The organism is Ureibacillus yapensis, assembly GCF_003515775.1.
GTDB classification, from domain to species: Bacteria; Bacillota; Bacilli; order Bacillales_A; family Planococcaceae; genus Ureibacillus; species Ureibacillus yapensis.
Genome location: NZ_QWEI01000010.1, coordinates 1 through 115,343 on the forward strand (window position 1 = coordinate 1; position 115,343 = coordinate 115,343).

Here is a 115,343-nt window from a genome sequence, read left to right on the forward strand (position 1 = left end):
TGTGAATTATACAACAACGAAATGCTCTTGCTGCAGCGAAGACATTTCCGGCATTAAAAATGTTGCCGCATCTTGGGGCGACCGAATCGTAAAACGTGAATCTACTTGCTTTTGCGACAGTCTCCTGCCTAATTCGATTGCTGCCAGAAGCTGAACCGCTTTTGCTTCGCCGATTCCTTTAATTGACACAATTTCTTCAATGGTTGCATGTTTCAGTTCATGAAGTTTTTCAAAATAATTTAAAACTCGATTGGCTAAAGTCAAGACAGATTCCTGCTTTGTACCTGTCCGTAGTAGAATCGCTATTAATTCTTGATTGGATAAACTTTGTGCTCCTTGCCGCATCAGCCTTTCCCTTGGCCGATCTTCTACATGGACATCGCGTATCTTAAGCTCTGCAAACGGGGCAATCGTCATTCATATTTCACTTCCTATATTTTTATGATATTTAATGCAATCAGTTTCTCAAATAAGGTGGATATCGGCAATCCCACAACATTGTTATAGTCACCCTCAATACGGTCTACCAACAGTGCGCCATCCGTTTGAATGCCATACCCTCCTGCTTTATCAAAAGGGTCGCCTGTTTCAATATAGGCTTCCATCAATGCTTGTGATAACTTTTTAAAATAGACTTTCGTTTCTTGGACAAAAGTTTCTTCCTGTCCATTCGGTTGAATAATGGCTACCGCTGTCATCACTTGATGATATCCATCTGATAATTTTGTTAAATGGGAAAATGCCTGTTCTTCATTTTTCGGTTTATGCAGCAATTCTCCTTTAAAAACCACAATCGTATCCGCGCCAATAATTGTTTTTCCCTTTTCTTTTTTGGCAACAGCGCGCGCCTTCAATAATGCAACGTCCCGCACGTAGCCTTCCATGCTTTCGGCTTGTACAGCTGTTTCTTCGACATCACTTGTTACCACTTCAAAGGGAACACCAAGTTTTGAAAATAGTTCCTTTCGTCTTGGCGATGCGGAAGCCAAGACCAGTTTGTGTTCAGTAAGTAAATTCATATCCATTCCTCCTACCTTTATGATAGCCGAGGAATGGCATTTTGAAAAACAATTTCCGGTTTTTTTAAAATTGAATTTCGTCCACTTTTTCTCGTTAAAATTCAATTTTCATGCATTCATTTTTGCCAAAATAATGGGCGATCAGCTGCACTCTGGCAATGCTTAAATCCCGTGAAAAGCTTGCAATGGCTGAAGTGACGGACTGCCAATCTTGTGGAAAGTTTTCCGGAACATTGCCATCCTGAAAATAAAATTTTGATGGATCATTGCTTTCTAAAATCGAAGGAATGCCCTTTTGGACTTCTTTTGAACAGGCGGCAGCCGAAAATGTGAACGACTTTGCAAAAGAAGTTGGATTACTCGATAAGATCAACTCTTCCCGAATTGGCGAAACTGCGGACCAAACATAGAAATTTCCATTAACTTCTATTATGGCGCTTGTATTTAATGAAGGATATTCAGAAATAAAATCCGTTGCAGATTCATAACTTGTAAAGACACCATATTGATTTGCGAAAAACCCGACGGAAGATGCATCGTCAATGGCCCCTTCAGATGATTGTACTGGAATCATTTCTTGTTCCGGTGTTGAATTTGCTTGTTGTGTATCCGTGGCTGGATTCATGGAACTAAGCAAAAGCACAAAAAATAGAACTCCTGCAAGCCCAGCTACCGAACCAATTACGGCTGCATTGATCAGTTCGCGCCTTCCTATGACGTTTGGAAATTTCATACGTATCACCTCACAGCTACCGTAACAAATATAGAATAAAAAAAAGCGAGGTTGCTGTCGCCTCACTTAAAAAATTTTTCGCAAAAATATCGTTCAAACGATACTTTTCCACATTATTTGTTTGAATTAATTACAATAACCCACAATCTTCCTTAAAATTTTTTAATTGTCCCCTTAATTCGGTCAATAAATATAAAGAACCCGTAACAAATATTTTCCCATTAAATGTCGATGCTTGTCGGAAAAAGGCTTGATTGTCTGACAAAATCGCTTTTATTGATGCAGACGATAAGCACATCATCTCGGATGCCGGCATTGCTCTGTCATTCGAAAAGTCGATAAAATAAAATTCATCGCTTACCGTTTCCAAGATTCCCAAGACTGTTTTTACATCTTTATCTGCCAACATGCCGACAACAAATCGAATCGGTTCATTGGGAAATTGCTGTTGAATGGTTTGGATTAGCATTTCCGCGCTCTGGGGATTATGCGCCCCATCAAAATAGACATTAGGCAATACTTGTTCAAACCGTCCTGGCAATTTTGCTTTTTTGACTGCCTCACGAATTTTTTCAATATCTGCAGCAATAGTTAAAAAATCGGCTAATTCAAAAAATGCGGTAATCGCCAACGCCATATTATCCCCTTGATGTTTCCCCGGCAATCCCCCTTGCAACCGTTGAATGGAGAGCCCTCTTTCATCGTTTGTATAAATTTTGTCTTCTTCAATAAAATCAAAATGGTCGCCAAGAGCGATAAGGGGTGACTCTTTCTCAAAAGCCTCTTGTTCGATGACATGAACAGATTGTTGGGGCAGCCTTCCAATCACCACCGGCTTTTGCTGTTTTATAATTCCCGCCTTATGTGAAGCAATGCTTTCAATGGTGGACCCGAGGAATTTTGTATGTTCCAAAGCGATGCTCGTTATGATTGAAACAATTGGATCCACGACATTGGTGCTATCTTCCCGTCCACCCATTCCTGCTTCTATTAACACCACATCCAAGTTGTTCTGTGCAAAATAAAGGAAGGCGGCACAAGTTAACAATTCAAAATCGGTTAACTTTCCGCTTAGTCCCGCGCGACTCATGATAGCAAAAATATAATCTAATTCCTTCTCAGAAATCGGTTTTCCGTCGATTTGAATCTGATCATGCACATCGACAATGCAAGGAGACATAAATTTCCCTACTGTCAATCCATGGGCAATTGCCAGCTGTTCCAAAAAAGCAATGGTTGACCCTTTTCCGTTGGTGCCTGCTACATGGACAACATTCAATTCTTTTTCGGGATGCTCTAGCATCTCCAAGGCTTGAACCATGGATTCAAGGCCAAGTTGGATCGACTGCTCACTTTCAATATTCCACTTTTTCTTATATTCATCTAATTTCGGTATTCTCATCTTACCTCTTCTCTCATCTTGAAATTAAAAATTTTCTCGCCTCTGCAATAAAATATAAAGAACCCGTAATCACCAGCAATTCGTCCGGTTGGATAATATCGATTTCCTTCTGAAGCATTCGCTGCCAGTTTTCATCATGACGGACATTCTCATGCTTGGATTGCAACGCCAAAACTTCCGCTTTCGCTGCGCGCGGCAAATTGATTTGGGTAAAGCCCATTGAACTCGCCACCTCATCCATCATCCCTATGCTAATTTCATGATCTTTATCCTGCAGGGCAGCATAGATAAACTTATAATGTTTGTTTGGATAAACATTTTTTAAAGTATCGATCAATGCTTTGGTCCCCTCTGAATTATGGGCGCCATCCAATATGATTTTATAATCTAATTGCTCAAATCGCCCCGCCCACATTGCTCTGCCTAATGCCTCGCGGATTGTCGCCGCATCGATATCGGGATCAAATAATAAACTAGCTGTAATCGCAAGCGCTGCATTGTCAATTTGATGGGCACCTTGCATGGCTAACGGGATTTTATCTATCTCGTGATTTCCTAAGAAATAATCAAAGACTTGCGGAAACCCGCTCCTTGTATTTTCAATCATGATTTCCTTGCCTAGGAAATAGCTTTCCGAGCAGGACTCACTCGCTTTTTGCTTTATAACATTTACCGCTTCCTGCTGTTTTACGCCCACAACAACCGGTTTGTGCTTTTTAATAATTCCTGCTTTTTCAAAGGCAATTTTCTCGATTGTATCGCCCAATATTTCAGTATGCTCCAAGGAGATGGTTGTAATCACTGACACTTCCGGAACGATGACATTTGTTGAATCAATGCGGCCGCCAATCCCCGTTTCCATCAATGCAAGATCGACCCCTTGTTTGGCAAAATAAAGACAAGCAATCACCGTCATGATTTCAAAAAAGCTTGGATATTGTCCATTTAGCTTCGTTTTAATCGCCTCATTAACCTTGTTTGCACAAATCAAGAAGTCTTCATCCGATATTTGTTCATGATTGATGGTAATTCGTTCGTTCACCCGCTCCAAATGTGGAGAAATAAAAGCCCCGACACGATATCCTTGTTCCATCAAAATCGCCCTTGTTGCATTCAGTGTGGACCCCTTGCCATTGGAACCGGCAAAATGAATAAATTTAACTTGCCGTTCCGGATTGTCCAACTCATCTAAAATTGCACGAACCGCTTCCAGCGGCTCTCCCTTATATGTACTTGCCCTTAAACCGAAGATAAAATCGGTGCATTCTTCCATTGTTTTGAACATGCATTTCTCCTGACTTTCTCTATATGTTGTTTTATTTCTGCACTATTAGGAAAAGGCGTCCCAGGAAACTGGGACACCTCCATCATATTATAGATTTTTAAGTTCTGCTAAACGTTTTTCAACCGCTTCATATTTTTCTTGATAATCCGCAAGTTTTTCGCGTTCTTTTGCAACAAGTGCTTCCGGTGCTTTTGATACGAATTTTTCGTTTGAAAGCTTTCCGTTCACTAATTTCACTTCTTTTGCCCATTTTTCAAGCTCTTTTTCCAGACGGGCAATTTCTTCTTCCAGATTAATCAATCCTGCAAGCGGCAAGTAAATTTCCGCACCCGAAACTACTGCAGTCATTGATTGAGCCGGCGCTTCCATGGACACGCCGATTGTCAGCTCTTCCGGATTACAGAATTTCTCGATATAGCCTTTGTTGATTTCAAGGATTTTCGCTGTTGCTTCATCACTCGCAGAAATGGTTAAAGGCACTTTTTTGCTCATTGGCGTATTTACTTCGGCACGGATATTGCGTACGGAACGAATAATCTCAGTAAGAAGCTTCATGCTTTCTGCATCTTGCGCAAAGTTAAATTCTTCTTTCACTGTTGGCCAAGCCGCCACTGTAATAGAGTCTCCTTCGTGTGGAAGATGCTGCCAAATTTCTTCCGTGATAAATGGCATCATTGGGTGAAGCAGACGCATTGTATTGTCCAGCACATACGCAAGCACCGAGCGAGTTGTTTTCTTGGCAGCCTCATCTTCTCCGTATAGCGGCAATTTCGCCATCTCAATATACCAAGAACAGAAGTCGTCCCAAATGAAGTTGTAAAGCTCACGGCCAACTTCACCAAACTCATATTTGTCGGATAATGTTGTCACGCGTTCAATCGTTTCATTCAGACGAGTTAAAATCCATTTATCGGCAACGTTTAAATTGCCCGCTAAATCGATTTGATCATAAGTCATGCCTTCCATATTCATAAGTGCAAATCGGGAGGCATTCCAGATTTTATTGGCAAAGTTCCAAACGGATTCCACTTTCTCGGTTGTATAGCGCAAATCTTGGCCAGGCGATGAACCCGTTGCCAGGAAGTAGCGAAGCGAATCTGCGCCATATTGGTCGATTACATCCATCGGGTCCACTCCATTGCCGAGGGATTTACTCATCTTGCGTCCTTCCCCATCACGTACAAGGCCGTGAATCAGGACATCCTTGAATGGACGTTCACCAGTGAATTCTTTCCCTTGGAAGATCATGCGGCTTACCCAGAAGAAGATAATGTCGTAACCTGTTACCAACGTATTTGTTGGATAGTAGCGCTTGAACTCTTCGTTTTCCGTGTCAGGCCAACCCATAGTTGAAAATGGCCATAATGCCGAAGAGAACCAAGTGTCCAATACATCTTCGTCTTGCGTCCAGTTTTCAGCGTCGGCAGGTGCATCTTTCCCTACATAGATCTCACCGGTTTCGTTATGGTACCAAGCCGGAATTTGGTGGCCCCACCATAATTGGCGGGAAATACACCAATCGTGAATATTTTCCATCCAGCGATTATACGTATTTTCAAAACGGTTTGGTACAAAGTTCACTTTTTCGGCCTCGGATTTTTGCATTTCCAATGCCTGCTCAGCCAGTGGTCCCATTTTAACGAACCATTGTGCCGAAAGATACGGTTCCACGACAGCGCCTGAACGTTCCGAGTGTCCTACTTGGTGTGTATGAGGCTCAATTTCCACCAGCACGCCTGCTTCTTGTAAATCCGCAACAATTTGTTTACGGCATTCAAAGCGGTCCATTCCGGCATATTTGCCTGCCAGGTCATTCATCGTCCCGTCTTCGTTCATCACGAGAATACGTTCAAGATTATGGCGGTTTCCTACCTCAAAGTCATTTGGGTCGTGGGCAGGCGTCATTTTTACCACCCCTGTTCCAAATTCCATGTCAACGTAAGTATCGCCAACAATCGGAATTTCGCGGCCAACAATCGGAAGGATCACCGTTTTGCCGATTAAATGCTTATAGCGTTCATCTTCCGGGTGAACAGCCACACCAGAGTCTCCCAGCATTGTTTCAGGACGTGTTGTTGCCACACGTAGTTTACCCGAGCCATCTGCCAATGGATATTCCATATGGTAGAAAGCGCCCTCTACTTCTTTATGGATAACTTCGATGTCCGATAAAGCAGTTTTTGCTGCAGGGTCCCAGTTAATAATACGTTCACCACGGTAGATTAACCCTTTTTCATATAACTTGACGAATACTTCTTTTACCGCATCGGATAAGCCTTTATCCAGCGTAAAACGTTCCCGTGTATAATCCAGCGCCAACCCAAGTTTTGCCCATTGCTCACGAATGTGCCCAGCGTATTCTTCTTTCCATTCCCACGTTTTTTCGAGGAATTTTTCACGTCCTAGATCATAGCGTGAAACTCCTTCTTCACGAAGTTTTGCTTCTACTTTTGCTTGGGTTGCAATTCCCGCATGGTCCATTCCCGGCAGCCATAGAGCATCGTATCCCTGCATGCGTTTCATGCGGATCAGAATATCTTGCAGTGTTGTGTCCCATGCATGCCCTAAATGCAGTTTACCTGTCACGTTTGGAGGGGGAATTACGATGGAATATGGTTGTTTCCCACTTTCAGGTTGTGCTTCGAAAAATTTGCCTTGCAGCCACCATTCATAGCGTCCCGCTTCAATGCCTTGCGGGTCGTATTTGGTTGGCATGGATGAATTTTGTTGTTCTGTCATATTGACTCCTCCTTTTAAGATAGCGCAATCAAAGGTCACCTAAATTAGTTCAATAAAAAAACTCCTCCATCCCGGTAAAAGGACGAAGGAGTTTTGACTATTAATTTCGCGGTGCCACCTTTAATTCCGAGATTGTTTACTAGTATAGCAGCAACAAGTTCTCGGCTCTCAATTCTGTAACGGGGTTTACCCGGCATTTTGCTACTGTGAGTTCACAAAAGCTGCTCAAAGGCTACTTTCAAATAGTGACATGCGGAAACTTTTCAGCTGCTGTTTCCTCTCTGGGGCAAGTCAGGTTATTTTACTCTTCCTTCTCATCGCATCATTCATTATTTACTTGTATTCCGCAATAATCCCTCGTAATACTTAAGCAGATTATAAATGAAGTATAACTGTTCATACAATATAATATACCATCAACAGTTTTCAAGTGACAACTTATTTTGATGAAAGGAAGTTAAATCTTGAAAAAAAAGCAATAATCGCCCGTTATCCGCGATACGCTCTACCTGGAATGTTGAACAACGTATAAGACTCCGTTAATTCACTATAAAAATCATCCGTATCCGTTGGCAAAAATTGAATTTTCGACTGAAGAATTTTCTCTTTTGTTTCTTCCTCAGTCTCGGACTCCGTTTCTTCATTCGAAATGGGCTCGGTATTTTCTGCAACAGCCTCATTACTTACCGTAAATTGCGATGCCATTCTTATACTGGTACTATCGTAAACTTGTTCCTCCTGTTGTTCTTCAAGAGGATAAGTTTCTGACGACGGTTGTCCTTTGGCTATCTTGGAATCGTCCGCTGGTTCTTCTTTCTGCACTTCCAGGATTTCTTGAGATTCTTCCTGTTCTGCATCCGCTTGCTCTAAATAAGTGCTATCTTCTGTCTGCGTATTTTCACTTACTTGTTCAATTTCTTCAATTGTTTGTGCGACTTCCGTAGCGGGCGGTTCTTGCAGACGATATTCGGGTACTTCGGGAATTCTGTGCGATTCTTCTTCGTTTACTGATGCCGCCTGCAAATCCGGCTCCGGTTCAGTTAGTGGAGACGATTCCGATATTTCTTCTGCTTGTTCCTCTAATTCAACAGCGGCTTTTACAGGTTCCGGGATTTCCGGTGCCGCCACTTTTAACTCAGGTTCATCGGCAGCAGGTGCTTGCGGTTGCAGCAACGTGAACGTTTCAGGCAGCTCTGGTTTAACTGGCAATGGAGGCTCTGTGAATCCAGCTGGTGCTTGTTGATATTGGAATAATGCACCTTCCACCGTTTCGTCAAATTGACAGCCTACTTCCCATTTAAATGTACAATTCGATCCATCATATACAAAAAAGGAAAGATCATCAATGCTGACTTGCGGCTGGCATTCATAGGCAACTTTTTCACGCGGCAAGTCAACCTCCAAAGGCAATGCATATTCAAAATATCCATTATTCCCGTCAAATTCAAGCTCTTCAATAAACGTTCCGTCACTGTACTCCGGCAATTCATATGGATTAAAGCGTGCAACTGCGGCAATATGATAAATCCCGACTAACCGAACAGAATCTTCCGTTTCAATCTGCTGCCAAATGGGTTTAATATCAACGGAGACCACTTCTTCAACTGTACCTAACTGTTCTGGAAAAACGAATTGCGTCATCATTTCCCAATTAATTTTTTGCATATGGCAATCCCTCCCGTAACTACATTATGCTGAAAGATTGCAAGTATGCTTAGCATCCAGTAAATGTTTTTCGCACCAAAAGCCCGCGGGAACTACACAGACGAGAAAGCGCAATTGAGCAGATAAAAAAAGCGCCTTTTCCAATAAAGGAAAAAGGCACTTGAAGTCGGTTGATTATCTTGCTAGTTTAGCAAAAACTTTATGGAATGCTCCAACGGTTTTTTCAATATGCTCTTCCGTGTGAGCCGTCGAAATAAATAATCCTTCAAATTGTGAAGGCGGTAAATAAACCCCTTCTTCAGCCATTAACTTAAAGTACTCGGCAAATAACTCCAAATCCGAAGTTTTTGCAGACGCAAAGTCCACCACTTCCTCATTTGTCAGGAAAAGACCAATCATCGAGCCAGCGCGGTTAATTGTATGGGGAATAATATATTTTGTTGCGGCTTCACGGATTCCGGCTTCCAGCTTGTCCCCAAGCTTTTTGAAATACTCGTAGGATTCTGGAGTCAGGCGGGATAAAGTCTCAATCCCAGCCGTCATAGCCAGCGGGTTCCCTGACAAAGTACCTGCTTGATAAACAGGCCCAGCAGGAGCAATGTGTTCCATGATCTCACGTTTGCCTGCAAACGCTCCAACAGGGAGGCCCCCACCCACCACTTTTCCTAAACAAGTTAAATCCGGGTTAATGCCAAAATAGCCTTGCGCACAATGGTAATCCACACGGAAACCAGTCATTACTTCATCAAAGATTAAAAGTGCACCATGATCTTCCGTCACTTTGCGCAACCCTTCCAAGAAGCCTGGTTTTGGAGGCACAACCCCCATGTTGCCGGCAACAGGTTCAACAATTACTGCCGCAATTTGTTTACCAAACTTTTCAAATACAGTTTGAACGGCTTCCAAGTCATTATAAGCAGCAGTTAGTGTATTTTTGGCAATATCAGCCGGTACGCCTGGGCTGTCCGGCAAACCAAGTGTAGCAACACCGGAACCAGCTTTGATTAACAAAGAATCCCCATGGCCATGGTAAGAGCCTTCAAATTTTAATATTATATCTCTTCCAGTGTAGCCGCGCGCGAGACGCAAAGCGGCCATTGTCGCTTCCGTTCCGGATGACACGAAACGAACCAGTTCTACTGAAGGCACGCGATCAATAATGATTTGCGCCAATTTATTTTCCAATAGGGTCGGTGCACCAAATGAAGCACCTTTAGCAACTTGTTCCTGAATCGCTTTTACGACTTCCGGATGAGAATGGCCCAAAATGAGCGGTCCCCAGCTTAATACATAGTCAATATATTCATTTCCATCGATATCTTTAATGATGGCGCCTTCACCGGATTCCATAAAAATAGGATCGGTATTAACCGATTTAAATGCACGAACCGGACTATTTACGCCTCCTGGCATTAAATTAACTGCTTCTTTAAATGCTTGAATCGATTTTTCATAAGTCATGTTTTATTTCTCCTCCAACCAACGAGCCACGTCTTTTGCATGATAAGTCAGAATCATATCCGCGCCTGCACGTTTCATCCCCAACAATGTTTCCATAACTACGGGTTTTTCTTCAATCCAGCCATTTTGGGCAGCTGCTTTAACCATGGCATACTCGCCTGATACATTGTACGCAACAATTGGCAACGTGTAGTTGTTGCGGATATCCCGAATAATATCCAAATAGGATAGAGCAGGTTTGATGATTAAAAAGTCTGCTCCTTCTTCAATATCCGACTCTGCTTCACGGAATGCTTCCAATCGGTTTGCCGGGTCCATTTGATAAGTTTTGCGGTCTCCAAACTGCGGTGCGCCATCTGCAGCCTCACGGAATGGCCCGTAATAGCTCGATGCATATTTCACGGCATAAGACATGATTGGAATTTCTTCAAAGCCTGCTTCATCCAAAGCTGCACGAATCGCGGCAACAAAACCATCCATCATATTTGATGGTGCAATAATATCAGCTCCAGCTTGCGCCTGGGAAACAGCCGTGCGGGCCAAAACATCCAACGAAGGGTCGTTTAAGATTTTTTCGCCTTCCACCACGCCGCAATGGCCATGATCAGTGAATTCACATAGACAAGTATCGGCAATGACCATTAATTCGGGATGACGTTCCTTAATTTGTCGAGTTGCTTTTTGAACAATTCCATGGTCATGGAAAGCCCCTGTACCAACTGCATCTTTTTCTGCGGGCAAGCCAAAAATAATGATTGCCGGAATACCAAGATCCACTACTTCGTCCACTTCAGCATTTAGCATATCCAGCGAAAATTGAAAAACACCTGGCATCGAACTGACCGGATTTTTAATATTTTCGCCTTCCATCACAAAGATTGGATAAATTAAGTCTTCTTTGTGCAAGTAAGTTTCCTTTACCATTGAGCGCATTGCTTTGGATGAACGAAGACGGCGGTGTCTTCTGAAATTAAGTTCTGTCATGATTATTTTCCTCTCTTAACCTTATTTCTTCTATTACCGCCAACATCGTGTAGCGACTCGGCTGATAAGTAACAGAAGCTCCATAATGCTCCAATTTAGCTGTCGTGATATGGCCAATGCTTGCAAACTGTGGTTTTTGCCATCCAACAACCGGAGCAATATTTTCTGCAAACATTTCTACTGCGGAGGGACTTGCAAATATGATAATCGGTCGTTCTTTAACCTTTATCAACTCAGTGAGCGGTTCAATGTTGGATGGTTTTGTATAAGTGTCATATACAGTCCATTCCGCCACTCGAAAAGGCAAACCTTTTTTTATTGTATCCTTCGCTTTGCCGCCTCTTAAAAACAAGCATTCAGGCGAGTTGTCGGCTACTTTCGGAAACTCTTTGACAAATACATCCGCACTAAAAATAGATGGCACAAAGCTAACATGAAAGCCATTGTTTTCAAGTAGTTTTGCCGTTTTCGAACCCACTGCGGCAATTTTGCCGATAAATCGAGCAGGATTTACTCGATGGCGTTTTATTTTTTCAAAGAATGCTTCTACTGCATTTTGGCTGGTAAAAATGAGCCAGTCAAATGCAAATGCTTGTTTCAGCTTCTCGAAATCATGCTCTTCAATGATTTCTCTGGTTTCAATAAGCGGGAGAAAGAAAGCTTCTCCCCCTAATTGTTCGATTCTGGAAAGAACAGCCGATGTCTTGGAAGACCCTGTGACAACCACTGTTTTTCCCTCGAGCGGTTTAGGCATCCAACTCAGCCTTTACTTTTTGAATAAGGTCATAAGCTCCTTGTTCCGTTAACTTTTTGGCTATTTCTTTCCCTAGTTCTTCCGCATTTGTACCTTGTAAAGTCTCTTTAAAAATCACGGATGCATCCGGAGCTGCTACTAAGCCAGTCATCGTAATCATTTCTCCATCAGTTGTTGCATACCCTGCGATCGGTACCTGGCAGCCGCCATCCATCGCAGCAAGAAAAGCGCGTTCAGCATGTGCTTCTTGCCATGTAATGGTATCCGTTAATTTTGCCAATTCATCCAAGAGTTCTTGATCATCGGCACGACATTCTATCCCTAATGTTCCCTGTGCTACGGCAGGCAAACAAATATCTGTATCCAAATATTCCGTCACCACTTCATCGTTCCAACCAAGACGTTTAAGTCCGGCAGCTGCCAAAATAATGGCATCGAAGTCTTCATTTTGCAATTTTGCCAGGCGTGTATCTACATTTCCGCGAATCCATTTAATCTCAAGGTCCGGTCTTGCTTGCAAAAGCTGCGCACTGCGACGCAATGAACTTGTTCCGACGATGGCCCCTTTCGGCAAGTCGGCAAATTTTACATGATTATTTGAAATAAACACATCCCTTGCATCTTCACGCGGAGGAATGCAGCCAATCACCAATCCTTCCGGCAAAACAGCAGGCATGTCCTTCATGGAGTGTACGGCAAAATCGATTTCTTTATCATAAAGAGCTTGTTCAATTTCTTTTACAAATAAGCCTTTTCCCCCGACTTTTGATAATTGGACATCAAGGATACGGTCACCTTTTGTCACGATTTCCTTAACTTCAAACTCAAAAGTCGCCCCCGCATTTTTAAGTTCGTTGATGAACCAGTTTGTTTGAGTTAAAGCCAACTTACTCTTTCTTGAACCAACAATAATTTTTCTCATGATGAGCCTACCTTTCTGTTAATACCATATATGGAAGTTTGATAATTTACTTCCCAGGAAGAAATTTATGACAACAAGCAAAAATATATAAATTTGTGCCCATGCAAAATTCAAGCCTGTCAATTTCCCGGTATGGTGAAGCACCAAGATTAATAAATAAAGGACTGTAATAACAAATGAGCCGACAATTTTTACATCCAGAATCGATAATCCTTCTAGTTTTAAGAAAGCCCATTCAAGCCCTAAAAGCAAACTTATGAATATTAGGGGAACCCCGATTAAAATGGAATAGAACATCCACCTGCTTGTTTGGTGCAAATCAGGCAATCTGGACCAAAGCTTTGTGTATTTTTTCTTTTTTAACAAGTTATATAAAATTAAGTATAATACCGAAAAAACAAAGGCTAATGAAAATGCTGCATATGATAAAATTGCAAATGATATATGAATAAACAACATTTCAGATTCCAGTGATTTTATTAATGGGTTTTCTACTTGCTCCGGTGCGAACAAATGAATGGTTATAAAGATGAATCCCAAAACATTGATAAAAAAAACTGGCAAATCTACTTTGGCTATGCAATGCAGGAAAATCGACAAGGTGACGAGCAACCATGCATAGAAATAGATTCCCTCGGTTAAAGACAAGATTGGAAATCTCTTTATTTCAAACATATAAAGCAGCAAGAAAACGGTTTGCAAGACCCAAACGATTGAAATAAGCCAAAATCCAATTCGCCGCACTTTCACACGTTTATAGAAAAAATCGATGAAATAGAAAACGATCCCGGTTGCATATAGAACAACCATGAGTTCGTAAAGCCTCGACATCGCTAATTGTGTCATTTCGCTACCCTTCTTCATTTTTAACATCTTTGCCTGGAGCTAATGCTTGTCTGCAAAAATAAGCGTTCCCGTATCTTTAAGTTTATCATAAAGATACGAAAACGCCTCGTTTTCAACACCGCTATTCTGCATCGACTCTAATCGTTGTTACAAATTCATGTCAATGGAAAGAAAACTTTTTAATAGGATAGTTTCCCATCTAAAACAGCTTGGTTTTGCAGACTTTTCTTAAAGTCCAATTCTTTTTGTTGTTGCGTGTTTACTTCTTCCATGACTTCATCTTCAATGCCAAAAATTTGTTGGAACAATTGAAGCTGCTGATTTGCTTTTGGAGAGTTTGCCAATTCCTTTGCTTGCAAAATAGGTTCTTTTAATAATTGATTAATAATGGATTTCGTATGTTTATTTAAAATTTTGCGTTCACGCTCAGTTAAATCCGGCATTTTATTTTCAATGCTTGCCATTGTTTCCTGCTGAATGCGATTCGCTTTTTTACGCAATGCTGAAATTACGGGAACTACCCCAAGAGTGGCAAACCAATCTTTAAATTGGATGACTTCTTGACCAATCATATTCGTAATTTCTCTTGCTGCCTGCTCGCGTTCTGCCAAATTGGCTTCAACAATTCCCTGCAAATCATCAATGTCATATAGGAAAACATTCGACAAATCACCAATGCGCGGATCCAAATCGCGCGGTACGGCAATATCAACCATAAACAAAGGTTTCCCTTTACGCAGACGTTCCACAAATTGCATTAATTCGAAATCAATCACATATTCCGATGAGCCGGTAGAACTGATCAAAATATCGGCTTCCAATAATACACATTGTAATTCTTGCATTGATTTAGCATCCCCGTTAAACTTCGAGGCAAGCTTTTCCGCCTTTTCAAAAGTACGGTTCACAACAGTTATATCGCCGACACCGCTGCCATAAAGGTTTTGGATGGCGAGCTCACCCATTTTGCCCGCACCCAGGATGGCAACATGTTTGTTCTTTAACGAGCCGAAGATCTTTTTGGCAAGTTCAACCGCTGCATAAGAAACCGAGACTGCATTTTCATTAATCGTTGTTTCGTTATGTGCTCGTTTCGCAAAAGTGACGGCCTGTTTAAATAGCTGATTGTAGATTGTACCCGTTGTACCAACTTCTTGCGCTTCCAAGAAGCTTTTTTTCACTTGTCCAAGAATTTGAGTTTCACCAAGCACCATTGAATCGATTCCTGTAGTGACACGGAAAAGATGGTGTAGCGAATCGTCATCTTCACGGATATAAAGATGCGCATCAAATTGTTCGACAGGAATATCAAACCATTTAGCCAAAAATTGCTTTATATAATAACGACCCGTATGCAATTGATCTACAACTGCATATATTTCAGTTCGATTACAAGTAGAAACAATAACGTCCTCTAATATGCTCTTTTCTTTTTTCAGTGCCGCCATCGCCTTCGGAAGTTCACTTTCAATAAACGACAACTTCTCCCGGATTTCGACCGGCGCAGTTTTATAATTCAAGCCTACTACCAGTGTATGCATGAACTTTACACCTCACAGATCTATTTCATAGATTCTATTCTAACATAAAGAGAGCGTTATCCACAGATTTATTGTGAACATGCTATGAAATTTATGCCCCTTTTATTAAATTAGAATTATTATAATTAAGTGTAACAAAAATTACATTGGGTTTCAATGGATACAATTTACTTTCCATCAATAATGTCGAAACAATGTATTTACATATAGTTGGATTCTGGATTCGGCAACAAACCATTAAAAAAGTGCAACATTCCAGGAATATTGACTAATCACCGATCGCCATGCTCTTAATATTTTATTAAAATGCTAGCAAATATTGTCGCTAGCATTTACTGCTTACTCCATTTTAAAGTTTTTCGTACCCAGTATATTTCCGTCCTCATCATATGCAATAAATTCAACTTCTTTGTAGAGATAAAAATTTTGGAATCGGTCAATATTATGTACTGCTCTAAAGACATTTTGCCCTCGATATACTAAATCAAAATGATATTCTCCCTCTTTAGAGTTGAAGCGCACACGAACTTTTTCCACTTTCCCGCAATCTAAAATGGCTGTCATGATGACATTTGAGCGGCTAATCTCAACATTGGCATCCGTATAAATTGAATCTCCTGCCAAACAGCTATTGTCTGGAACAACGGTTTGACAAAGGATTGCATCGATAATCGCTTGATAAGCGCCATGCATTTTTTCAATTTCGCTAATGTGGTAGAATTGGCCGCCAGTCTTATCAGCCAATTCTTTCAAAACAGTCAAATCCGTATTTTTTTGTTCGCCCACTGCCACTGCATATATTTTAACCTTTCCGCTCGCCCTTTGAATTACTTGATCGATTTGTTTATTCGTTGTCTTTCCGTCAGATACTAAAATAATTGATTTTGAAGTTGAATCACTAGCAATAAAGTGATCTAGCGCCAGATTTAAACCCTTCGCGATATTTGTCCCGCCTTTAATGTTATTGGCGTCAAACAAATTCGTTTTAGCTAGGACTTCTTCTGTAGTTCCTTCTGCCTCAAGGTAGGCATTTGAATTAAAGCGAACCGCAATATTATGCACTGCATCAAGCTGATGAATCAATTGTTTGGTTTTAAGTGACGCATAGTTATTGGGATCATTTTTCTTCATAGATCCTGACTGATCAACTACATATGCCACTTCAATATCCCGGGTGCATTTATTCTCACTAAATTTAGGATTTACAAAAATCGTTTCCGTTATTTCTTTTCCAAATAATTCACCGAAAATTGCCGTGTACCTTGGATCCAGGGATGAAGGGGAAAGGTTTACTGTAACATCGGATTTTCCTTCGATCACACTGTCTGTATAAAGAACTGCAGCCCCTGCATGACCGGTGCCTTTAGTATAATTTGCAGTATTGGTAGTAAACGGTACATCGCGGCTTATTCCATTATAGGTAATGTTCACGGTACCTTTATAATCCGTAATGACTCTTCCGCCAGGTGCTACCAATGAAACAATAATTTTCGTGTATTTTTCCATGCCATTAGGTTGAGCAGCTATCTTTTCATTTGCTTTTAATGTATCCACGAACGTATTGGAACTATTAAGTTTCGCAACTTCTTTGCTATAATTTTTAGCCAAAAATTCCTTTTCGGCACCGCTTAAACTGTCATAAATGGCTTTGATTGCCTTTACACTATCATAGTGAACCATAGACAGTTGATTTTGATTGTTAGGGATAAAACCAATCAAATAATAAAAAGCTGCCGAAAGAGAAGAAGAATTGAAACTGTATTTCAAATAAACATAATCCGTCAATTCTGGTGGCAGGTAATTATAGTTGGGTTGTCCATTTACGTTTGAATATTCCATAACAGTTGTATTTTCAAATGAAGTTTCAATTGCAGTTTCATTTAGAAAAGAATCTTTCGTTGGAAACTCTATTTCAGCACCAATATAATTACGTAGCTGCTTATACATAATTTGTTCAAATAGCCAATTGGAGATTTTTTGATTAGCCACTGTTAAATTAGCAAATTCATAACTTACTGCATTATCCTCAACTTTAGTAGACGTTGGGGTTGGATTTACTAAATAGGCACTGAACGTTTTGTTCCAGGCACTTAAATCTGTAAGCCGAATCGTACCTTGATCAAGCAGTGGCAGCGGCGACATTTTTACTCCTTGATTATCAGGGTTTTCTATCCATTCTTGTTGATCGGGATCATAAACTTCATAAGAAATTTGCAATTCCGGCTTGGCCACATAATGCAGGCCTACTTCTATATTTTTATATTTATAACTTGAGAACTTTGGATCTGTATTATTAATCAACTCGAATTTTATCGTATCGTTGCGCGATTCTACAAGACTCGGCGCCGTTACATAAACACTAAGCTCGCCGCCATCCGTTTCAACGATATCGGAATAAGAACTCTTTTTGGTTGCCGAGAATTTTGCGCCCAGTTGAGATGTCACCTTAAATTGAAGGGAGGTATCTTGTTCAATTTCCCTTCCGTAGCTATCCTTTAGCTCAATCGTAATCAATGATGAATCTTTTCCATTTGCAATTAACTCTTCAGTGGAAACTGATATGTTTTGCACTTCATTCTTTACATTCGGGTAATTTGATGAATCGTTTTTATTGCTGCCGGAAGGTGCTTTTAATTGGACAGTTGCTCCCCGAGATAAAAAGTCTATCGGCAGTGTTATTTTACTATTATCTTTTCCCGTTGCAGTACTAGTTAGCCCCTCAAAATTCAAATAACCTTTTTTGGCAATTCGATACAAGAAAACCGCCAAGTCTCCTCTTGTAATATTTTTTCGGGGGGTAAAATCGTTGTATGTTTTTTTGCCGGTAGTACCTTTCGTAATTTCTTTCATATACAGATATTGAATGGCTTGAGCCTCAGATAAATCCATTCCGTTCAAGGAAGCATAAATACGGGCAAAGAGTCCCCGGGCGACATTCGCATTGCGTTTCGCTCTCATACTGTCACCGTACAAAGGAATATTCAAGCCACTGTAATAATCATAAATCCGATCACTCGTGAAACTGTGCGAGTAATTTTTATCCAACTTGGCAATCATTTTCATTAATTGCAGTTCCGTAACAGGAGCGGAGGGTTGAAACTTTCCCTTGTAGGGATGCATCAAATCATTATCTATTGCCCATTTAATCGCTCCGTATTTGGGATTGCTTTGTTTGACGTCTGTAATGGTTGCCGCTTTTGCATTGATCGAACTGATAGGCGCAATTGTCACAAATATGCACATTAAAATAACAGCTATTTTTTTTACAATGTTCATTTTTTAGATTCCTCTATTCAAAAAAGAGTATGTCATCACGATAGTTTTGTTTTAAATCATTTTCCAGGTACTCCAAGAAGCGCACCAATATTGCGGAAGCTTGTGAGCGACTTAGATGCGCTTTAGGATTAAACTTGCCCGCTGCATCACCGGTCATTAATCCCAATTCACCTGCAACATAGATTGCATCCCTTGCATAGTCGGAAATTTTTGCGTCATCTTTATAGCGTGTTTTATAACCAGGGTCTGGCGCTTTATTTTCAAGTCCCAGTGCACGTATTAGTATCGTTGCCGCTTGTTCTCTTGTTAAAGAACCTTGGGGATTGAAGGTTTTAGGAGCTGTCCCGTTTATAACTCCTTTTTCAACAGCAGAAACCAAATAGTTGTAATCTTTCGCTGTCCTCTTTACATCTTTAAAAATACTGGTAGTGGATTTCTTTTTAGTATCTTCCAGAACTCGCAAGTCGACCGCTTTACCTAGGGCGACTGCGAAATCATAACGTCTCATTGGTGTATTAGGTGAGAAAAAGTTGGATGGATCATCCAGTATCCCAAGGGAATATAATTTTTCAATTTCATCTTTTGCCCAATGTGCAGATAAGTCTCTGAATTTCGGAACAATTAAGCGTTCAACTCTTGGCATATATTCGCTTTTTAAATCAATGGAACCTGACTTGGATGGCAAATCATATGTATATTCCGAAATTGCATTGGCAGTGCTTATAACGGCATAACCCCCATCGAAGCTGCCTAATGAAGCTGCATTTTCTTCATAATTCAGAGTACGGGATTTTGTAGCGGAGGCTCTATTTTTAACAGTTCCAATAGTACCGTTTGGGTAAATGTACTCATATTCGGATATTCTAGTTTCCGTACCTCCCCAGAAGTTTTGGTAACCCACATTCCTGCTGTCAATATTCACAACAATCGTTTGACTAGGTTGTGTTTTTGTGGCAGTTGTCGTAAAAGTTTTTCTGGACAAAGCATTACCGGAGAAATAATCGGAAGCTGGGCGCTTATCCGTAACATTTCCCTTTGAAAGTTGATAATCCGATAAGGTATATGTAACCCCACCCATCACTATTTTCTCACTATATTTTGTGACTTCCCCATTTGCGGTACTTTGGCCTATTCCATCATAATTCGTCACTTCGGAAACATAAGTAAAACTTCGAGTCAATTTTTCATTGCTCGGACCAATTAATGTCAGCTTGATTGTTTCAGTCAACTTCCCTTTGCTCTCTTTTTCTTCAACCTTTACATTTTTGCTTGTGCCTGTAAAAATAATGGGTCTGCCTGTTATAAAGACAACCTCTTCATATGTATATTCATTTTTAATTCCGCCGTTCACATCAACAATTTCTGCTTTAACATTGTAAGGAATGAGTACCAAAATAAATAGTACGGCGAAGTACATTAAAAACACTTTTATCCCTGATCGTAGATTTGTCATCCTTTAACCCCTCTCTTTTACAAAACTAGAGATGGTATGTGGAACTCTCCACATACCTGTGTACTCTAGTTTACTACTAAAACATCGATATCAAAGTTATCATCTGTATACAATACAACTCGATCTGAAGCTTTTAATTCATCCGGTTCTATTACCTTACCGTCTTTTATAATCAGCGCCTGGCTCATATCGGCATCCTTTACGAATCCGGAATCCAGCCAAGAACCATTTACCCATTGACTTACATTATTCACAGTGATTCTTCCATTTTTCAGATTGACTTGTTGAATGTTGCCCGTCAAAACCAATGACACTATCACTTCGGTAGGCTGGAGTATATGAGCTGCTTGAATATGGCCATCTTTCACATAAAAATACCCATAATAAGTCTCATAGAAAATCAAGTCCATATCCGGGATGATTTTGAATGTCCCCGGATTATAATTTATTTCTGCATTTGTATTATTACTAATGGAAAAAATCTTACTAGGTTGAGCTTTCCAATAATTATTATCTTGTTTCACCAAACGATCCAGTGTTACTCGATAATCATCAACTCTAGAGATTCTGCCAAAATACAAATCATGGGTAGAAAAATTAGGTGAATTAAGCGAATCGTTTGTAATATTAATAACATGTGCAAAGTTGTCCCTTGTTGCTCCGTCCGTAACTACATAGGCAGTTCCATATGCAGTCAGGGTTGAAGGTTCCACCAAGCGTCCATTGCGAACCAAGATTGTCCCTTCATGGAAATATAAACGTCCTGCTCTTTTCAAGTTTATGAATTCGTAGGTGGTATTTACTGCCGTCATAGGTTCGTAATAAGTTCTTTCATTGTTGTCGAGAACGATGATTTTTTGTATGACTTCATTGCTGAATTCTTTTTTAGTAACAAAATATACTTCGCTATTTTTATAATCTCTTAATTTGTTTCGAGTGATCTTTTCATTTCCGACATAAATTGGTGTAGTGTTTTTGAAGGAATAAGTAGATAGTTTTGTATTATTTCTTGCTCCAAAAAGCCAGTTTTGAAAAACCTGGGCATTTTTAACTGTTAACTTATTTGAAGAAGTATTAACAGCTTGAAGTGCACCCTTATATAAATTGGCAATCTCGATTCCCGTTGAAATAATCTCGACTTCCGAAATAGTATCTGTATTGGCAGCAGAAAACTTGATTTTAACTCGGTCACCCTCATACAAATAACTTAAATCAGCCGATGAAGAGCCTTTAAAAAAATCCGTATTTCGGTTGATATAATATGTATTCTCTTTACTCCCATCAATTTTTACAGTAATGAAAAGCCCATTGGGGTCAATTTTTGTTACAACACCTGTACGTTGTTTGCTGTTTTGAACTATAGCTCCTTGTTTAACGTTGGAAAGGCCTTTTAGTTTTTTTACCTTCCGCAAATTGACAGTGGCTTCAACTTCCATTCCTTTTTTAAAACCTTCCATTGTAGTAGGAGTATTATTTATATAAAGTGCTGTATTGTTGTCGATATTGAGTGTTGTAGTTTTCCCCGAACTATTTTTGAGTGTAATCTTGCTAAGTTTTTTTTCGACACTGCCGTCTTTAAGTTGAATCTCATTATAAGTAACACTTACAAATGTCCCTTTAAATGTTGATGCTGCATCAACGCTTCTGGCTGGTATAATGATTGAAACCAAAAGTACAAATCCAAGAAGCATGTATGTGAGTTTCCCCACTATTTTCGCCTACCTTCGTTTTATTTTTATTTTGCCATGCTCACACATTCGACAGTGCTGCACTTCCTAAAGGTTATATCGGATATATTTCTCTTAAATAAAGGTTTAAATAGGAATTTCATACTAAAATACAAAAAAAGATGGTTTACTAAAATCGAACTAGTCTCGATTTTAATAAACCATCAATTTAATCTTTCTATGTAGAAATCAATCACATACGTTTTTCAATTTCTTCCCACGCTGTATCAAAGCCCAAACCTGTTTCCGATGAGAATACAACTAATGGATCTTGTTTATCCATTTCCAACGTTTCTCTTACAATTTTCTTATGCTTATCCCATTTTCCTTTTGGAATTTTATCGGCCTTCGTTGCAATGACGACGGCTGGAATATTGTAATATTTGAGAAAATCGTACATCATTACATCATCGTTTGTAGGAGGATGTCGCAGATCGACGATTAATATAACAGCACGCAATTCTTTACGCGCTGTTATATATCGTTCAATCATTTTGCCCCATGCTTCTCGGTCTGTTTTTGAAACTTTTGCATAGCCATATCCAGGCACGTCCACAAAAAACAATTCTTCTTCAATTTTATAGAAGTTCAGTGTTTGGGTTTTCCCCGGCTTTGAAGAAATGCGGGCCATGGCTTTTCTGCCAATCATTTTATTGATAAAAGATGATTTACCCACATTCGATCGGCCAGCCAATGCAAATTCGGGAAGTCCATCTTCAGGATATTGTTCGGGTTTAACCGCACTGATGACCATCTCTACATTATGGACTTTCATTATTTAAAACCTCCAACAAGCGCTATGTTCAGCACTTCTTCTGCTGATGATACCGGCTTGAACGTAAGCTGTTTGCGTATGCTCTCCGGAATATCATCAATATCTTTTTCATTATCCTTAGGAATAATGATTGTTGTTAATCCTGCACGGTGGGCGCCCAAGGATTTTTCTTTTAGGCCTCCAATCGGAAGCACGCGACCGCGCAAAGTAATTTCACCGGTCATCCCAATTTCACGTTTAATCGGTTTATTGGAAATCGCCGATACCAATGCAGTGGCCATCGTAATCCCTGCTGAAGGACCATCTTTTGGCACAGCACCCTCAGGGACATGAATATGAATGTCCTTGTGATCGAAATAGTCTGCATCCAGCTGGAGCTTTTCGGATAAAGAGCGAACATACGAAAGTGCTGTTTGAGCAGACTCTTTCATGACGTCTCCAAGTTTACCCGTTAAAATCAACCGCCCTTTCCCAGCAGTTAAGGATACTTCGATTTGAAGCGTATCTCCTCCAACTGTTGTATAGGCTAAGCCCGTTGAAACGCCAACTTGGTTTTCTGTTTCTGCTTGCCCGTAATGATAGCGATGTTTCCCAAGCATTTCTACCAACACTTTTGAACTCACCGTTACCCGTTTTTTCTCGCCTGACACAATCATTTTCGCCGCTTTACGGCAAATGGCAGCGATTTGTCTTTGAAGATTACGCACACCTGCTTCACGAGTATAATAACGGATTAAATCGATGATTGCCTCGTCTTTAATGACGAGCTGTGTTTTTTTCAAGCCATTATCATTAATTTGCCTTGGAATTAAATGATTTTTCGTAATTAAGGTTTTTTCAATTTCCGTATAGCCGGCAATAGAAATGACTTCCATACGGTCAAGCAACGGTCCAGGAATGGTACTTAAATCATTCGCTGTTGCGATGAACATAACCTGTGACAAATCATACGGTTCTTCAATGTAATGATCGCTGAATGTACTATTTTGTTCAGGGTCCAGAACCTCAAGCATGGCTGCTGAAGGATCACCCCGGAAATCGTTCGACATTTTATCAATTTCATCAAGCAAAAAGACTGGATTTATGGAACCTGCCTTCTTCATCCCTTGAATAATTCGTCCCGGCATGGCGCCTACGTAGGTTCTGCGATGACCGCGAATTTCGGATTCATCACGGACTCCTCCCAGTGAAGCACGCACAAAATTACGGTTTAAGCTTTCAGCGACCGACCGTGCCAAAGACGTTTTCCCTACTCCCGGAGGTCCTACCAAGCAGAGAATTGGTCCTCGCACCGAGTTCATCAATTGGCGTACGGATAAATACTCCAGGATTCGTTCCTTCACTTTTTCCAAACCATCATGATCCCGATTCAGGATTTCCTCAGCACGATTGATATCAAGACGGTCTTCCGTACTTTCTTTCCATGGAATTGTTACTAGCCATTCAATATAGGTACGTATTACTCCACTTTCAGCGCTGGCTGCAGGCAATTTTTCATAGCGGTCCAATTCCTTTAATGCCACTTTTTGTGTGGATTCCGGCATACCGGCACTTTCGACTCGTTTACGCAACTCTGCTACTTCGCCTGTTTTGCCTTCCCGGTCGCCAAGCTCCGATTGGATTGCTTTCATCTGCTCACGCAAATAATACTCTTTTTGCGTACGCTCCATTGCTTGCTTGACTTTTGAATTGATTTTCTTTTCAAGATTCAGAACTTCTTGCTCATCATGCAAACGAATGATTAAGTGGTCAAGACGTTTTTTTACATTGAATATACTTAACACTTCTTGTTTTTCCGCAATTTTAAATGGTAAATGAGATGCAACAATATCGGCCAGTCGCCCAGGCTCATCGATATCCAAAATCGAATCGATTGTTTCAGTCGTAATTTTATTGGACGATTTGGCATATTTTTCAAAGTAATTGACCAACGTACGCATTAATGCCTCTATTTCGGCATCTTTTTCATCTTCATCTTCTTGAATTTCCAGGTCTACTGCTGTAAAATCCTTTTGTTCCTGGAAGTTTGACATTGTTGCCCGGCTGATTCCTTCCACCAAAATACGCAGTGTACCGTTTGGAAGTTTCAGCATTTGCTTCACATTGACCAATGTACCAATTGAATATAGTTCATCTTCTTCCGGTTGTTCCACCCGCAGATCTTTTTGTGTTGCCAAAAAAATCTTGTTATCATTTAACATCGCATGCTCCAAAGCTGCTACAGAACGAGCTCTACCAACATCAATATGTAACACCATTGAAGGGTAAACCAATAAACCTCGTAGTGGTAATAGTGGAATATTTTCGATTGTTTTACTCATGCGGGTATTCACCTCCATCCACATTTTCCGTTACAACCCGCTTGTATAGTATGCCTTAAAAACACAACATTTCACTTGCATAATTCCTAGCAATATTTACTATTCTTATTTCAACTTATTTTTTCATTTTATCCTATATACCACATATTATGTAGAATAATGCTCAAACTCGCTTCTATGTATAAATCTTATCTTATTTTTTGGAACAAAGAGCTGACTTTCGCCTTGCACAATGCAAGTTCAAAGCCAGCTCTTCATTCTTTAACTTTAACTACTTAGGCAGAAGTTTTCTTATCATTTTTTAATTCAGTGCCATCCTCAAGAATCAACTTCGGCGTTTTTTTGTCTGTAATTGTTTCTTTCGTGATTACGCACTTTACGATGTCTTCTCGAGAAGGAAGTTCAAACATCATTTCCAACATCGTCGACTCGATAATCGAACGCAATCCACGTGCACCCGTTTTGCGTTCGATTGCTTCTTCGGCAATCGCTTTTAGCGCTTCTTCTTCAAATTCCAACTCAACTTTATCCAGTTCAAACATTTTTTGATATTGCTTGACCAGAGCATTTTTAGGTTCTGTTAAAATTTGAACAAGTGCATTTTCATCCAATTGTTCCAAAGATGCCAAAACTGGTAAACGTCCAATAAATTCAGGAATTAAACCAAATTTCAACAAATCTTCCGGAATGAGTTGTGAAAGCAGTGATGCACTGTCTTCTTCCACTTTCCTTGGATCTGAACCAAATCCAATTACCTTGCGTCCTTGGCGGCGTTTAATAATTTGCTCAATGCCATCAAAAGCTCCGCCTACGATAAACAGGATATTTGTTGTATCGATTTGCAGGAACTCTTGGTGTGGATGTTTTCTTCCACCTTGAGGAGGTACACTTGCAACAGTACCTTCCAGAATTTTAAGCAGCGCCTGTTGTACACCTTCACCTGATACATCACGTGTAATGGAAGGATTTTCAGACTTGCGAGCTACTTTGTCGATTTCATCTATATAAATAATTCCTTTTTCTGCACGTTCAATATCATAATCAGCTGCTTGTATTAATTTGAGCAGGATATTCTCAACATCCTCGCCAACATAACCCGCTTCTGTCAGGGAAGTTGCATCTGCAATAGCAAATGGCACATTTAAAATGCGCGCTAAAGTTTGAGCAAGGAGTGTTTTCCCACTACCAGTTGGTCCAATTAATACAATATTGGATTTTGATAATTCAACATCATCAATTTTACTGTTGGAATTTATGCGTTTATAGTGATTATACACAGCAACAGCTAGGGCTTTTTTGGCGCGCTCTTGTCCGATTACATATTCATCTAAAATCGATAGTATTTCTTTAGGTTTCGGAATTTCCTGGAAATCGATTTCCTCTTCTACCCCAAGTTCTTCTACAACGATTTCGGAACATAGTTCGATACATTCGTCACAAATGTAAACGCCAGGCCCGGCTACTAGTTTTCGTACTTGTTCCTGTGGCTTCCCACAGAATGAGCACTTTAAATTGCCTTTTTCATCATTAAATTTGAACAATTTGCTTCACCCCTATTCAAGCAACAATCTTACAAGATTCTGTCAATATTATCAAATAAGTTGTTTTGCATCCTCTTATAAGTAGATTTATTATAAGCAGTTTTTGTTTATGTATTATTCAGTATGTCAGATTGGAGCTATAAACTCCACTCCAAGGTTTCATCCAAGCAGTAAAATTTATTCATTGGCCTTTTTGAGTTGTAAAACAAGGTACGGTTATAATTCGCCGTACCTTGTAAGCATTTAATATTAAGCTAATATTTCAATTTGCTAGTCATTGCATTGTACCAAAAAATTGGATATTATTCAGTAATTTTAGCGTTTTCCACCAAGAATTCAACCGTTTTTTGAGTACGGATGTCGTTTTCAAGGATTTCTTTCGTTCCGCCTAAAGCTGTTAAGATTTGATCAGTCGTCATACCGAATTGAGCAGACATTTTTTCCAATTCAGCATTTACATCTTCTTCAGTTACCTCGATGTTTTCAGCTTTTGCGATTGCTTCCAATACCAAAGAAACAAGTACGCGTTTTTCAGCTTCAGGACGCATTTGCTCATGTAAAGCATTCTCGTCTTGACCTGAGAACTGATAGTAAAGGTCTAAATTCATGCCTTGCATTTGCAGGCGTTGGCCAAATTCTTCGATCATGCGGTGAATTTCGTTGTGAGTCATGCTTTCAGGAATCTCAACTTCTGCATTTTCAGCAGCTTTTTCTACTAATTCATCACGCAGCGCGCTTTCAGCATCAGCTTTCTTTTGCTCAGCAGCTTGTTCTTTAAGTTTGGCACGCAATGCGTCCAAAGATTCAACTTCAGGATCGATTTCTTTTGCAAACTCGTCATTTAATTCTGGAAGTACTTTTGTTTTAACTTCTTTTACCGTTACTTTGAATGTTGCTTCTTTACCAGCTAATTCTTCAGCATGGTACTCTTCCGGGAATGTCACTGCTACATCTTTTGATTCTCCGGCTTTCAAGCCAACCAATTGTTCTTCAAATCCTGGAATGAATGAGCCAGAACCGATTTCCAATGGATAGTCTTCACCTTTTCCGCCTTCAAATGCTTCTTCGCCCAAGAAACCTTCAAAGTCGATTACAGCAGTGTCGCCTTCAACGATTGCTTCATCTTCTTTAAGTTCCAATTCCGCTTTACGAGCCAATTGCTCTTCAATTTGCGCTTCCACTTCTTCATCCGTTACTTCAGCAGATGCTTTCGTTACTTCAAGACCTTTGTATTCACCAAGTTTTGGTTCTGGTTTTACTGTAACTTTTGCAGTGAAAGTAAAACCTTGCCCTTTAGCGAAGTTTTCAGTTCCATCGATTTCCGGATAATCTACTGGTGTAATGCCAGTTTCATCGATTGCATTTGAGTATGCATCCGGCACCAAAATTTCCAATGCATCTTGGTATAACGCTTCTACACCAAAACGTTTTTCGAACATTGGACGCGGCATTTTCCCTTTACGGAAACCTGGTACGTTAATTTGTTTTACGACTTTGGCAAATGCTTTATCCAAAGCTTTATTAACTTCTTCAGCCGGCACTTCAATTGTTAATGTACCGATATTTCCTTCTTGTTTTTCCCATTTTGCTGACATATATAATACCTCCAAAATTAAATTACAATTGTTAGACAACCATTCGTTTATACGATTTTGACAACCATTTTAGTATAACATAGTTGCTGTTAGTTTCAACTTTTTTCATACTTATTGCAGTTCTGCTAACTTTTCAAGCTTCTGCAAAAACTCAACCAGTTCAACATCCATTTCCTGTACTCCGCCAAACATCGTTCTCACCAAATCTATATAACCTTGGGCCACATCATCCGTGTCATAATCCAGCCATTCTAAAGGATAGGTGACGATTGCATGCTTCGAAAGCAAGTATTCTACCATTTCCAGCGTGGACGGCTCTTTTTCCAGCTTTTCCATCATCATTTTGGATAACGCCAAGAACTGCGGCAATTTTGTCGGCAATTCCAGTGTTGCTGGATTTACTTCCTTTTCTAAATTGAACTTAGAAATTTTGATCGAAATGTTTACTTGCTGTTCGACAAGCAACACGAGAACAATACTTTTTATAAAGGGATGTGTGTCTTCAGTTTCGATAATTGCCTTTAAATGGTTGACGATTGAGCGTATATTTCTTGTCGTCAGTCCATGAATCAAGTTTAGCTGTTTGCTGGTTGGAAAAGAAAGAAACTTTTCAAGCTGAAATATTTCTTGATCGATTTCACTTGCCCCGGATACAAAGTCTTCTTGCCGAATCGCGTGATGGGCAATATTGGCATTCAGTTCCTTTAATCGTTCAAATTTATCAACTTGTTCCGGTGGAATCGCCCCCTCTTCCAGCAAAGAAGAAATAATTTGTTCCACCTGTTTGTTTTGCTTAAGCTGCATCAGGATGGTTAGATACAATTCCATTACTTCCAGATAAAGAACCGGACCAATACTTAATAATTGCTCACAAACTTCTTTAGCTTTTTCGAATGATTTTGCTTCATATAATGAATAAGCATAGACGCTAAGGACCGCCTCGTCCCCTTCTGTATATTTCAACGCTTCTTCAAAGAGTTTATTTGCAGAATCATATTGATAATTTTCGACATATTTATGCGCATCGGATATTAATTTTTCAACTGTACCAGGAAATATGACGACATTCTCGAATGTTGTATATTTTTTTTGCTTTTTCTTCAAATCGTCTCACTCCCTGATCTCCACTAGGAAAATTACCAATCATCCAGGTTATTTTACCATTTAATAATCCGTGCGAACAATATAAAACATGCCGATCAACAAAACACGATCATTTCAAGTGATACAAGTATTCACTGTTTGGTTTCATTTTAATCCAATCCACTCAAGCACATTCTTTTTGAATAATATTTTTCAACTTGTCTACTCTAGGTTTGAAGGAACATTTGAAAAGGAGTGACAAGGATGGGAATTATGAGCAGAAACCCCAAGGAAGAACCGCTGCATTATGGAGAAATTTTTGCGATGTGGTCCAACATTTTAACTAATAACGGGATGATTGCCATGTATCAAACATTATACAATCATACTGGCGACCGCGATTTGGCAAAGTTGGTGGAGGAAGCCATTTCCGAAATGGAAGAAGAAAATAAACAGTTGAAAGAAATCCTGAAAGTGAATGGGGTTGGGCTGCCTCCCGCACCACCGGAACGCCCAAATGCAAGACTCGAAGACATACCGGTAGGGGCGAGATATAACGACCCTGAAATCAGCGCCATTCTTTCAGGAAACGCAGCTGCCGGATTGGTTTCCTGCAGCACAACGATGGGTATGTGCACACGAGAAGACATCGCCTTTATGTATGGCCAGTTTCATATGGCGAAAGCTCAACTGGGAGCAAAATTGTTGCGTTTAAACAAAAGCAAGGGTTGGTTGGTTCCCCCGCCGCTTCATGTTGCTCCGCAGAATGAAAGATCATGATAATTCCAAACAAGCAGTTGCCCGGCATTTATTGGGGCAACTGCTTGTTTTTTTAAGCGCAATGCCATCTCATACTTCAAGGGGCCAATAACATTCTCTAAACTGAAGCATATATTACAACATGCTCATCTACACGCAAAGGAGTGCCTAAGATGGATTCTCCGGAAATCAATGATAGCAACCCAAAAGTTTTTCTTAACCGACACATAGAAAACTTGGCAAATCAAGACTCGTATTTTTCTTCAGATAAGGAAGAAAAGATTGGTGAACAATTAAAAGAATTATTAGATAAGCAGCTTCGCATTGAACATTCACTTATCAAATTTCATCAAGTAATCACTCATCTTATGCTCAATTCAAAATCCGCCACCAACATCTTAAGCGGCCACCTAAAAATGCTCCAGCATGCCATTAATAGGGAGAGCAATGCTTCTGCGCATAATGGAGAGCTAATAAAAAAGCTTAGAAATACTTCACATTCAAATACCTTGAAAGCAGTTTACGTGAGCGGCCAGCCAATTGCTGTTTGTTCGTTGCTGGATTTAGATGAACATAGAAGATCCGCAACTTTTCTTACTCCCAAAAACAACATGGTCGTAATCGATTTAGCCCAAATTAATGGAGTTGAATTCGAGCAATAAATAAAAACCTGTACATCTTTTAAGGCAAAGGCGTACAGGTTGAATTTATAAATAAAGATAAATCGTCAAATACATGAAAAAGCTTCCGGCTAGAACGAAAAGATGCCATATTGCATGATTGTAAGGGATTTTTTTATTTTTATAAAAAATGGTGCCAATTGTATAACTCAATCCCCCTGCCATAAGGAGAAGAAAACCATTTATCGAAATGTGATTGAGAAGCGGTTCATAAAATACAATTGCAAGCCATCCCATTCCTATATAAACGAAAAGAGACAAACGCTTAAAACGGTGAACAAAATACATTTTGAAAAGTATTCCCATGAGCGCAAGCCCCCACTCAATGCTGAATAGTATCCAGCCAACCTTCCCTCCGATTGCAATAAGTGCAACAGGTGTGTATGTCCCTGCTATTAAAAGAAAAATGGAACAATGATCAAGCTTTTTCAATAAAGTTTTATGCTTTGGCCATGAATGATATAACGTAGATGCAAAATATAAACAAAACATGGAAATGCCAAAGATGATGTAGCTCATGAGTTCGATTGTAGAATTTGATGCTTGGGCTTTATGCACAAGGAGCAACGTAGCGGGGATTGCCGACAATGCACCTATTCCATGAGTCGTTGCGTTCCAGAATTCCTCTTTCTTGCTATAACCGCTCTCAGCTATAATAACTTGCGTCATTTTCTTCACCTCTTGCTTAACATTGTCCTACGATAGTAACTTATTTAAAAGAATCAGATGTAATCAATTTAAAATGATAGTTGTCACATATTGACAGGCAAAAAACCCGATTAGAAAATATATCCAATAAAAACAATGCATAAAATGCTCATTTAGGCGTTTTTATTCAATAAAAATGTCAATCAAGTAGACGGAGTATAAAAAGTAATTTACAGTTATTTAAAATAAAAAACCGAATACGGACACATTCTATATGTCCAATATCCGGTATTTGTAAACTTTAAACTTTATTTCTTAAAGATTAGTAGAGAGATCTCCAACTTTTTCTCTTTTCTTTTGTTCAATCAATTTCTTCTCTTTATTCACATCCGCTCGAAGCAATAAAGCGATTAACAGAGAAATTGCAATTAAACCAGTAAAGAGATAGAAAACAGGAATATAAGATCCAAATGAATTTTTAACCGTACTTACAATAATTGGTCCAAAGATACCGCCTAAAGACCATGTTGTCAATAAATAGCCGTGGATTACTCCAAGCTGTTTTGTACCAAACATATCACTTGCATAAGCTGGCAAGTTGGAGAATCCTCCACCGTAGCAGCTTACTACCAAGAAGATCAATATTTGGAAAAGCAATACATTCGTTGTAAACGGCAACACTGCAAACGTGATTACTTGAATCGTGAAGAAGATAACGAAAATATTTGGTCGACCAATATAGTCTGAAATTGCCGCCCAAATCAAACGTCCTCCACCATTGAATAATCCCATGATACCTACCATAGCTGCTGCGCCTGCTACCGATAATCCAACAATTTCCTGAGCCATCGGCGAAGCAACGGAAATCATCATGATTCCTGCAGTAACATTGACTAAATGCATTGCCCAAAGCATCCAGAATCTTCTTGTTTTTACGGCTTCTTTTGCCGTCATCTGAGCTAAATCCAATTTGATTTTCTTCTCACCAGATTGAGCTGCCTTTTTCATTCCTTCAGGCATATATCCTTTTTCCGGCGGTGCGATATAAGAAGCTCCCAAGAGCATTAAAACGAAATAGCTTGCCCCCAAAATATAGTATGTAGTTGAAATGCCTACACTTTGCATTAAGTTTGCCGCTACTGGTGCTGTAAGTAATGCACCGGATCCGAACCCTAATACCGCCATTCCCGTTGCCAAGCCGCGGCGATCAGGGAACCATTTCACCAAAGTTGAAACGGGCGCAATATAGCCAATCCCCATTCCCAATCCACTTAATAGTCCGTAAGTTAACCAGTATAGAATGACAGAGTCCATTGCTATGGCTACGCCGGCACCAGCTTGTCCTGCACCAAATAATACAGCTGCAACCATTGCCGATTTTCTTGGTCCCATTTTTTCTACTAAACTACCAAATAATGCAGCTGCAAAACCAGCTAGCCCCATCATAATTGTAAACGCTACAGTAACATTTGTTTCAGTCCAACCCATTTCCGATACGATCGGAATCTTGTAAACACTATAAGCATAAGCTCCACCAATTGATAGATGGATTGCTATGGCAGAAAGAGCAATTAACCATCGATTTTTCTTCATAATTCTCTTTTAGCCCCTTTCTTTGTAAATGTGAAAAAGCTGTGAACAACTTCTTTATACCAAGATAACATCAACAAAATATGAAATGCAATAGTTTTTACAAAAAAATTATTTGAGCAAAAGAGATTATTCCTGCAATAAGCAGAAAAAAATAATCTAAACGATATATATCCTTCATCATGAAACGTAAAAACAACTTTTCTAATATAACTAAAAAACAGAATAGTTTTCACTGTTGTAAAACAGTAAACATTTCGAATAAAACCTTTTCGCTCCTCATTAAAACTTGTAACGAGTTTTAGAAAAAAAGGAATTTAAATAGAATTTAAGAACAATATAACAGCTAAAAAGTTATATCATTTTATTCATTTCGGTTATTGTCCGGTAATTTCCAGGGAAAACAAAAATTTCCCATAGTCTATACCATAATACACATTAAATATATTAAGAAAACGAAATATTTATTTTGCCGAGTGTTCAATTTCTTTTATTCATTAATCTACAAAAATATTAATTAGTATATTTTTTTATCAATAATGTGAAAAACACCTTTCGAAATAGATCGAAAGATGTTTTTCACATTTATCTAACAATCAAAACATCGTAAGGAGAATATCTGACAATGCGCTCAGCAACTGAACCGATTACCATTTTTTCAAGTTTGTTGAGACCTGTTGCACCGCAAATTATTAAGTCAACATTCGTTAACCCAGTCAATACTTGTTTTGGAGAACCTTCTTCGATCATCGTTTCAATGGTTGGTACTCCTTCAGCCTGCAATCTACTTTTTAATTCATAAATTTTTTCTTCGCTTTGTTGTTTTAATTTTTCCGCATACTTTAAGTCGTACGCTGCAACCGAACCAAATGACTTTGTATCCACTACATTCACCAACAATAATGTTGCCTTGTTAGTGAGCGCAACATTTTTCGCTCGTTCCAAAGCTTTTAAAGACTGATCTGAAAAATCAACTGCCACTGCAATTCTTCTATAGTTATTTATCATTTCATCAACCCCCTGTTTTCATTAGCTTAATAATAACAAAGCTATGTGTTGTAAATAAACTAAATAATTAAAAATTAGTCGATTAATAGGAAAATATTGCTTTTCATCTACGCAGGAGCGAAGGTTTTATGCTGTTTTATTCTCTTAGCCGATCACTTCAATGGTTTGTTCCTGAGAGTCAAATGTAATTGTTCTACCAAGCGGCAATGACATGGTTGGCAAACAATGGCCACAAGCAATATCCATCAAAATTGGTTTATTCAATGGCACCAATATTTCTTCAAAGATGGTCTGCAGGCGTAAACTATGTTCCGGGTGTTGAGGATTTTGCGGACCGCAATTCGTCCAGGCACCCAATAAAATACCTTCCGCCTCATCCAATTTACCTGATAACTTTAACTGAGTCAGCATACGGTCGATGCTTCTTTCATACTCATCAACTTCTTCCAGAAAAAGAATTTTGCCCTTCACGTCAATTTCATAGGGCGTACCCAACGATGCAGCAACCAACGTTAAATTCCCGCCTACAAGCTGGCCTGTTGCCTCTCCTGAAATAAGCGTTTTCATTTCTTGAGTTGGAGGATTGGCTAAATAATAATTTTCGGCTTCCGTTTCCATGATTGTTTCCATAAATGAAGACAATGTATATTCATCCATTTCGGACTTGATCAGTTCTGTTGAAGGCATAGGGGTATGATATGTCACCAGCTCGCATAATTGATTGATGGCAATATGCAAAGCTGTGATATCACTATAGCCAGCAAATACTTTAGGATTTTGTGAGATTGCTTCAAAATCAAGCATTGGCAAAATCCTTGTAGCTCCATAGCCCCCACGAATACAAAAAATCCCGTTAATTCGCGGATTTTTGAACATACCATTTACATCGTTTGCCCTTACTGCATCACTGCCTGATAGATAGCCATGCCTTTTAAAACAAGAATCCCCCACTATTACCTTAAATCCCATTTTTTCAACAGCTTCAACAGCCTTAGTCAAAGCCTCCGGAGGTGTTGCACCCGAAGCCCCGATCAGCCCGATTGTATCTCCAGGTTTTAATGATTTAGGAATTTTCAATTTGCTCCACTCCTATATTAAACGTTAATAGAACATTATTATTTAAAGAAAATATCTATTCAACTCATCCAGCTCTACTTGCTCAAGAGACAATTCGGATATTTTCATTTATTTCACTCGTTTTCTCTTCCCCTAACCAATCGCGGCAAAACTAAAAGAAGGCAATCGACTTTTAGAATCATTCTTTCGAAAATTTACCAATTGTTCTTTACTGAACCGAATAGCCTGCAGCACATTAAGCAATAATAGGAGTGGTGATTTTTCGCCTACTAACATCGATGGGGAGGAATTTGGATGAATACTATTCGCGAAGGTTTAATTCCTACTGTACTGGGTTCGGCTGTAACCGCTGCGGGATATGCGTTAAAACAAAGAAGTTCTAACCAAATGCTGGCCAATACCATTGTGGGATTCGGACTGGCACATATCGTATTAGGTGCAATCGACCTGGTAGAACATCGTCGTTAGTAAAAAGTAGAGCATTCGTGCTCTACTTTTTTTATTCCTTTACTTGAAAATAAAATACAGACTTGCGAATAGACATTTTCTACCAATAATTTTTAAGCAATTCTTCATTGGTGAAGGTCATCAAGCAATTGGTATAACGGTGATGAGTATGTGGGATACAATCGTTGATATTTTAGGCATAATCATAGGTACGGCAGCTTTTATTACGGTCATATATTTTGCCATTTTTATGATCGTACAGATTGTTTCGGGAATCCGTTATTTCTTTAAATGGCGTAAGATGTCTCCGGCTGAGCGGGCTTATGAAAAAAGAAACAGAAAAAGAAAGTACAGCTCAAGCTCCGGAGATGGATGGTGGAGTTTTGACAGCGGCGGCAGTGCTGACGGCGGTGGCGGCGATTGTGGCGGTGGCAGCGGTGGCGATTAAATTTCAATCCGCTGATAAAAAAATAACACGTTGACTTTCTATATCATGGGAAGTCAACGTGTTTTTTCTTAATAAAATCATAATCGACTCGCCCTTATGAGAATTTCACCCTGCAATAAAATAGAATAAAACTAGCATTTAGAAGAGAGGATGTAATTATGAGACATAGAAGAATCGGTTATTGTGCTCCTGGCTACCGATATTGCGGTCCCGGATGTTCTGGTCCGGGCTCACCTACTAATCAAGTAGACGCTTGCTGTAAAGCGCATGATGAATGCTATTTCTATAATAAAGATAAAAGTTACCGAAGATATTGCGACAACCTCTTTTACCAATGTCTCGCTCCTTATACTAATCATCCTAATAAAATTGGGAGAGATGCACGATTATTCACACGTATAATTCAGCTGAAAAACTACTTAATAGGCTGATATTTTAAAAAATGAAAGCTGCTTGTGCCTAGATGCAAAATTTACTTTTTCAAACTGTGACCAATTCGTAATCTGATTAGTTATTATTCACTGAAAAATCGTCCTCATTTTTCAATGGACGATTTTTTATTATGCCTCTTTGCAAACTACCAATCATAATGAAAGACCAATGTTTTATAAAAAGTTTAACCTTATCAATTTTTCAAACCTAACAGTAAAACGCGATTATTTTTGCCATACTACTTTATACCCCGCAATTACTTGCTTGTAGATTTCAAAATACACTTAATATTACTACTATTCCAATTGTGATGGTCTCCGTCTTGTTTTGTTGTTATAATGCAGAGAATTGTTAACCAAAGGAGTCAGTCAACTATGAGTACACTTTCATCTAAAGAATTACTGTTTATCATTTTTATGTTGTTTTCTATGTTCTTCGGAGCCGGAAACCTTATTTTCCCTGCCTTTCTGGGCAATGCTGCCGGAACGGAAATGTGGATTCCACTTGGCGGATTTATTATAACAGCGGTAGGGCTTCCCATCCTGGGCGTAATCGCGGTAGGAAAAGCAGGAAGTTTAAATACTTTGTCTACACGTGTGCACCCATTATTTGCTTTGATTTTCCCTTTGCTTATTTATTTATCCATCGGACCGGGATTAGCCATTCCACGAGCTGCTACAGTTGCTTATGAAATGAGCGCCGCCCCTTTTCTTTCAGGCTACTTATCTAACCATGCTATGACGCTTTTCGTCTATACATTCCTTTTCTTCGCCATCGTCCTTTGGTTAAGTCTTTCTCCGTCCAAACTTGTGGATCGTTTCGGAAAATTATTAACACCGACCCTATTGATATTAATAGCAATTATTTTTATCAAGGCTATTTTAACTCCAGCGGGTACATACTCATCCCCAACGGAAACTTATGCAACCAGCTCCTTCTTTAAAGGTTTTTTGGACGGTTATTTAACGATGGACGCTTTGGCGGCGCTTGTATATGGCATTGTCGTCGTGAATACCATTCGGGCAAAAGGAATACAGGATAATGCTTCCCTTTCAAGATATATGCTGGTTGCCGGCATTGGAGCCGGCATTTTACTGGCACTAATCTACAGTATTTTGGCTTATTTGGGTGCATCGGTTTCTTCCATTCATCAATTGGACAATGGTGCAGAAGTGCTGACGCTGGTGATGAACGAATTGTTTGGACAAGCGGGCATCGTGCTGTTGGGTGCATTGTTCACCGTTGCCTGTTTATGCGTTTCCATCAGTTTAATCATTTCATGCGGTGAATATTTCTCCAGACTAATGCCATTTTTATCCTATAAGGTTTGGGCTGCCATCGTGGCGGTTATTAGCTTCACGATTGCCAACCTCGGTTTAAATCAGATTTTAGCCATTTCAGTTCCAATACTAGGCGCCATTTATCCAATGGCAATCGTCTTGATTTTGCTGGGATTATTCAATCGTTTTGCAAACCATTCCATTTATTTTTACGGCATATTATTTACAGCTGTTTTCAGTATTATTGATGCAATTAACACTGCTTTGCTGAACGGGGCTATATCAAATGAATTAACCGTGATTCCACTCTACGCGCAAGGTGTCGGCTGGGTTGTCCCCGCTGTGATTGGAATTATTGTTGGCGCCATTGTTGGAAAGTTTCGGCCAACAGTTTCTGTAGAATAAAGCAATATTCAAACAGCGGGGCTTCCCTGCTGTTTTTTTATGTTGGCAAATCTCTAATATTTTCGCTGATTGGAATGGTTTGATTACCTATTCCTTTCTTAGCTGGGAACATAAGCTATAAATGGTGATTTTATAAATATTTACAAGTGGAGGTTCCTTATATGTATTTTTCCAATCAGCCCCGCCAAGTCCAGTTTCCATTTGATTATACGGCACATCGCCCGCTTCCAAAGCCTGTTGGATATCCCGATTATTTGGAATTTGCAGTTAATCCGCCTGTGTTTCCACCAGTCAATCCGGACATGCTGCACCAATCAGCGAATGACTCAAACCAATTAATGAAAGATGCCAGCATTCTTCTTGATCAATTATCAACATCCAAAAGTTTCGGCAGGCAATTAATGGACCATGCCCAACGTTCTGAAAACGCGCAGGTTTCCCGTTTGATAAAATCCCTCGGTCTAACCTCAGAGATAAAAGTGTCTTATAACCCTGATAACATTCGAATACAGCTACGGTCAAAAGGTGCAGAAATGGTAATTTCCTTGAGATGGCGTTAAGGTTGATGTTAATGTGCTCATCTTTTTCCCTAAACTCCTTGATGATTAGTCACCTGACTAATCATCAAGGAGTTATCTTACATGAATTAAAGCCGTAAGAAGTTGTAGAGGAAACTCTAATAGAATGCCTGCCTTTATAGAAATTTGAATTAATTGGTAAATTTATTCTTGACCACACCACCCATTAAGAATAAAGTAATGGTTAGTAAGTACTATAACGGCGAAATTTCTTAAATTTGTGGAGGGTAATTATGTCAATTGGAAAGAAAATATTAATTGGTTTTATGACGATACTATTAATTATGATTGTTTCAATGGGGGTTGTTCTCGCAGAGTTAAAGAAGACAAACAAGCAAGTCGAACAGGCATTGGAAGAACAAGTGAAGCAAGTGATGTTGGCAGATGATATTAAATTCAGCATTGCCATGCAAGGCATTTCTTTACGGGAACTGGTTGTGATCGGCAAACCGGAAGTTCAAGAAAATCTTCAAACGTATCACGATCTTTTATCTACTTACATAATGGAATTAAATAAAACAGCACCTACGGGAGAATTAAAAGAATACAACGATGCGATTAACTCCCACTTTGAACAATTCAATCAAGGTTTAGAGGAAATGGAAAAGCTGTATCAAGCTGGCAACTTGGAAAAAGCAAACGAAGTGATTATGTCTGACATCGTCACCGCCAATAAAGGGATATTGGAAAATGCAGAAAAAGTTAAAATGGTTCAGACCAGCAAACTTGATAAATTAACCGAAGAAGCAAAAAAAACTGCTGCGATGGCTACCAGTATCACAATGGCTGCAATTCTCATCGGTATTTTGGTTGGAATTCTGGTTTGGGTTTTTGTCCGCCGTTCCATTACAAAACCGCTGGCTACACTGGTCGATGCCGTTCAGACGATTGCCGAGGGTGATTTAACAAAAGAAAACCTTCTTTATCAAGGAAAAGATGAAATTGGCCAGCTTGCAATCGCCTTCAATAAAATGAAAGCTAATTTACAATTCATCGTTCAAAGAATTCAGACAAACACAGAACATTTAACAAATGCAGCCGAGGAGCTAACAGCAAGCACGGAAGAAACAACAGCAACAACAGAGGACATCGCAGGTCGTATTACGCAGACATCGAAGCTCGCTCAAAGTTCCGCAATTTCTTCTTCGGAGAGTTCTCAGGCTATGGATGAAACGGCAGCGGGAATCCAAAAAATCGCTGAATCTGCCCAAGTCCTGAATCATCAAGCAATAGATGCATCGGAAACTGCAATCTCCGGCAGCAAAACTGTTGAGCATGCCCAACAGCAAATGGATACCATCAAAGAATCAACCAGTTTCGTCAATGAATTAATTGAAAAGTTGAGCAAACAATCTGATGAAATAGGAAACATTACAAAAGTGATTACAGACATTACCGAGCAAACTAACTTGTTGGCCCTGAATGCGGCAATTGAAGCGGCTAGAGCCGGTGAGCATGGAAAAGGCTTTGCGGTTGTGGCAGATGAAGTCAGAAAACTTGCAGAAGAATCCAAACATTCGGCTTCCAAGATTGTAGAGCTGGTTGAAGCAATCAAGGAAGATACAAATAATGTACAAAAAGCAGCCAACAATTCCCTGCTTTCCGTTGAAGAAGGGGTTCAAATTATTGCTGAATCCGGCGAAGCATTCCAATCAATACAACAAGCCATCTACACAATTAATGACCAAATCAGCGAAATCTCGGCAGCTTCCCAGCAAATCTCCGCAAGCGCAGAAGAAGTGGCAGCATCCGTTGGGGAGATTTCCAATAACGCCGCCAACTCCGCGCAACATACCGAAACCATTGCTGCATCCGTAGAAGAGCAAGTTGCAACCATGGCTGCCGTGAATGAAGTAGCCGTAGATTTGGCCACTAAATCAGTTGATTTAAAAGAGCTGATCAAGCATTTCAAGCTATAGAAAAAATGAATAATAAAATTAAGACATTACATTTTTTACGTTCAAAAATGTAATGTCTTTTTATTGATGATTCAACTAGTGGCAATAAAATCGAGGTTATTCCGCTTCCCCTGCGACAGTAAATCGCTTATTCAAATGTTTGGCATTTTCGATTTCATCCACTAATGCAATCGCGTAATCAGCATAACTGATGTAACTTTCACCCTTTGAATTTACAAGAAGGTGATCCTCACCTTCTTGATAAGAGCCTGTTCTTTTTCCTTCCGCATCAAAAATGGCTGCTGGGCTAATAAATGTCCATGTTAAATCGGTTGTCTGAAGCAATTCTTCCAAGTTTCGCCCCTGTCCTTTGGCTGTTGGTTTGACGAAATCCGGAAACTCCGGTGTGTCAATTAAACGAACAGTTTTGTTTTCATCAACATATAGGCTACCGGCGCCCCCTACAACAATTAGCCGTGTTTTCGTTCCCTTAAGCGCTTTAATCAAAGTATGGCCGGCATCTACGTGTGCTTGTTCTTCTCCAAGCGGCGCACCAAAAGCATTTACAACTACATCAAATTGCAATAGATCTTCTGTTTTCAAATCAAAAACATTTTTTTCAATAATTGCTGTATTGTGATCCGTTAATTTTGATGCATCCCTTACAATCGCTGTTACATCATGTCCACGGCTAACAGCTTCTTTCAATACGAGGTTTCCTACTTTACCACTTGCTCCAATAATTCCAATTTTCATTTACATTGCCTCCGTCAGTTTAGATTTAATTGCTTCCTATTATTTTACGAACAGCAGGAACTACCTCTGTTGCCAATAGTTCAATATTTTTAACTACTTTCTCAAATGGCAATCCACCAATATCTACCTGTGCCAAAAAGCGTGTATGGCCGAACAACTCGTATTGACGATGAATTTTTTCAACAATCTGTTGGGGGCTTCCTACAAACAACGCTGTATTTGGAGCAGCCATCTGTTCAAACTCGCCTCTTGACATTCTTGTGCCGTATCCGCGCTGACGATTTACATAGTACCAGTAATTCGAATAATACGGGTAAAACTCATCCTTCGCTTGCTGTGTCGTTTCGGCGATATAAGTATGTCCTGTTACACCAACATTCAATGTGTCCGGCAAATGCCCAGCTTCTATGCCTGCTTGACGGTAAAGATCGACAAGCGGTTTGAAACGTTTGGGATCACCGCCCAAGATTGCCAAAGCCATTCCCACACCAAACTTTCCGGCACGTACGGCACTCTCAGGCGTTCCCCCAACCCCAATCCAAATCGGAAGACGCGGTTGTATAGGACGTGGTGAAATCTCGGCTTCATGTAAGGATGAACGGAATTTTCCCGACCAAGAGACCCGCTCATTTTCATTTAATTTCAAAAGTAATTCCATATGCTCGGTAAACAATTCATCGTAATCGTTTGTACTATACCCAAATAGAGGGAAAGATTCGATAAATGCCCCACGCCCCGCCAGAATTTCCGCACGCCCGTCCGAAAGCAAATCCAGTGTTGCAAAATCCTCAAATAACCGTACCGGGTCAAGTGTACTTAATACACTTGTGGTGCTTGTTAGCTTAATATGTTGCGTTTCCCTTGCAATCGCTGCCAACACAACCGCCGGAGAGGATACGGCATAATCTAGCCGATGATGCTCACCGACACCAAATACATCCAACCCCGCTTTGTCCGCAAGCTGAGCTGCCTTCATTATTTCATCCATTCTTTGTTTAGGACTAACCGTAAATCCTGTTAGTGGATCCGGTCCAAGATCCGCCAATGTATATATGCCGATTTCAAAGTGCCCCTTATTGTCCTGCTTCATCCTTTCCTCCTATCCGGAACAAACACAACGATTGTGTTCCTTCTAAATTAAAAATAACTTTCTGTTCCTCATTTTATTCAACAGCACTTTACTTACTTTATGTAACTAAGTTTATTTATGTAATTTCATTTTGTCAAGAAACTCTATTTACTTTTGAAACCTTTTTCATTTTTGTTATAATATACGTGGTCTTACCTGGTGGGAGACCACGGTAATAAATTGCGATTGAAACTCTCGCAAACATCCAACAACAATCGGAGGTCAAGAAAATGAAAGTAGCAGCAATCGTAGGAAGCATTCGTCAGGATTCATATAATTTGAAACTTGCAAAACATATTCAAGCGCGTTACGCGGATCAATTTGACGTTGAGATTTTGGATTTAACTCCCCTTCCAATGTACAACCAGGATATCGAATTAGATCCACCTCAAGAAGTTCTTGATTTCAAAGAGAAAGTAAAAGAAGCTGATGCAGTTCTGTGGGTAACACCTGAATACAACGCTTCCATTCCGGGAGTATTGGGGAATGCGATCGACTGGTTAAGCCGCGTGGATAAAGTGATGATTGGCAAGCCATCCATTATTATGGGCTCTTCAATGGGTAATTTAGGGTCAGTAAAAGCACAAATGCACTTACGCGATATTCTTTTTGCCAGCGGACTGAATTCTCCAGTGCTTCGTGGAAATGAAGTATATGTGGGGGCTGTACACCAAAAATTCGACGAAAACGGAAACTTGGTAGATGAAGCAACAATTGCATTCTTAGACGGCGTTATTGCGAACTTCCAGGATTGGATGAGACAATACGTATAAAACAACAAGTCCGTGTCCGAAAAGTTATGATAACTTCTTGGACAGGGACTTATTATTGTTTTAGCTTTAATTTTATTAATTAGTATAAAACCGTAATTTTGAACTAATCTTGAAAAATAGTTATAACGTACCATTATAAATAAATAGAAGTACAGCTCAATATAATGGCTATTCTTCCACATGTAACATAACACCGCTAACCATTCATCGCCTACATACTTGGCAAAGTGCTTTGAGGATTAAGTTATCGAAGTTATCTGCTCTTCGGAATCGGAAACGGTTGCTTCTGCCTTTTTTGATTTCCTATCAGTAAAGAAGATGGCTAACGCTGCAATAACGCCTGGCAAAGCAAATACCAAAAAATTAGTTTGTAAAGTTAGTGTTGAAGCTAGTAGATACCCTCCTAGCATAGGACCTACAATTCCCCCAATACGCCCAATTCCTAATGCCCAACCTAAACCCGTAGAACGCATAGAGACAGGATAGAATTGAGAAACATAAGAATTGGAAAGGTTTTGAGAACCTATTGTTGTTGCTCCAGCGATGGCCACCAATAAGTATAAAAGGAACATATTCGTCGCAAACCCCAAGCTCAATATTGTAATCGCTGCAACAATATAGAACATAATAAGCATTCTTTTAACTCCAAAGCGATCCGCTACCCACCCCATAAGAATGGCGCCGACTGTTGCTCCAACATTTAATGCGAGGAGAAAACTTAAACTCGATCCAAGTGGAAATCCTGCCTCATTCATTAATTTTGGCAACCAAGTGTTTAATCCATAAATCATAAGAAGTGACATGAAATAGGCTAACCAAAACATAACCGTTGAAAATGCCCTACGGTTAGAGAATAAAGATGTAACTGTCGAAGTAGACTTTTCAATCCCATTCAAAATGAATTGTTCATTTTCCGATGGTTTGTATAATGGATTTACTTTCACAAGCAATTCTTTCAGCTGTTTATAATCTTTTTTTACTAAATAAGTTCCCACCGAATCAGGCAGCGTACGTGCCAAAAGAGGGAGAAGTAATAAAGGTAAAGCTCCAAAGAAAAATACAGAATGCCATCCAAAATTCGGGATAATTACGATACTAAGAGTAGCAGCCAGAACTCCTCCTATTGAAAAACCAGCCATTATTGTAGCAATCATACGGCTGCGTGTTCTTTTAGAAGAAAAGTCACTGATCAGACCGATTACATTAGGCATAACTCCCCCTAATCCCAACCCCGTTATAAATCTACAAAGTCCAAATAGTTCAGGGCTTTTAGCAAGTGCAGCAAAACCAGCAAGGAGCATAAAGAGACTAAATATAAAAGTGCAAATCAATATGACTTTTTTTCTACCGATTCTATCTGCAATTGTTCCAAAAATTAGTGCTCCTAGCATCATTCCCATTAAAGCATAACTACCAATCATCCCTGTCTCAACTGGAGTTATACCCCATTCTTTCATGATGCTGGGCACAACAGCTCCATAAATCGTTAAATCATAACCATCAAAAACCATTATTAATGCGCCCCAAAAGAGCAGCATACCATGAAACTTATTGAACTTTGAGCTTTCAATGATTTCCCCAGCATTAGTTACCTGCATCTATGAACACCCCTTCAATTTTTATAAGCAATAGCGTTCATTACTATTAAAGTAATCTGTATTACTTCCTACTTTCAGTTATGAGGTAATTCGTTGTTGAATCATTTCATCATTGTCCTAGTTCTCTTAAGCATTCTCCTGTCTAAATTGTGGAGTATGCTGTGCCATAAGTTTGGTTTGCACGATAAATTAAAGCCTTCATAATAATTTCCGTTAACCCAAGGGAAACAATTACTGGCTTATTATAGAGCAGGTTATCTTTAAGTTTTTTAGGGTTGTGTAGTTTTTACATTCTTGCCGATTTTAGTAGAATTTTTAGTTGAAGTCCCAGACAGCAGCTCATTCTCGCAACTCAGTTCATAAGCCTTTGCGTTTCACCATAATTTGGCCAGCTCGTGTAAACCCAAAAATCTTATTGCATTTTGACCAAGTATTAACTTCGCATCCTCTTCTGATAGCGCTTCCAAATCATCTACTACTTTCCCAGAAGGCACTTCCCTTAGTAAAAATGGATAATCTGATCCTGCGATAATTTGTTTAGTACCGAATCTTTCAATCATATATTGAAGATTTACAGGGTCATAAACAAGCGAATCATAATATAGTTTCTTCGCATAATAACTTGGTGGTTTTTCCGTTTGTCTAATGTCCGGCCACACTTCCCAACCTTTATCCATTCTCGGCAGAAGATATGGTAAGGAACCGCCGCCGTGAGCAAAGCAAAGTTTAAGATTTGGAAGTTTATCCAGCATTCCGCTCATAATAATGCTTCCTGCTGCAAGTGCCGTCTCAGAAGGCATTCCAATCATATACATAAAGTTATGTCTAGGCATTCTTTCTCCGCCCAACGTTGCCCAGGGATGTACAAAAAGCGGCACATTCCATTTTTCCGCAGCTTCAAAAAATGGAAACAAAGAGCTGTCATCCAGATTAAGGCCATCGACATTTGAACCTATTTGAAGACCTTTTAATCCCAATTGATGAACCGCTCTATCCATTTCTTGAATAGCGATTTCTACACTTTGCAATGGAACTGTTCCCAAACCAATAAATCGATTTGGAAATTCCTGCACTACAGAAGCAATAAAATCATTTTGAACTTTTGCGAGTTCTAAACCAGCTTCAGGATTTGCCCAGTATGAAATTGTCACCGGGATAGGCGATAACACTTGAATATCAATTCCTTCTTTATCCATATCGGCAATTCGTTTCTCCGCATCCCACGCTTGATCGGTAATTTTTCGAAATGTCTTCCCTTTTACCATAATCTCGGCGCCGCAATCGCATGTTTTGATCATCGTCGGAAAACGCTCATCTCCATACTTTGCCGCCAAATCTGGAAAGTCTTCTGGTATAATATGCGTATGAAAATCAACGCGTAATTTTTTTTCTGACAACAAAAACATCTCCTTTCCCTTAAATACTTGCATACTCTGATTACCATTTTAAAATCAAGAGGCATTTACTCATCTTGTTGTATAGGTGAAATGAGATAGATAGAATTCTAAATCCATCTCATTTAATAGACTGTTTTTGGTGACTAAAATGAATTACAGGAATTTTGTTCCGTAAGCAAAGTAAGACTCCGGTGCTTTACTCCCCCACATATCAAGACCCAGTGGGCCAGCCTCAGGTCCCCACTCAATCGGTTTCCAATCCGGAGCAAAGATCAAGAATCCTCCCGTCCAGATTTCAACCCTATGTCCGGATGGTTCAAAGACATAAATAAATTGTGCACCGCTCGTTCCATGTTTTCCAGGACCCCATTCGATTTTAATATCATTTTCGGCCATTAAGTTAGCGGCTCTAATCAATTCATCCGGTGAATCTAAATAGTATGCCAAGTGATGGAATAGTGCGCCATTCTGATTCGAGTTACGCATCAAAGCAATTTCATGTGCAATATTCGTACGGCTCAGCCATGAACCCAAACGAACATTTTCATCATTTTGAATGTAATAGCGGTGGTGAACGCCTAACAAATTTGTCCACCATTGTTGCTCCTTCGCCACATCATTGACTAATATATTCACGTGATCAAAGCGTCGGGGAGATACTCCCTTACCTGTGTATTTACTAGGATGACTAGGAAGTTTTGAGGCTGTAGCAGGATCAGTGTTCACAAACAATTCCTTCTCCCAATATAATTCAATCGGTAATCCGGCAGGTGATCTAAATTGGAGTGTGTCACCTTGTCCTTTTTTAGTCCCGCCTTCAATCCATTTGAACTCCATGTTCATGTCCTTGAACTGTCTTTCAAAAGCTTTCAAGGATTCAGGTGAACTTACCCGCCAAGCAATCTGCTTAACACAAGAGACATCCGATTTATTAAGAACCAACGTATGGTGATCAAAATCTTGCCAAGCTCTTAAATAGACTTTGTCCCCCTCATTGGCTGATACATAAAGACCCATCACTTCTGTAAAAAACCACAATGATTTTTCTAAATTCGTCACTCCAATTTCTACGTGACCAAGATGGGCAACACTTGTCATTTGTTTTTCCAGTTTTTCTAAAAGTGATTGTTCATGATTAATCGTCTCTTTTGAAATACTCATCGTTACATATCCCCTATCTCCAATTTTATTTTTATGAAAAAATCAAATGCCTATTAGCAAGCTTCGTCGCAGTCAAAACATATACGATCCGCAGACGCTTTTATCAAATATATGCTGTTTAAAGTTAAATAATAAATTGCCATTCTCACCTAAAATAACTCCAAATAAAACTACTAAGCCCTATTGAAAATTGCTAATTCCCTCAACTCCACCAAGGTATTTTTCTTCCATACTCTCTACCGGACGACAGTTAAATTCCTGAATTCTTTTTTTCCTCTATAACAAGACCCCTTCATCGTTTTGATTTTTCAAACTTTTCTAAAAATTAAGATATCATCACATTATTTCATGTACAACATCATTGTTCTTCTATACGCAACAAAATAATAATTATTTTTTATTTTATAGAAATTTGACGATTATAAAGGAATTAGTAAGTTTCAGTACTTAATGTTCTTTGTTTAACTAGTTAACAACAAGCTGAAACTTGTTTATCCGTGAAGAATCTTATTACTATAAGTTTCATAAAGATAATTTTTAAGGAACTTCGGGGGGGAAACTCATTTGGAACTCTCACTTTGTTTACACAGGGAAAATAATTCGGTACGATCACAGTTCTCGAACCAAAGCAGTAAATCCATTCCAATAAAATCAGAGCATCCTACACCATGCTTTGCATGCAAGCTGAATTGTCGATTCCATTAGATTAAGAAGATAAAAAAGATGCTATTTGAGCCAAAAAAAGGTCAAATAGCATAACGTTTATCAATCTATTGAGTCTACAAACTTTTAAACGGATATCTTTCATCCCTTTTTCCCTCATCTCGATTCAGCGCAAAAAGTCTCGTTGAAATCTCCAGCCTTTTTAGAATTTATTCTCAATAAAAAAAGGAAGTCAACGAGTAATAACGTTGACTTCCTTTTTCTAAATTTCTATGACGTCCCAGGAGGGATTCGAACCCCCGACCTAGTTAAAATATATGTCGACAAACGTTATATTTAAATATAATTCAGTATTACAGTTCTCGAACTCTGACCGAGTTAGATATATTATATTATATTATATTATATTTCGTGCTTACTCAACAAGCTGAATATAATTAAATTCACTTAAACAGATCAATGCTACTTATATTTTATTCACTTAATCGTTGCGAGGGTAGTCATAATGTTATACAGTACGCGATTAACATTTACTTCAATTACTATGCTTTCTACTATTAGAAAAAACATAACCTACATTATATTCATACTGAATTTGAAGGTTTCAAAATATTATTTAGTTTTAATATTTTATTAATAGCTAGTACAAAGAAAAGAAGAACTCTACCCAAAAACAGGTGACTATAGCAACCATTAATTTGTTTTACGGTGATTTATTAATATATGTTCTATTCCTATTTCTTTAACAAGAACTAGTATATATATAATGAATTACTAAAATTTTATATAAGCCAGTTTAAAATAAGGTGAATTTTATTATAAGGTAAACTTTTTACTCTTATAACCTAACCAGTGCTTATTTTCTCCATCAAATCGATCCTTTAAATCTAATAGATCAACTCTAGGAGTATCAACTCCCACTACCGCTTCAAGATTATAAATAAAATTTCCTGCGGTTCCTCTCCTAACTACTATCCATAAAGTATTATTTTCTATGTCGTAATAACTATATTTTATACGAGCTGTTTCTCTTTCAACCTCTTCCCACTTCAAAGTGTCTGGAATTATTTTCTTTACTTCTGCAAAAAAGGTTCCAGTTTCAATCCAGTTATCTACTACTTCTTTTGAGCCTATTAGTTTTGGCTTGTAGTATTTACCATCTCGTAGTTTATAATAAAGATATGTTTTTTGCCCTGAAATTAATTCATTTTCAAATAAAGGACTTAAAACCCCATTAGGAAAGCATACTAGACTAAGTGAGTCTCTAAATTCATTCCTATCCAAACTAAAGGATTTATTATCATCATAGTAAATAGCTTTTAGAAAGTATGATAATACAGGTAATGAGCCGTTATTGTAAGTGTCGTATTCTGGCAAATTACTCTCAACCTCTAAACCATATTCCTCGTGTAAAATCCTTACATGCCTAAAACTTGTTTGGTTAGGCAAATACTGTAACCATTTTATATCTCCACTATTAGTTTTTGCATTTATTGTTTTTGCATCTATATTAATTATTGCATCCTTCGTTACTATTCCCATATCACCACTTACTGGTGATGGATATATATCAACAATTAAGTCATTTTCTATTAACTTCTTATATAGAAGGTGACGCATAATCCTTTCAAATGGTACTTTAAATTTATTATTATCCCACTTCCTATGTAATACTTCATAATTTTTAATTATGTATGCTTCAGAATCTTTTAAACTCTTCTCGAATTCCTCTGAAGAAAAAATCTCCCATAGAAAATTGAAATACTTTTTTTCTAAATTGAGCATTGCAATTTGTTCAGCGGTATATGTTTCCATTCTCTTTTGAATTGACACCTATTATATCCCCAATCAATAAAATTTATGGCATTTCTCACGTTAATAATATTATCAAAATATCATCAGTTAGTTATTTATTATTTAATACTGTTTGTAACCAGTTATTATCTATTGAATCATTATGAACTAATCTTAATTCTTTAAGCAGTAATACTATATCTAACCTTAATTGGGTAACCGTCTCCCTTTAAATTGGATATCGTATAATAAAGGTTAGGGTAAAGTAAAATGCCCCCTAAAATCAAATCCACCATCTTTTGATAGTCTTGTTTGAGTTATTGAATGCGTAACATCTTTTAACTGTTTAAAAAGTGCTACAGTAACTGCTTCAAATTCATAGGATTTTAATGAGATCAATTGTTCTAAGATTTTTTCATCCTCAGATCCTTTTACTGGCAACCCCTAACCCTTACTCCTTATATGACTCTCCTATACTCGTAGCTTATCTACTTTTCCAAGTTTATAACTCCTCCAGGCAAGAGGGGACATCTTATCTAACTGTTCTACCTGTTCAAATTTTTGACTTCTTGCTCTACTATGTAGCCTTGAAATATTTACTTCATCATTATCCAAGAATTGTAAGGTGGCATCTATAATTTTTTATAGGTAAACCAGTCTCTTTATCTACAAACCATGTAAGTTCTAACTTTTCAAAATACATAAGCCATTAAAACTTACTATACCTTTAGGTGGCTTAGAGAAATGAAGGATTGGGGGTAAAACACCATAGTTCCCCTCTAATACAGAATGATTTATAAGATCTAATATTTGATTCCTTCACAATCATAAAATTTCTTTACTTTATTATACTTTGCATCCCCCCAATAACGAAGAAAAGTCTATTATGTCATTCCAAGGATTTCCCCCTTAGGGAGATGTATTACTTTTACTAAAATTAGGTAGGCATACCCGTGAATCTATTAACAAATTTTAATGGTCGAATTCCTGACATGTTTCTCATTCCACGTTTTGTATATTAATTCACCTTAAAAATCATCCTCCTCCTTAGTTATAGCACCCTTATCAATCTTGTCCTATAGGATATAGTTTCCCCTCTTTTGAAACTTTCCTTTTGTTATTGTAATTAAGAATAAGCGTTTTTTAAGGTTACTTCTGCAAATAGTAAGTTATTTATTACCATTTTTACAACAATTTCATTAACAAACTTATAACAAGTGTACTTATACTCTAATGGTTGTACTTCTACCCAATCTAATAATAGTTGTGGTTCCACCCCATCACTTTCAAAAACTAAAATTCTTTCATCATAAGCTCTACTCCCAAGTTCAGGTAATGTTTCATTTGTGATAATGAAGTAGCTCGAGAATTCATTTATCTCTTGTTTATGCATGTCATTAAGAAAAGAATAGCTTAGACTAACTGAACATGAAGTACTTTCCTCATCAACATAATATCCTTCAGATATTTCCCATACTAAATGCCCAATAGCTAATTTGGCCAATACATTTAAAATTTGATTATGAAATTTACTTACTTGACCTGAACTTATACTATCTCTAATGTTATTTACTATATCAACATTTCTCTCGTTCTCTATCCTTGACATTATTTCTTCAGAAAAAGAGTATTCTGATCCATAGTGTTTTTGCTTTAATAATTGAACCAGAAGTGAAACTACTAATTCATCATTTGAATAAGAATTATTACATTTTATGCAGGCTGGTAACGTTGGAAGATTCTCTGGAAAAGGCTTATTCAGAAAAACCTTTGAAGGAACATGGTCCCTTGTTCCTGACTCTTCTCCGCAATATATACATTCTGTATAGGCGTTTTTAGAATATACAACTCTATTACGCAATCTATCGTCAGTCACCATTGCAATTATGTATTTTCATTTAATTCACCCTTATATGTTAGATCCAAATTCCACTTCGAATAAATCCAAGCATTTGTCTTGTAATAATTATTAAGTTTAATAATTATTTTTATATGACTTTAGTTCTTTTAAATATAAAAACATCCTCCTTTTTCCCTAAAATCAAGTATATCAAATGTTGCTCGTTTGACCAAATATTCCCCAGTTTTAATATCAGCTATATTCAGAAGGAAGATAACATCATGTTTTCCTTAGTACCAATTGACATTGGAAAATATACATTTTCAGAAACAATCAATCACGCAGTGAAGTAAATTATCGGAACCCTATACGTTGGAATATTAGAAGACTTTTTGAAGGAGACAAATTTATCTTTTTTACTAAAATCTCCACACATGTACTTTTTACCAGTGATTAAAACCTTATTATTAGGATGCCTGGACATGATTCGGAACTGGTAACGGAGTGTGAACATAACTGACGTACAAAATCGTTCTAATAAATATGCAAAAAACAATGCATACATAGGTTTTCAAAAATTAAATTACTTTTGAAATTAATACCAGAATGAGTTGGCCGAAAAACAAGAAGAAAGATTGATTTTTTCTAATGCCTTTCAACAATACACGTACTAGATTGGTGACAAGGCGGTTGAAATCCAAAAGCTATTCGCTGAAGATAGGAAGATAATTGAAGATAAGTGCTACGCCAACATGATGCATTTTAAGAAGCTGTATGTTGATGAAATACTGAAGCAATCTGAATATTTACGTGAACTAGGTAATATTGATTCACAACTTCAACAGGTTCTGATTAATGCTGGCCGTCAGAAGAATATTTATCCTACCTTAGAAATTAAATCCCCTTTTAATCCAACTTACAAAAATCAGTATAACGGTGTTTATCTTCAGCTTTCATTAGGTGAAATTAAACGACTTATAACCGGACAATATACAGAGGATGATGTGGACTATCTTAATAAATTTGCTAATAAAAAAGTTTTGTAAGTTGCATGTCTGAAATTTATTCTCCTTCCGTTATCAAGTGTAGAGAAGATTTTGATTCTCTATCTGGTAAGGGAAGGAGAATTTTTTTGTTTATTAAAAATAAAATAGGGAGGGATATTTATGCTACTCGATAATAGGACACTAACTAAAGTTAAAAGATTGTGTAAAAATAAATGTGCGAATTACATAGATGGTAATTGTCTTTTAACTGAGAGTGAATGTGACTACTTCACAAAATACGGTAACTGTATTTCTTGTGATTGGTTTGAAGAAGCTGTTCTACCTAACGATCCAGAACTTCAAACAGCTTATGAACATCTGCATGGAATCAGTTACAGGGAAAATGAAGATTGTTATGAAGTTCCTGTTACGCATTTCAGCTACAAACCTTGTAAACGCTGTGAAAAGCAATTTAAACCTACTTCAAGAGTAACCGGTATTGCAGTGCTTTTTGTAGAAAATCTAGAAAACAAACATACCGGAAGTCGAATATGAAACGTAAGTAATACAGTCTAAATAACAACAGTTTTAGTAGTTGTAAACCTTCTGTATCAAGGACTAGATAAACTAAGATTCATAAATTAATAGTTTTGCCTCGATATATCATTTTCTAATTAGAAAACTGTTGTTCAACTCGAAATGTCTGAAATGAATTATCTTATCGTTATTAATGAGAAAGGACTAATAAAAATGTTCCTTTCAGCTATTAAGAAAAACTAACAAAAAGGTGGAAACATAAAATGCTAAAAGAATTAGATTTACAACTTGATGAACACGAAAATTTATTACAACAAATCGCTTTTGATAGCGTTATTTGAATAACTGCTAGAGAAGTTCTTCGTCTACGTGATCTTAACCGTAACCATGTTTACGAATATTGCGACATTATAAAGTCAAAATATAACTCCGCATTAGAATTATTAAAATTACAATTTTGTATTGATGAAGATACTGAAGTTGCATTAATGTTATATATCACTGCGATTCTTCATGAGTTTCCGGCGGAAAGACATCAACCTGATGCACAGTTTTTCATAGAGTAATTGAGAAACTGCCTTTGGTAGTTTCTTTTTTACTTTTACTTGCATATTTTTATGAAACCAATTTATCATAAAGCCAGAGTTGAGGACAACGGCTTGGCGCAAAATGACTGCCTACATTTCTGAAAGTTAATAATCTGAGACATAGACAGTGATTTGCATCTTGTTTATTTTTACATGAATCCGTCATTTGAGGTATCCGTTTATGTATGACCTTGTTAAATGCGTTCTCTCGAACAATACACCTACTAATCTACTTCTGTCAGCACCATTCAGACACAATAGCAAACAAGGATACTATTTCTTGTGTCCTAGACTTAGTTATTGCATCGGCTAAGTCATAACCGGTCAAGTTTATTTTAACAACGTGTTACTAGGTTTCCACGTTGGATATACCTAAAAAAGGGTGCATTTAATAATGCCTTGCAAATCTCAATTTTTTTCGATAAAATTAAGGCAAGTTATAAGGTATATCGTATTGGGTTTATTTAGGTGAACTGTGGTTCGATTTACTAAATGTGGCTACCTATTCGCAGTAGGTAGCTTTTTTCTATTTACAATCTCTACATCAGTATTTAATGTCATGGCAAAGGTTTAATAATGTTATCGCAAACCTTTCAATTTCTTCCACGCCACAAGTAAAAAGAAGTTGTTTTTCACTGTCTCCTATTCCTAATAAAATAGAATCATCCTTTTGATCTGGTGTACTCTCTGAATTCAAATAAACTTCTTTACTTTCTGACAACTTCGTATAATGATGTTGTGCTTCAATAAACCAGCGCTTTCCATCAATTTCATAGAGTTTAAAACAATTTACCATTGAAAACACTCCTTGATTTCCTTACTTATAAATAATCTTTAAGCTTATCAGCAATATCCGTTAATTCGGTATGCAAATATTTTGTAGTTACAGACAAGTCATTATGTCCAAGTGCTTTCGACACTAACAATAAATCATTAGATTTTGTATACAAGTTTTTTGCAAAACCACGTCTTAGGGCATGAGGATTTATATTATTGATTCCATAGTTCAATGTATATTTTCTAAGCTGCTTTTGGATTGAATTGGACGTAATTGCGTTTGTTGTTGGTTTTCCTTTAACTGTGATAAACAAATTATCATTACTTTCTTTATATTCTTCTCGAATTAATCTATTTTGCTTTATTAAAACCTCTAGTAAATAAGTTGTTTGTTCATCTAACGGTAAAATTAAACCTTTATGATTTTTCATTACATCTCCATCAAGCTGTAGTTTTCGTCCAATTAAATCAACATGTTTTTCTCTCATACGTGCGATAGTCCCTATTCTTAACCCACAACGATACATCAAAAGGATTGCAGTAGCATTTCTTAAATCAATAAACTTTGTATAATCAAGAACAGATAAAAGAAAGTTCACATCTTCATCAGTTGCCCCTTCTTTAATTTCTGTATCTACTTTTATATTTACAGACCGCCAAAACTTATTTGCAAACCACCCATTATCAAAGCAACGTCCTAAAAAAGCTTTAAAACATTTTAAACGTGTTAATTTAGTAGTATTTTTAACGTTCATCTGTGCCAGCCAAGAATAAATAATATCACTGGTTATATCTATCAGATACTCAACTTTAGTATCCCTGATAAAATAATGAACAATTGTACTGTAATCATAAAGCGTTCTTTCACGACAACCACTAACTTCAAGCTGCTTCAGAATTACCCACAATGCTTGTTCAATTGTAATTTCATTACGCTTTTCTTGACGTTTTCTAACTTGAATTAACGGTTGTTCAATCTGTATATCAAATATTCCTTTCTTTTTAGTCAAAAGAAAAAGCACCTCCGTTTATAATTCGTTAGTACAGAAACTCGACTGACCGAGTACTGTAAAACTGAATCATAAGCGAAAGTGCTTATTTCTCTAAGTATAACGTTGTAAAAAATGACGTCCCAGGAGGGATTCGAACCCCCGACCGTACGCTTAGAAGGCGTATGCTCTATCCGGCTGAGCTACTGAGACATTTGATCTTAATGGCAACAACCATTAAAGACAATATTTATTCTATAGCTAAATTGATAAAATGTCAATACATTTTATGATTTTTTTTTTGAAAGTTGAGGATTATGATAGTTCGAATACATTTGTAAAGATTACTTCCTCGCGATCTGTAAACGCAGTGACTGTCCAAGTTTCGTCCTTCCACTCAGCAACTACATAACTTTTGTCTTTTATTCCGCGCGGCTTTAACAAGCTTCCGGGATTCACGAGCAAAATATCATCCACCAGTTCAACGCCCAGTAGATGGGAATGACCGAAACAGGCTATATTTGCACCCACTTCTTTTGAACGGTATAGCAAATTCATGATTGTCGACTTCACATTCAATAAATGACCATGCGCCACGAATCCTTTTACCCCATCCGTTTCAAATATCACTTCATCCGGAAAACGAGCGTCGGCATCGCAATTTCCGCGTACCTTTTTTACTCCCTCTAAATACGGATGATCAAACGGCAGTTCACTGTCCCCACAGTGGATGACTACATCTACATCAGTATGGGCATCACGGGCGCGATTAATGACTTCCGCATCCCCGTGTGTATCGCTCATGATTAATAATTTCACCTTTATCCCTCCAATCAAAAGATTGCCGGCATCTTTATTGGATACTAATTTATATGAAAAATATTCTTTAAAGATGCCGGGCAAAACACCACTCTCATTCGAATCGCTGTGCTTATTTGATTAAACTTGGCAGCTCTTCTGCTAATTTGCGGATTGCGTTACCGCGATGTGAAATGGCTCCTTTTTCTTCAGGCGTCAGTTGTGCCATTGTACGGTCCAGTTCGGGAACAAAGAAAATCGGATCATAGCCAAATCCATTTGTTCCTCGTTTCTCATTTAGGATAACACCTTCACATGTACCAAACACTGTATAGGTCTCCAATTCAGGCCCGGCAATTGCCAAAGCACAGCAAAAACGGGCTGTACGCTTCTCTTCCGCTACACCCTTCAAATTCTCCAATACCTTTACGATGTTTGCTTCATCATCATGGTCGCCTGCATAGCGCGCAGAATACACGCCTGGTTCACCATTCAAAGCATCTACCGCTAAACCGCTGTCATCCGCAATGACAAGCGTCCCAAGCGCCCGTGATAGGGTTTCCGCCTTTAAAATGGCATTCTCTTCAAATGTCTTGCCTGTTTCTTCTATTTCCATATCCGGTGCAACTTCAAACATTGTCACCACTTCAAAACCTAAAGGATTAAATAAAGCTTCAAAATCTTTTGCTTTGCCTTTATTTTTTGTTGCGATTACTACTCTTTTCATTATACTTCCTCCTTTGTCATGCCCACTAAGTTTGCCGCATCACCCAGCACGGTTTTTTGGATTTCAATCAATGATGAGATCCCCTTTTCGCCTAAATCCAATAATTCATTCAATTCGGCACGTGAGAATGTAGCTTCTTCCCCCGTTCCCTGAATTTCAACAAAGCGACCACTGCCTGTCATCACCAGGTTCATATCGACAGCCGCTGCTGAATCTTCTGGATAGTCCAAGTCTAAAACAGCCCCGTTTTCAGCGACAAAGCCTACACTTGTTGCCGCCAAAAAGTCGACAATTGGAAACTTCCTGAATGGTTTTGTTTCATGAATTTTCGCAAGAGCCAGTGTTAAGGCAACAAATGCACCTGTGATTGAAGCTGTACGTGTTCCGCCATCTGCTTGAATCACGTCGCAGTCGATCCATATCGTTTTTTCGCCCAATGCCTCTAAATCAACGACAGCTCGCAGCGCTCGTCCGATTAGACGCTGAATTTCCATCGTACGCCCATTTACTTTTCCACGAGAAGAATCACGCTGTGTCCGTTCTGCTGTTGCTCTTGGAAGCATAGAATATTCTGCTGTGATCCATCCTTTTCCCTGCCCACGCAGGAAGCCGGGAACCCGATCATCGATTGTCGCCGTACAAATGACCTTTGTATTGCCCACCTGGATCAAAACAGAGCCTTCCGGGTGCATTAAATAATTTGGTTCGATTGTGACTGGGCGCAATTGATCTACAGCTCGTCCATCATGTCTTGTCATATATACTTTATCCTCCTCGTTGTTCGCGGTATTCATGGTACCATAATTTCTCATACATTTCGAGTTTCGTTATTGATGCAAAAAAATGCCCACAAGTAGAATGCCTACCCGTGAGCATCGTATAAGTTGCCAACCTAAAGTTGACAATCGCTCGGATATACCTAAGCTTATAATTTAATGCGCCGTATATCCAATTCTTTTGACTCCAGCCAGTTGTTTGCAATCGTTCGAAAAATCGGTACTGAACCTGTAGCAAAGAAAATATGGTGAGGCTTTTTCCCGGAATCGGAAAGTGTATGATTATATTCCAATAGATCTTTCACTTCTTTTGCCGTTTCCTCTGCTGAAGAGAGGACTGCCACATGGGATCCTAGTGCCTTTTCGATATGATGCTGAATAATTGGATAATGTGTACATCCTAAAATGACTGTATCGAACTTTTGATCGGCAAGCGGTTTTAAGCCTTTTGCCACTAAATCGTAGGCAAACTGTCCTTCATATTCGCCGCTTTCTACAAGCGGAACAAATGTTGGACACGCAAGAGGGATTACTTTCGCCTTGGAGTTCAGGGAAAAAAGAGCATTTTCATATGCACCGCTTTTTATGGTCCCTTCTGTTGCAAGTACGGCAATTTCATTGCGTTTCGTTTGCTTTTCCGCAGCGCGTGCGCCTGCATTAATGACGCCCACAACCGGGATCGGCAAATGTTTTTGCAGACTATCCAATGCCACGGCAGTCGCTGTATTGCACGCAACCACTAGCATTTTAATATTCATCTTGACCAAGGCTTTCGCCATTTGCCACGTAAACTGCAATACTTCTCGTCTGTTTCGCGGTCCATATGGACACCTTGCTGTATCGCCAATATAATAAATCGTTTCATTTGGTAATAATTTCATTATTTGTTTGGCAACCGTTAAGCCGCCAACACCTGAATCAATAACGCCTATCGGGGCATTCACAAAAACCGCCTCAATCCTATTCCTTTTGTTGATGTAATTTATGAAGTAATCTTGATAAGGATTCGACTTCTTCTTGATGAAAATCGACTAACAACTCTCGCAAGTAGCTTTGTCTTTTCATAATTACTTCTTCTATGATTCGTTCGCCTTCTTTAAGTAAATGAATGTGTACAACTCGGCGGTCTTGCTCATCACGAACACGCACTACTAATTCATTTTTTTCCATACGATCAACTAAATCCGTTGTCGTACTAAAAGCCAAATACATTTTATTCGATAATTCGCCAATTGTCATATCGCCCAATTCATGCAGCCATTGGAGCGCTACAAACTGTGGAGGAGTTATCGTATAGTTGTTTAAAATCTCTCTGCCTTTTTGTTTAATCAAATGTGAAATAAAGCGAAGTTCCTTTTCTAAAAGCGCTACCGTTTCTTGGCTGTGCGTTTCGTCATTCCTCATTTAGTGCAGTCACTCCTCAAGAATTCAATCTGTCTTTTACATCTTTGAAGTTCGATTATACAACTTTTAAGCAGTATATGTGCCAGACATATTTCCATTCTATTTTGAAGTGTTTTTGACGAAATAGCAAGTATCCAATCAGTGTAGTGATAATTCCTCAAGCCTCAGCAATTCAATTAATGCTTGTGATCTGCTGGAAACACCCAACTTCTGAATCGTGTTTGAAATATGATTACGCACCGTTTTTTCGCTAATGCCCAACTTTTGCGAAATATCTTTCGTAGAATAATCCAAGATAAGCAACTGGAAAATTTCCCGTTCTCTTTTCGTCAAAAGCGAACGATGCTGCGGGCTATTCATAAGGCAACACCCTCCTATCTCCTCTTCTATGTAAAGTATGATAAGAGTTCCAAGGCTGTGAGGGCATTTTCATTATTTTCCGTGTAATATTAATTTTTCTTTTTCGCTCCATGGAACGGCTTTACCGGAAGGTTTATCGATTTGTACAATGGCCCCCCGACCGATGAAGCATGGTTCGTCTTTTTCATTTTTCGCTAGATAATGTAGATCAATGGAAGAATTTCCGATTCTGGCTATCTTTACATAGATTTGAAGCGTTTCATCAAAATAGACTTGCTTTAAAAAATCACACTGCAAATCCGCTGCCACCGGAATTTTACCTGAGTTTGTATTTGAAAACGATGGAAAGCCAAGATGTTTTAAGTATTCAATACGGGCATACTCAAAATAAATAAATGGAACCGTATTGTTTAAATGGCCATACATATCCGTTTCAGAAAATCGGACCTTTACCTCCACAGAAAACTCAAACTCAGCTATCCATAGCTGCGGATCTTCCACATAATTTGCTTTCATGCCAACCTCTCCCTTTTGTTACCCTTTTCTCCTCAACTCATTTGTTTTGAATGTTTCTACTGAATGATAGTTCATATAATTATATCAGATTTGAACGAATTAAATATAGAGGATACTCTTACCCGTTTTTTCAAGACTATCATTTTAGATGAAATTGCTCCTTCATCTAAAGAGTATGTGGAACATGGGGATTTGAAAAAGAAGAAATTATTCACCGAACGAATTTGCGCATGAAGCAGGAATGTCAGTTTATATTATGCAATCCATAATAAAAGGGTATCTAAAAGTCATAAAATGACCTTAGATACCCTTTTTAAATATGAATCGATTAAACGATTCTACTTTAGCTACTTTAGTAAAATAGTATATTAATCAACCATATGGTCTGATCCGAAGAAGTTGCGGAACATTTGTACTGTTGTTGCACGGTTAAGCGCTGCAATGGATGTTGTTAATGGAATCCCTTTTGGACAAGCAGCAACACAGTTTTGTGAGTTACCGCAGTTTGCAAGGCCACCATCACCCATGATTTCAGCTAAACGCTCGTCTTTATTCATCGCACCTGTTGGGTGGGCGTTGAATAGACGTACTTGGGACAATGGAGCTGGTCCAATAAATGAAGCTTTTTCGGACACGTTTGGACATGCTTCCATACATACACCACAAGTCATACATTTAGATAATTCATAAGCCCATTGACGTTTACGTTCCGGCATACGAGGACCTTCGCCTAAGTCATAGCTTCCATCGATTGGAACCCACGCTTTTACTTTTTTAAGTGCATTGAACATGCGGCTGCGGTCAACTTGCAAGTCACGTACAACCGGGAAAGTGCTCATTGGTTCTAGTTTAATAGGTTGTTCCAGTTGGTCAATCAATGCTGAACAAGATTGACGTGGACGACCATTGATCACCATTGAACATGCCCCACATACTTCTTCAAGACAGTTCATATCCCAAGTTACAGGAGATGTTTCTTTTCCATCAACTGTCACAGGGTTTTGTTGAATTGCCATTAAGGCAGAGATTACGTTCATACCAGGACGATAAGGTACTTCGAATTTTTCCCAACGAGTTGCGCCACCTTCAGTGTCTTGACGAAGGATTTCCAATTTAACAGTTCTACCAGTTTGTACTGCTGTTGTCATGATTTATGACCCCCCTTAAGTTTATGAAGAATAGTCACGTTTACGTGGTGGAATTAGGGAAACGTCTACTTCTTGGTAGCTGATTTCTGGCTCGCCAGTTTGTGGATTGAACTTCGCCATCGTTGTTTTTAAGAAGTTTTCATCATCACGTTCCGGGAAGTCAGGTTTGTAGTGCGCTCCACGTGATTCGTTTCGTAAAAGTGCTCCTTTAGTAATAACACGTGCAAGGAATAACATATTTTTCAACTGACGAGTGAAGTGAGCCCCTTGGTTACTCCATTTTTGCGTATCGTTGATATTAATCTTTTCCCAACGTTGCAGTAATTCAGTTAATTTGTTGTATGTTGCTTCCAATCGATCATTGTAACGTACAACCGTTACGTTATCAGTCATTAATTCACCAAGTTCTTTGTGAATTAAGTATGCGTTTTCAGTTCCGTCCATTTTAAGGATTGCTTCCCATTTAGCTTGCTCTTCTTGTACACGAACATCATAAATGGATTGTGGAAGATCTTCCGCATGTTTTTTCAAGCCTTTAACGTATTTCACAGCGTTCGGGCCAGCTACGCTACCACCGTAAATCGCTGAAAGTAATGAGTTTGCTCCTAGACGGTTCGCGCCATGTTGTGAATAATCACATTCACCAGCAGCAAAAAGACCAGGAATTTCAGTCATTTGATCGTAATCTACCCATAAGCCGCCCATTGAATAGTGAACTGCAGGGAAGATTTTCATCGGTAATTTGCGTGGGTCATCTCCTACGAATTTTTCATAGATTTCAATGATACCGCCAAGCTTAACATCCAACTCATGTGGATCTTTATGAGATAAATCAAGGTATACAACGTTTTCACCGTTAACACCCAATTTTTGGTTTACACATACATCGAAGATTTCGCGGGTTGCGATATCACGAGGTACCAAGTTACCGTAAGCAGGGTATTTTTCTTCCAGGAAGTACCAAGGTTTACCGTCTTTATAAGTCCAAATACGTCCACCTTCACCACGAGCGGATTCAGACATCAGACGGTTTTTGTCGTCCCCAGGAATCGCTGTTGGGTGAATTTGTATCATTTCACCGTTTGAATAAGTTGCACCTTGTTGGTACACAATAGAAGCAGCAGAACCAGTGTTAATGATTGAGTTTGTGGATTTACCGAAGATAATGCCAGGACCGCCTGTTGCCATGATGACAGCGTCAGCACGGAACGATTGGATTTCTTCTGTTTTCATGTCTTGTGCTACGATACCGCGGCAATGTCCTTCATCATCCAGAACAGCGCCAAGGAATTCCCAATGTTCGTATTTCGTTACCAAGCCATCTACTTCGTAACGACGAACTTGCTCGTCCAACGCGTAAAGTAATTGCTGGCCAGTAGTTGCACCAGAGAATGCAGTACGGTGCATTAGTGTACCACCGAAACGACGGAAGTCTAAAAGTCCTTCTGGCGTACGGTTGAACATAACACCCATACGGTCAAATAAGTGAATGATACCAGGAGCGGCATCACACATTGCTTTAACAGGTGGTTGGTTCGCCAGGAAGTCCCCACCATAAACAGTATCATCAAAGTGGATCCAAGGAGAATCCCCTTCACCTTTTGTATTTACAGCTCCATTAATTCCGCCTTGCGCACATACGGAGTGTGAACGTTTTACGGGAACTAATGAGAATAATTCAACTTCAGCGCCTTCTTCGGCAGCTTTCATCGTAGCCATCAATCCGGCTAAACCGCCACCTACGACGATGATTTTTGCTTTCGCCATGATTACTCTTCACTCCTTAATTTTGCTAGAACCAAATCTGACTTTCTACTATTGTATTATACGAATGCTAGAATTGCGGCAACACCAATGATGCTTAAAAGAACGAAGAAGATCATTGTTACGTAAGTTGCAACTCTTTGAGAGCTTGCAGATTGTGTAATTCCCCAGCTCACTAGGAATGACCAGATACCGTTCGCCAAATGGAATGTTGCAGCCAAGATACCAACAATGTAGAAGACTAACATGAATGGATTATTAACAATTTCTTCCATCATGTTAAAGTTCACATCAGCACCAAGTGCTTTCTGGATACGCGTTTGGAAGATGTGCCAAGCAATGAAAATTACAAGGAATACCCCAGTAATACGTTGCAGCATGAACATCCAGTTACGGAAAGTACCAAATTCGTTAAGGTTTGGTTTAGCAGTAAAAGCAATATACAAACCGTACAATCCGTGGAACAAAATTGGTATGTAGATTACAACCCATTCAACAATTAGCAATAGCCAGTGTGGAACTAAATCCATTACTCCAACCGAATTGTTGTAAACATCTTCCCCGCCGGTAGCAGTGAAGTTCAGTGATAAGTGGAAAACCAAGAACAAACCTACAGGAATAATTCCCAATAGCGAATGTAAGCGTCTCCAGTAAAACTCATGATTCTTTGACAAGACTAATTACCCCCCTCAGTACATTTAAATACGCATACAATATCGTCACCATTTTGTAAAAGTTCCGGCATTGACTGTGTATTTCACAATGGTACAATATTATGACATGTCCATTGTACTCTCAAGTATTGCAAGCGTCAAGCTAGCTCGAGGTTTATTATACACCTATTTAGAGTAGCTTTTTTCTTTTTTCCACCCCTTTTTTCTCCTTAATGTATTTTTTTTATCAAATTATACAATTATGCAAAATAAGAAAATTAAGAAAGAGGTTTTTTAATGACATCCAATGAGAATAAAACGGTTCCAGTCTTTGGGTATGAGATTATTCGGGATTATTTATTGCCTATCATTCTAGGAAAACATGAAAAAGATGTTCTCTATTGGGCAGGCAAAGACTTGGCCAGAAAGTTTCCATGCACCGATATCCAACTTATCGCTTCCTTTTTTGAAGATGCCGGATGGGGCAAACTAACTTTGGAAAAAGAAGAGAAAGACGGCTGTATATTCCACCTTGTAAACGACGTCGATTTATTAAAATTAGCTGAACGATCCTTTCGGTTAGAAGCCGGCTTTATCGCACAGCAACTGGAATCAAACAATGGTTATTTGACTGAATGCTATGAAGAAAAAGACGAAAAACACGAAAGAGTCGAATTTACCGTTAAATGGGACAGCAAAGAAAAAAAATAACCAATCTGCCTTTTGCAAGCCAATTCCTGTATCAGACAAGATTGGCTTTTTTTATTTATTGATCAGTTCTTCGGCTAGATTAAATTCGTCATGCAATGAGTTGGCTGCCCGCATCATGTCTTCTTGCGGGACAACTACCGAGACTTTTATTTCTGAAGTGCTGACCATTTTGACCTGGATATTTTCTTTGCGCAGCCGGTCGAACATTCGCGCAGCAACTCCCGGGTTGGAAACCATGCCCGCGCCCACGATTGAAACCTTTGCCAGACCCACCTCAAAATCAGCGAAACTGAATCCAAGTTCCGGTTTGCTTTTTTCAAGCACCTTAATGCTTTCGGCAAAATCTTCTTTGGCAATCGAGAAAGAAACAGTTGGCTTCACCCCATCAATCACGGCTTGAACAATAATATCAACATTAATGCCGTTTTCCGACAGCTTTGTAAATATAGCCGAAAGAGATGATTGCTCATAGGAATCATACCCTACCGTCAATCGAATAATGTCTGCTTCGTATGCAATACCACGAACAATTAAATTTTTCTCCATGTCAACCTCTCCCTTTATTAACGTACCTTCCCCATTTTCAGTACCTGAACGCATGATTAATGGCATTTCGTAAATTTTAGCTAGTTCTACCGCACGCGGATGGATAAACGTTGACCCTAAATGAGCAAGTTCAAGCATTTCATCATAGGTGATTTGATGAAGCAGCCTTGCACGTTCCACCCCTGTTGGATCTGCCGTGTAAACGCCAGCTTGAACTGTTAAAAATTCAACATGCTGCGCGCCGACCGCTGCCCCAATAGCAACCGCCGTTGTTTCTGTGCCGCCATCCCCAAAAACCAGCGTATCATTTTGGTGATTAATGCCTTGTGAACCTGCAATGATTACGATTTTCCCGTTATCCAAATGCTCCGTAACCCGTTCATGATGGATACTGCCGATAAGTACATTTCCATCGGTCTCCACTGCCTCAATACCTGCTTGCCATCCATGAAGCGAAACTGCCTGTCCGCCTTTCTTATTGATGGCAATGACCAATAGACTGCTCCCGATCTGTGCATTGATGGCTTCCAGTACATGTGACTCTCTTGATGAAGGGTTGTCTGAAAGAATAGGAGAAAAAGGGAATAAAAAATCATCGAAATTCTCCAATCCAGGTACCACTGCTATTACTTGGACACCTGAATTTTTTTGTTCAATCAAGCGATCGGCAATTTGTTCGATTTTTTCAGGCGAGGTAAATGTTGAACTGTCGATTTTCACTACAATGCTTGGCATATCCGAATTCTCCCTTCACGGCTTGTTATTGCAATTTTATTTACATTATTCAAAAAATTTGGCTTGCTATAAGCCTTCCACAACGCGCGTATTGAAAAAGACAGCTTTTCACAGAGCGTGAAAAACTGTCCCGAGACTAATGCCAAAATGGCAGAACGCTTGCGAGATAGCCCTCCAGAACCCTTTGATTCTGACAATTTTACACTTATTCAATGCAAAACCAGCAAATAAATTCAGACAATGAATTTATTGCTTCGGCAAGTTACCCTTTCACGATCCATCATCAGAATTGTCTCTCCTCCGGAAAGTCTACTCTTTTAACTTGCGCCTCTATCAACCTATTTTCTTATGTTTCACATTATCACACAATTATTCCTTTGACAATGTGTCTTTATGGAAATGATTGTATATGGCAGTTGCTGTCGAGTGTGGGATATGTGCCGCCATTAATTCTTCGATTGAAGACTGTTTTATTTTTTTGACCGATCCAAAATGTTTCAGTAATTGCTGCTTTCGCTTTGGTCCTACCCCTTCGATATTGTCCAGTACTGACTGGATTGCATGCGTTTGATGCTGTTGGCGCAAAAACGTGATCGCAAAACGGTGAACCTCATCCTGAATCCGCTGCAGCAAGTAGAAGCCGTCACTTGTACGTTTCAAATCTATTGGAGCAGGCGGGTCTCCAAATAATAATTGAGATGTATTATGCTTTTCATCTTTTGCCAAACCGGCAATTGGAATGTATAAGCCCAGTTCATCTTCGATTACTTCCCTCGCTACTTCCATCTGTCCTTTTCCGCCGTCTATGATAATTAAATCGGGCAACGGCAAGTTGTCTTTCAATACTCTTGTATAACGGCGGCGGATTACTTCCTGCATTGCGCCATAATCGTCATGCCGAGCCGTTTCGCGCAATTTGTATTTTCGATATTCCTTTTTGGCCGGCTTTCCATCGATGAAGACAACCATGGCAGATACCGCATCCGTTCCATGCATATGGCTGTTGTCAAACGCTTCAATTCGCAAAGGCGCCGCAATATTCATGGCATCTCCCAGCTCTTCGCACGCACCGATTGTTCGTTCTTCCTGCCGTTCAATAAGCTGGAACTTCTCATGGATTGCAATTTGGGCATTTTTCATGGCCAAATCGACAAGTTCCTTTTTTGAACCGCGTTTTGGAATAATGACTTTTACTTCAAGGTATTTTTCAAGAAGCGCTTTATCAATTTCGGATGGAATGAAGATTTCCTTTGGTTTGATATGCTCGGGAATATCATAAAATCGTCCGATAAATGTCAGGAACTCCTCTTCTGGGTCACGGTATAACGGGAAGATGGAGACATCGCGTTCAATCAGTTTACCTTGCCTTACAAAAAACACCTGGACGCACATCCAGCCTTTTTCCACTGCATAGCCAAAAACATCACGGTTCGATAAATCTCCCGTTACCATCTTTTGCTTTTGCATAACTGTTTCTATATGAGCTATTTGATCCCGATATTCTTTCGCCCGTTCAAACTCAAGTTTTTCAGCTGCTTCAAGCATTTTCTTCTCAATATCATTTTTTACATCCTCAAAGCCGCCATTTAAAAACTTTGAAATCTCCTCGATCATTTCATCATAAACTTTTTGGTCAATCTCTTTTACGCAAGGCGCCAAACATTGTCCCATATGATAATACAAGCAAACTCGGTCCGGGAGACGAATGCATTTTCTCAAAGGATATAATCGATCCAGAAGCTTTCTCGTCTCGTTGGCAGCAAAGGCGTTTGGATAGGGACCGAAATATTTTGCTTTATCTTTTTTAACCTTCCGCGTTGTTAAGATTCGTGGATATTTTTCATTTGTAATCTTAATATAGGGATAGGTTTTATCGTCTTTTAGCATGACATTATATTTCGGGTCATGCAGCTTGATTAAATTCAATTCCAAGATTAATGCTTCCAAGTCACTCGAAGTGACAATATATTCAAAGTCTTCAATTTCACTGACTAGACGCTGTGTTTTTCCATCATGCGAACTATTAAAGTAGGAACGAACCCGGTTTTTAAGCACTTTTGCTTTCCCGACATAGATGATTGTTCCTTGACGGTCTTTCATCAAATAGCAACCTGGTTCATCCGGCAAGATGGCTAATTTATTTTGAATGGTTTCATTCATCGATATCACCCTATAGTGCTATTTTTACATGTTAAATGAGACGATTGGCTATTAATACATGGTTATCAAAAAATATATAACAGACCATTATAGAAGAAAAAGGAGAGTCTTGTTATAAGACACTCCCAAACTTCCATTGATCGGATCGCAAAAAATATCCCAAAAGCACAGTACTTTTGGGACTAGATATTAATTGTTGTCGTTAATGAACTCGATTAAAGCTTCTTTTGGTTGGAATCCAACTGTTTTTGCCTTTAATTCACCGTCTTTGAATAACATTAATGTTGGAATCGACATTACTTGGTATTCTGCAGCTGTTCCTTGGTTATTATCAACATCTAATTTTGCGATTTTTACTTGGTCGCCGATTTCAGCATCAATTTCTTCCAATACTGGAGCGATCATTTTGCATGGTCCACACCAAGTAGCCCAAAAGTCAACTAATACAACGCCTGATGCGATTTCTTCCGAAAAGTTTTGATCTGTTACATGAACAATTGCCATTAATATAGCCTCCTTAAATCTAACATCTGAAAGTAGTATATCATGTTAGAAAAAATTGAGACAGTAAATTGATTTGAAACCAACACATATAATTTACAAGGATTCTATATTTTTAACAAACGTTCGGGATAGCATTTGATATAGTACTAAAAAAGAACTGTCCTGAAAGTTGAATTTTCAGAACAGCTCCTGAGTTATTGCCTTAGGAATTTACTTTTAAAGCTTTGAATTCTTCGATTAATAGTGGAATCACTTCGAATAAGTCGCCGACAATTCCATAATCCGCCACTTTGAAAATGTTGGCTTCCGGATCTTTGTTGATTGCTACAATGACTTTAGAGTTTGACATACCGGCTAAATGCTGGATTGCACCCGAGATTCCTGCAGCAATGTAAAGGTCCGGTGTCACTACTTTTCCTGTTTGTCCGATTTGCAGCGAGTAATCACAGTATTCGGCATCACACGCCCCGCGGGAAGCGCCGACTGCACCGCCCAGTAGATCGGCCAGTTGTTTCAATGGTTCAAAACCTTCCTCGGATTTCACTCCACGGCCTCCCGCCACTACTACCTTTGCTTCAGACAAATCCACCCCTGTTGAGGTTTTGCGTACAACTTCTTTAATAATGGTACGCAAATTTTGGATATCTACGGAAAGCGAAAGTACATCGCCTGTTCGAGTCGTGTTTTTTTCCAAAGGAGCTATATTGTTTGGACGTATTGTGACAAACACAACTCCTTCCTTGATTTTCACTTTCTCGAATGCTTTTCCTGAGTAAATCGGCCTGATAAATACAGCATCCTCGCCTTTGCCTTCGATTTCCGTTACATCGGAAATTAAGCCGGATTGCAGACGTGAAGCAATTTTTGGCGACAAATCTTTACCTAAAGAAGTATGTCCAATAACAATGGCTTCTGGTTTTTCTTGATCATTTACAGCCAGCAATGCTTGCGCGAAGCCATCAGAAGTATATGTTTTTAAATGTGGATGCTCCACGATCACCACGCGGTCAGCACCATAAGCAATCAGTTCACTGGCCAGCTGCGAGACGCCCTCACCAAGTAATACACCTACAATTTCCCCGCCATCGGAAATTTGTTTTGCCGCAGCGATTGCTTCAAATGTAACATTACGTAAAACCCCATCACGAACTTCCCCTAACACCAATACTTTGTTTGACATATGATCATCCCTCCGCACCATCTTTGTAATTGTCCAGTTTCAGCGACCAGCCCTACGAGTCACGTTGCGTTATTGCCGTCGGGGCATCTAAAGGGCGCTTGCATTCTTCCTATTAGACTACTTAGACTACTTTTGCCTCTGAATGAAGCAGGTTGACAAGTTCTTTCGCTTGGTCCGCAAGTTCCCCTTGCAATACACGGCCAGCCGCTTTTTGAGGAGGCAAGTAAATATCGATCGTGTCAACTTTGACTTCCACATCCTCTTCATCAATGTCTAAATCATCCAGCTCCAGCTTCGCTAACGGCTTTTTCTTCGCCTTCATGATGCCCGGCAAGGACGGGTATCGAGGTTCATTCAGTCCTTGTTGAGCTGTGACCAGTAATGGCAAAGAAGTTTCAATAATTTCGGAATCCCCTTCAATATCGCGAACAATCTTTACATTTGTTCCGTCAATTTGCAAATCCGTAATGGTCGTTACATAGTTAATGCCCAGCAAATCCGCAACACGAGGTCCAACTTGTCCTGTTCCTCCGTCGATTGCTACATTGCCGGCTAAAATTAAATCCGCCTCTTTATCTATTAAATATTCTGCTAGAATTACAGCTGTCGAATATTGATCCAATTCATCCAGATCATCTTCCGTATTAATTAGGACTGCCTCATCGGCACCCATTGCCAACGCTGTTCTTAGCTGCTTTTCAGCTTCTTCGCCACCGATTGTTACAACCGTAACTTTTCCGCCTTTTTCATCGCGCACTTGTATTGCTTCTTCGATTGCATATTCGTCATAAGGATTAATGATAAACTCTGCACCATCTTCTTGAATTTTGCCATTTGCAATGACAATTTTCTCTTCTGTGTCAAATGTACGTTTTACTAATACAAAAATGTTCATTTCCACTAACCTCCCAGAATACATTTCTTGAATTTATAAGAGCTATTCAATAAACAGGCGATGAAACTGCCATTTATTTCCCGGTAAAAACAGGCTTGCGCTTTTCAATAAATGCTTCAATGCCCTCTTTTGCATCTTGTGATTCAAATACAGTGCCAAAAGTGTTTGCCTCTGCTTTTAAGCCATCAAAATAGTTTTGATGTTTACTATAATGCAGCATCTCGATTGCCGCTTTCAGGGTAATTGGACTCTTAAGTGCAATCTTTTGGGCGATTTCCACTGTTGTCGATAATACTTCATCAGCGGGAAATGCTTTATTGGCTAGTCCAGCCTGAACCGCTTCCACCCCTGAAATCGGTTCGCTCGTAAAGAGCATTTCAGCTGCTTTTGCTACCCCAACATATCGCGGCAATCGCTGTGTTCCTGCAAATCCTGGAATTAAACCAAGCTGCAGTTCAGGCAAACCAAGCTTTGCATCTTCTGCGACATAGCGGATATGGCATGCCATCGCAAGTTCCAGGCCTCCGCCTAGAGCAGCGCCATGAATGGCCGCAATCACCGGTTTTGGGAACGTTTCCAACCGTTCAAGCACTTGCTGGCCATAGGAAGCAAATTCAGCAAATTCTTCACCGGAAGACACTTCGGTAAATTCCTTGATGTCTGCCCCAGCAGAGAAGAATCTCCCTTCTCCGTGGAGTACAATGACACGAATAGCGTCATCATCTTGAACAGAATCCAGCATTTCATCTACTTCTCTTATTAAATCTCGCGATAATGCATTTGCAGGCGGTCGTTGAATTGTTGCAATTGCTACCCCTTTGTCAACTTTCCAACTTAAAAATTCCATTCTCCCACTCTCCCAACCTCATGTTCTTTCAGTGTAGAACAAGCCCTGAACTTCTCCTTAAAGTACAGGTGTACCCGTTAATCCATTTAACAGCAGATAACGTACTTTTGGTGCCGTTGCTAACAAATCATACCGAAATTCATTCATGACCCATGTCGTAATGCTTTCATCAATTGTTCCAAATACCATTTGCCGTGCAATCCGAACATCCATTGCCGGATTGAACTCCCCTTTTAACATTCCTTCGATCAGGATCTCATCAAGCAGCTTCAAATATTCTTTTAGAATGGCGTTGATTTTCAGCCTGATTTCCTTGTTTGACTGCCTTAACTCTAATTGCGTTACTGTTGCGAGGTGGCGATCTTGTGCAAGTACATTAAAATGATTATCAATCATCCGAGATAACTTCTCGCTTGAAGAATTTCCATTTTGGATAATGTCCTGCAAAGATTCCACAAAGACGGTCATTTTTTCTTGAAAGACAGAAATTAGAATGTCTTCTTTATTTTTGAAATAAAGATAAATCGTTCCGTCAGCAACGCCTGCTTGTTTGGCAATCTTGGAAACTTGCGCTTGATGGTAGCCGTTTTCTGCAATGACGATAACGGCTGCATCAACAATTTGTTTATATTTTGGTTTATCCCGTTTCATGCTGTCACCACCAGTTGATTACTTTGGCTTGTCTATAAGCCTATTCGCGATAAAGCCATATTGGCATTTATGCCGAATTGGATTGTTTTATTCCTTTTAAAGAAAAAGAAATAAAAAAGAAAATATGAATGACTATTCATTCATATTTTCATATTATCCACAATTTCTATTTCTGTCAATATTTTCATCTACTAATTTAAGCTTGCAGTTCGGTTAATTTTTGCTTTTCCTCTTCTACTAAAGATCGCCTCAAGATTTTACCTACCGCTGTCTTTGGAAGCTCTTTTCTGAATTCATACTGCCGTGGCACTTTATAGGCAGCCAGGTTTTGTCGGCAATGTGCATTCAATTCTTCTTCGGTTGCTGTCTTTCCTTCTTTTAATACAATATATGCTTTTACCGTTTCTCCTCGATAAGAATCAGGGATACCTGCCACAACACATTCTTGAACTGCTTCATGTTCATATAAAACTTCTTCGACTTCCCGAGGGTAAATATTAAAGCCTCCTGCTATAATCATATCTTTCTTGCGATCGACAACATAGAAATATCCCGCATCATCCATATAACCCAGGTCACCTGTCAGGAACCAACCATCAACAAAAGACATTGCGGTTTCTTCAGGGCGATTATAATACCCTTTCATTACTTGAGGCCCTTTAATGGCAATTTCGCCAATTTCCCCGGCTGCCAATACTTCTCCCTCAGTGGATTTCAAGATCACCGCTTCTGTATCCGGCCAAGGTACCCCGATGGAGCCTTTAACCCGTTGATCCCAGATAAAGTTTACATGGGTTACTGGAGAAGTCTCGGTTAGTCCGTATCCTTCAACCAGCTTGCCTCCGGTAATCTTTTCAAATTTCTCCTGAACTTCAAGCGGTAAAGGGGCCGAACCGCTTAAGCACGCTGTAATTGAGGAAAGATTATATTTCCCGATATCCGGATGATTTAACAGCCCAATATACATGGTTGGGGCACCAGGGAATAAAGTTGGTTTTTGTTTTTCAATTGTTTTAAGCGTTTGTTCTACATCGAATTTCGGCAATAACACCATTTTGTTTCCATTTAAAACCGATAAAAGAAGTACCGTTGTCATGCCATATACGTGGAAAAATGGCAGTACGCCAAGGATGACTTCTTCCCCGGGTTTGCAGCGATACAGCCATGCGTCGCACATTTTCGTATTGGCAATTAGATTTTTGTGTGTAAGCATGACTCCTTTTGGGGAACCTGTCGTGCCGCCTGTATATTGAAGAAGCGCAATTTCTTCCTCGATTTCAATCTTGTCTTGCTTAACCGGTGTGGGTTCGCTTAGATGCATGATTTCAGTAAATAAGTGGGTCAATCCTTTATGCTCGACCTTCACGGTAAAGCCATATTGTTTTTTCTGGATGAAAGGGTAAACTAAATTTTTGGGGAAAGGCAAATAATCTTTTATGCCTGTTATGATAACGTTTTCAATTTGTGTTGCTTTTAATACTTTCATGATGCGCGGATACAAAATATCCAGAGCTAAAATCACCTTTGCTCCAGAGTCGGCCATTTGATACTGAAGTTCGCGTTCTGTATAGAGAGGATTTGTTTGCACGACAATACCGCCAGCATATAATGTGCCATAATAGGCAATCACCGACTGTGGACAATTCGGAAGCATAATGGCAACGCGGTCTCCCCGTTCAACGCCCAATCGCTTCAAGTAATTCGCAAACTTTAAGGAAGATTCATAGAGTTCTTTGTAAGTGACTTCCCTTCCCAAAAAATGAATCGCCGTTTTATTTGGAAACTTCTCAAAACTCCTTGTTAAAAAACTTTGAACCGGTTCATTTTCATAAGTCAAGCTGTGAGGTATTTCTTTTGGATATTGTGAAAGCCAGACTTTCTCGGACATCCATTCAACAACTCCCCTCGTTCAATGTTTTAAATTTTCTTACAATTTATTATAATGGAAAATCATAAGGCTTTCAAACCATTTTTGCAAAATAATCTATTTTATGCTAGAAATTACATTTATTTTCTATTTAGTTCGTATTTTTAAGGATAAAAAAAGAACTGCCTCGAATTTTCTCAAGACAGCTCCCTTCTTTAACCTCTTTTAATCGGAAGATAGATCCCGGTTGATTAAGCTAAAGAGTGGACAAATAATAAATGCCCACAATAATAAATATTAAACAGACAACAATCAGTACTTTCGCTAATTTCTCCATAATTGTGCTCCTAATAGAATGCGCCTATCGTTATGTACCTTCTTGCCATTAAATGCTTGCACCAATGACGAAGGATAATCCAAGCGAAATTGTGAACGATATAAACCCTACCGATCGATTATCGTTTGCAATTTCATCATCTACATTAAAACGAGGCGTCAAAAATTCGAATAGTACATAAGCAAAAATCAGTAACGTAAAACCAAATAAGCCCCATCCCATCATTTCCAGCAACGTAGAATGACGACCTATGGAATATCTGAAAATATTGCATACACCCAGTATTTTACCGCCTGTTGAAAGGGCAACGGCAACATTCCCGTTCTTTATTTCTTCCCAATTTTTATATTTTGTCACCAATTCAAAGATGACCATTGAAACGAGTAAACAAAGTACCACAACACTGAAGTAACCTGCCGTTTGTACTAAAGGGTGTTGCCAAAAACTTGTTTCCAGCATGAAAGCCATCCCCTTTGCTAAAAATTAATACGCTCCTTACCTGAGCTTTTCGTATAGGTGAAACTGTGCTGAATTAGGATTATTTTAGTTCTACAACCGTAACGCCAAATCCACCTTCGCCAGCCTCACCATATCGGAATGACTTTACACGCTTATGGCCTTTCAGATAGTTCTGGATTCCTTGTCTCAAAGCACCTGTACCTTTTCCATGAATAATCGATACCCTAGAATAATTTGCCAAAAGTGCATCATCAATATATTTCTCTGTTCGCAAAATGGCATCCTCATAACGCTCGCCGCGCAAATCCAATTCCAGCTTGACATGATTATTGCGATTTCGAACATTGGTCATCACTGCAGTTTGCTTTCCTTTTTCAGGTTTTACATACTCCAAATCAGACTCCTCCAGTTTCATTTTTAGAATACCGATTTGGACAACCCATTCATTTTTGGATGCTTTTTCAACCAGCGTACCTTTTTGGCCATAGCTGAGGACTTTTACTTCGTCGCCCACTTTTAAATTTTGGGCGCGTTCTCTTATTTGAGCCTGTTTTTTCAGGACGGGATTGTCTTCCGGAACAATTCCTTCCAATTTTTTTCTGGCTTCAATCAGCTCATGGTCTTTTACCGCCTTGCTTGCATTCTCGCGGAGTTCGCGCAATTCAGCAATGACCTTTTCGGATTCGCTCTTTGCTTCATCCACAATTTTACGAGCTTTTTCTTTTGCTTTTTTCTCTAATGCTTCTTTTTTCTCTTCATACGTACGAAGGCGCTCTTCCAGTTGTTCATGCAGGTTTTGAGCTTCTCCCAGCAATGCGTGCGCTTCTTCTGCTTCGCGTTCAGAGCGGCGTCTGCTTTCCTCCAGAGAAGCAATCATTGATTCCACTTCATGGCGATCTGTACCTGTAAATGACTTAGCCTGATTGATGATCGAATCGCTTAGACCAAGTCGTTTGGAAATTTCAAAGGCATTTGACCGTCCTGGCACCCCAATTAATAATCGATAAGTTGGGCTTAACGTCTCGACATCGAATTCCACGCTTGCATTGACAACGCCTGGTCGGTTGTAGCCATATGCTTTTAACTCGGGATAATGGGTTGTGGCCATCACGCGTGCTCCACGGCCAACAACTTCATCCAAAATGGAAATGGCCAATGCTGCCCCTTCCTGTGGATCTGTACCCGCTCCCAGCTCGTCAAATATCACAAGAGATTGGTCGTCAAACTTGCCTAAAATGTCCACGATATTCACCATATGGGAAGAAAACGTTGATAAGGACTGCTCAATGGATTGCTCATCCCCAATATCCGCAAATAATTGCTGGAATACAGCCAGCTCAGAACCATCCAGGGCAGGTACCGGCAAGCCTGCTTGGGCCATTAACGTGCATAGCCCAACGGTTTTTAATGTTACCGTTTTACCTCCTGTATTTGGACCTGTAATGACGATGGCCGTAATATCATCCCCAAATTCAATCGTATTCGGTACTGCTTCCTCAATTGAAATAAGCGGGTGCCTTGCACGAACCAAGCGAATATAACCTTTTTGATTCATTTTCGGTTTTGTACATTTATTGGCTTGCCCGTACTTCCCCTTTGCCATAATCACATCGATATCTCCAAGGATTTGCACGAGCACAAATAAATCGTGTGCCACTTCCTGCACTTTTGCGGATAATTCCAACAGAATACGTTCGATTTCCGCTTTTTCCTTCACTTTTAACCGTTGAATTTCGTTATTTGCTTGTACAACTGACTCCGGTTCTATGAAAAGCGTTTGGCCGGAGGAAGATTGATCATGAACAATCCCGCCATAATGACCACGATATTCTTGTTTAACCGGAATGACAAAACGATCATTTCGGATGGTAACAATTGCGTCTGAAAGCATTTTTGTGGCATTCGATCCACGGGTTAAACTTTCTAATTTTTGACGCACTTTCGCCTCTTCTGCTCGAAGGGATTGTCGGATCGATCGTAATGTAACGCTCGCGGAGTCCAGCACTGCCCCGTTATCATCAATACAATCATTGATTTCATGCTGCAATGCCGTCAGAATCGGCATTTGCTCTCTTCTTTCGATAAAATGAGGAATGCTGATGTTGCCTTCTTGCTCAATATCCTCGATAAAATTTCGCAGTATGCGGCTTGCACGGATTGTGCTTGCAATTTCCATTAATTCCATAGGGCTTAACATGCCGCCGATTTGTGCCCGCTTTGCATGTGGACGCACATCAAAGATTCCACCCATCGGGACATTTCCTTTTACTCGCAAAATGGAAAGCCCTTCATCCATCTCTTCCAAAAGTTCGACTACTTTATCAAAATCAGTTTCGGGAATTAGCTGTTCAATCTGGTTTTTTCCTAATGAAGAAGTGCAATAACTTGCTACTCGTTCACGTACTTTCCCAAACTCCAATGTTTTCAATGCGCGTTCTGCAATCACTCCCGAACACCTCCTACTTAAACTCATTGTTATTTACTTGTTTTTCTTAATAAAAGTTTCAAATTTATCCAAACTCCATGTATTTACGATTAATTCTTTTTTCAACCATGCTTTCTGGGCATACTTTGTTCCAATTTCCATAACATCCAACTGTTCAATGGCATGCGCATCGGTATTAATGGCGATTGGTACATTCCATTCCATCGCCATCATTAAATGTTCGATGCATAAATCAAGCCGGTACGGACTCGCATTGAGTTCCAATATCTTTCCAAACTCTGCTGCCCATTTGATCAATTGAGGCATATCTGGATTATAACCTTCCCGCTGCCCAATAATACGGCCCGTTGGATGGGCAATCATATGCACATAAGGATTTTGGGCGGCTGTATGCAACCGCTCCATGATGGTCTCTTGCGGCTGCGAAAAACTTGAATGGATGGATGCAATCACAAAGTCCAACTCTTTTAATACTTCATTTTCAAAGTCCAATGTACCATTCGGCAAAATATCCATCTCGGTTCCCGCAAAAAGACGGAATTCCGGATGCGCTTCATTGAATTCGTAGATTTCGATGCGCTGTTTTTGCAAGCGTTCAGGCGTTAATCCATTGGCCACTTTTAAATACTGGGAATGGTCTGTGATGACACCATGTGTGTAGCCGCGCTGAATCAACGCTTCTCCCATCTCTTTTACCGTATGGGCACCATCGGACCAAGTTGTATGCATATGCAAATCGGCAACAATTTGATCAAGTGAAACAAGTTCTTCCAGCTCGTCTAAACGCTCTAGTTCTTTACCTGATTCGCGAACGGTCGGCGGAATGAATGGCAAATCAAAATGCGCAAAAAACTCCTCTTCCGACTCAAATGTGTGGATCGATCCATCCGGTTGTTCAACACCGTATTCGCTAATTTTTTTGCCTTGTTCTTTTGCAAGCTGGCGCATGCGTACATTATGATCCTTGGAACCTGTAAAATGATGCAGCGCTGTTGCATATTCATGTAATGCTACCAGCCGAAAATCAACACTTACCGGATCCTCTGCATCCAGAACGACAGAAACCTTTGTATCTCCGGCAGCTACCACTTCTTTAATTACGAGCTGTTTCAATAATTGGTCTTTTACTTCGCTTGGCTGTTCTGTCGCAACGATAAAATCAATATCTTTGCTCATTTCACTGACTCGTCGGAAACTGCCCGCAACAGAAAACTTTTGAATTTCCGGTATACGATTCAGTAGTTCGTTCACCTCAGCCACGATTTGCTGCAAGTACCAAATTGGCAAACGCTCACTGCGTTCTCCAAAATGCTCCAGTTCTTTCATAATCTTTTCTTCGGTCTTTGCCCCAAAGCCCGAGAGCTTTTGAACTTGATGAGCCTCACATGCAGCTTTCAAGCTTTCTGCACTGTCGACTCCCAATTCGCTATAAAGCTTCGCTAGTTTTTTCCCACCCAGGCCAGGCAGTTTCAGAAGCGGAATTAATCCTTTAGGAACGGCGTCTTCCAATTCTTTCAGCTGGGAAGACTGCCCGGTTTCGATTAAATCATGAATCACGGCAGCTGTTCCCTTTCCGATTCCTTTTAGCTTTGTTATATCTTCTATTTCATTGAGACTGCGTTCGTCCAATTCGAGTGCATTGGCTGCTTTGCGGAAAGCGGATACTTTAAAAGGATTCTCGCCTTGGAGCTCAAGCAGCAATGCAATTTTTTCTAGTGTTTTAATAACGATTTTTTTGTTCATGTTGTACCTCCTCATACATTGTACATTCCCGTTCGCGGAAAAAGGAAATGCCCCAAAAGTCGCTTTGGGACATTTCCTTTACATTGATAGTCAAACGACAGACAACTATAAAATTGATCACTATTAATGTGCCTTGCTTATGGATGACTCTCGAAAGCTTCCTCACATTATAAGTTGTAATTTAAACTATCCTTCTTTATAGATATACCACCAATCTTGAACCATGTTAGTAAAAATTGGTGTATGTTCCAACATGAGATTGGCTATAATGGAATTTCCCATCAGATTTTGCATTGAATCGATCGGGAGCAATGCCAAGACATAAAGTATAATAAATAAAATGAGATAAAACTCAATGAATGCAAGTACAGCACCAAGCAAGCGGTTCACTGAATTCAATACAGGCAAATATGTCAGGAAATCGAAAATCGAACCGAGTATTTGCAATGCTAGTTTGACAGCAAAGAAGATCACGGCAAATGCGATGATTCGATAAAATGTCTGGTCCACATTCAGCGCATCAAGCATGAGCATCATGGACGAATCTTCCGAAACACCTGGATAGGGAATCCACAATACAAACTTGTCTGCAAGTGGTTTATAATAGATATAAGCTACAATCAGTGCAACGAAAATGCTGACAAGATGAATCGCTTGCACAATAAAGCCTCGTTTAAGCCCTAGTAGAATACTAGCAGCAAAACAGATTAATAAAAGTATGTCTAGCATGAAATTCAACCCTTTAACTTTTTCAATTCTTCTTCAAGCATTTCAACTTGTTCTTTTAATTTCAATAATTCATGTACGGTATTGACAGCTGTTAGAACGGCAAGCTTCGCACTATCTAATGAAGGATTATGTACACGTATTTCTCGCATTTTATCATCTACTATAGAAGCAACTAATCGCATATGTCCCGTAGATTCCGGACCCACCATTTTATAGGCGTGACCGTAAATTTCTACAGATATACGATTTTTTTCTTGTTCCGCCAATGCAATACCTCCTAAAACGTAAGCAAAAAACCAGTATGATCATTATCGTTCAAATCTTTCATATCAGTGAGTTTAGCTTATGAATTATAGACTTTATACCTTGATTCGTATTTACTTTGCAAATTTATAATACATATCATACCATGAAACTGTTTTTGATGTGAACCTGTAACCAAGAAAGGAACGAACTTATGTCAAATATTGTCTTGCAGCTTTCCACTGAAATCCAAAATAAGGTGAAAGCTTATTACGCTTCATCTATTATAGAACGAAACGCACCTGGCGTTATTTTTGCAGCCAAGCTTCCCGATACAGCCATTACCGTTTACAAATCCGGAAAAGTCATGTTCCAGGGCAGCGGGGCTTTCAGGGAAGCAAGCAGATGGGGCGAAGCAAAATCAAACCCTTCCCATTCGACTACAGTAACAAATAGCAACCTTACCATTCAAACAAAAGGCGACAAACTCCCCGAAAAATTTGCCGAGGCTTCCGTTATTGGTTCGGATGAAACGGGAACCGGTGATTATTTTGGCCCGGTGACAGTGGCTGCCGTTTATGTACCAAAAGAAAAAATCGAGCTGATTCACGAGCTTGGCGTAAAAGATTCAAAAATGCTGAATGACCAGATTATGCGAAAAATCGCACCGGATATTATGGCTGTCTGCCCTCACAGCATCCTAACGCTGCGCAATGAAAAATATAACACCTTCCAATCCAAAGGGTACTCCCAAGGGAAAATGAAAGCATTGCTCCATAATCAGGCGATCAAGCATGTATTAGCGAAAATTGAGCCGGAAAAACCGGAGTACATTTTAATCGATCAGTTCGCGGAACGGGGAATTTATTATAATCATATAAAAAATGAAAAAGAAATTATACGTGAAAATGTCTTGTTCTCAACAAAAGCCGAACAGCTTCATGTAGCGGTGGCCGCTGCTTCTATTCTTGCCCGCTATGCATTTTTGAAGGAAATGGATCGTTTATCAGAAATTGCAGGAGTCAATCTTCAAAAGGGGGCAAGCAGCAAGGTGGATGAAATGGCCGCGCGCATATGGCTGAAGCATGGCGAGGAAACTTTGAAATCCATATCAAAATGGCATTTTGCCAATACCGAAAAAGCGAGAAAGTTAGTGGCCAAAAAAAGATAGGCTTCTTCATGAAAAAAGAGAAACGCTAATTCAACTAGCCGTTTCTCTCTTTTGTCATTAGAGGAACCTATGAACCTATTTCACTAATTTGCTTATTGCCTTAAAGTGGTCTCCTTTGGCAATCTGAAGCATTTCAAACAGCGCCATTTCAACAGTCGTGAGTTTTACCCCAAGCTGCATCATTTTTTGCAATCCAATGTCGTGGCTTTTTTGAGTGCGGGAGGAAGTACAATCCGCCAATACTTCCACTTCAAAGCCATTTTGAATCAACTGTGCCGCTGTTTGGTAAACACAGATGTGTGTTTCAATTCCCGCAAGCAATACCTTTTTGCGCCCCGTAGCTTCCAGCTGTTCAACAAATTCAGGCGTATCATAGGCGCTGAATGTAATTTTTTCAATTGGCTTTTGATTCGGCAAAACGTTCGCAATTTTTTCCACAGTTGGTCCGAGCCCTTTTGGATACTGTTCCAGCCATAACACAGGTAATCCAAGTATCTGTACCCCTTCCGCTACCTTCGCAATGTGATCAATCACGCTCTCGCTATCATGGACAATTTCCGCCAGTTTACCTTGAATATCAATAAGTACGAGCAAGGTTTCATCTTTTTGAAGCATAAACATCCCCCTAAGTTTTAGAAATATTGGTCCTCTGGTAAATTATATTAAAAACCTTAATATATAGATAGTTTTTGCCATAGCTTGAATCGAAAATATGCGACCTGTATAGTATTTAACAGAAAGGATGATGCTTTTTGCTAAGATTAAGCTGGTTGATTAGTCTTGGAATTTCATTGCTCGGGTTTTTAATAATTGGCCAATTTTTCACCATTCAACCGGAAGATACTCTTGAAAATACCAATTTAGGATTCATTGGAATTATTCTGGTTTGCCCATTTTTATTTCTGAGTTTGTTTACTACATTTCGTTTTTTCTTTATTTTAGCTGGAATGGCAAAGAATCGATTATTGAAAGTTTTATCTTTTGTTTTGGGTTTACTGTTGATCGGTGTACTATTTTATTTCATCATGGATTATAAAAATGGCATCATTCTAGATGGCCCAACCATGGAGTTAAATTCCACTTTTTATAACCTTCCAATGTTAAATGAGTTTACATATACAATTTTCTTTAATTTTTATACATTTGCGTTCATACATTCCATTAGCGGACTGATGGGCGGTATTTTTAGTGTTCTAAAGAATAAAAAAAGGAATCCCAGTGAATTTAAGTTATTTAAAATGGATGTTGGAACACTCGTTCCCAATCATTCTCCTCGGCCAAAAGGTAGGCATTTTCACTACGGAAAATACGCTTCTTCAAGAAAAAATGCTCATTAGTGTGGTAAAACCAATCATGGTGAAAGAAATTTCCACTATTCTTCCCATCGAAGAAGCTGCGGTTACTTTGTCAAAATTTACTTTATAATGGACTTATACTTCCGAAATGAGAAAACCTTTGGGAGTATCGGCACATCAATGTAATCCAGAAAGCCGCAACTTCATTCAACTATTAACCGAGTATGGAATGTCCCTTGAGGTTTAGGAAACTAGAGTTCTAAACCTAATACTACTAAAATAAACCTTTATTAAATAACATGAAAAACACCTCATTTGGAGGTGTTTTATCTCTAGTATCATATTAAGTTAGCCCACGAAAAAATTTTTCAACTTATTGCCACTTCTTTATTAGATAGAAGTAATACTGCATTTAATAGAACATCTGCACCTTTTGCACACTCTTCATAAGAAGTATATTCATCTTCCCGGTGACTATAACCTTTTTTGCTTGGTACAAATATCATGGCAGAAGGTACTAGTGATGCAATAAATTGAGCATCATGTCCAGCCCCGCTATACATACGATGACCTTTATAACCAAGATTCAGGCTTGCCTTCTCAACAGCTTCAACAACCTTATTATCAAATACAACAGTGTCGCGATCCCATAACCGACTAGTTGTAACAGTGCAAAGAGCCGTATTTTTTTGTAATTCCTCAATAATGTGTGTAACTTGATTAATTACATTTGCCTCCTGATGTCTCGCTTCCAGGGTGAATACAACATGTGAAGGTATTACAGTGTGAATATTTGGGTAAGCATTCATACGTCCTATTGTATACACAAGTGAATCATCTAATTGTTGCAATTGTTTTTGTATATCTACAATTAAATTAGCGGCTGTAAACATTGGGTCTTTACGCATAGCAATCGGAGTAGTTCCGGCATGATTTGACTCACCATGAACTGTAATTTCGTAACAAACCATGCCAAGGACACCTTCAACAATACCGATATCTAAGCCATGATGTTCTAATACAGGCCCTTGTTCTATATGAAGTTCTATAAAAGCTTGTGCTTCTACTAATCGATTTTCCAATTCTCCTTTAAAACCGCTTTGTTCTAAAGCTTCAGCAAACGTAATACCATTCCGATCTTTAGATGCTAGCATTTTATCTTTATTAAATTTACCAGATAGTACCCCTGATGCCATTAGTGATGGTTCGAAACGAGCCCCTTCCTCATTCGTAAAATTCACTATTGTGATTGGATGGTCCAGTTCTATATTTTTTTCTTTTAATGAATAAACCACTTCAAGAGCAGTTAATACTCCTAATATTCCATCAAAGCGACCACCTTTCACAACCGAATCCATATGTGAACCCAGAACTATTGGTGGCAAGTCTTTTTTACCAGGTAGTGTAGCATACATATTTGCCATATCATCGTACTTTACTGTCATAGATAAGTCTTCAAATATTGTTTGTAAAAGCTGACGAGCTTGTATATCTTCTCTAGATAATGCAAGGCGTGTGACACCGTTATTGTCAGTTTTTCCAAACTGACTAAAATGCTCAATTAACGATTGAAGTCGTTCCGAATTACAAGTTTGCACTAATGAATGCCTCCTTTAATTGGTTACTATCTCCTCTGTCATCTTAGCTTCTTTTTGCCTTTGGACTAACGAATTTGTTGCTAAACTTACGATTATACCGATGAAAATGTTAACAATAATCGCGACAAATCCAATATTAATATCATTAATAATACTTGGAATCTCAGGGAAAATTACTTTTAACTTAAATGCTGTTACTGCGTTAAACAACACGATCGATACCCCTGTAAGAATTCCAGCTATAGCGCCATATTTGTTCATTAATTTGGAATTAAAGAAGCTAAAAATTATTGCTGGTACTAGTTGCGTGATTAATCCATACGACATAATGTTCAAAATTGCCAAAGCATTACCGCCCTTAATTGTAAACAGATAAGCTACGATAATTATCAATACAACAAATACCTTGGAAATCGTTAGCTGTTGTCGATCTGTTGATTGAGGCCTGATTAATTTGTAGAAACCTGTCATTAATCCAATAGCCCCAGACATAATCATAACAGAGACAGGTACGAGTGCCGTTAAAAGTCCTGCTCCTCCAACTATCCCCACAAACCATGGATCAAAGGTTTGCATGACCAGGCGTAATAACGATAAATCGCCCTCCGCTCCTTGAAGGCCGGGTACTTGTACAATTGCAGCAAATCCAATAAAGAAGGCAAATAATATTAATAATGTATATAACGGTAATGTTACAGCATTTTTCTTTAATGCACGCTGGCTTTTTGCTGATAAAATAACACTAAAAGATTGAGGTAATAAGTAAAAGCCAAACGCATTTAATACAATCGTAGAAATAAACCAAGAAACGCTATACCCTTCCGGAGCTAATGATAGCGCTTCCGGTTTAACTGCTTGTACCGCTTCAAACATTGGTTGAATGCCACCAAAATAATGATAAGGTATATAAATACCAAGAAATACAATTACAAACAAAATCATGATATCTTTCAATACTGCAGTCCATGCAGATCCATGAATTCCGGAAATAACGACATATATCGTAACAATAACTGCGCCAATGGTCGATGCCATAACAGGTGTTATCGCACCATATGACGCTTCCGAAACAATAATGCCCAATCCTTTAAGTTGGATTACAATATAGGGAATTAAAGCGATTAAACCAATAAAGGCTACGACCATTCCAAGTCCTTTACTATTGTAAGCCTTCATAAAATATTGCGGTTGTGAAATAACATTGTTCTTTTTCGCAAACCGCCATATTTTCGGGATAATCCAATATGATAATACGTACGCCAAACAAATGTACGCTGGTACATAGTAAGCTGCTGAACCATTTGAGTATGCCCAGCCGCTTCCCCCCAAGAAGGTAAATGTAGTATAAACTTCCCCTGCAATTAGTAGAAATATAAATAATGTGCCGAACCCTTTATTTCCAACTGCAAATTCATCAACATTCATTTCTTTCCCACGTGTGGCTCTTATGCCTAAATAAAGTGCGATTGCAGCAAACAAGAAAATAATGATTAACGCAGCATTCATTCGGTTTCACTTCCTTCATTTTCAGGATCTAGTTTATATACGATATATAAAATCAGTGAAGAAAGGAGCATCCATAAAGCAATCCAAAAGAGTAAAAACGGCAAGCCAAATACGAATACTTCTATGCGATTTGCCCATGGCAACAGTAAACACATCCCTATAAAGGGTATAATCAGTAAAAACTGCGAATACTTTCTCATATATTCACCTCGCAAGAATGTTTAGAATAAACAAATTCTCCATTAAGAACAGTCATCTCCACTTCAACATCCAGCAGTTCCTCAGTTGGACAGTTTAAGATTGATTTATTTAAAATCGCCAAATCTGCCAACTTTCCAACTTCGATACTTCCCTTTATTTTTTCATCTCGACTTGCATAGGCTGCATTTATAGTGTACATACGAATAACATCCAGAAGTGTTACACGTTGTACCTGTCCGAATGGTGTTCCGCCTTTCGTAATTCGTTCAACCGCCATAAACATACCGACAAATGGATTCGCAGTTGTAATAGGAGCGTCTGAACCTGCTGTTACAACTACCCCCAAATCAATCAATTGCTTTGCTGCATACATGTAGTCTGTACGTCCGCCGTAATTGCGAAGATAACTTTCACCAAATTCAAAAGGGAATGGTGGGTTAAGAACCGGAATTAATCCTAAATCACGTACTCGCTGTTGTAAGTCTGGTGGACAAACTCCCAAATGTTCTACACGATGACGGTGATCTTGACGTGGATGCAATTCCTGCAGTCGCTCTATGACATTTAAATACTGCTCAATCGCTTTATCCCCCTGTGCATGGACTGTTAATTGGTAACCTTTTTTATGGGCCGGAGAGAAAATTTTGTACAATTCATCCTCGGAATATTGCAAATAACCGTAGTTTTCTGAATCACTCGTATATGGTTCACGTGTTGCGATGGTAGGTCCTGTACTACTTCCATCAGTAAACAATTTTGCAGGGCCAATCTTGAATGAATCATTTCCTGTATTAGTAACAATTCCTGAAGCAATCATATTCTTAGTAAATGTTTCACAATTATTTAATGAACCAATCATTGCATAAACGCGCAGCTTTAATTGGTCCGCCTGTGAAGCCTGTTGCATAACACGGAAACTATTCTCATCAAATCCTCCTGCATCATGGACACTTGTTATACCATAAGACAATAATTGTTCCTGGGCTTTTTCCAATGCATTATATAATTCTTCTTCACTGTATGGTACATACTGGTTAAACTCTAAAAAAGCATTTTCAATCAATCGGCCTGTCAAACGTCCATAGCCATCTTTTTCAATTGTCCCTCCATGAGGATCAATTGTGTCATGGTTTATACCAGCCAGTTGTAAGGCTGCAGTATTAACGACCCCTATATGTCCACATGTTCGAGTAATAATTATTGTGTGCTCCGTTGTCAATTCGTCAAGTTCTTGTATCGTTGGGTATCTCTGTTCCTTTACCATTAGTTCATTAAATCCAAATACACGAATAACTTCGCCTTTTGCTTTCTCTGAAACTACTTTTTTTATTTCCCCTAGTAACTCTTTTACAGATGTGATACCAGGATTTTTACAGTTCAAATTTAATAATGATATTCCATACAAATAAAGATGCATATGCGCATCTATTAATCCGGGTAAAACTGTCTTCCCTTTTAAGTCAATAATCTCTGTTTTAATGTTTAGCAGTTTTTTAATCTCTTCTGTCGTTCCAACTTTACTTATACGGTTACCTTCAACTAAACATGCCTCAAAAACATCACCTTGTGGATTCACAGTAATTACTTCACCATTAATAAACGCTAACTTTCTTATATTAACCCCTCCCTTTTTACTTTTTTCTCTATAACTGAAAATATACCATAGCTGTTTTACATACTGATATTTACAAAAAGTAAAAAATCTCACTTTTCCATTTTACTTTATGTTATATTTTTCTAAATAAGGAATTACTTTCTCTAAAAAAGTGTTATTTCTTCTAAAACACTACTTCTAAATCTAAACAACCAGTCTAAACTTCGAGTATTAAATTGCTGTTACCTTATTCAAGGGAGGAATTTTAATGTCTTATTCATTAACTGTTAAGGAATTACTTAATCAAAGTCATTTTCCTAAAGCCAAAGTTATTGCTGGACACCAAGGACTCAAAAAAAATTTGAAATGGATTCACATTTTAGAGACAACCAATTTTGGTGAACTCATTAAGGGAAACGAGCTCATTTTAACAACAGGCATTTATTTAAAAAATGAAAGTGATTTTCTGGAATTTGTGAAGCAGTTAATAAAAAAACAAGTCCCTGCCCTTTGTATAGAATGTTGTGAAAATATCCGTAAGGTTCCTGATTCTGTCGTAAAATTAGCTAATAAATATCAATTCCCCATTCTTTTTTTGAAGAGATTATCCCTTTTATAGAAATTACACAAGACATCCACGCACTCATAATTAATGAACAATATAACCTAATGCGAAGACTAGATGACTACGCCCAAGAAATTAATAAACTAACATTGAAAATTAATCATTATGAGCAAATTCTGATGAGACTATATAAATTTCTAGGTCTAAATGTTGTGTTTAATATTTTTGGACAGCAATCACAATTTATACCCAATATTGGACAGTCCGTCTATGAGAGATTGCGGAAAGAATTTAATGCAAATGAAACGTCACCCTATTTTGCCAAGTGTGACGTAAATATATTGGAAGAGAGCTATGGAGAAGTATGTATTTTTAGTGAGGAACGTGAAATTACTGAATTTGACTCTCTTGTTTTGGATCGTACCGTTATAGCACTCTCCCAATTTCTATTGCGCAGTTTATACACTGAAGAAAAACAAAATTTGGAGTCACGCACATTCTTGCACTCATGGTTGGATGGCTCAGTTAACTTAATGGAGTTAAATTCTTTTTTAAATGAACAAAATAATTATAAATTACTTAATTGTAGATATTTTGTACTCATACAAAAATTCCAAAGGTCTAAACAAAACTTCGATTTAACCTATTATAAACTTTATTCACGAAGCATTTTTGAAAAAAACGGCTTTGCTATATTCTTAGTCGAATTGCCTAATCAACTTATATATATAATTGCGGATCTAACCCAACAAGATCTAAAAAAACGTATAGTAGGTTGTATTGAAAAACTAAGAGTATTCAAACGCAATAATTATTATACACAATTAAAAATGACTACTGCTGTTGGACAAATTGTCAACGATTATCAATTTGTTTCCAATAGTTTCGAAACGGCAAAAGATACACTTTTAATCCGAATGAACTCCCAACATTTATCCTATTTTTATGAGGATCTGTTTATATACCAAATTGTTCTGCAAATTCAAAAAAATACTTCCATTTTAGAAATGGCCAGAGATTTTCTAAAGCCCCTTTATGATTACGATTTAAAGCACAAGAGCCAGCTCGTTGAAACGCTGCAAATTTATTTACAATGCAATTGCATGAAGCAAGAAACTGCGGAAAAGCTTTTCATTGTACGGCAAACTTTATATCATCGACTAGATAAAATTGAGTCGCTACTCGGTAGTGATTACCTCTTACCGCAAAAACGCCTTGCTCTTGAAATAATGCTGCTAACTACACAATATAACTTCCAGGAAAATGAAATACGGGCCATTTAAATGATGATTTAAAAAGGTATGAACACTATACAAACCGTCACCTTCCACAGCTGAAAATTCAATTTAATATGCAATATGTGAAATCGGACTCCCAAGATTTTTTACGAAATGTAAGATGCTAGTTTCATATCATCAAGGCACAATAGAATTAGAAAACAGCATTTCAACAAAGGGAGTGGTTGAACAATGAAAACAAAAATTGGCCTGAGTCTAGAGCAAAAAGATGAAAAGTACTTATGGCATTCCATGAAGCCTTATAATCCTGATTCAACGATGATTATCGAAAAAGCTGATGGCTCTTGGTTGACAGACATTAATGGAAAACGTTATTTGGATGCAATGTCTGGGCTTTGGTGTGTTAACGTTGGTTATGGACGTGAGGAAATTGCAAAAGCTGCCTATAATCAATTAATTAATAATAATTATACTCCTCTTTCGATGAGTCACCCTTCAGCTATTTTATTATCTGAGAAAATCAGCAACTTATTAGGCGATGACTATGTCGTATTCTTTTCGAATAGTGGTTCCGAAGCTAATGAAACTGCTTTTAAAATTGCGCGCCAATACTTTCAACAAAAGGGCGAAAGCAATCGCTATAAATTTATCTCCCGATACCGGGCATATCATGGCAATTCGATGGGAGCGCTAGCTGCAACTGGTCAAGCAGATCGTAAATATAGATATGAGCCATTAGCACCCGGTTTCTTGCATGTAAAGGCACCAGATCAATATCGTTATCCTGAGGATAGTCAGAATCCTATTGACCTGCCATCTGTGAAAGCGATCGATGAAGTAATGACTTGGGAACATCCTGAAACAATCGCAGCGGTAATTCTGGAACCTATCATTACAGGTGGTGGAGTGATCATGCCTCCAGATAACTATTTGCAAGGTGTAGAACAAATTTGTAAACATCACGGTGCACTGCTCATTGTTGATGAGGTAATATGTGGATTCGGACGTACCGGTAAAGCATTTGGACATCAAAATTATGGAATTAAGCCTGATATTGTAACAATGGCAAAAGGTTTAACAAGTGCATATATGCCACTTTCTGCAACAGCTGTCCGTCGCGAAATTTATGAAGCTTTCATGAATCAAGGAAATTATGATTTCTTCCGTCATGTTAATACTTTCGGCGGCTCCCCTGCTGCTTGTGCAGTTTCCTTGAAAAACCTGGAAATAATGGAAAATGAAGATTTATATACTCGCTCGGAAGAGATGGGTGCAATCTTGCTAAAAGAATTGCAACATAAGTTGAAAAATTACCCCAACATTGGGGATATTCGAGGCAAGGGATTATTAATCGGGATTGAACTTGTATCGAACCTAGAAACGAAACAGCCCATTGATGTGTCAATAATTAACGATATTATCGCTCATTGTAAAAATAACGGTCTCATTATAGGTAAAAATGGAGTAACAGTAGCTGGTTACAACAATGTAATAACATTATCTCCGCCACTTAATATTACCATTGAAGAAAAAGATTTTATAATCACCAACCTAATTCAAGCTATAAAATCAATTCTAGGGGGACAGTAAGATGAGAATTGGCATTCCAAAAGAAATCAAAGTATTTGAACAGCGAGTAGCTATGACTCCATCCGGGGTACTTAGTCTGGTCAATAATGGTCACCAAGTCCTGATTGAAACAAATGCCGGTATCGGATCAGGTTTTTCAGACGAAGAGTACAAAGCAGTTGGTGCACAAATTGTCCAAACCGCAAAAGAAGCTTGGGATTGTGAAATGGTAATGAAGGTTAAGGAACCAATTGAACAAGAATACAAGTATTTCCGTGAAAATTTAATTCTATTTACTTACTTGCATTTAGCTGCTGAACCTGAGTTAACACACCACTTATTGGAAAGTAAAGTAACTGCGCTAGCCTATGAAACTGTTCAATTAGCAGACAATTCACTTCCGCTTCTCACGCCTATGAGCGAAGTTGCAGGACGCATGGCAACCCAAATTGGTGCTCATTATTTATCTAACTCAAATGGCGGTAAAGGTTTACTGCTTGCTGGAGTACCAGGAGTAAAACGTGGTCGTGTAACTATAATTGGAGGCGGCGTTGTAGGTATGAATGCTGCCATTATAGCTGTTGGTCTAGGAGCTGAAGTTTCAATATTGGATGTCAACCCAGCTAGACTTCGAGAATTAAATAATATTTTTGGAAATAGCTTAACAACATTAATATCAAACCCATATTCAATAAATGAAGAGGTTTCAAAAGCCGATCTTGTTATAGGGGCTGTCCTGATTCCTGGTACAAAAGCGCCCACACTTGTAACGGAAGAAATGGTCAAAAAAATGGAGCCTGGTTCGGTTATTATCGATGTAGCAATTGATCAGGGAGGCATTGTTGAAACAGCAGACCATGTAACAACACATGAAAACCCAACTTATACAAAGCATGGAGTAATCCATTATGCAGTAGGAAACATGCCAGGTGCAGTAGCGAAAACATCAACTATCGCTCTCACAAATGTAACATTACCATATTCTTTACAGATTGCTAATTTAGGAGTAGAGAAAGCTTTATCACAAAACGAAGCCTTATCCAAGGGTCTAAACACATATAAAGGATATGTAACATATCACAACGTAGCGAAAGCACATAACCTTTCTTATAAAGCCTATCAACAAATTACTAATGAAGTAATGATTTAATTTTAAGGGGGATAAATTAATGGCGAACTATACTACTGTGAAGGAATTAACTCATTTTATTGGTGGTGAACAAGTACCTGGTACAAGTGGTCGCTTTTCTGATGTATACAATCCGGCATCGGGCGAAGTAATTGGAAGAGTACCTTTAGCTTCAGTTGCCGAGGTGCAGAATGCAATTCAGAAAGCAAAAGAAGCTTTTCCTGCATGGAGAGATCTAAGTGTTTCAAAGCGAGCTGATATCGTATTAAAATTTCGCAATCTATTATCGGCAAATACCGAAAAAGTAGTGGAATTAATTTGTACTGAAAGCGGCAAAACGAGAGAAGATGCATTAGGTGAAATTACGCGTGGTCTAGAATCCGTTGACCTTGCTATCGGTGTACCACATCTAATGAAAGGTGAATATTCTGTAAATGTTGGTGGTGGAATAAATGCATACTCCGCAAAATATCCATTAGGCGTTGTTGCTGCAATTGCACCCTTTAATTTTCCAATCATGGTACCTCTTGCGCAAACAAGTATGGCAGTTGCAGTTGGAAATGCCGTGATATTAAAAGCTTCCGAGCGTGTACCTATGACAGCATTATATATAAGTGAACTTTGGAAACAAGCTGGATTGCCGGATGGAATTTGGTCAGTTGTAAATGGCGATAAAGATGCCGTTAATGAACTGCTTCAAAATCCAGCGGTTGAAGCAATATCATTTGTTGGTTCAACACCTGTAGCTCGATATATTTACGAAACTAGTGCAAAACATGGTAAACGCGTTGTAGCCTTAGGTGGGGGTAAAAATAACATGGTAGTAATGCCCGACGCTGATTTAGAACAAGTAGTAAACGCTTTTATAAGTGCTGGTTATGGTGCGGCATCACAACGTTGTATGGCAATTTCCACCCTTATGACAGTAGGTTCGGAAACTGCCGAAAGACTAATTCCAATCTTAAAAGAAAAAATCAGTGCATTGAAGGTTGGTCATTTTCAAGATGGAGCAGACTTCGGACCTGTTATTTCTTTACAAGCTAAACAAAGCATTCTAAATTCAATAGAAAAAGGTGAAGCAGAAGGCGCAAAGTTGGTTATTGATGGGCGAAACGAGGAAATAACAAATAACAGTAAAGGATTTTTCCTTGCACCAACTTTATTTGATCATGTAAAACCCGGTATGGAAATCTATGAACAAGAGATTTTTGGGCCTGTACGAAATGTGGTACGTGTAGAGACATTAGAAGAAGCAATTCATTTAATCAATCAACATGAACTTGGTAATGGCGTAACAATATTTACGAATGACGGTTTAGCTGCACGGAAATTCACAACAGAAATCGATGTCGGGATGGTCGGTGTAAATGTCCCGATTCCAATTCCAGTAGGCTATCATAACTTTGCAGGTTTTAAAGATTCAAGATTTGGAGACGGTCAAATGTTTGGACCAGATCAAGTACGTTTCTATACAAAATCAAAAATGATTTCAGAGCGTTGGATTGCACCTAGTGAAAACAATAATCTATCATTCGCTTTTCCGAGTAACAAATAGCAAATAATAATGGTGGTGATCAGCAAATAGCTTTTCACCACCATTGAACTTTATTATCTTACTTCCGCACCGGCTTCAGCCAATGCTTTTAATACTTTCTCGTGGGCATTAACTACTTCTTCGTCCGTTAAAGTACGTTCAGGATTGAAGTAAGTTAAAGAGAAGGCAACTGATTTTTTGTCAGCTTCCATTTTATCTCCTTCATAAACGTCGAACACTTTTACATCTTTTAATAACTTTGTTCCCGCTTTGCGAATGATTTCGCTAATCTCTCCAGCAGGTGTAGAACGGTCAAGCACCAATGCAATATCGCGAGTAATGGCCGGGAAGCGTGGAATCGGTTTATAAACGATTTCCTCAACTTCAGCCTCAAGAATAGCTTGCAGGTTGATTTCCGCTACAAATGTTTCTTTTAAGTCGTATTTTTTTCGCTCTGCTGGATGAAGTCCGCCGATTAACCCTACTTTTTCTCCATCAAGAAGGATTGCAGCTGTCTGGCCTGGATGAAGACCTTCCACCGTAGCTTTTTCATAAGTAACACGCTCAGTTAACCCTAGTTTTTCAAATAGGCTTTCAACAATTCCTTTTGCAACAAAGAAATCAACTGTTAGCTTTTCACCTTGCCATGCATTGTCCACCCATTTTCCTGAAATTACAAGGGCAATGTGTTCTTCTTCATAAGGAAGCTCTTCTGCCGTTTGGCCAAGGAATACAGAACCGACCTCATACAAAGCCACCGAATCCGCTTTACGAGCGACATTATAGCTTGCCGTTTCCACTAAATGCGGAATCAGACTTTGGCGTAAAATCGAACGCTCTTCACTCATCGGCATCAAAAGTTTTGTCGTTGCTTCCGCTTTGAATGCAAACTTTTGAGCAAGCTCCTCGGAAGTTAATGAATATGTCACCGCTTGGTAAAGACCTGCGCCTTCCATGACATTCCGTGCTATGCGGCGTTTGGCTTGGTAAGAAGTTAATCCGCCTACTTGTTCATAATTTACCGGCAATGTCATTGGAATCTCGTCATAACCATAAAGACGGGCGATTTCTTCGACAATATCTTCTTCGATTTTAATATCCTGCCGACGTGTCGGTACATCGATGATTAAAAATCCGTTGGCCGCTTCCACATCAAATTTTAAACGATTTAAAATTTCCAGCATATCCTCCAAGGAGATTTTCATGCCAAGACGGGCATTGATAAAGTCTGGAGACACAACAACTCGTGCAGGTGTTTTATCGAGATCATCCACCGCTACTGTCCCTTCCAGCACTTCCCCGCCGGCAAGCTCTTGCAATAGCTGCGCAGCTCGTTCAGCTGCCAAAAGTACACGGTTTGGATCCACGCCTTTTTCGAATCGTGCAGAAGAATCCGAACGCAAACCTAATTCTTTTGATGTGCGTCGAACCGAAAATCCTTCAAAGTACGCAGCTTCAATGACAACAGTAGTTGTGTCGCTTGTTACTTCCGAATTGGCTCCACCCATAACCCCGGCAATGGCAACCGGTTCTTCGCCGTTTGTAATAACCAAGTTATGAGCTTTTAATGTACGTTCCTGATCATCCAATGTGATGATTTTTTCGCCTTCTTTTGCCAATCGTACAACGATTTCATTTGTTTTTAAGGCATCATAGTCGAAAGCATGAAGCGGTTGGCCATACTCCATTAGGATGTAGTTGGTAATATCGACAACATTGTTGTGCGGACGTACGCCAGCCGCCATTAAATAATGCTGCAGCCATAGAGGCGATTGCGCGATTTTTACATTTTTTACGACTTTCGCAGCATATAACGGATTTTCTTTTGCCTCCACGCGCACCTGGATATAATCTTCCGCTTTTTCGGAAGTTGTATTGTATTGTATTTCCGGTAAGTTTACTTCTTGTGATAAAATCGCTGCAACTTCATATGCAACCCCAAGCATCGACAACGCATCGGAACGGTTCGGTGTCAATCCGAGTTCCAAAACAGTATCCCGCAAGCCAATTAACTCAAGTGCATCACTGCCTGGAACAGCATCTTCCGGCAATACATAAATTCCATCAGCATAATCTTTTGGTACAACACGGCCTTCGATTCCAAGTTCTTGCAGGGAACAGATCATTCCGTTCGATTCCTGCCCGCGCATTTTGGCTTTCTTGATTTTCACACCACCCGGAAGACGCGCTCCAGGTAATGCCACAATTACTTTTTGCCCCGCAGCAACGTTTGGCGCACCGCAAATAATCTGGCGCACATCACCTTCGCCTACCTCAACTTGGCACACATTTAATTTATCCGCGTCAGGGTGTTTTTCTTTTGAAACCACATACCCGACCACCACATTTGTCATACCTTGCGAACGATCGATGACAGCATCAACTTCAATGCCTGAACGTGTAATTTTTTCAGCTAAATCCTGTGGTGCTAAATGATCTATATCAACATATTGTTTTAACCAATTCAATGAAACCAACATGTCTTATACCCCCTCTGTTCTATGGAATTGTGCCAGGAATCGATTGTCGTTTGTATAGAAATGTCGAATGTCGTCCACTCCGTATTTCAACATGGCAATACGTTCTGCTCCGATGCCGAATGCAAAACCGGAGAATTTTTTCGAATCGTATCCACCCATTTCCAATACGTTCGGGTGAACCATTCCGCCACCTAAAATTTCAATCCAGCCCGTGTGTTTACATACATTACACCCAGAGCCGCCGCATTTATGGCAAGACACGTCTACTTCAACGGATGGTTCCGTGAATGGGAAGAAACTTGGGCGAAGGCGAATTTCGCGCTCTGCACCAAACATTTTTTTCGCCAAGGCGTCAAGCGTACCTTTCAAATCGCTCATGCGAATATCTTCCCCGACAACCAAACCTTCAATTTGCATAAATTGATGTGAATGTGTGGCGTCATCATTGTCGCGGCGGAATACTTTTCCTGGGCAAATGATGCGGAAAGGTTCTCCCTTTTTCGCAAGCATCGTACGCGCTTGCACAGGCGATGTATGAGTACGAAGCAGAATTTCTTCCGTTATATAGAAAGTATCTTGCATATCACGTGCAGGATGGCCTTTTGGCAAATTCAGCGCCTCGAAGTTGTAGTAATCTTTTTCAACTTCCGGTCCTTCGGCAATCTCGTAGCCCATTGAAATAAATAAATCTTCAATTTCTTCGATTACGCGTGTTAGAGGATGACGGTTCCCTTGGCGCACTTTGCGTCCTGGCAACGTAACATCAATTGATTCTTTTTCAAGCTGCTCCTGGATTGCTTGCTCTTCCAAAACAGCGGCTTTTTCTTCCAACTGTGCTGTTACATTTTCGCGTACTGCATTCACAAGCGCCCCCATTTTCGGGCGCTCTTCAGGGGATAATTTTCCCATACCCTTTAATAAATCCGTGATTGGACCTTTTTTTCCTAAATACGCAACACGAACATCATTTAATTCTTTTAAGTTTGACGCGGCTTGTATCTTCGCTAATGCTTCTTGTTCTAATTGCTTTAATTGTTGCTCCACGTGTATAACCTCCTTAAGTGACTTTGGTTTGTAATGATTTCGTCTGAAGATGGCTGATTGTTAATGTTTCAAATTTGAAAAGATCGCTTTTTTCCTTGCGATTCTCGGAACTCTATTGTGAATGGCTCACGTTTCAAAAATTATCCAAAACACAAAAAAGCCTCGCCCCCAAAAAAGGGACGAGGACTAAGTTCGCGGTACCACCCTAGTTATTGCTTAGATTTGCAATCACTTCATTGACATAACGACTCGATTGGCCGGCTTTCCTTTCACAATTTACTGATCCCGGAAGCTGCTTGTGGGGTGAACTTCAATAATTTCGACAATACATAAGCTTTCAATCTACGGCCTATGTTCCCTGGAAAGTCGCTCAACTATTTACTCTTCCCACTACTAACGCATTTTTTATTCGTATGATTTATTAATACTTCATCATTTTAATAGATAACGGGAAACGTTTCAAGTATTGCTAACAAGAAGAAATAGCTCTTTCCGCAAATTTCATTATAGTCAAATAAAATTAACTTTAAACTTTCCAATATGTACGATGTGGACCAGTGCTTATTCAGAAGATCCAGGACTGCCAACTTTCTCGCGTTGTTCCTGTGCTTCTTTCGGGATTCCTACGTTCTCTGTATCGACTCCACCATTCGATCTTCCATATTTGTTGGGATCGTATGCATTGTAAAATGCCAAAATGGCAATCACCACTGCTAAAGCAGCTGCACAGAGACCTATTCCCATAAAAATAGCGAATTTTTTGCCGTTCTTTTCTTTAGCCATCGTAAACCTCCGAATATTATTTTGAACTTTCCATCAATGGGAGGATGATTTCAACTATTTTCAAAGCATGCATATGTATGGATTTTATCATGAATTGAGATTTCTTTCCATTGCCTTTCATTAAAAAAACGGTTCACGAGAAATGAACCGTTTCAGCATACTTACTTTACAAATTGGTATAGGAGTATTCCTGTTGCAACCGCTACATTCAATGACTCTGCTTGTCCGAAGATAGGAATGATAACATTCTGATCAGTTTTGCCAAGCAGTTGCGGGTGAATGCCGCTTCCTTCATTGCCAACAATCAAGGCAAAGCTGTTGCCGGTCTCAACGGCTGTATATTCGACAGCTTCCTGCAATGCCGTACCATATACCTTCACACCATTTTCCTTTAAATCCTCTATCCATTCAGCCAATTCCCCGCGAACCACGGGAATATGGAAATGAGATCCTTGTGCTGAGCGCAGCGTTTTCGGATTATAAGCATCCGCGCATCCTTTTCCCAAGACAACTGCATCCAAGCCTGCCGCATCTGCAGTACGAATCATGGTTCCAATATTTCCTGGGTCTTGTACAGCATCCACCAATAAAAATTTCTTCCACTTTAGCTTGTCTGCATCTTCCACTTGGTATTGCTTGCAATGCGCGAAAATCCCCTGCGAGGTTTCCGTTTCCGCAAGTTCCTTCGCAATGGGTTGTGTCACTTCTACCAGCGTCACTTCATCAATATCCCAAAGCAGCGGCAGATCAACACCTTCACGAACGATTATTTGAACAATTTGCTCTTTATTTTTCAGCGCCTCTTCCACCAAATGGAAGCCCTCTATAATATATTCGCCTGATTTATCGCGTTCTTTTCTATTCGTCACAAGTTTTTTCCAATGCTTCACCAGTGCATTTTGTGGAGATTCTATCCTTTTCATAATTGTACAGTTACCGCCTTTTCCTTCAATTCTATTTCCTTATCTTACATGAAAAGTCGGGCAGTGTAAAAAAAGTTCTATTTTCGATGAAAAAATTTAATCTCCAGCCTCTTTGGAGATTTTTTTTAGCCGATTCCCTAGCTTCTCAATCTCTTCTTGCGTGATATCCATTCCAAAAGATACACGGAAAAATTGGAAATTATTTATATACATGCAAATAATGGTGAGAAACTGTGGACCAATACGAATTTTGAGCCGATTTATACATAGACAAAAAGTATCTAATAAAATATTTACCTGACTCCAAGTACTTAATCGCTACCGAACAAAAGGAATAAAAAAGTTTCTCAACTAGTGTAGACCGAATCATAGGAATTACTTTATTTTCTATGTATAGTTTTCATGTGCCGATGCAGACTAGTCATAGAGGAGGCGATTGTAATGAATTTTCAAATTAGACAAGCCATTACATCCAATGTGCAAGGTGATAGTGCAGCCGAATTTCGTGATACGGTTGAAGATGCGATTGCACGTGGCGATGAACATTTGCTGCCTGGTCTAGGTGTGTTTTTAGAAAAATGGTGGAACACATCTTCACCGGAAGAACAAGAAGAATTTACGGAAAAACTTTCAAAAGCTTTTCAACATTAATGCAAGTCAAGGCTGATTGGCGCTTTCAATCCTTTCAGCCTTTTATTTTTTATAATCCCCAGTCACTTTTTAAAAGGTTCTTTAATTGAGTTAATTGTTCCTTTCCAACCCTTTCAGAAATTCCTTCCTCTACTTCCTTTTTTAAAAGTAAGTATTTATTCACACACATTTCTCCGAGCTCCGTTAATTGAATAAATTTATCCCGATTATTATGTTTATAAAACATTTCGACAATCCCTTTTGTTTCCAGCTTTTTAATAAACTTATGGGTTGCCTGGCGGGAGATTTGGACTTCTTTTGCTAACGAGGCTATTGTTGGATGGGTGCCGCCGCTTATTTTCGCCAATATAAACCATTCGGAGTTTGAAATTGTGATATCACTCGATTCGTTCCATTTCTCTTCAAGCAACCTTCGTACTTTATTATGTCTTTCGCTTATTAAATCAAATAAGTCTAACTGTTCCACTTTTATCATCCTTTTTCCCTATTTCGTCAAATACTATACTGAATCCTGCACTCTGTGTCAACTAAGTTGACAATTTCCACTATTTCACTTATAATAAAATTAATAAGTCAACCGAGTTGACAATAGGGTATAGGGGGCAAAAAGCATGTTTAATATTGGAGATACTATTATCTATTCGGCTCATGGTTTATGCCAAATTGATGGAATTAGTGAAAAAACGATATCTGGTGTGACGAAAACTTATTATGTCTTGCATCCATTAAACAATGAAAAACTGGAGATTAGCACACCTGTTGATCATCAATCAATCTCATCCCTAATGGATAAGGCGGAGGCGGAAGAGATTCTTAATCTATTTACTCAACCAGGAATCGAATGGATTGAAAAAGGAAATCAGCGTGTACAATTTTATTCCCAAATCACAAAAAAAGGAAATCGTAAAGAGATTGCCAAAATTATAAATACATTGCTCGTTAAACAACATGAATTTGAATTGAACGAAAAGAAATTCCCACAACAAGACCGTAAACTGCTGTCCTCGATACAGAGTATTTTATTTGCAGAGCTTGCTCTAACGTTAAATACAACGTCCGAAAAAATTTCCGAAAAAGTCGCTCAATTATTGGGGATTAATCAAGAAGCAATCGCTGTAAATGGATGATCTCCCATTATAAATATATATCTCAAAAATAAAAAGCAACCCAGCGTCTCCTGAGGTTGCTTTTCCTATGGTTTGATGCGTCTTTCCACCTTGAAATCGACATCACTCGAAATCTCTACAGCGAGTCCCCCATAGAAAGATTTCTTTTATAATGAAGTAAAAATATACCACCTGTATGATTTTTACTTGTTCACTTTGTTAAACTAAAAGGGATACCAATACTGCCTTTTGCGCATGCAGTCTATTTTCTGCCTGCTCAAAGATATATGAATTTGGTCCGTCGATTACGGAAGTGGCTACTTCTTCTTCACGGTGTGCAGGCAAACAGTGCAAGAACATGTAATCCGGCTTTGCATGTGCCACTAATTTATCATTAACTTGGTACTCTTTAAAATCCAGTAATCGTTGTGAAGACTCCTCCTCTTGCCCCATACTAGTCCAGACGTCCGCATAAACCGCATCCGCATTCTTCACTGCTGCAACAGGATCATTTGTAACCGTTACAATACTTCCATTGGCTTTGGCAATTTCCTGCGCTTTTGCAATGATTTCAGCATTTGGTTCATAGCCTTTAGGAGTTGCCACGACAATATCCATTCCTACGTGGGCTGAAGCAACGACCAAAGAATGCGCTACATTATTGCCATCGCTCACATAAGCAATTTTAAGACCTTTCAAGCTGCCTTTATTTTCTGCGATTGTCTCAAGGTCCGCCAACGCTTGGCATGGGTGGTATAAATCTGTTAAACCATTGATTACCGGTATTGTTGCATGTTCTGCCAGTTCTTTTACCATCTCGTGCGAATTTGCGCGAATCATAATTGCATCCAGGTAACCAGATAAAACATGGCCAGTATCAGAAATCGGTTCACCACGTCCGATCTGCAGATCACGTGAGTGCATATACATCGCCTTACCGCCAAGTTGGTTCATTCCCACCTCGAAGGAAATACGCGTACGTGTTGAATGTTTCTCAAAAATCATACCCAAAGTTTTGCCTTCGAGTAATTTTGGACATTTTCCGTCCTTCGTAATTTTTTTAAGCTGTGTAGCTAATGTGATTAAATCCTGTACTTCTTCACTTGTATAATCCAACAGCGTTAATAGGTCTTTCCCTTTTAAGCTCGACACTAATTTAAGCTGCAACTCTTCCAACAATTTCATAATACTTCGCCCCTAACTTCCGATTGATGTTGAATTTATTATACATATGCATAATTATAAAATCAAGTGTATTTTTATAATTATACATATTTTTCTTCTTAATATTTTATACATTGTTATAGAATAAAAAAACATATTACATAAGCAAAACGGCTGTTTAATTAATAATTATTCATAACTCCTTATATCCCCTCTTTACCCTTTATATGTATATTCACAAACCTTGAATTTAGACACATAAAAAAAGAGCTGTTTCTTAAATAGAAACAACCCTCAAAAATAGGAGCTGGGGAACTTTAATCAAAAATAATTTTATTCACTGTCTCGCGATCTAACTTCTTAACAAGTTCCACAATCAGTTTTACCGTGTTTTCATAGTCGTCACGGTGTAAAATTGCTGCATGGGAATGGATATAGCGTGTTGCGATGCCAATTGCCATAGCAGGAACGCCATTCGCCGTAATATGGATGGAACCAGCGTCTGTTCCTCCGCCAGGTGTTGAATCAAATTGATATGGAATATTGTTTTCTTCCGCCACATCGACAACAAAATCACGAAGCCCTTTATGGCCAACCATGGATGCATCGAAAATTATAATTTGAGGACCGTCCCCTAATTTCGACGTTGACTCTTTCGGTGAAATGCCTGGTGTATCTCCTGCAACTCCAACGTCCACCGCAAAACCGATATCCGGCTTAATCTTGAATGTAGAAGTTTTTGCGCCGCGAAGACCTACTTCCTCTTGCACGTTTCCTACACCATATACAATATTCGGATGATTGATGTCTTTCAATGCTTTTAAAACATCAATGGCAATCGCACAGCCAATTCGGTTATCCCATGCCTTGGCTAGCAGCATTTTTTCATTTTTCATTACATTAAACTCAAAATATGGTGTAATCATGTCGCCGGGACGGATTCCCCACTCTTGCACTTCTTCCCTTGAAGACGCACCAATATCAATAAATAACTCTTTGAGTTCCACTACTTTTTTACGTTGATCAACAGGGAGAATATGAGGAGGCTTCGACCCAATCACCCCGATGATTTCTTCACCTTTGCGGGTAGTAATGGTTACTCGCTGGGAAAGCATAACATGGCTCCACCAGCCACCCACTGTCTGGAATTTAACAAAGCCTTTGTCGTCAATTTGGGAAACCATAAAACCGACTTCATCCAGATGTCCGGCTACCATAATTTTCGGGCCGTTTTCGTCCCCCACTTTTTTGGCAATCAAGCTCCCCAAATTGTCTTGTTCCATTTCATCAGCATACGGCGCAATATACTTTCGCATTACTTCACGGGGTGCCCTTTCATTACCGGCAATCCCATTTGCATCCGTTAATTCTTTCAGCATCTTCAATGTATTGTCTAATTCAGCCATTTTTTGCCCTCCTTGGTCAATTCACCTTTATTATACTTTTAATATTTCGGTTATAGAAATATTCAACCTGAAAATAGCAAAATTTAATATCCATTTCTTTGGCGTTCATAGTTTTTTTCATTTTTCGCTAAATAAGCTTCCATAATATCCTCAAGAGTAAAGTCCAGATTGAAAGCTAACATACCATAATATTGCCATACAGTTCGATATGTATTCTCGTCAGGCTGTTGAATAAACGTTAAAATCGCTTCCTGCGTACTCAAAAAACAATGCGTCAAATCTTCTTTCCTTTTTACCTCCGGCCATGCATCAAGCGATAATTCCCTTACATTGCCCAAGGATAAAAGAAAGTGTATGGAATCAACGAATTCTTCCAAAATGACTTTACGCTCGGAAGGTCCTTTTGTACTCCAGAATTTAAAACATCTTGTTTCATTCGCCAATTCCGCCAACTCTACCATTAAGGCAAGCCCTTTTTCCTTAAATACATCACGCTCGATATTCTGCGTTTCTTCGATAAAAGCATCCAATTCACGCTGCATTTCAAATAATTCTTTAAATTCCATCATTCAATCCCTCAATTTCTAAATAAAATGAAACCTATTCCTTACTTAATCGTAAATGAAACGACTAAGTGTTTACAAGGGGGAACTTAATTTGGCTCTTCTTCTTTTCCGATTATTTATTATTGCCACGATTATTTATATCATTTATAAAGGTGTACAATATTTTACAAATCCAAAGCGCAAGTTCGATGTGGCTTTTGAAAATGAAGAATATTATTTTTATGATGATGTAAAAAATGTTCGAAAAAACTTTTTTATTTCTTATAAAGGTGCTCTTTTTGAAGGAGAGAAATATTTGGGGACAACCGAAAATGCATTCGAGGTAGTATCGATTTTCGTTTGGGTACACGATCCGATGAAGCTTCAAGGACTGACAAAGGAAGATTTTCGCTATTTGGAAAATGAAATTCTTATGAACTATCCCAATGCCGAAATTAATTGGAAAAATCCGATTGAGCGGTTAATGAAAGAACAGTAAGATAATGAAGCAATGATAATCTCCCTTTAAGAGGAGGAGGGGAAATGGAATACCTCGCCATATTTTTTTGTATAGCGATTACGCTGCATAATATTGAGGAAGCGATTCTGTTGCCGAAGTGGTCCCAGCATTCTTCAAAATTTCAAAAGCCCGTGACTTCCAGGGAGTTTCTTTTTGCAGTTGTAATTATCACCGCTCTAGCTTATGTATCTGCATTCAGCTATTTATTTAAACCTGAATCCCATCTTGCAAAATGGGTATTCCTTGGCTTTTTAGGTTCAATGATCGTGAATGCTATTGTTCCCCACCTTCTGGCAACCGTCTTGATGAAAAAGTATGCCCCTGGACTTCTGACAGGCTTATTGCTTAACATTCCAATCAATTCATTGATACTTTATCAAATGTTTGAAGGAAAATTGATTGTTTGGAACGAGTTGCTATTCCCAACATTAATCGTTGGGATATTGCTGCTGACACTTATACCGCTGTTATTCAAAATTGGCCGCGCACTTTTCCATAAATAATAAAAGGATTGTCTGGCATGGTTATAGACAATCCTCTGTTATTTTAAAAAATAGTAAAAAACCTTACAACGATAAAAATCTGGATTGCTGCGATGATGGGAAATCCAAAAGCAAAAGAGTTATGTTTTGTTTTGTGGCGGAATAAATACATCCCCAATACCCCCCCGCAAGCTCCTCCAAGAATGGCTAATGTAAAAAGTGATTTTTCCGATATACGCCATTCGTGTTTTTTTGCCCGTGACTTATCAATGTACATGAAAGCACAAAGAACAATCGACATAACTGCGATATAGGCCAGAAATGCTAATGCCATAGAATCCCTTCTTTCTATATACATATAGAAAAAGGCTGATAGGATGTCCTACCAGCCTTTCGTTATAGCAAAATTATTTCGCGACTGCTTTTTTAGCCTCTTCAGCTAATTGTGCGAATGCAGCGCTGTCTGTTACAGCTAAGTCAGCTAACATTTTACGGTTAACTTCGATACCAGCTACTTTTAATCCGTGCATTAAACGGCTGTAAGAAAGACCGTTGATGCGAGCAGCTGCGTTGATGCGCGTGATCCATAATTTACGGAAATCACGTTTCTTTTGACGACGGTCACGATATGCATATTGACCTGATTTCATTACTGCTTGGTTAGCAACTTTGTATAATGTATGTTTTGAACCATAATAACCTTTTGCTAATTTTAAAACTTTTTTACGACGCTTGCGCGTTACTGTTCCGCCTTTTACGCGTGGCATACTAATTACCTCCTGCTAATTCTTCCGAATGTTTAATATTATTTACGTTCAATTATTTCATGTAAGTCAATAAAGATCTGATACGTTTGAAATCACCAGATGACGCAACTTTTGCTTTACGCAGGTGACGTTTTTGTTTTGTTGATTTGTTAGCGAACAAGTGGCTTCCGTAAGCGCGGTCAAATTTTAATTTTCCTTTGCCCGTTTTCTTGAAACGCTTAGCAGCGCCACGGTGAGTTTTCATTTTTGGCATTTCGAATTTCCTCCTAAACTATTCGTCAATATACTATTTCTCGTTCTTTGGTTGAAGAACTAAGAACATGCTTCTGCCTTCCATCTTCGGTCTTTGTTCAACCGTTGCAACTTCGGCGCAAGCTTCAGCAAAGCGATCTAATACACGTTGACCAATTTCCTTATGCGTAATCGCACGACCTTTAAAACGTATAGAACATTTCACTTTGTCGCCTTTTTCAAGGAATTTGATCGCATTACGTAATTTCGTTTGGAAATCATGTTCATCAATAGTTGGACTTAAACGAACTTCCTTGATATTGATGATTTTTTGATTTTTCCGAACTTCACGATCTTTCTTTTGCTGTTCAAACTTAAACTTACCATAGTCCATAATACGAGCGACTGGTGGCTTAGCTTGAGGGGCCACAAGGACAAGATCCAAGTTTACACGAGCGGCGATTTCTAGCGCTTCGTTACGAGATTTCACTCCAAGCTGATCACCATTATGATCGATTAGACGAAGTTCACGTGCGCGGATGCCTTCGTTTACATACATGTCTTTGCTAATACGAATCCACCTCCAAGATTGTGTCGGGAATACATGAGTTAAGAGCAAATATGCCCGGTTGAACGGTACACTTCCTAAGTATGTCCATAAAAAAAAGGCGGACATTTCAGAAGATGTCCGCCCGCTATATATTACATACGCTCATAGTCAGCGCAATAAATTCAACGTGTCTATACCTGTCAACTGCAAAAGCGTCATTCAGGTGAGAAGCGGGCAGCCTCTACTTCAACCACAAACTGTATTCATAACCTTACTCATAATATCATCCAATGTTTGTTATGTCAACTTTTTTATTTTAAATAAGAAAAGCGCAAGCGCCCTGGTTAGCCATCGACATGTGTTTTATGTATCGAAAGCGCAGCGACAGAACCTACATATTCTCTCATAAAAAACACCATTCATCAACAGACCAACCAGTTTAGGGTTAAACAACAAAGTTTCTTCACTAACTTTGTCTAAAAATGTTTCAACAAAAATTTAGAAGGGTAGAAAATCTATACCACACCTATTTTAAACAGGTGCCGTCAGGAAATCGAGATCTTAGAAAAACAAAATATCGCCTAATAATTTTCTATTAAAAGATTTTATTTGTTAGGGAGATTTAAAAAACTAAGATCCAAAAACAAGCCAGAAAACAAAATGGAGGTATAAGTATGATTCAAAGAAAAGTACTATTTATCTCGGATCACGGAGATCCCCTAGCACCACTTGGAAGTAAACAAGCAGGCGGACAAAATAATTACGTACATCATCTCGCTCTATCTTTGGAAGAAGAAGGCTATTCAGTGGATGTCGTAACGCATTGGTGTTTAGATGAGGCTCCACAAATCGAAAGCTTCGGAAAATCCAGCCGCGTCATCCGCATAGCGGCAGGTAAAAAAGGTTTTGTCGACAAAAACGAATTATTCACATTGCTTCCGCGCTTTTATATAGAAATGAAAAATACAATCGATTTATCGGAATACGAGCTGCTCCATACCCACTACTGGTTATCAGGTGTACTCGGGCTGCAAATTAAAAAAGAATTCGGTTTGCCTTGGTTCCATACAAATCACTCGTTAGGAATTGCAAAGCAACTAGGAACCGGCATGAAAGATAAACGCCGCCTTTATTATGAAGAAAGAATTTTGACTGAAGTTGACCAAATTATTGCTACAACACCAAATGAAAAGAAATTAATCCTGGACACTGTTGCATCACCTGCGCCAGTTCACATTGTACCAATTGGCGTTGCAGATACTTACCACCGTCTTTATAAGAAACCATATGAATTCGGCAACTACTTCTTATTTGTTGGCCGACTGGAAGAATCAAAAGGGATTTATGTTTTACTCAACTCCTTCCGAGAACTTGTTGAGCAAAAGAAGATTCCTAAGCAGATCAAGCTGCTTATTGCCGGTGGTAGCGAAACAGATGTCAATGTTAAAAAGTTCTATCCAAATAACCCCAAATTACAACAAGCAATTGTCGGCTTAGAAGATCGCATTAAATTCTTGGGACCTAAAAATGAAAACGAGCTGGCAGAATTATTTAAAAATGCGGTAGCTACAGTTGTTCCTTCATACTACGAATCATTCGGCATGGTGGCAGCGGAAGCGCAGGCTTGCGGTTGTCCGGTTATTGCATCAAAAGTAGGCGGATTGCAAGACATTGTAATCCCTTATAAAACAGGGTTGCATGTAGCAAAAGGAAACATTTCCAAGCTCGCGGAATCTATGTATGACTTGTTGCGCAAACCTCAATTATTGAAAGAATTAAAAACTAATGCCCGCAAATTCGCCGGTCGCGAGTTTAAATGGCAAAATATCGCAAAAAAAATTGATAATCTTTACGAGGAGTCGCTGTATGAAACTATTAGGTAACGAAATACTTGCCACTGATTTAGATAATACTTTAGTGGGCCATAATGAAAAATTGGAACAGCTATGGACTTACTTCCAAAGTCAGAATATAGATATTTCTTTGATTTATATAACAGGAAGACATTTTTCTTCCGCCATGGACCTGATTGAACAGCAGAATTTGCCTAAGCCTAATATTCTAGTATGCGATGTCGGAGCAACTATTTATATTGGACCAGATTTGAAGGAAGATGATCAGTGGCGAATTATCACCTCGGCAGATTGGAATCCGGATCTTATTTTGCGGGTTACCAATCAATATGAAGCATTTGAGCGTCAGCCATTGCCGAATGATTATCGTCTATCATTCACGGTTTTAAATAATCCCGGCTGCGTAAAAGAAGTAGAAGAAACGCTTAACCTATATTCTTTAGCTTTCCATCTTATTTATAGTTCCAACAAAGATGTTGATATTCTGCCTTCCCATACGAATAAAGGCGCTGCACTGAAATATGTGCTTGAAAAATATGCACCGGAGAACCCCAACATCTTGATTGCTGGGGATTCCGGCAATGATGTCGACATGATGAAATTAGGGTTGCCATCCGTAATCGTCGGCAACAGCCAAAATGAATTAAGGCGCTATAGTTATTTGCCCAATGTCTATTTGGCCAACGAATCATTCGCGTCAGGCATTCAAGAAGGATGGAGTTATTTCTACCAATCCACTTACTGATCAGAAAAGTTGCAACGGCTCTCCCAGTTCCAAAAGCAACTGGAGAAACCCCAATGAGGATGCTCTTGTCCTTATTGGGGTTTTGAAGTTTTCAAGGAGCTAGCCGCAAGAAAAGCTCTTGCGCCAAACGCCAAAAAAGCTTGGATGAAAAATACATCCAAGCTTTTTTGATTATTTATGTGCTTCAGCAGAAATTGATTGTACAAAGCTTTCAAGAGAAACCGTTTCGGAATCTTTTGAGCCATAGCGGCGAATATTAACATCGCCAGCTTCCATTTCTTTGTCTCCCAATACAAGCATATAAGGAATTTTCTTCATTTGTGCTTCGCGGATTTTATAGCCAAGTTTTTCTTCACGATAATCCACTTCCACCCGGATGCCGGCACTTACAAGCTTTTCTTCCACTTGTTTTGCATAATCAACGTGAACTTCGTTCGATACAGGGATAATTTCCACTTGAACAGGCGCCAGCCATGTCGGGAATGCCCCTTTGTATTCTTCAATCAAGAACGCAACAAAGCGTTCCATTGTTGAAACAACACCACGGTGGATAACAACAGGTCGGTGATGTTTGCCGTCTTCTCCGATATACGTTAAATCAAAGCGTTCCGGCAATAGGAAATCAAGTTGAACAGTCGATAGCGTTTCTTCTTTACCAATGGCTGTTTTGACTTGAACGTCCAATTTCGGACCATAGAATGCAGCTTCACCTTCAGCTTCGAAGTATTCCAGACCAAGATCATCCATTGCTTCTTTCAACATGCTTTGCGCTTTTTCCCACATTGCATCGTCATCGAAGTATTTTTCAGTATCTTGGGGATCGCGGTATGAAAGACGGAATTTATAATCTGTTAAATCGAAATCTTTATAAACATCCAGGATTAATTGAACAGTTCGCTTGAATTCGTCTTTGATTTGATCTGGACGGACAAATACGTGTGCATCATTTAAAGTCATCCCGCGAACACGCTGCAACCCTGATAAACCGCCTGAAGATTCGTAGCGATGCATTGTACCAAGTTCCGCAATGCGAATTGGCAGTTCACGATAGGAGTGCATGCTGCTTGCATAAACCATCATATGGTGCGGGCAGTTCATTGGACGAAGCACCAATGTTTCGTTATCCATTTCCATCGGCGGGAACATATCTTCTTGATAATGCTCCCAGTGACCTGATGTTTCGTATAAACGTTTTGAACCCAGAACCGGTGTATAAACGTGTTGGTAGCCTAATCGCAACTCCTTATCAACGATGTATCGCTCAATAGTACGGCGAATTGTTGCACCATTTGGCAACCAAAGCGGCAACCCTTGACCAACCGTTTGGGATAAAGTAAACAATTCCAATTCTTTTCCGATTTTGCGGTGATCACGCTCTTTTGCTTCTTCCAGCATTTGAAGATGATGTTTTAAATCTTCTTTGTTAAAGAAAGCTGTACCGTAAATGCGTTGAAGCATTTTGTTATCGGAATTCCCTCTCCAATAAGCACCGGCCAATGACAATAATTTGAACTCTTTCAACTTTCCTGTTGATGGAACATGGATTCCACGGCAAAGGTCAAAAAATTCGCCTTGATAGTAAATCGAAACTTGTTCATCCGTAGGGATTGCTTCAAGGAGCTCCAATTTATATTCGTCTCCAACTTCCTCGTAAATCTTTTGCGCTTCATCTCGTGAAACATTTTTGCGTTCGATTTCAAGGTTTTCAGAAATGATTTTTTTCATTTCTTTTTCGATTTTCGGGAAATCTTCTGTAGAGATTGGTTCCGGCGAATCAACGTCATAATAATATCCACCTTCGATTACTGGTCCAATCCCTAATTTGATTCCCGGGTATAGACGTTTTAACGCTTGGGCAGTTAAATGGGCAGTCGAGTGGCGTAAAATTTCCAGTGCTTCTTCCGATTTTGGCGTAATAATTTCAATCGCACCATCTTCTTCAATCGGCGTTTTCAAGTCGATCAATTCCCCATTTAATTTGCCTGCCAATGCTTGTTTTTTTAGCCCAGGACTAATTGAACCTGCAACATCGGCTGTTGTTGTTCCGCGCTCAAATTCCTTTACGGCGCCATCTGGGAAAGTTAATTTGATTACTTCTGACATGTTGATTCTCCTTTTCGTATTCTTTTATTTGAGGCATTGAGTGCCTCCGCTTTTCCACACAAAAAAGCGCCGTCCCTAATGAAAGGGACGACGCGTATGCTCGTGGTTCCACCCTTCTTCCTTCCGATACTTGGTATCAGACGAAGCTCCAGGTCGGTTAACGTACCGATTGACGTTAGCGGATATTCCCCGCTAAAGCTCCAAGGTAGTAAAGATTGTGCCGTTACTAGGAAGCTTCCAGCCATGGCTTCCCTCTCTATAAGGCCGTCACACAAACTTGTTGTCCTTATCAAAGCTGTATCATGTTTATTTACAATGAAAGTATACGCCCGAACATGGAAAATTGCAACAAACAACATCAAGAAATTTTAATTTCTTCGATTCGACCCTTCCATTTGAAGCGGAAGCGTAATTGCTTTAATGCGTTCCATAATACGAGCAGCCTTGACTACTTCCACCCCACCCTTTTGGGAGTTGGCCAAATGATTTTCCAAACCATCATAATCAAAATTGGATGTAATAAACGTTGGCAGTTCTTCAGCCATCCGGTAATGCAGGATTGTTCCTAATATTTCATCCCGCGTCCAAGCAGATAATGTCTCGGCACCTAAATCATCCAGCATTAAAACCGGCGCTTTTTTGACAAACTCGATTTTCTCTTGAAGTGTGTTATCTGAAATCGCTTGTTTCATTTCACTTAAGAATTCAGGTACATATACAACAACGGAGCGGATTTTCAAGCTTGCCAACTCGTTCGCGATGGCACCTAGCACAAAGGATTTACCTACACCAAATTTCCCATAAACATAAAGCCCTTTTGCCGGCAAGTTCCCCGTTCCCTTTACGGTTTGGATGAATTTCGCCGCATACTCGGCAATCTCGATGCGCGAATCATTATCCATTGCCAAATCTTTAATCCTTGCTCTTAACACATCTTTTGGCATAAACATACTTGAAATCATGTTTGCTGATTCACGTCTTTCATCTTCAATCAGCTTTTGCTCACATTTTGAATATTCGATTTCGATGCTGTTTCGGACAATGGACAATTTCGGGACAAATCCATTTAAATAATTTGTGCAATGATCCGTGTTGTCACATCCACAGCAAGTAGAATTTTGGCTAATAAATTCGTACAAAGTGGGCAGCCCGCGTTCGACCATCTCTCTATTGACAACATGGTCATTGTCCTGCAAAAACCGTTGAACTTGTTCGTTTTCCAATATTTCGCGTCTCATTTTATCGTATCGTTCTTGAAAGGATGGGATTTTTAATACCCTATCCAATGCTTTGTTGATCGGTTCGATTTTACTTCACCTCTCCTTCCGTTTGTCCGAGCGCCTCCAGGATTTTTTTGCGGCGTTCCTCAAATTCTTTTTGCTTGTTAGCGTCCGGCTTTTCTGTTTCTTCTTTTTCATTTCGTTTATAAAACCATTCCGGGATAATTTCCTTACTACCACGAGGCTGCTTATAATTGTTTGATTTGGCCGGTTGCTGCTTACTATCATTTTCTTGTTTCCATTTTGTGTACTGATCACGCTCAGTGCGAGCAAGCTCCATGGCTTCTTTGGCGCTTTTTAGATTTTTCCTCATCCAATGGTCCGCAATTCTTTCCACATATTTGCGTGGAAGTTTCATATCGGTTGTAAGCATGACGTATTCAAGCAGGACATTGACAACGCCAACCGGCATTCCATGTTTCATGATCAAATCCTCTGCTAACTCTACCGAAGAAGGCAACGGCTCTTTACCATTATTAATGTCACGCAATACTTGAAGCGGTGGCGTTGTTTCCAAATAGTTCTGAAGTTCTTGCTCCTTGGATGCCTTTTGTGGAATCTGGGCGTTTTCCGGAACAAAGGTCTTTTCCAGTTTTGGAGCATCCTTGGAAACGGTTAATTTATAATAATCCGCGCAAGCTTTCTTCAAACGGTCCGTGGAAATCTGCATGTTGTCATCCAGTGCCAAAATAACAACTTTCTGCATATCAATCGGCGTTAAATTGTAAAGAAAAGCAAGCTTGGCAATCACTTCTTTCACTTCCGTTGTGATGCTGCTAGCCGGAATCAAGTTTTCTGATAAGCCGGACATGAACAAATTAAAATTGAATTGTTCATAATAAAAAGGGTAATTCTGTATGGATTGATGTTTATCTATGGCACCAAAATCCTGCGGTACGTTTGTATGTACAGGTTTATACACATCCATGAACGAACGGGAGACCTCTTTGAACGATTCCTTATTGATCGCCCTCGTAAACCGCCTGCGTAATTTTCGATAGGCCTGTTCCCCTATCTTGGAAAATAAAAACATTGATAACAAGGGATCCTGGAAAAAAGAATGGGCATCAAGCGGTCGAGTTAGTTCATAAATAAATCGGCGGCTATCTTCATCATCTTTTCTCCATGTTCGAAGCAAGCCAATCGCCTCCAAGGCAATTCGCGCTTCAAATATTTTCCCGATCGGCATATTCAACACATTCATCAAATAATAATGCGTCATGGGTTGAGTGTGTAAATCTTCCCCTTCAGCCCATAAAGTCAGATAAAGACTAATTGGTTCCGGTCCTGTAAGAGGTTGATAAAATAGCGTCAATAATTGACGTTCGTTCGTTGAAAGAAAATGAGGGAGACTAATTTCAAAATGATCCGCTGGCTGTACTTCTTTATACAAATGAACCAATTAATTCCCTCCCTTTTTGATTACTTTTTCAAGTCTGTCTGGCGATGAAGCAATTCTTTTAATTCCGAGAAGAAAACGTTGATATCCTTGAATTGGCGGTATACCGATGCAAAACGCACATAGGCCACTTCATCTTCATTTGCCAGTAAATTCATGACCATTTCGCCCACATCTTCGGAACGCACTTCGGGATTTCCGATTCTGCGAAGGTCTTTTTCAACGGATAAAGCGATTCCTTCCAATGTTTCCAACGACACTGGACGTTTTTCGCACGCGCGAATAAGTCCACGCAATACTTTTTCTCGACTAAATTCTTCCCTGGAACCATCTTTTTTAACAACGATCAAGGGTGTTTCTTCTATTTTTTCAAATGTTGTAAATCGAAACCCGCATGACTCGCATTCCCGGCGGCGTCGAATTTCCTTGTTATCATCAACAGGTCTCGAATCCACAACACGTGTTCCATTATATTGACAAGCTGGACATCTCATATTTTTTCTCCCGTCTCACTCAATTTAGACTGGCGGAAACCATTTTGGCTCCTAGTCTTGCACAAGTGCTAACTTGGGCAGATCGCTAATAGAAACGCAATCACCCAATCTACTACTAATATTATAACAAATCTTCTTTCTATAGAAAAATCGGATTCAATTTATATATGCAATATACTATTTTAATATATTTCTCAAGAGAAAAAAATCTTTTTTATCAAATTTCATTCATCAGGGGTTTGAACCACCTATTGAAACCAAGAAATTGAGATAAGAAGGCAATGTCCTGTGGCAATAATTTTTTTGTGGAGAAAGAGCAGCTACAAGTCGTCCCATAAGCAAGAGTTATGGGACAGTTTCGCGAGAGTCAAGCGGAAAGCTGTCCAATATATAAATACGACAAGATAGATTTAAATATAAAAATAGGATAAGAGAGTTAACTCCTATCCTATCTTAAATACTTGTTCAATTTACTACGGGGTATTATGCAACAACCGCTTCTAAAGCACGAACGATTTTCTTTGTTAAGTCTACTACACGCGCCGAGTAGCCCCACTCATTGTCATACCAAGCAAGCACTTTCACTTTACGAGTACCCATCACCATTGTGAGCGGACCATCAATAGTGGAGGAATACGTAGTTGTATTATAGTCAGTCGAAACTAATGGTTCCGTTGTAAAGTTTAGAATCCCTTTTAGTGGACCTTGGCTTGCCGTTTTGAACGCTTCGTTTACTTCTTCTGCCGTTACATCCTTCTTCAGGTCTACTACCAAGTCAACAAGCGAAACGTTGGAAGTAGGTACACGCAAAGCCATGCCATGCAATTTTCCTTTTAACTCAGGAAGTACAAGGGCTAATGCTTTTGCTGCTCCAGTGGAAGTTGGAATAATGCTTTCTGCACATGCACGGGCACGGCGTAAATCTTTATGTGGATTATCAATATTTTTTTGGTCATTCGTATAGGCATGAACTGTCGTCATTAAACCACTTTCAATACCAAATGTATCATTTAAAACTTTTGCTACCGGAGCCAGACAGTTTGTTGTACAAGAGGCATTGGAAATCACATCATGCTGATCAATATCCAGCAATTCGTCATTCACACCCATTACAACCGTAATATCTTCGTTTTTGCCCGGTGCCGTTAGAATTACTTTTTTAGCGCCTGCTTCGAGGTGCATTGCCGCTTTGTCGCGCTCATTAAATTTACCAGTTGCTTCAATAACGAGATCTACACCCAATGCTTTCCAAGGCAATTTTAAAGGATCACGTTCATTAATCAGCTGAACACGCTTTCCGTTGACGATTAAAGCGTCCTCCAGTGTGTCCACTGTACCATCGAATTTTCCGTGATTTGTGTCATATTTAATTAGATGTGCCAATGTTTCCGCTGGATAGCTTGCATTGATCGCCACAATATTTAAATCATCCTGAAGAATTGCTTGACGGAACACCATTCGTCCGATACGACCAAATCCGTTAATAGCAATAGAAACTGTCATTATAATTATCCTCCCGTATGCGCAGTTAAGATTGTTATACTTATTCTCTTAAATAGTATAACACATTAAAAGAAAAGGTGAACATAATTTAAACACATTTGAAAAGTTTTTATTTTCAAAAAACATTTACCCGCTTTTTTAGTCGCTTAAACCAATAAAAACATTCTATTATGCTAGTTTATTCGGATGATGGCGGATTTTATAGTTTTTGGTGCACAAAAAAACGGCTTTTATTAAGCCGTTTAATTGGTATAGCCTATTTGAACCGATAGTTCGTCAATTAGTAAAACACAATGTGTTACAAAACGTTCCAACCGCGAAGAATATTTTCCAATTGCTGCAGGGTTTCTTCTATT

General features: G+C 39.1%; 105 protein-coding genes, 1 tRNA gene, 1 pseudogene, 1 riboswitch and 2 other annotated features (1 of these 110 running past the window's edge). Of the genes and pseudogenes, 25 read left to right on the top strand and 82 right to left on the bottom strand.

The window, feature by feature from the left end; genetic code table 11:
• Window positions 1–9: 9 nt before the first annotated feature.
• From D1B33_RS15055 to D1B33_RS15155, 21 genes and pseudogenes are all read right to left on the bottom strand, one after another.
• Window positions 10–417: pseudogene (locus D1B33_RS15055) on the bottom strand (UPF0758 domain-containing protein); the annotation flags it as partial.
• 14 nt (window positions 418–431) lie between these two features.
• Window positions 432–1,019: a Maf family protein gene (locus tag D1B33_RS15060; RefSeq protein WP_118877229.1), complete on the bottom strand. Its 588-nt coding sequence runs from the start codon at window positions 1,017–1,019 to the stop codon at window positions 432–434.
• A 94-nt stretch (window positions 1,020–1,113) separates the two neighbouring features.
• Window positions 1,114–1,752, bottom strand: coding sequence for a hypothetical protein (locus D1B33_RS15065; protein WP_118877230.1), 639 nt, complete (start codon window positions 1,750–1,752; stop codon window positions 1,114–1,116).
• A gap of 130 nt (window positions 1,753–1,882) precedes the next feature.
• Window positions 1,883–3,154: a bifunctional folylpolyglutamate synthase/dihydrofolate synthase gene (locus D1B33_RS15070; protein ID WP_118877231.1), complete on the bottom strand. Its 1,272-nt coding sequence runs from the start codon at window positions 3,152–3,154 to the stop codon at window positions 1,883–1,885.
• A gap of 13 nt (window positions 3,155–3,167) precedes the next feature.
• Window positions 3,168–4,439 (bottom strand): bifunctional folylpolyglutamate synthase/dihydrofolate synthase, encoded by a 1,272-nt coding sequence (locus D1B33_RS15075; protein WP_118877232.1) that lies wholly within the window; start codon window positions 4,437–4,439, stop codon window positions 3,168–3,170.
• An 87-nt stretch (window positions 4,440–4,526) separates the two neighbouring features.
• A complete protein-coding gene (locus tag D1B33_RS15080; RefSeq protein ID WP_118877233.1) occupies window positions 4,527–7,178 on the bottom strand; it encodes a valine--tRNA ligase in 2,652 nt (883 codons plus the stop codon).
• Window positions 7,179–7,253: 75 nt separating this feature from the next.
• Window positions 7,254–7,505, bottom strand: a binding site (T-box leader).
• A gap of 162 nt (window positions 7,506–7,667) precedes the next feature.
• Entirely contained in the window at window positions 7,668–8,843 is a 1,176-nt protein-coding gene (locus D1B33_RS15085) for a hypothetical protein (RefSeq protein WP_118877234.1), read from the bottom strand.
• A gap of 174 nt (window positions 8,844–9,017) precedes the next feature.
• Complete coding sequence (hemL, locus tag D1B33_RS15090; RefSeq protein ID WP_118877235.1) at window positions 9,018–10,304, bottom strand: glutamate-1-semialdehyde 2,1-aminomutase; 1,287 nt, start codon at window positions 10,302–10,304, stop codon at window positions 9,018–9,020.
• A 3-nt stretch (window positions 10,305–10,307) separates the two neighbouring features.
• Window positions 10,308–11,288 (bottom strand): porphobilinogen synthase, encoded by a 981-nt coding sequence (hemB, locus tag D1B33_RS15095; RefSeq protein ID WP_118877236.1) that lies wholly within the window; start codon window positions 11,286–11,288, stop codon window positions 10,308–10,310.
• Window positions 11,275–12,042 (bottom strand): uroporphyrinogen-III synthase, encoded by a 768-nt coding sequence (locus D1B33_RS15100; protein ID WP_118877237.1) that lies wholly within the window; start codon window positions 12,040–12,042, stop codon window positions 11,275–11,277. Before D1B33_RS15100 ends, hemB begins: the two co-directional genes overlap by 14 nt.
• Complete coding sequence (hemC, locus tag D1B33_RS15105; protein WP_118877238.1) at window positions 12,035–12,964, bottom strand: hydroxymethylbilane synthase; 930 nt, start codon at window positions 12,962–12,964, stop codon at window positions 12,035–12,037. The genes D1B33_RS15100 and hemC overlap by 8 nt, the downstream gene beginning before the upstream one ends.
• A gap of 18 nt (window positions 12,965–12,982) precedes the next feature.
• The gene (gene ccsA / locus D1B33_RS15110; RefSeq protein ID WP_118877239.1) at window positions 12,983–13,810 is read right to left on the bottom strand and encodes a cytochrome c biogenesis protein CcsA; all 828 of its coding nucleotides are present in this window, start codon (window positions 13,808–13,810) and stop codon (window positions 12,983–12,985) included.
• Between the two features lie 179 nt (window positions 13,811–13,989).
• A complete protein-coding gene (gene hemA / locus D1B33_RS15115) occupies window positions 13,990–15,351 on the bottom strand; it encodes a glutamyl-tRNA reductase (protein ID WP_118877240.1) in 1,362 nt (453 codons plus the stop codon).
• 339 nt (window positions 15,352–15,690) lie between these two features.
• On the bottom strand, window positions 15,691–18,627 hold the full coding sequence (locus D1B33_RS15120; RefSeq protein WP_118877241.1) for a VWA domain-containing protein: 2,937 nt from the start codon (window positions 18,625–18,627) through the stop codon (window positions 15,691–15,693).
• 13 nt (window positions 18,628–18,640) lie between these two features.
• Window positions 18,641–20,080, bottom strand: coding sequence for an S-layer homology domain-containing protein (locus D1B33_RS15125; RefSeq protein ID WP_233549502.1), 1,440 nt, complete (start codon window positions 20,078–20,080; stop codon window positions 18,641–18,643).
• 65 nt (window positions 20,081–20,145) lie between these two features.
• Window positions 20,146–21,771: a hypothetical protein gene (locus tag D1B33_RS15130; RefSeq protein WP_118877242.1), complete on the bottom strand. Its 1,626-nt coding sequence runs from the start codon at window positions 21,769–21,771 to the stop codon at window positions 20,146–20,148.
• Window positions 21,772–22,000: 229 nt separating this feature from the next.
• Window positions 22,001–22,582: a ribosome biogenesis GTP-binding protein YihA/YsxC gene (gene yihA, locus D1B33_RS15135; protein ID WP_118877243.1), complete on the bottom strand. Its 582-nt coding sequence runs from the start codon at window positions 22,580–22,582 to the stop codon at window positions 22,001–22,003.
• Window positions 22,582–24,903 (bottom strand): endopeptidase La, encoded by a 2,322-nt coding sequence (gene lon / locus D1B33_RS15140; RefSeq protein WP_118877244.1) that lies wholly within the window; start codon window positions 24,901–24,903, stop codon window positions 22,582–22,584. The genes yihA and lon overlap by 1 nt, the downstream gene beginning before the upstream one ends.
• 275 nt (window positions 24,904–25,178) lie before the next feature.
• Complete coding sequence (clpX, locus tag D1B33_RS15145; protein ID WP_118877245.1) at window positions 25,179–26,444, bottom strand: ATP-dependent protease ATP-binding subunit ClpX; 1,266 nt, start codon at window positions 26,442–26,444, stop codon at window positions 25,179–25,181.
• Between the two features lie 302 nt (window positions 26,445–26,746).
• Window positions 26,747–28,039 carry a trigger factor gene (tig, locus tag D1B33_RS15150; protein WP_118877246.1) on the bottom strand — a complete coding sequence of 431 codons (1,293 nt, stop codon included), beginning with the start codon at window positions 28,037–28,039 and terminating at the stop codon, window positions 26,747–26,749.
• Between the two features lie 111 nt (window positions 28,040–28,150).
• Window positions 28,151–29,143: a tetratricopeptide repeat protein gene (locus tag D1B33_RS15155; protein ID WP_118877247.1), complete on the bottom strand. Its 993-nt coding sequence runs from the start codon at window positions 29,141–29,143 to the stop codon at window positions 28,151–28,153.
• A 243-nt stretch (window positions 29,144–29,386) separates the two neighbouring features.
• Between D1B33_RS15155 and D1B33_RS15160 the strand changes: the two genes are divergently transcribed.
• Window positions 29,387–29,902 carry a DUF3231 family protein gene (locus D1B33_RS15160; RefSeq protein ID WP_118877248.1) on the top strand — a complete coding sequence of 172 codons (516 nt, stop codon included), beginning with the start codon at window positions 29,387–29,389 and terminating at the stop codon, window positions 29,900–29,902.
• A 152-nt stretch (window positions 29,903–30,054) separates the two neighbouring features.
• Window positions 30,055–30,543: a hypothetical protein gene (locus D1B33_RS15165; RefSeq protein ID WP_118877249.1), complete on the top strand. Its 489-nt coding sequence runs from the start codon at window positions 30,055–30,057 to the stop codon at window positions 30,541–30,543.
• Window positions 30,544–30,588: 45 nt separating this feature from the next.
• Here the strand turns inward: D1B33_RS15165 and trhA are convergent, their stop codons facing one another.
• The 4 genes from trhA to D1B33_RS15185 form a co-directional block, all read right to left on the bottom strand.
• Complete coding sequence (gene trhA, locus D1B33_RS15170) at window positions 30,589–31,230, bottom strand: PAQR family membrane homeostasis protein TrhA (protein WP_118877250.1); 642 nt, start codon at window positions 31,228–31,230, stop codon at window positions 30,589–30,591.
• Window positions 31,231–31,524: 294 nt separating this feature from the next.
• A complete protein-coding gene (locus D1B33_RS15175; RefSeq protein ID WP_118877251.1) occupies window positions 31,525–32,802 on the bottom strand; it encodes an L-lactate MFS transporter in 1,278 nt (425 codons plus the stop codon).
• A gap of 582 nt (window positions 32,803–33,384) precedes the next feature.
• Window positions 33,385–33,804: a universal stress protein gene (locus D1B33_RS15180; protein ID WP_118877361.1), complete on the bottom strand. Its 420-nt coding sequence runs from the start codon at window positions 33,802–33,804 to the stop codon at window positions 33,385–33,387.
• A gap of 147 nt (window positions 33,805–33,951) precedes the next feature.
• A complete protein-coding gene (locus D1B33_RS15185; protein ID WP_118877252.1) occupies window positions 33,952–34,884 on the bottom strand; it encodes a S66 peptidase family protein in 933 nt (310 codons plus the stop codon).
• Between the two features lie 294 nt (window positions 34,885–35,178).
• On the opposite strand from D1B33_RS15185, the gene D1B33_RS15190 reads away from it, so the two are divergent.
• From D1B33_RS15190 to D1B33_RS15210, 6 genes are all read left to right on the top strand, one after another.
• On the top strand, window positions 35,179–35,352 hold the full coding sequence (locus D1B33_RS15190; RefSeq protein ID WP_118877253.1) for an asparagine synthase: 174 nt from the start codon (window positions 35,179–35,181) through the stop codon (window positions 35,350–35,352).
• Between the two features lie 142 nt (window positions 35,353–35,494).
• On the top strand, window positions 35,495–35,779 hold the full coding sequence (locus D1B33_RS18360; protein ID WP_147370422.1) for a hypothetical protein: 285 nt from the start codon (window positions 35,495–35,497) through the stop codon (window positions 35,777–35,779).
• 158 nt (window positions 35,780–35,937) lie between these two features.
• Window positions 35,938–36,210 carry a Parvovirus coat protein VP1-like protein gene (locus tag D1B33_RS18685; RefSeq protein ID WP_118877254.1) on the top strand — a complete coding sequence of 91 codons (273 nt, stop codon included), beginning with the start codon at window positions 35,938–35,940 and terminating at the stop codon, window positions 36,208–36,210.
• 375 nt (window positions 36,211–36,585) lie between these two features.
• Window positions 36,586–37,896, top strand: coding sequence for a branched-chain amino acid transport system II carrier protein (brnQ, locus tag D1B33_RS15200; RefSeq protein ID WP_118877255.1), 1,311 nt, complete (start codon window positions 36,586–36,588; stop codon window positions 37,894–37,896).
• Between the two features lie 161 nt (window positions 37,897–38,057).
• Complete coding sequence (locus tag D1B33_RS15205) at window positions 38,058–38,456, top strand: YuzC family spore coat inner layer protein (RefSeq protein ID WP_118877256.1); 399 nt, start codon at window positions 38,058–38,060, stop codon at window positions 38,454–38,456.
• Window positions 38,457–38,707: 251 nt separating this feature from the next.
• Window positions 38,708–40,393: a methyl-accepting chemotaxis protein gene (locus tag D1B33_RS15210; protein WP_118877257.1), complete on the top strand. Its 1,686-nt coding sequence runs from the start codon at window positions 38,708–38,710 to the stop codon at window positions 40,391–40,393.
• Between the two features lie 96 nt (window positions 40,394–40,489).
• Here the strand turns inward: D1B33_RS15210 and D1B33_RS15215 are convergent, their stop codons facing one another.
• Both D1B33_RS15215 and D1B33_RS15220 read right to left on the bottom strand, forming a co-directional pair.
• Window positions 40,490–41,128, bottom strand: coding sequence for an NAD(P)-dependent oxidoreductase (locus D1B33_RS15215; protein WP_118877258.1), 639 nt, complete (start codon window positions 41,126–41,128; stop codon window positions 40,490–40,492).
• Between the two features lie 25 nt (window positions 41,129–41,153).
• Window positions 41,154–42,218 carry an LLM class flavin-dependent oxidoreductase gene (locus tag D1B33_RS15220; protein WP_118877259.1) on the bottom strand — a complete coding sequence of 355 codons (1,065 nt, stop codon included), beginning with the start codon at window positions 42,216–42,218 and terminating at the stop codon, window positions 41,154–41,156.
• Window positions 42,219–42,487: 269 nt separating this feature from the next.
• Between D1B33_RS15220 and D1B33_RS15225 the strand changes: the two genes are divergently transcribed.
• Window positions 42,488–43,030 carry an NADPH-dependent FMN reductase gene (locus D1B33_RS15225; RefSeq protein ID WP_118877260.1) on the top strand — a complete coding sequence of 181 codons (543 nt, stop codon included), beginning with the start codon at window positions 42,488–42,490 and terminating at the stop codon, window positions 43,028–43,030.
• A gap of 239 nt (window positions 43,031–43,269) precedes the next feature.
• Here the strand turns inward: D1B33_RS15225 and D1B33_RS15230 are convergent, their stop codons facing one another.
• The 6 genes from D1B33_RS15230 to D1B33_RS15255 form a co-directional block, all read right to left on the bottom strand.
• Window positions 43,270–44,628: an MFS transporter gene (locus tag D1B33_RS15230; RefSeq protein WP_118877261.1), complete on the bottom strand. Its 1,359-nt coding sequence runs from the start codon at window positions 44,626–44,628 to the stop codon at window positions 43,270–43,272.
• 374 nt (window positions 44,629–45,002) lie between these two features.
• A complete protein-coding gene (locus D1B33_RS15235) occupies window positions 45,003–46,025 on the bottom strand; it encodes an amidohydrolase family protein (RefSeq protein ID WP_233549503.1) in 1,023 nt (340 codons plus the stop codon).
• A 153-nt stretch (window positions 46,026–46,178) separates the two neighbouring features.
• Window positions 46,179–47,186, bottom strand: a complete 1,008-nt coding sequence (locus D1B33_RS15240) for a VOC family protein (protein WP_118877263.1) — start codon at window positions 47,184–47,186, stop codon at window positions 46,179–46,181.
• A gap of 1,479 nt (window positions 47,187–48,665) precedes the next feature.
• Window positions 48,666–49,682: a hypothetical protein gene (locus D1B33_RS15245; protein ID WP_118877264.1), complete on the bottom strand. Its 1,017-nt coding sequence runs from the start codon at window positions 49,680–49,682 to the stop codon at window positions 48,666–48,668.
• A 216-nt stretch (window positions 49,683–49,898) separates the two neighbouring features.
• Complete coding sequence (locus D1B33_RS15250; protein WP_118877265.1) at window positions 49,899–50,084, bottom strand: hypothetical protein; 186 nt, start codon at window positions 50,082–50,084, stop codon at window positions 49,899–49,901.
• 685 nt (window positions 50,085–50,769) lie between these two features.
• Window positions 50,770–51,504 carry a hypothetical protein gene (locus D1B33_RS15255; RefSeq protein ID WP_158583002.1) on the bottom strand — a complete coding sequence of 245 codons (735 nt, stop codon included), beginning with the start codon at window positions 51,502–51,504 and terminating at the stop codon, window positions 50,770–50,772.
• 731 nt (window positions 51,505–52,235) lie between these two features.
• Between D1B33_RS15255 and D1B33_RS15260 the strand changes: the two genes are divergently transcribed.
• Together D1B33_RS15260 and D1B33_RS15265 are read left to right on the top strand one after the other, a co-directional pair.
• A complete protein-coding gene (locus D1B33_RS15260) occupies window positions 52,236–52,529 on the top strand; it encodes a hypothetical protein (protein ID WP_118877267.1) in 294 nt (97 codons plus the stop codon).
• A gap of 120 nt (window positions 52,530–52,649) precedes the next feature.
• The gene (locus D1B33_RS15265) at window positions 52,650–53,024 is read left to right on the top strand and encodes a cysteine-rich VLP protein (RefSeq protein ID WP_118877268.1); all 375 of its coding nucleotides are present in this window, start codon (window positions 52,650–52,652) and stop codon (window positions 53,022–53,024) included.
• A 1,113-nt stretch (window positions 53,025–54,137) separates the two neighbouring features.
• Here D1B33_RS15265 and D1B33_RS15270 read toward each other — a convergent pair.
• The 13 genes from D1B33_RS15270 to D1B33_RS15330 all read right to left on the bottom strand — a co-directional run bounded on the left by D1B33_RS15270 (window position 54,138) and on the right by D1B33_RS15330 (window position 63,526).
• A complete protein-coding gene (locus tag D1B33_RS15270) occupies window positions 54,138–54,389 on the bottom strand; it encodes a hypothetical protein (RefSeq protein ID WP_118877269.1) in 252 nt (83 codons plus the stop codon).
• 25 nt (window positions 54,390–54,414) lie between these two features.
• Entirely contained in the window at window positions 54,415–55,380 is a 966-nt protein-coding gene (locus tag D1B33_RS15275) for a tyrosine-type recombinase/integrase (RefSeq protein WP_118877270.1), read from the bottom strand.
• A 118-nt stretch (window positions 55,381–55,498) separates the two neighbouring features.
• Window positions 55,499–55,572: transfer RNA gene (locus tag D1B33_RS15280), tRNA-Arg, on the bottom strand.
• A 102-nt stretch (window positions 55,573–55,674) separates the two neighbouring features.
• Window positions 55,675–56,178: a metallophosphoesterase gene (locus tag D1B33_RS15285; RefSeq protein ID WP_118877362.1), complete on the bottom strand. Its 504-nt coding sequence runs from the start codon at window positions 56,176–56,178 to the stop codon at window positions 55,675–55,677.
• A gap of 112 nt (window positions 56,179–56,290) precedes the next feature.
• Window positions 56,291–56,884 carry an XTP/dITP diphosphatase gene (locus D1B33_RS15290; protein ID WP_118877271.1) on the bottom strand — a complete coding sequence of 198 codons (594 nt, stop codon included), beginning with the start codon at window positions 56,882–56,884 and terminating at the stop codon, window positions 56,291–56,293.
• Window positions 56,884–57,642 (bottom strand): ribonuclease PH, encoded by a 759-nt coding sequence (gene rph / locus D1B33_RS15295; RefSeq protein ID WP_118877272.1) that lies wholly within the window; start codon window positions 57,640–57,642, stop codon window positions 56,884–56,886. The genes D1B33_RS15290 and rph overlap by 1 nt, the downstream gene beginning before the upstream one ends.
• Window positions 57,643–57,809: 167 nt before the next feature.
• Window positions 57,810–58,604, bottom strand: a complete 795-nt coding sequence (racE, locus tag D1B33_RS15300; protein ID WP_118877273.1) for a glutamate racemase — start codon at window positions 58,602–58,604, stop codon at window positions 57,810–57,812.
• A gap of 16 nt (window positions 58,605–58,620) precedes the next feature.
• On the bottom strand, window positions 58,621–59,064 hold the full coding sequence (locus D1B33_RS15305; protein WP_118877274.1) for a MarR family winged helix-turn-helix transcriptional regulator: 444 nt from the start codon (window positions 59,062–59,064) through the stop codon (window positions 58,621–58,623).
• A gap of 138 nt (window positions 59,065–59,202) precedes the next feature.
• Window positions 59,203–59,424 carry a helix-turn-helix domain-containing protein gene (locus tag D1B33_RS15310; RefSeq protein WP_036198757.1) on the bottom strand — a complete coding sequence of 74 codons (222 nt, stop codon included), beginning with the start codon at window positions 59,422–59,424 and terminating at the stop codon, window positions 59,203–59,205.
• Window positions 59,425–59,496: 72 nt separating this feature from the next.
• Complete coding sequence (locus D1B33_RS15315; RefSeq protein ID WP_118877275.1) at window positions 59,497–59,940, bottom strand: acyl-CoA thioesterase; 444 nt, start codon at window positions 59,938–59,940, stop codon at window positions 59,497–59,499.
• A 368-nt stretch (window positions 59,941–60,308) separates the two neighbouring features.
• Window positions 60,309–61,088: a succinate dehydrogenase iron-sulfur subunit gene (sdhB, locus tag D1B33_RS15320; RefSeq protein WP_118877276.1), complete on the bottom strand. Its 780-nt coding sequence runs from the start codon at window positions 61,086–61,088 to the stop codon at window positions 60,309–60,311.
• 21 nt (window positions 61,089–61,109) lie between these two features.
• Complete coding sequence (sdhA, locus tag D1B33_RS15325; protein WP_118877277.1) at window positions 61,110–62,855, bottom strand: succinate dehydrogenase flavoprotein subunit; 1,746 nt, start codon at window positions 62,853–62,855, stop codon at window positions 61,110–61,112.
• Window positions 62,856–62,911: 56 nt separating this feature from the next.
• Window positions 62,912–63,526 carry a succinate dehydrogenase cytochrome b558 subunit gene (locus tag D1B33_RS15330; protein WP_118877278.1) on the bottom strand — a complete coding sequence of 205 codons (615 nt, stop codon included), beginning with the start codon at window positions 63,524–63,526 and terminating at the stop codon, window positions 62,912–62,914.
• Between the two features lie 276 nt (window positions 63,527–63,802).
• On the opposite strand from D1B33_RS15330, the gene D1B33_RS15335 reads away from it, so the two are divergent.
• The gene (locus D1B33_RS15335) at window positions 63,803–64,216 is read left to right on the top strand and encodes a YslB family protein (RefSeq protein ID WP_118877279.1); all 414 of its coding nucleotides are present in this window, start codon (window positions 63,803–63,805) and stop codon (window positions 64,214–64,216) included.
• A 51-nt stretch (window positions 64,217–64,267) separates the two neighbouring features.
• On the opposite strand, the gene D1B33_RS15340 is transcribed toward D1B33_RS15335, so the two are convergent.
• From D1B33_RS15340 to zapA, 13 genes are all read right to left on the bottom strand, one after another.
• Window positions 64,268–65,497, bottom strand: coding sequence for an aspartate kinase (locus tag D1B33_RS15340; protein ID WP_118877280.1), 1,230 nt, complete (start codon window positions 65,495–65,497; stop codon window positions 64,268–64,270).
• Window positions 65,498–65,656: 159 nt separating this feature from the next.
• A riboswitch (Lysine riboswitch) is annotated at window positions 65,657–65,838 on the bottom strand.
• 28 nt (window positions 65,839–65,866) lie between these two features.
• Entirely contained in the window at window positions 65,867–67,657 is a 1,791-nt protein-coding gene (gene uvrC / locus D1B33_RS15345) for an excinuclease ABC subunit UvrC (RefSeq protein WP_118877281.1), read from the bottom strand.
• 189 nt (window positions 67,658–67,846) lie between these two features.
• The gene (trxA, locus tag D1B33_RS15350; protein WP_118877282.1) at window positions 67,847–68,161 is read right to left on the bottom strand and encodes a thioredoxin; all 315 of its coding nucleotides are present in this window, start codon (window positions 68,159–68,161) and stop codon (window positions 67,847–67,849) included.
• 202 nt (window positions 68,162–68,363) lie between these two features.
• Window positions 68,364–69,341, bottom strand: coding sequence for an electron transfer flavoprotein subunit alpha/FixB family protein (locus D1B33_RS15355; protein ID WP_118877283.1), 978 nt, complete (start codon window positions 69,339–69,341; stop codon window positions 68,364–68,366).
• A 121-nt stretch (window positions 69,342–69,462) separates the two neighbouring features.
• Window positions 69,463–70,236 carry an electron transfer flavoprotein subunit beta/FixA family protein gene (locus D1B33_RS15360; RefSeq protein ID WP_118877284.1) on the bottom strand — a complete coding sequence of 258 codons (774 nt, stop codon included), beginning with the start codon at window positions 70,234–70,236 and terminating at the stop codon, window positions 69,463–69,465.
• A 73-nt stretch (window positions 70,237–70,309) separates the two neighbouring features.
• Complete coding sequence (locus D1B33_RS15365; RefSeq protein ID WP_118877285.1) at window positions 70,310–71,083, bottom strand: enoyl-CoA hydratase; 774 nt, start codon at window positions 71,081–71,083, stop codon at window positions 70,310–70,312.
• A gap of 57 nt (window positions 71,084–71,140) precedes the next feature.
• Window positions 71,141–71,734, bottom strand: coding sequence for a TetR/AcrR family transcriptional regulator (locus D1B33_RS15370; protein ID WP_118877286.1), 594 nt, complete (start codon window positions 71,732–71,734; stop codon window positions 71,141–71,143).
• A gap of 196 nt (window positions 71,735–71,930) precedes the next feature.
• Window positions 71,931–73,622 carry an AMP-binding protein gene (locus D1B33_RS15375; RefSeq protein WP_118877287.1) on the bottom strand — a complete coding sequence of 564 codons (1,692 nt, stop codon included), beginning with the start codon at window positions 73,620–73,622 and terminating at the stop codon, window positions 71,931–71,933.
• A 364-nt stretch (window positions 73,623–73,986) separates the two neighbouring features.
• Window positions 73,987–74,397, bottom strand: a complete 411-nt coding sequence (locus tag D1B33_RS15380) for a DUF350 domain-containing protein (RefSeq protein ID WP_118877288.1) — start codon at window positions 74,395–74,397, stop codon at window positions 73,987–73,989.
• A 79-nt stretch (window positions 74,398–74,476) separates the two neighbouring features.
• Window positions 74,477–76,843: an endonuclease MutS2 gene (locus D1B33_RS15385; protein WP_118877289.1), complete on the bottom strand. Its 2,367-nt coding sequence runs from the start codon at window positions 76,841–76,843 to the stop codon at window positions 74,477–74,479.
• 33 nt (window positions 76,844–76,876) lie between these two features.
• Window positions 76,877–78,586, bottom strand: a complete 1,710-nt coding sequence (gene polX / locus D1B33_RS15390) for a DNA polymerase/3'-5' exonuclease PolX (protein ID WP_118877290.1) — start codon at window positions 78,584–78,586, stop codon at window positions 76,877–76,879.
• Between the two features lie 186 nt (window positions 78,587–78,772).
• Complete coding sequence (locus D1B33_RS15395) at window positions 78,773–79,315, bottom strand: CvpA family protein (RefSeq protein ID WP_118877291.1); 543 nt, start codon at window positions 79,313–79,315, stop codon at window positions 78,773–78,775.
• A gap of 5 nt (window positions 79,316–79,320) precedes the next feature.
• Window positions 79,321–79,581, bottom strand: a complete 261-nt coding sequence (gene zapA, locus D1B33_RS15400) for a cell division protein ZapA (RefSeq protein ID WP_118877292.1) — start codon at window positions 79,579–79,581, stop codon at window positions 79,321–79,323.
• Window positions 79,582–79,772: 191 nt separating this feature from the next.
• Here zapA and rnhC point away from each other — a divergent pair, with 191 nt between their 5' ends.
• Window positions 79,773–80,729, top strand: coding sequence for a ribonuclease HIII (gene rnhC / locus D1B33_RS15405; RefSeq protein WP_118877293.1), 957 nt, complete (start codon window positions 79,773–79,775; stop codon window positions 80,727–80,729).
• A gap of 75 nt (window positions 80,730–80,804) precedes the next feature.
• Here rnhC and D1B33_RS15410 read toward each other — a convergent pair whose 3' ends face one another.
• The gene (locus D1B33_RS15410; protein WP_118877294.1) at window positions 80,805–81,344 is read right to left on the bottom strand and encodes a hydrolase; all 540 of its coding nucleotides are present in this window, start codon (window positions 81,342–81,344) and stop codon (window positions 80,805–80,807) included.
• 603 nt (window positions 81,345–81,947) lie between these two features.
• On the opposite strand from D1B33_RS15410, the gene D1B33_RS18365 reads away from it, so the two are divergent.
• Window positions 81,948–82,154 carry a hypothetical protein gene (locus D1B33_RS18365; RefSeq protein WP_147370423.1) on the top strand — a complete coding sequence of 69 codons (207 nt, stop codon included), beginning with the start codon at window positions 81,948–81,950 and terminating at the stop codon, window positions 82,152–82,154.
• A gap of 238 nt (window positions 82,155–82,392) precedes the next feature.
• Here the strand turns inward: D1B33_RS18365 and D1B33_RS15420 are convergent, their stop codons facing one another.
• The 4 genes from D1B33_RS15420 to D1B33_RS15435 are packed head-to-tail and all read right to left on the bottom strand — an operon-like array spanning window position 82,393 to window position 86,905.
• Entirely contained in the window at window positions 82,393–83,622 is a 1,230-nt protein-coding gene (locus tag D1B33_RS15420; RefSeq protein ID WP_118877296.1) for a Zn-dependent hydrolase, read from the bottom strand.
• 15 nt (window positions 83,623–83,637) lie between these two features.
• The gene (locus D1B33_RS15425; RefSeq protein WP_118877297.1) at window positions 83,638–85,128 is read right to left on the bottom strand and encodes a sodium:solute symporter family protein; all 1,491 of its coding nucleotides are present in this window, start codon (window positions 85,126–85,128) and stop codon (window positions 83,638–83,640) included.
• A complete protein-coding gene (locus tag D1B33_RS15430) occupies window positions 85,125–85,328 on the bottom strand; it encodes a DUF3311 domain-containing protein (RefSeq protein ID WP_118877298.1) in 204 nt (67 codons plus the stop codon). Before D1B33_RS15430 ends, D1B33_RS15425 begins: the two co-directional genes overlap by 4 nt.
• Entirely contained in the window at window positions 85,325–86,905 is a 1,581-nt protein-coding gene (locus tag D1B33_RS15435) for an amidohydrolase (RefSeq protein ID WP_233549504.1), read from the bottom strand. The genes D1B33_RS15430 and D1B33_RS15435 overlap by 4 nt, the downstream gene beginning before the upstream one ends.
• Before the next feature lie 286 nt (window positions 86,906–87,191).
• On the opposite strand from D1B33_RS15435, the gene D1B33_RS15440 reads away from it, so the two are divergent.
• The 5 genes from D1B33_RS15440 (at window position 87,192) to D1B33_RS15460 (ending at window position 92,979) form a co-directional block, all read left to right on the top strand.
• Window positions 87,192–87,542 (top strand): PucR family transcriptional regulator ligand-binding domain-containing protein, encoded by a 351-nt coding sequence (locus D1B33_RS15440; RefSeq protein WP_118877299.1) that lies wholly within the window; start codon window positions 87,192–87,194, stop codon window positions 87,540–87,542.
• A 158-nt stretch (window positions 87,543–87,700) separates the two neighbouring features.
• Window positions 87,701–88,771: a PucR family transcriptional regulator gene (locus D1B33_RS15445; protein WP_158583003.1), complete on the top strand. Its 1,071-nt coding sequence runs from the start codon at window positions 87,701–87,703 to the stop codon at window positions 88,769–88,771.
• 186 nt (window positions 88,772–88,957) lie between these two features.
• Complete coding sequence (locus tag D1B33_RS15450; RefSeq protein ID WP_118877301.1) at window positions 88,958–90,316, top strand: aspartate aminotransferase family protein; 1,359 nt, start codon at window positions 88,958–88,960, stop codon at window positions 90,314–90,316.
• Window position 90,317: 1 nt separating this feature from the next.
• Complete coding sequence (gene ald, locus D1B33_RS15455; protein WP_118877302.1) at window positions 90,318–91,445, top strand: alanine dehydrogenase; 1,128 nt, start codon at window positions 90,318–90,320, stop codon at window positions 91,443–91,445.
• A 19-nt stretch (window positions 91,446–91,464) separates the two neighbouring features.
• Window positions 91,465–92,979, top strand: a complete 1,515-nt coding sequence (locus D1B33_RS15460) for a CoA-acylating methylmalonate-semialdehyde dehydrogenase (protein WP_118877303.1) — start codon at window positions 91,465–91,467, stop codon at window positions 92,977–92,979.
• A gap of 53 nt (window positions 92,980–93,032) precedes the next feature.
• Here the strand turns inward: D1B33_RS15460 and pheT are convergent, their stop codons facing one another.
• The 4 genes from pheT to D1B33_RS15480 all read right to left on the bottom strand — a co-directional run bounded on the left by pheT (window position 93,033) and on the right by D1B33_RS15480 (window position 98,188).
• On the bottom strand, window positions 93,033–95,438 hold the full coding sequence (gene pheT / locus D1B33_RS15465) for a phenylalanine--tRNA ligase subunit beta (RefSeq protein ID WP_118877304.1): 2,406 nt from the start codon (window positions 95,436–95,438) through the stop codon (window positions 93,033–93,035).
• Window positions 95,439–95,441: 3 nt separating this feature from the next.
• Window positions 95,442–96,482, bottom strand: a complete 1,041-nt coding sequence (pheS, locus tag D1B33_RS15470) for a phenylalanine--tRNA ligase subunit alpha (protein WP_118877305.1) — start codon at window positions 96,480–96,482, stop codon at window positions 95,442–95,444.
• Between the two features lie 561 nt (window positions 96,483–97,043).
• On the bottom strand, window positions 97,044–97,265 hold the full coding sequence (locus D1B33_RS15475) for a hypothetical protein (protein WP_118877306.1): 222 nt from the start codon (window positions 97,263–97,265) through the stop codon (window positions 97,044–97,046).
• Between the two features lie 161 nt (window positions 97,266–97,426).
• Window positions 97,427–98,188 carry a TrmH family RNA methyltransferase gene (locus D1B33_RS15480; protein WP_118877307.1) on the bottom strand — a complete coding sequence of 254 codons (762 nt, stop codon included), beginning with the start codon at window positions 98,186–98,188 and terminating at the stop codon, window positions 97,427–97,429.
• A gap of 441 nt (window positions 98,189–98,629) precedes the next feature.
• On the opposite strand from D1B33_RS15480, the gene sspI reads away from it, so the two are divergent.
• Complete coding sequence (sspI, locus tag D1B33_RS15485; protein WP_118877308.1) at window positions 98,630–98,839, top strand: small acid-soluble spore protein SspI; 210 nt, start codon at window positions 98,630–98,632, stop codon at window positions 98,837–98,839.
• A 49-nt stretch (window positions 98,840–98,888) separates the two neighbouring features.
• Here sspI and D1B33_RS15490 read toward each other — a convergent pair whose 3' ends face one another.
• Window positions 98,889–99,314 carry a MarR family winged helix-turn-helix transcriptional regulator gene (locus D1B33_RS15490; protein ID WP_118877309.1) on the bottom strand — a complete coding sequence of 142 codons (426 nt, stop codon included), beginning with the start codon at window positions 99,312–99,314 and terminating at the stop codon, window positions 98,889–98,891.
• 136 nt (window positions 99,315–99,450) lie between these two features.
• On the opposite strand from D1B33_RS15490, the gene D1B33_RS15495 reads away from it, so the two are divergent.
• Window positions 99,451–99,966, top strand: coding sequence for a CarD family transcriptional regulator (locus tag D1B33_RS15495; protein ID WP_118877310.1), 516 nt, complete (start codon window positions 99,451–99,453; stop codon window positions 99,964–99,966).
• 198 nt (window positions 99,967–100,164) lie between these two features.
• Here D1B33_RS15495 and argF read toward each other — a convergent pair whose 3' ends face one another.
• The 3 genes from argF to D1B33_RS15510 all read right to left on the bottom strand — a co-directional run bounded on the left by argF (window position 100,165) and on the right by D1B33_RS15510 (window position 103,081).
• A complete protein-coding gene (argF, locus tag D1B33_RS15500) occupies window positions 100,165–101,130 on the bottom strand; it encodes an ornithine carbamoyltransferase (RefSeq protein WP_118877311.1) in 966 nt (321 codons plus the stop codon).
• A gap of 296 nt (window positions 101,131–101,426) precedes the next feature.
• Window positions 101,427–102,515: a M42 family metallopeptidase gene (locus tag D1B33_RS15505; protein WP_118877312.1), complete on the bottom strand. Its 1,089-nt coding sequence runs from the start codon at window positions 102,513–102,515 to the stop codon at window positions 101,427–101,429.
• Window positions 102,516–102,598: 83 nt separating this feature from the next.
• Complete coding sequence (locus D1B33_RS15510) at window positions 102,599–103,081, bottom strand: dUTP diphosphatase (protein WP_118877364.1); 483 nt, start codon at window positions 103,079–103,081, stop codon at window positions 102,599–102,601.
• A 91-nt stretch (window positions 103,082–103,172) separates the two neighbouring features.
• On the opposite strand from D1B33_RS15510, the gene D1B33_RS15515 reads away from it, so the two are divergent.
• Window positions 103,173–103,559, top strand: coding sequence for a sigma-w pathway protein ysdB (locus tag D1B33_RS15515; protein ID WP_118877313.1), 387 nt, complete (start codon window positions 103,173–103,175; stop codon window positions 103,557–103,559).
• Window positions 103,560–103,603: 44 nt separating this feature from the next.
• Window positions 103,604–104,083 (top strand): HXXEE domain-containing protein, encoded by a 480-nt coding sequence (locus tag D1B33_RS15520; protein WP_118877314.1) that lies wholly within the window; start codon window positions 103,604–103,606, stop codon window positions 104,081–104,083.
• 43 nt (window positions 104,084–104,126) lie between these two features.
• Here D1B33_RS15520 and D1B33_RS15525 read toward each other — a convergent pair whose 3' ends face one another.
• The 4 genes from D1B33_RS15525 to infC form a co-directional block, all read right to left on the bottom strand.
• Window positions 104,127–104,396: a DUF1294 domain-containing protein gene (locus D1B33_RS15525; protein ID WP_118877315.1), complete on the bottom strand. Its 270-nt coding sequence runs from the start codon at window positions 104,394–104,396 to the stop codon at window positions 104,127–104,129.
• A gap of 73 nt (window positions 104,397–104,469) precedes the next feature.
• Window positions 104,470–104,829 (bottom strand): 50S ribosomal protein L20, encoded by a 360-nt coding sequence (rplT, locus tag D1B33_RS15530; protein ID WP_118877316.1) that lies wholly within the window; start codon window positions 104,827–104,829, stop codon window positions 104,470–104,472.
• 52 nt (window positions 104,830–104,881) lie between these two features.
• Window positions 104,882–105,082 carry a 50S ribosomal protein L35 gene (gene rpmI / locus D1B33_RS15535; RefSeq protein ID WP_118877317.1) on the bottom strand — a complete coding sequence of 67 codons (201 nt, stop codon included), beginning with the start codon at window positions 105,080–105,082 and terminating at the stop codon, window positions 104,882–104,884.
• Between the two features lie 33 nt (window positions 105,083–105,115).
• Window positions 105,116–105,619: a translation initiation factor IF-3 gene (gene infC / locus D1B33_RS15540; protein ID WP_118877318.1), complete on the bottom strand. Its 504-nt coding sequence runs from the start codon at window positions 105,617–105,619 to the stop codon at window positions 105,116–105,118.
• A gap of 95 nt (window positions 105,620–105,714) precedes the next feature.
• Window positions 105,715–105,863 (bottom strand) — a sequence feature (ribosomal protein L20 leader region).
• 421 nt (window positions 105,864–106,284) lie between these two features.
• Here infC and D1B33_RS15545 point away from each other — a divergent pair.
• Window positions 106,285–107,493, top strand: a complete 1,209-nt coding sequence (locus D1B33_RS15545) for a glycosyltransferase (protein ID WP_118877319.1) — start codon at window positions 106,285–106,287, stop codon at window positions 107,491–107,493.
• Window positions 107,477–108,208 (top strand): HAD-IIB family hydrolase, encoded by a 732-nt coding sequence (locus D1B33_RS15550; protein WP_158583004.1) that lies wholly within the window; start codon window positions 107,477–107,479, stop codon window positions 108,206–108,208. Before D1B33_RS15545 ends, D1B33_RS15550 begins: the two co-directional genes overlap by 17 nt.
• 171 nt (window positions 108,209–108,379) lie before the next feature.
• On the opposite strand, the gene thrS is transcribed toward D1B33_RS15550, so the two are convergent.
• The 6 genes from thrS to coaE form a co-directional block, all read right to left on the bottom strand.
• Entirely contained in the window at window positions 108,380–110,311 is a 1,932-nt protein-coding gene (thrS, locus tag D1B33_RS15555) for a threonine--tRNA ligase (protein WP_118877321.1), read from the bottom strand.
• Window positions 110,312–110,679: 368 nt separating this feature from the next.
• Window positions 110,680–111,609, bottom strand: coding sequence for a primosomal protein DnaI (gene dnaI / locus D1B33_RS15565; RefSeq protein WP_267897057.1), 930 nt, complete (start codon window positions 111,607–111,609; stop codon window positions 110,680–110,682).
• A gap of 10 nt (window positions 111,610–111,619) precedes the next feature.
• On the bottom strand, window positions 111,620–112,993 hold the full coding sequence (locus D1B33_RS15570) for a replication initiation and membrane attachment family protein (RefSeq protein WP_118877324.1): 1,374 nt from the start codon (window positions 112,991–112,993) through the stop codon (window positions 111,620–111,622).
• A 20-nt stretch (window positions 112,994–113,013) separates the two neighbouring features.
• The gene (gene nrdR / locus D1B33_RS15575) at window positions 113,014–113,484 is read right to left on the bottom strand and encodes a transcriptional regulator NrdR (protein WP_118877325.1); all 471 of its coding nucleotides are present in this window, start codon (window positions 113,482–113,484) and stop codon (window positions 113,014–113,016) included.
• 483 nt (window positions 113,485–113,967) lie between these two features.
• On the bottom strand, window positions 113,968–114,987 hold the full coding sequence (locus D1B33_RS15580; RefSeq protein WP_118877326.1) for a glyceraldehyde-3-phosphate dehydrogenase: 1,020 nt from the start codon (window positions 114,985–114,987) through the stop codon (window positions 113,968–113,970).
• A 298-nt stretch (window positions 114,988–115,285) separates the two neighbouring features.
• Window positions 115,286–115,343, bottom strand: the final stretch of a protein-coding gene (gene coaE, locus D1B33_RS15585; RefSeq protein WP_118877327.1) for a dephospho-CoA kinase. It continues 536 nt past the right edge of the window; only the last 58 of its 594 coding nucleotides appear in the window; its start codon lies beyond the right edge, outside the window — the gene reads right to left on this strand; its stop codon occupies window positions 115,286–115,288.

What these genes read in the sequence shown, in the direction of transcription:
- polX (WP_118877290.1), bottom strand. Translation starts at nt 78,586, where the DNA reads ATGAACAAAAAAATCGTTATTAAAACACTAGAAAAAATTGCATTGCTG.
- rpmI (WP_118877317.1), bottom strand. Translation starts at nt 105,082, where the DNA reads ATGCCAAAAATGAAAACTCACCGTGGCGCTGCTAAGCGTTTCAAGAAA.
- sdhA (WP_118877277.1), bottom strand. Translation starts at nt 62,855, where the DNA reads ATGGCGAAAGCAAAAATCATCGTCGTAGGTGGCGGTTTAGCCGGATTG.
- D1B33_RS15065 (WP_118877230.1), bottom strand. Translation starts at nt 1,752, where the DNA reads ATGAAATTTCCAAACGTCATAGGAAGGCGCGAACTGATCAATGCAGCC.
- D1B33_RS15070 (WP_118877231.1), bottom strand. Translation starts at nt 3,154, where the DNA reads ATGAGAATACCGAAATTAGATGAATATAAGAAAAAGTGGAATATTGAA.
- D1B33_RS15120 (WP_118877241.1), bottom strand. Translation starts at nt 18,627, where the DNA reads ATGAACATTGTAAAAAAAATAGCTGTTATTTTAATGTGCATATTTGTG.
- D1B33_RS15220 (WP_118877259.1), bottom strand. Translation starts at nt 42,218, where the DNA reads ATGAAGCAGGACAATAAGGGGCACTTTGAAATCGGCATATATACATTG.
- trhA (WP_118877250.1), bottom strand. Translation starts at nt 31,230, where the DNA reads ATGACGCAAGTTATTATAGCTGAGAGCGGTTATAGCAAGAAAGAGGAA.
- infC (WP_118877318.1), bottom strand. Translation starts at nt 105,619, where the DNA reads ATGTATGTAAACGAAGGCATCCGCGCACGTGAACTTCGTCTAATCGAT.
- D1B33_RS15580 (WP_118877326.1), bottom strand. Translation starts at nt 114,987, where the DNA reads ATGACAGTTTCTATTGCTATTAACGGATTTGGTCGTATCGGACGAATG.
- ald (WP_118877302.1), top strand. Translation starts at nt 90,318, where the DNA reads ATGAGAATTGGCATTCCAAAAGAAATCAAAGTATTTGAACAGCGAGTA.
- D1B33_RS18360 (WP_147370422.1), top strand. Translation starts at nt 35,495, where the DNA reads ATGAGTATGTGGGATACAATCGTTGATATTTTAGGCATAATCATAGGT.
- D1B33_RS15380 (WP_118877288.1), bottom strand. Translation starts at nt 74,397, where the DNA reads ATGCTGGAAACAAGTTTTTGGCAACACCCTTTAGTACAAACGGCAGGT.
- D1B33_RS15425 (WP_118877297.1), bottom strand. Translation starts at nt 85,128, where the DNA reads ATGAATGCTGCGTTAATCATTATTTTCTTGTTTGCTGCAATCGCACTT.
- D1B33_RS15130 (WP_118877242.1), bottom strand. Translation starts at nt 21,771, where the DNA reads ATGCTTCTTGGATTTGTACTTTTGGTTTCAATCATTATACCAGCCAGA.
- D1B33_RS15060 (WP_118877229.1), bottom strand. Translation starts at nt 1,019, where the DNA reads ATGAATTTACTTACTGAACACAAACTGGTCTTGGCTTCCGCATCGCCA.
- sdhB (WP_118877276.1), bottom strand. Translation starts at nt 61,088, where the DNA reads ATGACAACAGCAGTACAAACTGGTAGAACTGTTAAATTGGAAATCCTT.
- D1B33_RS15375 (WP_118877287.1), bottom strand. Translation starts at nt 73,622, where the DNA reads ATGTCCGAGAAAGTCTGGCTTTCACAATATCCAAAAGAAATACCTCAC.
- rnhC (WP_118877293.1), top strand. Translation starts at nt 79,773, where the DNA reads ATGTCAAATATTGTCTTGCAGCTTTCCACTGAAATCCAAAATAAGGTG.
- D1B33_RS15230 (WP_118877261.1), bottom strand. Translation starts at nt 44,628, where the DNA reads ATGCAGGTAACTAATGCTGGGGAAATCATTGAAAGCTCAAAGTTCAAT.
- hemB (WP_118877236.1), bottom strand. Translation starts at nt 11,288, where the DNA reads ATGACAGAACTTAATTTCAGAAGACACCGCCGTCTTCGTTCATCCAAA.
- D1B33_RS18685 (WP_118877254.1), top strand. Translation starts at nt 35,938, where the DNA reads ATGAGACATAGAAGAATCGGTTATTGTGCTCCTGGCTACCGATATTGC.
- D1B33_RS15460 (WP_118877303.1), top strand. Translation starts at nt 91,465, where the DNA reads ATGGCGAACTATACTACTGTGAAGGAATTAACTCATTTTATTGGTGGT.
- D1B33_RS15165 (WP_118877249.1), top strand. Translation starts at nt 30,055, where the DNA reads ATGGATTCTCCGGAAATCAATGATAGCAACCCAAAAGTTTTTCTTAAC.
- D1B33_RS15160 (WP_118877248.1), top strand. Translation starts at nt 29,387, where the DNA reads ATGGGAATTATGAGCAGAAACCCCAAGGAAGAACCGCTGCATTATGGA.
- rplT (WP_118877316.1), bottom strand. Translation starts at nt 104,829, where the DNA reads ATGCCACGCGTAAAAGGCGGAACAGTAACGCGCAAGCGTCGTAAAAAA.
- lon (WP_118877244.1), bottom strand. Translation starts at nt 24,903, where the DNA reads ATGAGTAAAACAATCGAAAATATTCCACTATTACCACTACGAGGTTTA.
- D1B33_RS15440 (WP_118877299.1), top strand. Translation starts at nt 87,192, where the DNA reads ATGTCTTATTCATTAACTGTTAAGGAATTACTTAATCAAAGTCATTTT.
- D1B33_RS15475 (WP_118877306.1), bottom strand. Translation starts at nt 97,265, where the DNA reads ATGGCTAAAGAAAAGAACGGCAAAAAATTCGCTATTTTTATGGGAATA.
- D1B33_RS15490 (WP_118877309.1), bottom strand. Translation starts at nt 99,314, where the DNA reads ATGATAAAAGTGGAACAGTTAGACTTATTTGATTTAATAAGCGAAAGA.
- D1B33_RS15240 (WP_118877263.1), bottom strand. Translation starts at nt 47,186, where the DNA reads ATGAGTATTTCAAAAGAGACGATTAATCATGAACAATCACTTTTAGAA.
- hemL (WP_118877235.1), bottom strand. Translation starts at nt 10,304, where the DNA reads ATGACTTATGAAAAATCGATTCAAGCATTTAAAGAAGCAGTTAATTTA.
- trxA (WP_118877282.1), bottom strand. Translation starts at nt 68,161, where the DNA reads ATGGCAATTGTTCATGTAACAGATCAAAACTTTTCGGAAGAAATCGCA.
- D1B33_RS15290 (WP_118877271.1), bottom strand. Translation starts at nt 56,884, where the DNA reads ATGAAAAGAGTAGTAATCGCAACAAAAAATAAAGGCAAAGCAAAAGAT.
- D1B33_RS15360 (WP_118877284.1), bottom strand. Translation starts at nt 70,236, where the DNA reads ATGAACATTTTTGTATTAGTAAAACGTACATTTGACACAGAAGAGAAA.
- D1B33_RS15340 (WP_118877280.1), bottom strand. Translation starts at nt 65,497, where the DNA reads ATGCCAAGCATTGTAGTGAAAATCGACAGTTCAACATTTACCTCGCCT.
- D1B33_RS15175 (WP_118877251.1), bottom strand. Translation starts at nt 32,802, where the DNA reads ATGAAGAAAAATCGATGGTTAATTGCTCTTTCTGCCATAGCAATCCAT.
- pheT (WP_118877304.1), bottom strand. Translation starts at nt 95,438, where the DNA reads ATGTTGGTTTCATTGAATTGGTTAAAACAATATGTTGATATAGATCAT.
- D1B33_RS15355 (WP_118877283.1), bottom strand. Translation starts at nt 69,341, where the DNA reads ATGTCAAACAAAGTATTGGTGTTAGGGGAAGTTCGTGATGGGGTTTTA.
- D1B33_RS15550 (WP_158583004.1), top strand. Translation starts at nt 107,477, where the DNA reads ATGAAACTATTAGGTAACGAAATACTTGCCACTGATTTAGATAATACT.
- D1B33_RS15545 (WP_118877319.1), top strand. Translation starts at nt 106,285, where the DNA reads ATGATTCAAAGAAAAGTACTATTTATCTCGGATCACGGAGATCCCCTA.
- D1B33_RS15315 (WP_118877275.1), bottom strand. Translation starts at nt 59,940, where the DNA reads ATGAAAGCAAATTATGTGGAAGATCCGCAGCTATGGATAGCTGAGTTT.
- sspI (WP_118877308.1), top strand. Translation starts at nt 98,630, where the DNA reads ATGAATTTTCAAATTAGACAAGCCATTACATCCAATGTGCAAGGTGAT.
- D1B33_RS15525 (WP_118877315.1), bottom strand. Translation starts at nt 104,396, where the DNA reads ATGGCATTAGCATTTCTGGCCTATATCGCAGTTATGTCGATTGTTCTT.
- D1B33_RS15505 (WP_118877312.1), bottom strand. Translation starts at nt 102,515, where the DNA reads ATGGCTGAATTAGACAATACATTGAAGATGCTGAAAGAATTAACGGAT.
- D1B33_RS15520 (WP_118877314.1), top strand. Translation starts at nt 103,604, where the DNA reads ATGGAATACCTCGCCATATTTTTTTGTATAGCGATTACGCTGCATAAT.
- D1B33_RS15430 (WP_118877298.1), bottom strand. Translation starts at nt 85,328, where the DNA reads ATGAGAAAGTATTCGCAGTTTTTACTGATTATACCCTTTATAGGGATG.
- D1B33_RS15210 (WP_118877257.1), top strand. Translation starts at nt 38,708, where the DNA reads ATGTCAATTGGAAAGAAAATATTAATTGGTTTTATGACGATACTATTA.
- uvrC (WP_118877281.1), bottom strand. Translation starts at nt 67,657, where the DNA reads ATGAATGAAACCATTCAAAATAAATTAGCCATCTTGCCGGATGAACCA.
- D1B33_RS15075 (WP_118877232.1), bottom strand. Translation starts at nt 4,439, where the DNA reads ATGTTCAAAACAATGGAAGAATGCACCGATTTTATCTTCGGTTTAAGG.
- D1B33_RS15480 (WP_118877307.1), bottom strand. Translation starts at nt 98,188, where the DNA reads ATGAAAAGGATAGAATCTCCACAAAATGCACTGGTGAAGCATTGGAAA.
- D1B33_RS15100 (WP_118877237.1), bottom strand. Translation starts at nt 12,042, where the DNA reads ATGCCTAAACCGCTCGAGGGAAAAACAGTGGTTGTCACAGGGTCTTCC.
- D1B33_RS15450 (WP_118877301.1), top strand. Translation starts at nt 88,958, where the DNA reads ATGAAAACAAAAATTGGCCTGAGTCTAGAGCAAAAAGATGAAAAGTAC.
- D1B33_RS15265 (WP_118877268.1), top strand. Translation starts at nt 52,650, where the DNA reads ATGCTACTCGATAATAGGACACTAACTAAAGTTAAAAGATTGTGTAAA.
- hemC (WP_118877238.1), bottom strand. Translation starts at nt 12,964, where the DNA reads ATGAGAAAAATTATTGTTGGTTCAAGAAAGAGTAAGTTGGCTTTAACT.
- D1B33_RS15125 (WP_233549502.1), bottom strand. Translation starts at nt 20,080, where the DNA reads ATGACAAATCTACGATCAGGGATAAAAGTGTTTTTAATGTACTTCGCC.
- D1B33_RS15270 (WP_118877269.1), bottom strand. Translation starts at nt 54,389, where the DNA reads ATGGTAAATTGTTTTAAACTCTATGAAATTGATGGAAAGCGCTGGTTT.
- D1B33_RS15305 (WP_118877274.1), bottom strand. Translation starts at nt 59,064, where the DNA reads ATGAGGAATGACGAAACGCACAGCCAAGAAACGGTAGCGCTTTTAGAA.
- D1B33_RS15310 (WP_036198757.1), bottom strand. Translation starts at nt 59,424, where the DNA reads ATGAATAGCCCGCAGCATCGTTCGCTTTTGACGAAAAGAGAACGGGAA.
- D1B33_RS15410 (WP_118877294.1), bottom strand. Translation starts at nt 81,344, where the DNA reads ATGCTTCAAAAAGATGAAACCTTGCTCGTACTTATTGATATTCAAGGT.
- hemA (WP_118877240.1), bottom strand. Translation starts at nt 15,351, where the DNA reads ATGCATACACTGGTAGTAGGCTTGAATTATAAAACTGCGCCGGTCGAA.
- D1B33_RS15260 (WP_118877267.1), top strand. Translation starts at nt 52,236, where the DNA reads ATGATGCATTTTAAGAAGCTGTATGTTGATGAAATACTGAAGCAATCT.
- D1B33_RS15365 (WP_118877285.1), bottom strand. Translation starts at nt 71,083, where the DNA reads ATGGAATTTTTAAGTTGGAAAGTTGACAAAGGGGTAGCAATTGCAACA.
- ccsA (WP_118877239.1), bottom strand. Translation starts at nt 13,810, where the DNA reads ATGACACAATTAGCGATGTCGAGGCTTTACGAACTCATGGTTGTTCTA.
- rph (WP_118877272.1), bottom strand. Translation starts at nt 57,642, where the DNA reads ATGACAAGACATGATGGACGAGCTGTAGATCAATTGCGCCCAGTCACA.
- D1B33_RS15225 (WP_118877260.1), top strand. Translation starts at nt 42,488, where the DNA reads ATGAAAGTAGCAGCAATCGTAGGAAGCATTCGTCAGGATTCATATAAT.
- D1B33_RS15080 (WP_118877233.1), bottom strand. Translation starts at nt 7,178, where the DNA reads ATGACAGAACAACAAAATTCATCCATGCCAACCAAATACGACCCGCAA.
- D1B33_RS15335 (WP_118877279.1), top strand. Translation starts at nt 63,803, where the DNA reads ATGACATCCAATGAGAATAAAACGGTTCCAGTCTTTGGGTATGAGATT.
- yihA (WP_118877243.1), bottom strand. Translation starts at nt 22,582, where the DNA reads ATGAAAGTCCATAATGTAGAGATGGTCATCAGTGCGGTTAAACCCGAA.
- brnQ (WP_118877255.1), top strand. Translation starts at nt 36,586, where the DNA reads ATGAGTACACTTTCATCTAAAGAATTACTGTTTATCATTTTTATGTTG.
- D1B33_RS15370 (WP_118877286.1), bottom strand. Translation starts at nt 71,734, where the DNA reads ATGAAACGGGATAAACCAAAATATAAACAAATTGTTGATGCAGCCGTT.
- D1B33_RS15395 (WP_118877291.1), bottom strand. Translation starts at nt 79,315, where the DNA reads ATGCTAGACATACTTTTATTAATCTGTTTTGCTGCTAGTATTCTACTA.
- D1B33_RS15085 (WP_118877234.1), bottom strand. Translation starts at nt 8,843, where the DNA reads ATGCAAAAAATTAATTGGGAAATGATGACGCAATTCGTTTTTCCAGAA.
- D1B33_RS15495 (WP_118877310.1), top strand. Translation starts at nt 99,451, where the DNA reads ATGTTTAATATTGGAGATACTATTATCTATTCGGCTCATGGTTTATGC.
- nrdR (WP_118877325.1), bottom strand. Translation starts at nt 113,484, where the DNA reads ATGAGATGTCCAGCTTGTCAATATAATGGAACACGTGTTGTGGATTCG.
- thrS (WP_118877321.1), bottom strand. Translation starts at nt 110,311, where the DNA reads ATGTCAGAAGTAATCAAATTAACTTTCCCAGATGGCGCCGTAAAGGAA.
- argF (WP_118877311.1), bottom strand. Translation starts at nt 101,130, where the DNA reads ATGAAATTGTTGGAAGAGTTGCAGCTTAAATTAGTGTCGAGCTTAAAA.
- D1B33_RS15190 (WP_118877253.1), top strand. Translation starts at nt 35,179, where the DNA reads ATGAATACTATTCGCGAAGGTTTAATTCCTACTGTACTGGGTTCGGCT.
- tig (WP_118877246.1), bottom strand. Translation starts at nt 28,039, where the DNA reads ATGTCAGCAAAATGGGAAAAACAAGAAGGAAATATCGGTACATTAACA.
- D1B33_RS15205 (WP_118877256.1), top strand. Translation starts at nt 38,058, where the DNA reads ATGTATTTTTCCAATCAGCCCCGCCAAGTCCAGTTTCCATTTGATTAT.
- D1B33_RS15215 (WP_118877258.1), bottom strand. Translation starts at nt 41,128, where the DNA reads ATGAAAATTGGAATTATTGGAGCAAGTGGTAAAGTAGGAAACCTCGTA.
- D1B33_RS15510 (WP_118877364.1), bottom strand. Translation starts at nt 103,081, where the DNA reads ATGGAATTTAAAGAATTATTTGAAATGCAGCGTGAATTGGATGCTTTT.